Here is a 115,343-nt window from a genome sequence, read left to right on the forward strand (position 1 = left end):
GGTTGACGGTACGGACTATACGGGAACGGTGGATGCCTTGGGTGATTATAGCATCGATATCCCGGGAAGTGCCTTGGCCGCTGATGGTGATACTACGGTTGACGCAAGTTTTGTAACAACGGATGTAGCCGGTAACAGCGCTACTGTTACTGACACAAAAACGTATACTGTAGATTTGGTAAACCCTGCTCCAGTATTAGTGATTGATGATGTTACTGCTGATAATGTATTGAACGCGGCAGAAGCAGGAGCGGACGTAGCGGTAACAGGAACGGTTTCAGGTGACTTTAATGCTGGGGATACGGTGACTTTAACTGTAGACGGTACGGATTATACCGGAACTGTAGATGCTTTAGGTAACTTTAGTATCAACATTCCTGGTAGTGCCTTGGCTGCGGATGGTGATAGCACTGTAGACGGCAGTATTTCTACAACTGATATCAATGGAAATACAGGCACATCCACAGAAACAAAAACATATAGTGTAGATGTAACAGCACCTGTTGTAACGGTAATCGTTGATGATATTACAAGCGATAATAGTATTAATGCTGCTGAAGCAGGTTCTGATATTCCAATAACAGGAACGGTAAGTGGAGATTTTAATGAGAATGATCCGGTAACCATAGTTGTTAATGGGAACACCTATTCAGGCACGGTAGATGCTCTTGGAAACTTTAGTATTGATGTTCCTGGAAGTGATTTGGTAGCAGATAATGATACTTCAATTGAAGTAAGCCTTACCTCTTTGGATACCGCAGGTAACAGTACTTCGGTAAACGAAACCAAGTCTTATATGGTTGATGTTGTAGATAATGATCCAGATAATGATGGACTTACCAATGATGAGGAAGATGATTTAGGAACGGATCCTAATAACCCGGATTCTGATGGTGACGGTATTAATGATGGTCAAGAAGTATTGGATGCAACTAATCCGTTGGATGATTGTGATTCAATTGATGGTACACCTCTAGATAGTTCGGATTGTGATAGCGATGGACTTACCAATGCCGAGGAAGAAATAAGAGGAACGGATCCTAATATTGCTGATACCGATGAAGATACAATTTTGGATGGTCAGGAAGTTTCGGATAGTACGGACCCATTAAACGCATGTAGTTCTAAAGGGGGTACTCCGCCAGAGACTGCAGTCTGTGGTATTTCGGTAGAGAATGACTTGGTAACTCCAGAGCTCAATGAGGGTAGGTTCCTAATTGAAAACATAGAGAGTTATCCACAGAATACGGTCAAAATCTTTAACCGATGGGGTATTAAAGTGTTTGAGATAGACGGATACGACAATGAGGCCAATGTCTTTATGGGTAGGTCTACAGGCAGGATAACCATCAGGGCTAATGATGAGCTTCCGGTAGGCGTGTACTTCTATATAATTGAATACGTGGCCGGTGATAATAATCAAAGTTTATCCGGATATTTATATATTAATCGATAAGAAAAACCACACTGAAATAAGTAACCCCTCTGGCTAAGCTTGAGAGGTTATTTTTTACCTGAACACAGGTGTTAATGCTTGTAGAATTAAGCAGGGAATTGGAATTGTATAAAGGCTCTTGATTTGTTATTTCAACTAGATTTGTATTTCTTGAGGAACAGGAAAGGGTATTAAAAAATATACTTGCGATGCAACTATTCCATGAGAAGAACTCATATGAAGCGAGAAGAATGGATAGCTCGGGTTCTGTTAATAGGGTAGGGGCAATGAATGGGAGGGTTAGTATAAATTTCCAAGCAGGTTATAGATATCCCTCATATCATAAAGGTATCCAATTACCCGAACTAAGCTGAATTCTGATTTTATATGCGCAAGGAAAAATTATTCTTGGTTAATGTATATAAAGCCTTGGTGCTTAAGTCCAATATCCTTTAAATCTATAGTATAAAAATAAACACCAGCAGGTAATTTTTTGGCAGTATTATAAACTCCATTAACATTAGCGGTGCCTTCAAAGGTATTGTCATAGTTGGTGGCCTCGTAGACGGCACGTCCCCACCTGTTAAAAATGGTAAGTTTGTTATTAGGCGATATTGAAACAGCTTTCAGAACAAAAAAATCGGCATTGCCATCCCCATTAGGGGTCAATAGATAATTGCCCAAATCTACACTTTGCATGCTAAGACTGCCTCCAAAAGTAATAACGGTATAATCGTCCGGAGTAAACACATCCGAGGTTATTTCACCTTGGTCAAAATCACCGTCCAACCCCGTGTTTCCTAAATCCTCCCATATATTTCTTTCGGTATGCCAACCTACTACTCTCAGGTTTTCTATGGCATCAAGGAAACTAGGTAAATTACTGGCTGTATCCCATCCTAGGGTTACTTTAGATGGTGTATTCGTATCTAAATCCCAAAATTCATGATGGCTAATCGCTATAAGTATATCCGTTCTATTTTCAGTGTAAAAAGACGTGCGAAAGGTAGAGGGACTATTAGGGTCTTCATAAAAATAAGCCGACTTGGCATTTTCGTTAATTTGGTCCGAAGCTAGTTTTAGCGGCCTTAATTTGTCAAAATGGCCAATTGGAAAAACAAAATCCTTTTTATTTTTTACGGAAGCATACCCATCCACTTTTGTAAAGTCGGTTTCACCATTATAAAAGGAGTTGTTAATGTACTCTATATTTGTGTCTACCGAATATCTAGGGGTGACCAAATCTCCCGAAATAAAGTTGCTATTATTGGTAACACCAATACCAACTTCTAGAATAAGGTTATTGTCTACAACAATTTCTAAATCTTCAAAAACAGGCCTAAAAGCACCACTAATATAAGCTACGTCTTCATTGTAAAATCCGGCCAATCCCTTGTTTTCGTCAAAAGAACCATCATTTATCAAATCCTGATAGAAACCAATCTGCGCATTTTCATGCATTTTCATGTTTCCGAAATTATGAAATGAGTCCTGCGCAATCACTTGGAGACTGCACATACTAACGGCAAAGGTGCCAAGGAAGATTAGATGCTTTTTCATTGTTATTCAATTACTTTCTCCAAGCTATTTCAATTAATGTTTCTGGGTACTCTACGGCAATTCCGTTGCAATACGCCTGTAAAAACTCACCTTCGTTAAAATCAACGTTTAAAGTTGCATCTTGGTTGCCATCGGCAGCGGTAATTATAAGAGCCGTAATAGGAATGGCCCCATCATTTTTTCTAATTTCCAGAGTCCATGTGTTAGCGGCATTGGTTTGTGCCGAAATTCCGGTTATTGTACCATTTCTAAGCATACGCCACCCGGTATTATCTGAACTGGCACCATTAAACTGTCTTAAGTACGTATTTGTGGTTGTGGCACTGTTCATACCCCACCCGATCATGGTTCGGTCAATACTCAACCATTTCATTCTAGTAGCATCATAGGTGTAAAGGATACCATCATCACCCATAAAAATTTGACCGCTTTCGGTCCCGGTAGGGGTAGAGGCACTAGGCTGAATTCTAAGTGGTACGACTGTACTTTCTATATCAAGCTGGGCACTGGGAGTAGTGTTGTTGATACCAATGTTACCCGTTGCTCCTATCCTTATTCTTTCTGAATTATCTGTTTTTATTAAAAAATCCTGAAGGTCTGTAGTACCCAAAAAGTGGGTTGCGGCATTTGAGCCCGTATTTCCGGTAGCACCCCAAAAATCAATAGAATTGGTATCTATTGATGGTATTTTTTTAAACCCCGAAGCCGTGTTCAAATACATTTTCTCTTCATCGGTATTGTACAAAAGAGAGCCTACCACTGGGTTTATTCCAGCATTCATTTCTAATGTTGTTGCATTGGTAAGTCCCAATAAATAGTTGCCATCTACCTGTGCAATGGTTTCTGCCGAAGCAAGAGTAACAATTGCCGCGGTCATTGCTATAATTTTGTTCATGTGCGGTTGTTTTTTGAATGATGGAAATGCTTGGGGGAAGAAACCAATGGCTGAAATTGCAGCCTTCGGGTAGCTAGGTTCCACTGCGAATAGGAAGCAATAGAAACTAGTAGGTCGGTCTTTACGTAGATTTTATTAATTTTCATAGGACTATAAATCTAAAACGGTAAACATAAATTCGGAATCAAATCGAGCTCGGTCCGTTCCTCCATTGTCATTATCACCAATGATTACTTCAAACGTCCGGACGGTCTGGTTGCTGTACGATATACCTGGGTCATCATTTCCAGCACCATCTCTTCCCGGTTGGCTCAATTGAATAATATAATCCGAATCTAAAGTGATACCTATAGGTAACGTAACAAGATAATGGCCTAACCCTGCAAGTTTGGTTACAATAATATTAGGAGTGGATTTAACAATGGCACCCGTTGCAGAAACTTTTCCAAAAGCTTTGATAGGACTGGCGTAAAAAACACCAGAATCCGAACCTGCGGTTATGCTGTTTCCGGCATCGGCGCTAATACTGGCATTTCCTGTTGAAGTTGCCGGGTCTACCCATTCCGTACCTGTTGCGGTTGCGGATAGAACTTGTCCAGCAGTTCCAGGAGAATCGTTTTCATCTAACACAGGACCATTTAGCTCTAAAGTTTCATTTATAGTTACGGTTGTACTGTTAGATGTTTCATCAATGTTCATAGCTTCTATGCTCCCTACAGTAAATCCTATTTCATCTGCTGCGGGACTGTACATGCCCGTGTTTGTATCATCCGCAAAACGGTAGGCAGGTTCATTGGTGGTTCCATCAGAATTTAGAATCCCCCTAGATCGGATGGCGCCGGCAACTTGAAATTTGTTATCTGGCTCATTTGTTCCAACACCCAAGCGTCCATTGGTCGCATCCCAAAACAGTTGGGAATTATTTTCGGTAGGATTGCCACTCGCATCCGCGAAAAATAGAGAACCTTCTGTCCCAGAAATAGAGGGTAGGGTTACGGTATTTCCGCCTGTTCCAGATATACTTAAATCATTTCCTGAAATGGATAAAGTTTGAATTTCGTTCGTTTCGCTCAAATCGTTATCGGAAGAATTGTGAGCAGTTATGGCAGCGGCATTCGCAGCTATTGCGGTATCTGCATCTGCCTCATTTTGATTTACATCGTTTTGTACGGCAAGTATCGCTGCGTCTGCGTCTGCCTCGTTTTGGTCGACATCGTTCTGTACTGCTGTTATATCGGCAGATTCCTCTAAAGCGGAAAGGTCTACGGTTACGGAAGAAGTCCCTTCGTCGATTTTCAAGACACTGGAAGCATCAATCGAAGCTCCTGTAATATCGTCATCCGCGGTGGCTGCGATCTGTCCGTCCACATAGGTCTTTACGGCCAGTTCGGTCGGGAACTTGGTGTTTGTGGCATCGGCCAAGGTAACGTCATCCGATTTGTTCGCGGAATCTTCCTTTAAGGCGATGGCAGCATCTGCGTCGGCTTCATTTTGGTTTACGTCGTTTTGAACGGCAAGAATAGCTGCGTCTGTATCCGCTTCATTTTGATTTACATCGTTTTGCACGGCAAGGATGGCTGCATCGGCATCAGTTTCATTTTGATTTACATCGTTTTGAACTGCAAGAATAGCTGCATCGGCGTCCGCTTCGTTCTGGTCCACGTCATTTTGTACGGCAAGTATGGCCGCATCTGCGTCCGCTTCATTTTGGTCCACGTCGTTCTGTACTGCAGTGATATCTGCGGATTCTTCCAGAGCGGAAAGGTCTACTGTTACGGAAGAAGTCCCTTCATCGATTTTCAAGACACTGGAAGCATCGATTGAAGCACCTGTTATATCGTCATCTGCAGTGGCTGCAATTTGCCCGTCCACATAGGTCTTTACGGCGAGTTCCGTAGGGAACTTGGTGTTTGTAGCATCGGCCAAGGTTACGTCATCTGATTTATTAGCGGAATCTTCCTTTAAGGCGATGGCAGCATCTGCGTCAGCTTCGTTCTGGTCCACATCGTTTTGTACGGCAAGAATAGCTGCATCGGCGTCCGCTTCGTTTTGGTCAACGTCATTTTGCACAGTAAGAATAGCCGCATCTGCGTCTGCTTCGTTCTGGTCGACATCGTTTTGTACGGCAAGTATCGCTGCGTCTGCGTCTGCCTCGTTTTGGTCGACATCGTTCTGTACTGCTGTTATATCGGCAGATTCCTCTAAAGCGGAAAGGTCTACGGTTACGGAAGAAGTCCCTTCATCGATTTTCAAGACACTGGAAGCATCAATCGAAGCCCCCGTAATATCGTCATCTGCGGTAGCGGCGATCTGTCCGTCCACATAGGTCTTTACGGCGAGTTCCGTTGGGAACTTGGTGTTTGTGGCATCGGCCAAGGTAACATCATCCGATTTGTTCGCGGAATCTTCCTTTAAGGCGATTGCCGCATCAGCATCAGCTTCGTTTTGGTCAACGTCATTTTGTACAGCAAGAATAGCTGCATCAGCATCGCCTTCGTTTTGGTCGACATCGTTTTGTACGGCAAGAATAGCTGCATCAGCATCGGCTTCGTTTTGGTCTACATCGTTTTGAACTGCGAGAATAGCTGCATCGGCGTCTGCTTCGTTCTGGTCTACGTCGTTCTGTACGGCGGTGATATCTGCGGATTCTTCCAAAGCTGAAAGGTCCACGGTTACGGAAGAAGTTCCTTCGTCGATTTTTAAAATACTGGAAGCATCAATCGAAGCCCCTGTAATATCGTCATCAGCGGTAGCGGCTATTTGTCCGTCCACATAGGTCTTCACGGCCAGTTCCGTAGGAAACTTGGTGTTTGTGGCATCGGCAAGTGTTACGTCATCGGACTTGTTCGCGGAATCTTCCTTTAATGCGATTGCCGCATCGGCATCGGCTTCGTTCTGGTCCACATCGTTTTGAACTGCAAGAATAGCTGCATCGGCGTCCGCCTCGTTTTGGTTTACATCATTTTGAACGGCAAGAATAGCATTGTCCGCATCTGCTTCATTCTGGTCCACGTCATTTTGTACGGCAAGTATCGCTGCGTCCGCGTCTGCCTCGTTTTGGTCTACATCGTTCTGTACTGCAGTGATATCTGCGGATTCTTCCAAAGCGGAAAGGTCTACGGTTACGGAAGAAGTCCCTTCGTCGATTTTTAAAATACTAGAAGCATCGATTGAAGCCCCTGTAATATCGTCATCAGCGGTGGCGGTGATTTGTCCGTCCACATAGGTCTTTACGGCGAGTTCCGTAGGGAACTTGGTGTTTGTTGCATCGGCCAATGTAACGTCATCGGATTTGTTCGCGGTATCCTCTTTCAAGGCGATGGCAGCATCTGCGTCAGCTTCATTTTGATTTACATCATTTTGCACGGCAAGAATAGCTGCGTCTGCATCTGCTTCGTTTTGGTCGACATCATTTTTTACGGCAAGTATCGCTGCATCAGCATCGGCTTCGTTTTGGTCTACGTCGTTTTGAACTGCGATTATTGCCGCATCGGCGTCAGCTTCATTTTGATTTACATCATTTTGCACGGCAAGTATGGCGGCGTCTGCATCTGCTTCGTTCTGGTCAACGTCATTTTGTACTGCGAGTATCGCTGCATCGGCATCCGCTTCGTTTTGGTCGACATCGTTCTGTACTGCAGTGATATCTGCGGATTCTTCCAAAGCTGAAAGGTCCACGGTTACGGAAGAACTCCCTTCATCGATTTTCAAGACACTGGAAGCATCAATCGAAGCGCCTGTAATATCGTCATCTGCGGTAGCGGCAATTTGCCCGTCCACATAGGTCTTAACGGCCAGTTCCGTAGGAAACTTGGTATTGGTGGCATCGGCTAGTGTTACGTCATCGGATTTGTTCGCGGAATCTTCTTTTAATGCGATTGCCGCATCGGCATCCGCTTCGTTCTGGTCCACGTCGTTTTGCACGGCTAGAATAGCATCATCTGCATCCGCTTCGTTCTGGTCGACGTCAGCTTGTACCGCTGCGATAGCGTTGTCCGCATCAATTTCGTTTTGGTCTACGTCATTTTGAACTGCAAGTATAGCGGCGTCTGCATCTGCTTCGTTCTGGTCAATGTCATTTTGTACTGCGAGTATCGCTGCATCGGCATCCGCTTCGTTTTGGTCGACATCGTTTTGTACTGCAGTGATATCTGCGGATTCTTCCAAAGTGGAAAGGTCCACGGTTACGGAAGAAGTCCCTTCGTCGATTTTCAAGACGCTGGAAGCATCGATTGAAGCCCCTGTTATATCGTCATCTGCGGTAGCGGCGATCTGTCCGTCCACATAGGTCTTCACGGCAAGTTCCGTAGGGAACTTGGTGTTTGTGGCATCGGCCAAGGTAACGTCATCCGATTTGTTAGCGGAATCTTCCTTTAGGGCGATTGCCGCATCGGCATCCGCTTCGTTCTGGTCGACATCGTTTTGAACTGCAAGAATAGCCGCATCTGCATCCGCTTCATTTTGGTTTACATCGTTTTGTACGGCAAGGATGGCAGCATCGGCATCTGCTTCGTTCTGGTCCACGTCGTTCTGTACTGCGGTGATATCCGCGGATTCCTCTAAAGCGGAAAGGTCCACTGTTACGGAAGAAGTCCCTTCATCGATTTTCAAGACACTGGAAGCATCGATTGAAGCTCCTGTAATATCGTCATCAGCGGTAGCGGCTATTTGTCCGTCCACATAGGTCTTTACGGCGAGTTCCGTTGGGAACTTTGTATTTGTGGCATCGGCAAGTGTTACGTCATCGGATTTGTTCGCGGTATCCTCTTTCAAGGCGAAGGCAGCATCTGCGTCCGCCTCGTTTTGGTTTACATCGTTTTGAACTGCTGCGATAGCGTTGTCTGCGTCTACCTCGTTTTGATCAACGTCATTTTGCACAGCAAGAATAGCCGCGTCTGCATCAGCTTCGTTTTGGTCCACATCGTTTTGTACGGCAAGTATGGCCGCATCTGCATCCGCTTCGTTTTGGTCGACATCGTTCTGTACTGCTGTTATATCGGCAGATTCCTCTAAAGCGGAAAGGTCCACGGTTACGGAGGAAGTCCCTTCGTCGATTTTCAAGACACTGGAAGCATCAATCGAAGCGCCTGTAATATCGTCATCTGCGGTAGCGGCAATTTGCCCGTCCACATAGGTCTTCACGGCAAGTTCCGTTGGGAACTTTGTATTTGTGGCATCGGCCAAGGTAACGTCATCCGATTTGTTCGCGGAATCTTCTTTTAATGCGATTGCCGCATCGGCATCTGCTTCATTTTGATTGACATCGTTTTGCACGGCAAGTATTGCAGAGTCAGCATCAGCTTCGTTTTGGTCCACATCGTTTTGTACGGCAAGTATGGCCGCATCTGCATCCGCTTCGTTTTGGTCCACATCGTTTTGCACGGCAAGAATCGCCGCGTCTGCATCTGCTTCGTTTTGGTCTACGTCGTTCTGTACTGCGGTGATATCCGCGGATTCCTCTAAAGCGGAAAGGTCCACTGTTACGGAAGAAGTCCCTTCATCGATTTTCAAGACACTGGAAGCATCAATCGAAGCCCCCGTAATATCGTCATCGGCGGTAGCTGCGATTTGTTCGTCCACATAGGTCTTAACCGCCAGTTCCGTAGGGAATTTGGTGTTTGTGGCATCGGCAAGTGTTACGTCATCGGATTTATTCGCGGAATCTTCTTTTAATGCGATTGCCGCATCAGCATCAGCTTCGTTTTGGTCAACGTCATTTTGTACAGCAAGAATAGCTGCATCAGCATCGGCTTCGTTTTGGTCGACATCGTTTTGTACGGCAAGAATAGCTGCATCAGCATCGGCTTCGTTTTGGTCTACATCGTTTTGAACTGCGAGAATAGCTGCATCGGCGTCTGCTTCGTTCTGGTCTACGTCGTTCTGTACTGCGGTGATATCCGCGGATTCCTCTAAAGCGGAAAGGTCCACGGTTACGGAAGAAGTCCCTTCGTCGATTTTCAAGACACTGGAAGCATCGATTGAAGCTCCTGTAATATCGTCATCCGCGGTGGCTGCGATCTGTCCGTCCACATAGGTCTTTACGGCCAGTTCGGTCGGGAACTTGGTGTTTGTGGCATCGGCCAAGGTAACGTCATCCGATTTGTTCGCGGAATTTTCCTTTAGGGCGATTGCCGCATCAGCATCAGCTTCGTTTTGGTCAACGTCATTTTGTACAGCAAGAATAGCTGCATCAGCATCGGCTTCGTTTTGGTCTACATCGTTTTGTACGGCAAGAATAGCTGCATCAGCATCGGCTTCGTTTTGGTCTACATCGTTTTGAACTGCGAGAATAGCTGCATCGGCGTCTGCTTCGTTCTGGTCTACGTCGTTCTGTACGGCGGTGATATCAGCGGATTCTTCCAATGCGGAAAGGTCCACGGTTACGGAAGATGTCCCTTCGTCGATTTTTAAAATACTGGAAGCATCAATCGAAGCCCCTGTAATATCGTCATCAGCGGTAGCGGCTATTTGTCCGTCCACATAGGTCTTCACGGCCAGTTCCGTAGGGAACTTGGTGTTAGTGGCATCGGCCAAGGTTACGTCATCCGATTTGTTCGCGGAATTTTCCTTTAGGGCGATTGCCGCATCGGCATCCGCTTCATTTTGATTTACATCGTTTTGCACGGCAAGGATGGCTGCATCTGCATCAGTTTCATTTTGATTTACATCGTTTTGAACTGCAAGAATAGCTGCATCGGCATCGGCTTCGTTTTGATCCACATCATTTTGAACTGCGAGTATTGCTGCATCAGCATCCACTTCGTTTTGGTCCACATCGTTTTGTACGGCAAGGATGGCTGCATCTGCATCGGCTTCGTTTTGATCCACGTCATTTTGTACGGCAAGAATAGCTGCGTCTGTATCGGCTTCGTTCTGGTCCACGTCATTTTGTACGGCGGCGATATCAGCGGATTCCTCTAAAGCGGAAAGATCGGCACTAGTACTACTTCCACTTTCAATCTCAATTAATAAAGAGGAGGAAGTTTGGTCTAGTGTGGCACTCTCAAGGTTTTGATTGTCCGTACCTACAAAGTTTAGTGCACTGCTACCATTGGTAAAGGTGAAACTACCGTCTAGATTGTCCGTTAAATTGGCTTTTGAAAATGTAACGGGCGTTCCGGCTTCATTGGTATAAGTTACTGTACCATCATTATTATCCAGTAAAGCGGTGACCGTTTCTCCTGCTGCAACATTAACGCACAGGCTGGTCCATACATTATTTTTATACTGAAAAAGACAGGCTTCGTCCGTATTGAAAACCAGTGCACCGTTTAAAGGTGTAATTGCGCTCATTTGAGCATTGGTTACTCGAGTAACGACCAGCACGCGCGAGGCACTTTCCAATTCCATAAGGGAGGCAGCATCAATTTGATTGATGTTGTCTCCGATTTTGACTTGTGAGTAGGCTAATTGCGCTAAAAAGAGGAGAACGATGAGGGGAACGTTTTTCATCTTTATTTTAAGATTTGTTTAACATTTTATTTTTTAGAATAAAATGCTGGGCGGTTAATGTTATATATTTTAATTATTCAATTCTAAAATCAATTATGATCAAACCCGTTGGTAGGTTGTAAAGGGAATTTCTTTGTTTAGGTATTACCTAAATGTTAGAGGTAATAAGGGTTTAATCATTTTATTAAAAAAAAGAATGCACTATGGAATCTGGCTTGTATTTGGTAAGACCAATTCATGAAACCGTTTTCTCTTATAGGCAGGGAAATTTCAATTTTTATGTAAAATTATACTCTGATCGACGAACTGCACAGAATTTGTTGTGAAGCCAAGGGAAAGTGTAGTGAAGAAAGAAGAATAAGTTGTAGGTATATTCTGTCACCCTAACTGGGTAGTATAAAAGATCGATGAACGGTAAAAAAAAAGAGACCATTTTAGGTCTCTTTTTGTAATTAATCGTTCGCCAAATATAAAAATCCTTGAAACTCAAGGTCCAAATCTTCTAGGGTAACAATGTAAAAATAGACACCTGAAGGAAGGCCTTTATCTCTTGTTACTACAAAATTATTTTGTGTAGAAAGTCCGTTAAACTCATTGGTGTAGTTTGCTTTTTCAAATACTTTGAGTCCCTCACGGTTAAAAATCTGCATAAAGTTGTTAGGGGAGAGCGCCAATTCCGGAATTTCCAAGAAATCGTTTATGCCATCTCCGTTGGGCGAAACAAAATAGTTTTCCAAGTCTAGATAATCTCTAGGTTCTCCCAATGCCGCAAAAGTAAGTACTTCATACTCGTCCGGAATAAAGGAGCCCGAAGCTACCACACCTTCATTTAGGTTTCCGGCAGGTGCGGGACCGCCAAGACTTACCCATTGGTTGGCAGATTTGCTGTAACCTACAATTACAATTTCGTTTACGTCATTGGTCAAAAGGCCCATGTTGCTGCGTTCGTTCCAAGATAGTTGAATGGAAGAAGCTACGGAACCTTCCAGATGCCAAAATTCAACCGTACTAATATCACCTATTTCTACGGCTTTATTGTTCGTGTTGAATGCACGCGGCAGTACACTTGGGCTATTAGGGTCTTCTATATAGTAGGCACAACGTGCCACGTTATTAATACTTTCTGAATTCAAGATAAGCGGACGCAACTGTTGAAAATCACCTACGGGAAAAATAAAGTTCTGCTGGTTGTTTACACTTACATAGCCGTCTACCTTACTAATATCGCTCTGACCGTTGGGAAAGGCATCTTCCAAAAAGTTAAGGGTTATGGAAGGTTGTACGCGATCGGTAATAATATCTCCGGTAATGAAATTGGCATTGTTCAATACATTTAAGGAGGTCTGCACTACGGTACCACCGCCAGTTACGAACTCTACATCGTACAAGGTTGCGGGCAAACTTCCGCTGATGGTACGGAGGTTGTCTCCATAAAAGCCTACCAAGCCCAGATTCTCGTCAAAACTACCGTCATTGACCAGGTTGGTATGCAAACCCATGACGCCGCCATCGTGAATACGAAGGTTACCGGTATTGTACAAAGCCGATTGCGCCTGTACGCCTGTTGCCAGAATAAGTGCCGCTATGTAAAGATGTTTCTTCATGTTCAATGCAGATTGCGCTTTATTGACCCGGTTTTATTTGTTTAGAAGCGCTTTAATTTCTTCTATATCATTTTTCATGGACTTTAATTCTTTGGCCATGGCTTCTTTTTCTGCTTTAAGTTTTTTGATTTCCTTTTCCTGTTCTATGGTATGAAGGAAAAGTTCTTCTATTTTTTCTAGGTTTTTTAGAGCTCCTTCAGTAAGATCCCAATTGCCCTCATTTTCCTTAATTTCCGCAGCAGACTTAATGCCCGGTAAGTGAAATTTCTCCTTTAGGTGAGTCTCAATTTCTTTTAAACTCATAAACTTGTAATCGTCCTTAAGTTTTGAATATCCTTTAAAGTATTTCTCAAAAACATAATCAGGATATGTAGTTGTGCCAGAAATAAAAGAACCATCAGCCTGTATGTTTCCCGCTACATGAAGTCTTTCTGCAGGAACGGCGGTGCCAATTCCTACGTTTTGTGAAGCATCTATTCTTATAGCTTCTGCGCTACCTGTTGAAAATGCTAATTCAGTTACGTCAGCTCTGTACATACCTATACCAGCTTCAGTATAAAATCCATAACCGGGGTCACCGGCTCCACCGCCAGGTTTTGCTCCAAAACCGCTTCTAGATCTTATACCTCCATTTACATCTAATTGACTTTGTGGAGCACCTGGTAAGGCGCCTATCCCAATATTTCCTCCTCCAGTATCAAAAGACAAGTCATTACCGTCAAGATCAATGGTTCTGTCTTCAGTTAAGGTTACGTCATTATTTTCTAGGTTTACTGGGTCGGCCCAAACTACATCTGTACCACTTGTTGTTAGTATTTGACCGTCAGTTGTACTTTCTTTTATTTTATCTGGAGTGACGTTGTCGTTAGCTATGCTATTGGTAACTACGGCTCCTGATGCAATCTGATCAGTATTTACTGCATCATCCGCTATTTTGGCGTTTGTTACCCCATCATCTTTTATTTGAATTATATCTGATGCTATTTCTATAGTCGAGTTATCAACATTTACGCTAAAATCATTTGCAGCGGTTACAGTAAGTCCATCACCAGCTGTGTATGAAGTAGAACCTCCATTATCTGTGCCAATTGTCCATGTTGTATTATCATTATCCCACTTTAGAACTTGTCCATTGGCTGTTGCACCCATAGGACTTAAATCTTCTAAAGCAATAGTTGCATTTGCTATTTTAGCTGATGTAACCGCATTTGCAATTATGTTTTCTTCGTTAACAGCATCTATGGCTAATTCATCTGTAGTAATAACATTGTCAGCAATATCAAGCTCAGAACCTGATGTACCATCACCAGTGAATGAAGTAGTCACCGCCACAGCACTTATACCAGAAGACGTATCATCCGTTCCTATTTTCCAGACAGAATTATCTTGATCCCATTTTAAAATCTCTCCATTAGCTGTTGCTCCCATATTACTAAGGTCTTCCAGAGCTATTGTGCCATTTGTGATTTTTGCAGAGTTAATACTCGCATCCTTAACTTGTAATGCATCCGAAATTATTTCTATTGTAGTATCATCAACACCAATATTATAACCCTTACCATCGGTCTGGACTACTAAGGCATCATTTGCATCAGCATCAGTAATGGAAAGTTCACCTGCATCTTCCCAAGAAACGGCTCCAGCCCCATTAGAGGTCAATACCTGATTTGCATCTCCACGGTCCCCAGCAATTTCGATACCATTATAAAGGACGATGTCACCATTATTTTTTATGGTAAAGGCTTTGTTAGCTAGTGTTGGGTTATCTGTGTTTTCAGTTGTTTCCTGTAAAAAGTGAAAATCTCCTCTAGCCCACGACTCTTGTCTATCATAAACGAGAGCACCTTTTCCATAATTTTGTGGTTCGACAGAGAAAAGCATTCCGACTGAAGCTCCTGTATTATTACCACCTGATCGATTTTGAATCATCAAAGGATAGGAAAGGCCACCAAATACTTCTTCCGCAATATGCACTTTCACATCATTACTTATTGTTCCTCCATCAAGTCCAATACCTAAAGCACCATAACTATTACCACCTACTTGGCGGGCTTCATAATCCCATATAAGACTAGGGTTGCCGTTGGTTGGATGAAAAGCTTGCGTAGGATCACCATTTTCATCTGCAAGAAAGATGGATTTTGATTGTCCACTATGGCTAGCAGCTGAAGCAATTTCCCATTCGCCATTAGTTTCGCTCCATCTCATTACTTGACCATCTGCATCTGCGCCCATATCACTCAAATCTTCAAGAGTAATGGTGCCGTCCTTAATTTTTTCAGAAGTGATAGAATCATTTTCTATGATTAAAACCCCCGCATTATCTATAGTAGCATCACCGCTAATAGTTTGCCCAACTGGCGTGTTAGTGGCATCACCTATAAGAATAGTGCCATTGGCTAGGTCACCGCCGGCAGCTACTACGTCATCCACATATTTTTTTGTAGCCGCATCTTGATCTAAAGTTGGGTCAGAAAGGTCAGCAATTTTTAGATTTCCAGCGCTAGCACCCGTTGTTAAAACTTGACTCAAATTTTGAGCAGTTCCTGCTGTACCCAAGGCTGTATTAATCCCGGCTAAATGAGCCTCAACATCTTGCGTAGCCGCAGTATAGTTAGTAGCTGTAAGTGCTACCGGTACTTCACCAGCATTTTGATCGTCTCCAAGACCGGGAGGAAGGTCGTCCCATATAACTTGACCCGTACCATTTGTTGTCAGCCATTGGCCACCTGCACCAGGTGAGAGTGAAAATGGGTCGGCTGTAGTTCCGGTTCCGGTAACACCTCCGTTTGCCGTTAAAGTATAAGGTGTGGCCGCTGAACCGTCTCCCGAAACGGTAACAGTGGCGGTTGAATTAATTTGGGCAAGTGCTCCTCCACCGGCCAAAGAACTTAAGTCTACGGTGGTATTGGTTCCTGCTTCTGTAATAACCAATTCGTTAGCGGCATTTAAAACAGCACCTGTTATCAATTCATTGGTTATGCTGCCATCAACTTCGTTTGCGGCATTTATAACATATGGTGTTGCTGCCGTACCATTACCGGTTATAGTTATGTTATTACCTTGGTTTATATTGGTGTCCGATCCATCTGCAGTAGGAATAGTAACCGCATTGCCGTTGGTTATGGACAATAGATTTCCAGAAATAGAAAGGGTCTGTATTTCGTTGGTATTGCTTTTATCACCATCCGCTGCAATAGCAGCCGTATTTGCCGCAATATTGTCCTCTAGAAAGGTAGCATCAAAGAATGCACCTCCATCGGTTGTTGAAGTAGTTATAGAATTATCCGCATCGCCACTTACTACGTTGGCACCGGTAATAAAACCGGCATCGTTATTAAAAAAGCTTAACGGAAGACTATCGCGGTCAATGGCGTACGGGCCAACTGCGTTTTGGGCAATTCTAGCTTTATCTACGGCATTTGGCGCTAATTTACCTCGTCCAATAGATCCGTTTTGTATGTCTACCCCATTAATACCCCCGTTCAATATTTGATCGCTGGTAATACTATTTGGGGCTATTTCAAAATTGTTGCCACCCGCTGTAGGGGTGATAACAATGGTACTTTCAGAATTTACGATAGGGGTAGCCGTATGGGCTCCGCCATCCGCTCCTTCGCACATACTGACCCATGCCGCACCATCATAATAATAAACGCAATCTGCAGTAGTATTGTAGACCAAGGCACCACGGTTGGGTACAATAGTGGTCATTTGTAAAGAATCTACTCTTGTAATGACCAAAACCTTGTCCGAACTTTCTAGTTCCAGAATGGAAGCGGGATCAATTGTTTGAGGGTTGTCACCTATTTTTACTTGTGCTTGTGCAAAACTGATGAGGAAAAAACCGACAAAAAATAACGGTATCGAGATGCGCTTTTGCATAAAGTTTAAAATTTAAGGTATTAGGGTGAACAAAAATAAAATTATCTTGGTACTTAACTAATTTAACAAGACAAACTACAGGTTCATCTGGCTAAAAGGATTGCACGTACTGGTTACCTGATAGTTATGATGTAAAAATTTCTGTACATACGAATTAACAAAAGTTTAGCCGCCATGGTTTTTTTAAGACCAAAACATGTACTTTCTTTATCCACATAATTTATCTTACGGGTAACTCTAATATAGTACGAAAGTACTCCTTATAAAGTTGCCCTGAAATTGATTTAATAAAAAACCATATCCCTAACGAGGACATTTATAAAACAACCAAATGAAGATTATCCCTACTCTAATATGTGTACTTTTTTCTTTTATAGCAGTGAATGCGCAAGATGATGACCGTTCCTTGCTGCGCGGTACGGTGTTGTACCGGAATATAAGTGTACCTAACGAGAACGTTATAAATATTACTACGGAAAGTGCGGTAATTTCCAATGAAAAGGGACAGTTTGCCATACGGGTAAAAGCGGGCGATGAATTGGCGTTTACGGCAGTAAACTACCAACTGGAAGTGGTTAAAATTACGGATGAAATTATAGAAAACGGTCGTTTGGTGGTTGAAGTAAACGAAAAGGTTACCGAATTGGATGAGGTTGTGGTAAGCCCTGAGAACGAGGAGAAGTTTATACAATTGCAAAATGAAGAATTTAAGAAGGTAGAGTATGATATTGATCGTTCTTCAGAAGTAGAAAATATAGCTTTAAGTCAGTCTGAAAGGGGTATGAAGGATGGTGCCAATTTTGTAAACATTTTTAAAGCCCTGGCCAAAGCCGGCAAAAAAGAGGATGCAGAGGTGCGCCCGCGTATGAAAATGAGCCAAGTGCTTCGTCAAGTGTATGATGATGAGTTTTTTGTAACCGATCTTAAACTGTCTCAAGATGCTATTGATGATTTTTTGCAATATGTAGACACGCATGAGCCAGAATACCAATTGTTGCTAAAGAAGAACGAGTTTGAATTGATCGATTTTCTGGTGAACAAAAGCAAGGCTTATCGAAAACAATTAAATGAAGAGAAGTAAATTTCTTTTTCTAATTTCTTTTTTACTCTTGACTCGTTTATGTGCTCAAGATTTATTTTCTGATGAAATTCAAGGTCGTGTTTATAGTAAAGATGGGGATGTAGCTGCCACCCACGTTTTAAATTCCACTACAAAAAAGGCTACTATTACGGATATTGACGGGTTTTTTAATATTGCCGCAAAGCTTAACGATACGCTTGTATTCTCTGCGGTACAGTACAAACGCAAGGAAATTGTGGTAACCCTAAGTCTCTTGGAGAGTAAACTTCTTATGATTCCTTTAGAAGAAGCTCTAACGGAGCTGGATGAGGTTATAGTTATGCCATATAGTCTTTCGGGAAATATAGCCAGTGATCTAAATACTTTAAAAACAGAGCCTGTAGTTACGGCTTCAACTTTAGGATTGCCAAATGCCTATGTAAAGCCCATAAGCAAGGCCGAACGTGAATTTCAGGCTGCAACGGCAAACCCGTATATGAGTTTTGACCCGCTGATCAATATGATTACAGGTCGAAAAAAAATGTTGAAAGCCCGCGTTAAACGAAATGCAAAATATGAGAGAACGCAAAGAGTCAGGGAGTTTTATGCAGATTCACTCTATATAACAGAATTGAAAATCCCTCTGGAGAAGATTGATGAATTTATGTATTTCTGTGAGATAGACTCTTCTTTTCAGCAAATTGTAGACTCACATGACCGGCTGCGTATTTGGGCTTTCATGAAAAGGAAAAGTGTTGTGTACCGTGAGAATTATGAGGGAGAGGAATAAGTGATGTAGGTAATAAAAAGCAACTTTCAGAGTGGAAGATTGCTAAAAGCATATCCTATGAAACCATTGCAAAAATTAGTTTTTGTGAGTGTCATAACTGTGGTGGCAAACACATCATGTGCCCAAGAAACTATATCCTTAAACGGACGCGTTTTTAGCGAGAACGAAGAAGTTATGGCCACCCATGTGTTAAATACGTCTTCAAATAAGGCTACCATTACAGACACAGATGGTTTTTTTGACATAGATGTTCAACTTAATGATACCTTGGTTTTCTCGGCAATCCAATTCAAACGAAAAGAAGTGGTGGTAACCAAATCTATTTTAGAGAGCAAGTTGCTGGTTGTACCGTTGCAACAGGTGTTGAATCAACTAGAGGAGGTGGTGGTAATGCCTTATAATTTAACGGGAGATATGAATAGGGATTTAAATAGAATTCCTGTTGGTAGGGTCATAACATCTCAATCATTGGGTTTGGAAAACAAGAAAGGACGACTAAGGCCAAAAGGTGTAGGTGAAAAACTTCGAATAAATAAATACTTAGAGTTAGTTACGGGCAATGATACCGTAACTTTAAAGCCAAAGTTTCGGCTAGATTTAAAAATTGTGAGACTATCGGAAGATATATCTGGTAGAACCAAAGAGTTGAAGAGGTATGCAACTCTAGAAAATGAGAATAAGCAGTTAGAAGAGATACGATTGTTTTATACGGACTTCTTTTTTACAGAGACCCTTAAAATTCCTAAACACCAAATACCTGACTTTTTGAACTATTGTATGGTTGATGCGGATTTTAAGGAATTGGCAAACGCAAATGAGATGGCCGCTCTGTATGAGTTGTTAGAAACCAAAGGCCAATTGTATAGAAAAAACAACAACTTAGACTAGATTATTTTGGCATAACATTTGCCTATTTTTGTTGTAGAAAATGAGATTATGAATTCTTTTAAAAAACTATTGCTAGTATTGGTGCTTCCCCTGTTGGCCTTTACTGCCGCCCATAAATTTTACGTTAGCGTAACCAATGTAAATTATTCGGAAAAGGACAAGGCACTACAGATTACGTCCCGTGTTTTTATTGATGATTTAGAGAAGTTGTTATTAGAACGATATGACTTTGAGGCCCAATTGGCAACCGATGAAGAGTCTCCATTGGCAGATGAATACCTGGAAAAATATTTGAGGTCCAAATTTGTGGTGCAGGTTAATGGCAACAATGCTTCCTACACATATATTGGAAAGAAATATGATGCGGACGTGGTCATATTTTATCTGGAAGTCCCCAATGTGGATTTGGCCACCTTAGAATCCGTTCAAATAGAAAATGAAGTTTTGACAGATTTGTTCGAAGAACAGCAGAATGTTGTTCATTTAAAAATAGATGGAGACAAAAAAAGCTTTGTTTTAGTCAAATCTCGTACTAAAGGAATGTTAAAATTATAACATTTAGGTAACTATTCCTTAAAATATTATATTTTCCCACGCTTAAAACCACAGACACAAATGAATAGATTAAAGTACGGTCTAGCTACGTTACTTTTTGTATTTGCCAACTTTTTAATGGCACAGAAAGGGGTTAATGCAGACAAAGAACCCGGTCATTACAATCAGAATAAGTTTAAACAGTTGTACGAGGAGTTTGCGACTCCCAACAACTATCGTTCCGCTTCGGGAGCTCCGGGCCCGGATTATTATCAGCAACAAGCTGATTACAAAATGGATATTGAGCTAGATGATAAAAATGCCAAAATCTACGGTACGGAAACCATCACCTACACCAATAATTCTCCAGACCATCTAGAATACCTTTGGTTACAGTTGGATCAAAACGTACGGGCAAAAACGTCAAAGTCGCCCTTACGGAATGGTGAAGGTGTACCTATAGCCGAACAAACCAGTGCTTTTGCACAAAAATATATGACAGAAACTTTTGACGGTGGGTTTAACATAGCGTATGTAAAGGACGCTAACGGAAAACCGTTAAAATATACCATCAACCAGACCATGATGCGTATAGATATTCCAAAGCCTTTAAAAAGTAAAGAACAAATTTCATTCTCTATCAAATGGGATTACAATATTCCAAACCATACTATAAACCGTGCTCGTTCTGGGTACGAATATTTTGAGAAAGATGGAAACCGAGCTTATGTTATAGCTCAATTCTTTCCTAGAATGGCCGTATATAGTGATGTGGAAGGATGGCAGAACCATCAGTTCTGGGGTAGTGGCGAGTTTGCCCTTACCTTTGGCGATTATGATGTGAACATTACGGTACCTGCCGATCATGTTTTGGATGCTACGGGAACACTTCAGAATAGAAAGGAAGTTTTTTCAAAGGAAATGATGAGGCGTTATGAAAAGGCCAAAAAATCGTATGATAAACCGGTACTTATCGTAACCCAAGAAGAAGCAGAGGAAGCAGAAAAAGGGTTTTCGGAAAAGAAAAAGACCTGGAAGTTTAGAGCGGAGAACGTAAGGGATTATGGTTTTGCCACCTCTAGAAAGTTTATTTGGGACATGCAGGCCGTAAAGGTGGGCAACAAAGATGTTATGGCGGTTTCGTTATATCCAAAAGAAGGTAATCCATTGTGGGAAGAGTATTCTACTAAAGCAGTGGCGCATACCTTAAAATCCTACTCATCACATACGTTTGATTACCCTTATCCAAAAGCAATTTCGGTACATGCCAAGCAACAAGGTATGGAGTACCCTATGATTTGCTGGAACTATGGGCGTCCCAATGAAGATGGTACATATTCGGACCGTGTTAAGTACGGGATGATCAGTGTAATTATTCATGAGGTGGGACACAACTTTTTTCCTATGATCGTAAATTCTGATGAACGCCAATGGGGTTGGATGGATGAAGGTCTAGATACGTTCATGCAGTTTATGGCCGAGCAAGAATTTGGGGAAAAATACCCTGAAGCCATAGCGCCTAATGACAAGTACCCGTCAAGAAGGGGAGATCCTTCTAAAATTGTTCCGTACATGGCAGGTGATCAGAGTACCATTGCACCTATTATGTCCAACCCGGAAAATGTGTACCAGTTAGGTCCAAATGCCTATGGAAAACCGGCTACCGCTTTAAATATTCTTCGTGAGACCGTAATGGGCAGAGAGCTTTTTGATCATGCTTTCAAGACATATTCGCACCGTTGGATGTTCAAGCACCCAACTCCGGAGGACTTTTTCAGAACTATGGAAGACGCATCTGCCGTAGATTTGGATTGGTACTGGAGAGGATGGTTCTATACAACTGATTTTGTAGATATTGGTGTAAAGGGCATTAAGAAGTACTATGTTACGGATAAGCCCACCAAAAAAATGCAAGAGTACATGGCGGCAAGGGGTATCTCTGAGGCAGATTTACCACCTTTGGTTTACATGGCAGAGGAAGGTAGTGAAGAAATTGACCCTAACATAAAAGGAAAAATGCCATCGGAAAACTCAAAATCGCTTAAGGAGTTTATGATGGATAATTTAACTGCCGAAGAAAGAGCGGCTGTTAAGGAGCCTAAGTATTTTTATGAAGTTACTTATGATAAACCGGGCGGAATACCTATGCCTTTAATTGTTGAGTATACGTATGCGGACGGAACTACTAAAAATATTACCTACCCACCGGAAATCTGGCGCAAGAACGATAAAGAGGTGAGCGTAGTGATATCTTCGCAGACAGAACTTACCGGTGTTGTTGTTGATCCAAAGGCAGAAACGGCAGATATAGATACCTCTAACAATGCATGGCCTAAGAAAGAAGAGAAATCTGATTTTGATAAGATGAAGGAAAACGCCATTAAAGGCAAATAAATTTTTGTTAATATCACAAAAAGACCTGCTAGGTTTTCGTAACCTAGCAGGTCTTTCTATGTAAACTTCATTATATTTGTGATATGTATTCATTGCACTTTTTATTCATTAGCGGAGGCGAAATATTCTTTATCATGTTCATCGTGGTCATGGTTTTTGGCGCCGATAAGATTCCTGGCATAGCCAAAGGGCTGGGCAAGGGCATGCGTCAATTAAAGGACGCTACGGAAGATATTAAACAGGAAATTCAGAAAAGCGCCGATAAACAGGGGATAGACACCAGTTTTATAACCGACATCAAAAAGGATATTGATGAGGTTAAGGATAATATTACTTCAGGAATCGGTACCGACATCAAAAAAGGAGTAAGCGACGTTAAGAAGAGCGTTGATGATGTTACGGGAACTATCAAAAGAAGTTAGATTTGCTGGATCGTATTCTAGAATGGGACAGGGAAACTTTTATCTACCTGAACAATTTAGGCATTGAAGAGTATGATCAATTTTGGCTTATTGTAACCCAGTTTAGTACTTGGATTCCTTTATTTGCTTTATTCTTCATTCTTATTTTTATAAATTATCCAAAAAAGGAAGCAATTTATGTGGTGCTCACTATTGTTGCAATGATTTTTTTTGTGACTACCCTTACTGATTTAACCAAAGAAGTAGTAGCCAGATTACGGCCTAATAATGATGAAACTATGAATACATTGATCCGTATTCTTAAACCTTCCTCCAGTTATAGTTTCTTTTCCGGACATTCATCTAGTTCTTTTTCGGCTACCACTATCGTGGTGCTGTTTCTAAGGAACCGTTTTAAATGGTGTTGGCTGTTTTATATTTGGCCGTTACTATTTGTATCCAGCCGTATTTTTGTAGGGGTACACTTTCCTACGGATATTATAGTGGGTTCTACCGTTGGCGTTCTTTCCGCACTGTTCTTTTATAATCTATATGTTAGGTTTATAGCACCCTACTTAGGGTTAAGCCATCCCTAATAGGAAGTAGAACGGTTTCTACACGAGGGTCTTCTTTTAACTTTTTGTTGAAGTCCAACAGAATAGGGGTTACCTTATCTTTTTTATCTACAGCTTCAACTACTTTTCCGGACCATAATACATTGTCGGATAGGATAACGCTGCCGGGTCGGGTCTTTTTCATGACCAGCTCAAAATAATCGGGATAATCCTTTTTTTCGGCATCAATAAAAACAAGGTCAAAGGTAGTGTCTAATTGAGGTATAATGTTTTTGGCATCCCCAATATGTTGTATAATTTGGTCTTTGTAGGCACTCCGTGAAAAATATCGCTCTTGTATCTCCTGTAGCTCCTCGTTAATATCTATGGTATGTAAACGCCCATCTTTCTGCATGCCCTCCGCCAGACATAACGCAGAATATCCCGTATAGGTGCCAATTTCCAGAATGTTTTTTGGGTAGATTATTTTGGATAATACGCTTAGAACCCTACCTTGAAAATGTCCGGTAAGCATACGTGGGCGAACTACTTTAAGATGTGTCTCCCTGGTGAGCTCTTGAAGTAATTGAGGTTCGTTTTCTGAATGGTTTTGAATATAATCCTCTAAATCCGCAGATAAGAAATGCATGCCTGAAATTTCTGCAAATATATAGTATTTTAGAACTTCATAACCGTAGCCTGAAACCGTAAATACTATGAGTGAATTTATAACAAGAAGTGCCTCATTGGAAGATTTGGAAACATTGCTTGAATTTGAGCAAGGAATCATTGCTTTTGAAAGACCGTATGACCCAACCTTAAAGAAGGACCCGATCAGTTATTATGATTTAGGGGAATTGATAAAAAGTAATGAAGCCCAGGTGGTAGTTATTGAATTCAACGGGCGTTTGGTAGCATCTGGCTATGCTAAAATCAGATCGGCCAAACCGTACCTTAATCATGAAACTTATAGTTATTTGGGTTTTATGTACACGCATCCGGATTTTAGGGGAAAAGGGCTCAATAATAAGGTGGTGAAAGCCTTGCGGGATTGGTCCATTTCAAAAGGTATTACAGAAATACGCCTTACCGTTTATGATGAAAATGATGCAGCTATTAAAGCCTATGAAAAAGCAGGTTTTAAAAAGCATATTATTGAGATGCGAATTGTTGATTTAAAGTAGCCCTGCAATAGCTTTAATATCCCTCCTGAAATCGTATTTTTGAAAAAAAGACCTTTATGACATTCGAGAACACCTTAGCGTTTGCCCAAAAGTTGGATTCTGAAGATAAATTACGAAGCTATCGCGATGAATTTTATTTTCCTAAAGTAAATGGAAAACAGGTTATCTATTTTACAGGAAACTCCCTTGGATTGCAGCCTAAGCGTACCCAAAAGTTTGTAGATGAGGTCATGACCGACTGGAAAGAGCTTGCCGTAGAAGGTCACTTTCACTCAGATAAACCATGGTGGGACTATCACGAGCAGTTAGCGGCACCATTGGCCAAGGTAGTGGGGGCAAAAACAGAGGAAGTATCCGTAATGAACACCCTAACGGTAAACCTTCATCTTTTGATGGTTACTTTCTACAGACCTACGAGCAAACGTTATAAGATTCTTTGTGAGGAAAAAGCATTTCCATCAGATCAGTATATGCTGCAAAGTCAGGTTAGAAATCATGGGTTAGACCCCAATGATGCTTTGGTAGAGGTAAAGAAAAGGGATGGTGAGCATTTCTGGCGTACCGAAGATGTTCTTCAAAAGATAGAAGAGTTGGGAGATGAGTTGGCATTGGTTCTTATTGGGGGCGTAAATTATTACAACGGTCAGGTTTTTGATATGGAAACCATTACCAAGGCCGGTAAGGCCGTAGGTGCCAATGTAGGGTGGGATTTGGCCCATGGTGCCGGAAATATAGAATTAAAATTACATGATTGGGATGTGGATTTTGCCGCGTGGTGTAGCTATAAATATATGAATAGCGGACCCGGAAATGCTTCCGGTGTATTTATCCATGAGCGTTATTTGAATAAAAAGGACATACCCAGGTTTGAGGGATGGTGGGGAACCAAAAAGGAAACCCGATTCTTAATGAAACCGGAATTTGAACCCATGGCAAATGCCGATGCTTGGCAGTTGAGCAATCCTCCGGTACTATCTGTAGCACCATATTTGGCTTCTTTGGAGATGTTCGAGGAAGTGGGCATGGATGCCTTACTAGAGAAAAGAGATCGCATTGTGGCCTATTTGGAGTTTGTTCTTCATGAAATAGATGCCGAAATAGACGGAACCACTTTTGAGATTATAACTCCAGAGGATAGAGGTACCCAATTATCCGTTTTTCTTCACGGACAGGGCAAACCACTTTTTGATTATTTAATGGATAACGGAGTCATTACGGATTGGCGGGAGCCTAATGTTATTCGCTTGGCACCAGCTCCTTTTTACTGTTCGTATGAAGATATGTACCGCTTTGGTCAGATTTTAAAAGAAGGCATCAAGACGTTGTAATTTCCATATTCTTTCGATAGGCGCTTTTATCCTATTTTTAAAGGGATAGGAGCGATTTTTAGGTATTTCAAACTTTTTAATTAGTGTATTTCATCGATAATATTGACCATTCATCGGCTATTATGGTGGTTCATCTCGTACGTATAAAGTAAGTTTTGGCCCCAAAATTTAAAATGAACACTAAATTGAAAAATATGAAAAACAAAACGTTCCCTACTCGTCTTATGCTTTTATTGGCAGTAAGTACATTGGTAATAGCCTCCTGTTCCAATGATACCACTGAGCTTGATGCCGAAACTTCTGTAGCTCCCAAAGCAGAAGTTCCGGTTGATCAAGATGCTGAATTTATTACAAAATACTTTATGGGCGATGCCGTACAGGTGCAACTAGAGGAGGATGGCACCTATAGCTTGGCAGGCACGGACACACGCTTGTTCGAGGAGCAACTTGCAGATTCGCCTGACAGCTATAACCCTAATCCCGTTCCCGGAGAAGAATTGTCCGGATTGGCGTTGGCAGGCGGCATTAGAAAATGGCCGGATAATACCGTGTATTATGTAATTAACGGTTTAAGTTCTAGCGTGCGCAGTGAGTTGCAAAAGTCGTTTGACGAATGGTCCAATAAAACCAACGTTAGGTTTAAAGAACGTACCAATCAATCTAATTACGTTACCATATCTTCTTCAGGTTCCAATAGTAATTCAGGGGTGGCAACTTTAGGAATGTACAATTCCCGTGGTTATATTAGATTAGGCACTCGTGCTACGGCCGTTGTCATCATACATGAACTGGGGCATACCTTGGGTTATATTCATGAACAGAACAGGGCAGATAGGGATGACCATATTATAATCCGTACGGAAAATATTCAATCCAATGCTCAGGACCAGTTCTACAAAAGTACTTCCGCAACCTTCCTTACTGGTTCTTTTGATGTAAATTCAATAATGATGTACGGTAGCTACACATTCAGTAAAAACGGACAGCCTACTATAACGGACCTGAACGGAAATACGCTGCCACAAAGACAAGCACGTTTGTCTACTTTGGATATTCAAGGAACCAATGCTGCTTACCCTTCTTCGGGCGGTGGTGGCGGTAATCCGCAACCGGAGGAAGACCTATGCGATACTACTGCTAATTACTCCTCAAGTAAAAGCTATAGGGTAGGGGATTATGTGCTTTATTATGGTCGTTTGTACCAACGGGACTATACGCGCTGGAATTATATTAAACGATGTAGCTAAAACCAAATATGGGCCAGAAACGAACTCAAAGACCATCTATAGAAGATGGTCTTTTTTTGATTTATAGGTTAGCGTTTTTAAAGTACCTTAGGTGTTAAATTCGTTTCATGAAATCATTACGCCTTATACTTACCAATTCCCGTTATTTTGGGGCTGCCTGGGTATTTGCCAGTATAAATATTCTTTTTGGTACTTGGGCAATTTATATACCAACTGTAAAGGAGCAGCTTCAAATAGACAAGTCCCAATTGGGTTTGGCTATATTTTTTCTTTCTCTAGGGGTATTTACGGTGTTTCCTATGGCTTCATCTATCATTAATAAAATTGGGGTAGGAAAAGCAACATGGTACGGGGTAGTGTTGAGCAGTATAGCTGCCCTTTTGCCTTTGTTGGCACCTAGTTATTATACCCTTATGGCCGCACTTTTTCTATTAGGGGCTTCCAATGGGTTTACGGATATTTCTATGAATACCTTGGTAACGGAGCTGGAAAAGGAGGATAAGAAAAATTTTATGAGTGCTTCTCATGGTTTTTTCAGTTTGGGAGGGGTTTTGGCCGGCCTTGGTAGTTTTCTTATCGGTCCTCTGGACAATCCACCTTTACATATGTTATTAGCGGTGATACTGGTTTTAGTCGTGAATTTTATTTTTCACGGAAAATATAAAAATGTAGTGGCAGCGGTTGAAGAAAAGGAAGCATTCAGTTTAAAATTATTTAAGCCGATGCTGTTTCTTGGGTTGATCTCATTTGTAGCGATGGGGAGTGAAGGTGCCATTGTAGACTGGAGCGGACTTTATTTAAAGGAAATAAGCCTGGCACCCGAGTTGCTCTGGGGTGCCGGATTTCTAGGTTTTCAGGTTACCATGACCTTGGGGAGATTTTTAGGTGATGGTATAAGCGAAAAAATGGGCTCGGTAAAAATGGTAACTTTTGCTACTATTTTGGTGTTGGTAGGATACCTAATGGTTTTAAGTACCGAAACCTATATGGCCATTGCAGGGTTTGCTTTAAGCGGACTTGGTTTTTCCGTTATGGTACCCGAAGTTTTTCGTATTGGAGGTAAAGTAAAAGGTGTGGATTCTGCGCAAGGTGTTTCTTTTATTGCTGGCACGGGCTATACCGGATTTTTGGTAGCTCCGCCAATTTTAGGGTTTATTGCTGATGGCTCTTCACTCAAGACTTGTTTTCTGGTATTGTTCGCTTGCGCTCTTTTGGTATTGGCCGCTACTTTTAAATTGAACAGAAACCGAAAAAAACGTAATACTTAGTTTGTTTTTACTTCAATGTTGGTAAAATAGAGTTTAAAACTACCATCCTCGTTTTGATGCATTTTGGCAATTTTGAGTCCACCTGCTTCGGTGTAATCTTCCCAAGTGGTGGTCATGGAAGGTTCTTCTTGGTTACCTTTTCTAAACACCCATTCTTTAACTAGATAATCATCGCCAAAATAGAAATCATATGCGTCTCCAGGGGTATAGCCACCTTCTTGCTTGTAAACTACCGTAAGTTTTTGCATGGGCTTTTTGCTGATTGGTGCCTCTACATTTGGTGTAAGCTCATTGGTGCTTCCATCTTTGTCCCATAAAATATTTATAGGCGCTATGAGCCAATATTTATCATTTATGAATCCACCATTGGTTTTATAGGCGGTGCTATCCATGTCTTTTCGGTTGTAGACTAAAGTGTCTTTGGTAGATATGGCAGTTACTTGGTTAGTTTTTGGTTTCCAAATCCATGTACGTTCAAAGTGAGAAGTATCACGGTCTACATTAAAAGTAAATTTAAGCTCTTCTACCTTGTTCCAGTTTTTGTAACCATTGGCATAGGCTATTTTTTCTAGAATGGATAGCTCTTTTTCAGGTTGTGGTGCTTCAGACTTTTTGGTCTCTTTACAACCTATAACTAAAAAGGTTAAAAGTATGCAGGCGGAAAAGTACTTTGTCATAGCTAGAATTTTCCCCAAAGATAACCGCTTTTGTTTAAAGCAAAGACTGTAAAGTAAAATGGATGACGAGGTACTTTTATAAAAATGAAAACCTATTTAGAAATAACGAGGAGATTTCATGGCTTTTAAACCTCGGTCAAAAAGTTCATAGATAAGAATGACCTCATGTGTGCCTCCAGAATAGGGTCTGAAAGTTGAGGTAGGTAAGTCATAAGCATACCCAATTCTAAAGGAATCGGAAATAGCATAATCCATTAGTACCCCAAAACTGTCCGAGTCATTAAAGCGATAGGAAGCACCAATCCAAAATTTCTCATAGAAAAGAAAATTTGCCGTTACATCGTATGATGCAGGTGCCCCGTTGGTGTATTTAAGTATTGCCGTGGGCTTGAATTTTGTGGTTTCGCCTATATCAAAAACATATCCACCAATGGCATAATAACTATTACGTTCAAGAGCCACGAATTCACCATTGTTTAAATCGGTATTAAGAATGCGAGGAGTTGAAACACCCAGATACCATTTATTGGAGCTTACATAAATTCCGGCTCCCATGTTGGGGTTCCATTTAGAAAAACCATCAAAGAAGAATGGGTCCGTTTCGTCCGGAGTATCTAATTTGTAGTTGGTAACACCACCTTTTAACCCTAAGGCCATATTAACGGTGCTACTTAAGGGAACGGTATATGAGATATCCGCATAAATGTAATTGGTTTTTTCATATCCCAATTGGTCGTTTATATAGGATAACCCAACACCTACATTACTGAACCGTATAGGCGTATGAACCGATAGGGTGCTTGTGGTAGGATTACCTTCTATACCTGCCCATTGGTTTCTGTGCAAGGCAGTAGCATTTAACGTTTGCCTGCTTCCGGCGTATGCCGGGTTTATGGACATGGTGTTGTATACGTATTGTGTAAACTGCGGTAGTTGTTGCGCATTTGAGAAAAAGGCACAGCTTATAGCTAGAACAACTAGATATTTTTTTAACGTAGTCATGACTGCCTTTTTTAGTTAGAACCGATATAGATATATCCGTTAACCGGTTTTATTTCATTGTTTCCAAAGCCAATGATATAGTAATATGTTCCTGATGAAAGCATAGCTGAGTTGCCCAATGAACTTTTAGGTGCATAGCCGCTCCAATCATTAGTGTAATCGCTATTTTCATAGACAATATTGCCCCATCTGTTAAAAACTTTTAGATGATAGGTGTAATCACAACCTTCCAATCCTGAAATTTCAAACACATCATTTATGCCATCGCCATTGGCGGTCAGGGTTTTAGAAACTACTAGATTTTCAATATCACAAGGCATATCCGCTTCAACTATAATAAGCTGGGTATGTGTAGTTTCGTTACCGTTGTTATCTACGGCAATCCATGTTCTTGTAATTTCGTAACCTGTAGTACAGTCTTCGTTATTTGTTGCGGTTTCCGTGAAAGTTACTACGGGGTCCGTATCGCAATTATCTATAGCCGTTAGCACATCTGCCTCGGGAATAGAATCACAATCTACGATAAGGTCTTGCGGAAGTTCTTCCACAAATGTTGGTGCTTCCTCGTCCATTATACATTCATCGGATATTACAGTGATAATTTGTGTATGGGTGAAGGTATTATTGGCACTATCCGTTGCTGTCCAAGTTCGGGTTATCTCGTAACTGGTTTCACAATTTCGGTCATTGGTTGCGGTCTCCGTAAAAGTTACGGTAGGGTCCGGGTCGCAATAATCTATAGCGGTTAAGATGGCCGCATCCGGTACTCCGTTACAAGGTACCGTAATATCTCCAGGAAGATTTTCAGCAAAGACCGGTGCTTCTACATCGGTAATGCTAATGATAATCGTAGTAGGGTCTCCGTTTCCAACGCCACATTCATCAAACGTAAACGAACTGTTAGAGGTTTGTTGGGTTGTGTTGATTTCGCCGGTATACAAAGCCACGGTTTGAGAATCCGAATTAAACGTACAGGCGGGAATACTTGAAAAGTAAGCATCATCTTTAATACGTACCGCATATTGAATAGTATAGGGCGCACTGGTAACATCCGTATAACCATCGGCTACATTAAAAGTAAGTTCTCTTGTAACCGAGTCAAAATTATAGGTAATCTCACTTGGCAACGGTTCCACACTTATAAAGTCCATTTCTTCGGGTATGGTAGTAGAGAAAGATAAATTTCTAATATTGTCGTTCCCCGTATTGGCCACATCCAAATATATCTGAATGGTTTCTCCAGTTCGTGGGTTTTCATCCGAAGCGGTGGCGTAAAGGTCTAGTGAGTTTAACGATGGTTCATAAACTTCTACGGCCATACCTAAAAGATAAAGTCCATAAACCTCTTGGTCTGAAGTCATCCGAACCGTAGCCGATGTTTGATTGTTGGTAATTAGGGAGTTGCCCGTGTTTTCCAAATTAAATAAGCTGGCATCATACCCTAAAGTATTTGAACTTGCGGGCATTCTGTCCAAAAAGTCACTGCCATTTGTAGTAATGGAACTGTTGAAGAAATTATTGGCCGGTCTCATTGGAGTGGATAAAGGTTCCCATGAGTTAGAAGTATCCAATATCAATAACTGATCGCGAGAAATTCCTCTATCTCCTTCAAAAGAACCAATGACCATATTTGCTTTTACCTCACCATTAGGTACAGTTTGGAAACCATCAAAAGTAACATCAAAATTATTCTGTGTGCTTGTAATATGGGCATATCCATCAAAAAGGGTAATGTGTTTCTGTGGCATAAGCGGACTCTGCCAAACAAAGACTATTTGCCATCCACCGGATGTACCTGTTCTTCCGCCACCATGAGATAGTAATTGTCCTTCAGTAGCCTTAACATTGGCTACTTGGTAGGTGCCAAAAGGGTCGCTCAACCCTTGTACGTAACTCGTAATGTCCTTAACACAGATATAGGGGTCGTTAACAAAATGGTCGTCCCTACCGCGGTAAATAACCTCGTCGGCAGTTAGGGTGGCCTCATAGTTACTAGACCCTGGCAGCATTAATTTAATATTATCAAAACTCCAAGAAGGCTCAACGCCTCCATTGCCCGCAATTGGTGTTCCGGAACCATCTACTTCATATTCTTTATCGGCTGCAGCCCAATACAGAAAAACACGTTCTATGGTCAAGCAAGAACTGTCAGGAGAGGGGTTTGATAAATTAGCGCTACTAGAATTAAATGTAGTAGGGTCACTATCTATATCTACAAATACGTTGTCCGAAAAATCATGGTTACTACCGTTCCCGTTGTATGCATTTGTTGCATGCCGGGAAAGTACGTTGTTTGCAACCATAGTAAAGTCACCTGTTATGGTTTCCGAATACCGAGGAGAGAACCCTCTTTGAAGTTGCGCACTGACGGAGTTAAAAGCGAATATGAGAAAAACGAACCCAAGAGCTCGTGTAATTTTTTTTTGGTGTAATTTTTTCTTCATAATTATAAGTTTTGTAAACATATAATTAGAAGCTACATTAAGTCTTTACCTGTAAAGGGTGTGCAATGGTGTAATTAAGGTCAAGTTCAATCTGTAGCAACTAGGTTATTTGGGATAAAAAAGTGCCGTAATTTTATAGCATATGTTTTATTTGTTCTGTACAAAGGTCACCTATACCCTTGTTAATTAGTAGACTATACGATGAACGTAGATTTTATTCGTTAGCGGCATATATCTATAGATGAGTGGTTTATTTCTATCGATGAGAATAAATGAACGGTCTGGGACGGGTTGTGAGAAAAAGCGATGAAGGGTAATTACATTGATAATCATGTAACACTATTTTGGTACAGATAAATTGTTTAATTTTGAGATGTATAAATAATAGCAAATGAGTTCTAAAAAAGGAAAAGTTCAAGAAGCGATAGACGAAAAATTGTTAGAAGAAAGAAAGGTCTTCTTATGGGGCATGGTAGATGATGATTCCGCCAAGCACGTTATAGATCGTTTATTGTATTTAGATATGCAGAATAATGAAGAAATACAGTTATATATAAATAGTCCGGGTGGTTACGTTACTTCTGGTTTTGCCATGTATGACATCATAAAATCTTTAAAAAGCCCTGTTTCTACAATCTGTACAGGTCTTGCGGCCTCTATGGGTTCTATATTGCTTTCTGTTGGAAAAAAAGGTAGAAGGTTTATTCAGCCCCATGCGCAGGTTATGATTCACCAACCAAGTGGTGGTGCAAGAGGGCAAGCTTCAAATATTGAAATTCAGGCCAAAGAAATCATCAAGACCAAAGAATTGAGTGCCCGTATTTTAGCAGACAATTGTGGTCAGGACTATGAAAAAGTATTGAGAGATTTTGATAGGGATTATTGGATGAATGCCGAAGAATCTATTGCCTATGGCATTGTAGACGGTATTTTAGAATAGTAATTTTAATCTCAAAAAAAAAGAAAAAGTCCTTCGTAATTTAATCACGAAGGACTTTTTTGGGATATATATAGACGCTCTCGCGAAACCATTATTGTATTTACAAAGCAAATTTTTGCGTAGGACGTTCCTTTTCCCCTAAAAACTATATAACCTTAGTATAAATCGGGCTTTTCAATAATAGCATTGGCTCTTTTTTTTAAGGCTTCTAGTTCTTCTGCAGATTTTTTGTTCAACAGGCTCATCATCATGGCCATTCGGTTATTATCTTTAAAATGTGCTCGCTTTTCGTCTAGAAAGTTCCAGTAAAGAGCATTGAACGGACACGCCTTGTCTCCTAGTTTTTTGGTGTGGGAATAATGGCAGCTACTACAATAATTGCTCATTTTGTTTATATAGTTGGCGCTACTAACATAAGGTTTGGTGGCTACAATACCACCATCTGCAAATTGGCTCATACCCCTTGTGTTGGTTATTTCTACCCATTCAATGGCATCAATATAGATGCCGAGGTACCAAGCATCTACTTGGTCGGGATCCGTCATGTTTAAAAGTGCAAAATTACCAGTAATCATCAAGCGTTGTATATGGTGTGCATAGGCCTCATCAAGACTTTGTTCAATGGCATGATGCAAACAATTCATTTTAGTTTTACCGGTCCAGAAGAAATCTGGTAGAGAGTTGGTGTTATTTAGTTCGTTGACCTTGGAATAGGTAGGCATCTCTTTCCAATAAATACCGCGCATATATTCTCGCCAACCTAGAATTTGACGAACAAAGCCCTCTACTTGAGAAATGTGAATGGTATCTGTATGATCATGGTAGTATGCTATGACCGAATCAATGACTTCTTTGGGTGAAATAATCTTACTGTTCATAGCAAACGATAACCTTGAATGAAACAAAAACTTTTCATTTGTGTGAAGGGCATCTTGAAAATCACCAAAATGTTCCAGCAGGTTCTCGCAGAAGTAATCCAAGACGGCCAATGCTTCTTTTCTTGAAAAAGGCCAATTAAAATTAGTAGGGTCTATGCGCCCAAATGTTTGTGCTCCACTTTCATTAATTTCGGATATAAGATGCTGCACATCATTATGAAAGTCCTTAGATGTTGGTATCGTAGGTTGACCTTTCCATTTTTTACGATTGCTATGGTCGTAATTCCACTTGCCGCCTTCTGGTTGGTTTCCGGTGGTTAGAATATGGTGTTTTTTACGCATCATGCGGTAGAAACTTTCCATAATAAGCTGTTTTTTGCCTGAGAAAAAGTTTTTGAGCTCAAATCTAGTGGTATAAAAATGCTCGGTTTCTACGGCTTTATAGTTGCAATCCAGATTTTGGCAAATGGATTGTAATTGTTGGTCCAAACGATATTCATCCGGTAATTGGTATTCAAAATTTGTCGCGGTGGTCTCCTCAATGTAATGTTTTATTATTTCTTCCAAGTTTTGAGGGTTGTTATTATCGGAAATTTTCAAATAAATACACTGATGGCCTTTGGACTTTATAGTTTTGGAGAAATTACGCATAGCTAAAAAGAATGCCACTACTTTTTGGATATGATGTTTAACATAGTCCGTTTCTTGGCGCATTTCGGCCATTAAGTAAATAACATTTTTATCTACAGCTTTAAACCAAGAATGGTTTTCGTTCAGTTGATCTCCTAAGATGAGTCGTAATGTCTTCATGAATATAATTTATATGCTGTAGTTATTTAGAAGAGGGTTTCTTGTAACCACAGATTTTGAAATTTTCCTTGAGGGTCATAAATACTTGCTTGGCGTTCTATGTTAAATTTTCTATTCCTAGGGTCGTTTCCTACTCCACTTGTATACATCCAATTGCACCAATTGCTATGCACATCGTAATCTATAAGCATACTTTCAAAATAAGCGGCGCCAATACGCCAGTCTTGTTCTAGCTCTTTGGACCAAAAACTTGCTACGTTTTGTCGCCCGCGATTACTCATCCAACCTGTTGAAGACAATTCTTTCATATTGGCATTTATGAAAGGAGATTTGGTACGGCCTTCAATCCATTGTATTAATAATTTTTTAGAGCTATGCCAATTATATGGTCTTCCGGAAATACCTTTTAAGCAGAATATTTTATTTTGATGTTTTAAAGAAATGTATTTGAAATAGTCTCGCCATAACAGTTCAAAGATGAGCCAGTACGTACTCTCATTTTTGATAATTTCTTTTTCAAAGTCTTTTACATGCCAGTAAATGGTTCGTGGAGATATGCTACCATTTGCTAACCATGCGGAAAGTTTAGAACTATAACCCGAACCCATTAGTCCGTTACGAGTTTTTTTATAAACCGATAATTTCTGTTTTTTCCAGATATATTCTTCAATTCTTTTGAGTGCTTGGTTCTCTCCGCCTTTGAAAGTAAAAGCAGTTCTGAAGTCTTTTTCAAAACTCAAAAGACCTAAATCCGAAAGTTCTAAACTTTTATGATGCTGTTTAATTAAGTTGTTTTTCGGCTGGGGTAGTGGTACAGGAATAACTGGGTTGACTTTAGTTTTAGCTTCGCATACTTTTCTGAAAACTGTAAAGACCTCAGGTATATTTTGATAGTCTTGAAATGGAATTGCGTCCGGGTGAATTAAAAACTGACCGTATGAACTCTTAAATTTTATATAATCGGGAGATGCTAGAATTACGGATTCTGAAACACTTCTTTCCTCTGTAGTCCATTCTTCTTGAAAGTAAACCGCTTCAATACTATACTTCTCAATTAAGTGTGGAATCGTATGTTCCGGTTTATCGTAAACTATTATCAACGAAATATTAAGTTCACTAAGGTTTCTTTCTAATTCGTATACGGATTCTATTAAAAATTGAGCGCGATAATTAGAAGTCTTTTGAAAACCAAAAATATCTTTTTCATAATGCCTTGGGTCAAAACAATATACCGCAATAACATTGTCTTTAGTATTGCAGGCTTGCGATAAAGACGGATTATCGGCGATTCTTAAATCGTTTCTAAACCAGACTAAATTCATAGGATATATTTAATTAATAAAAGATTAAAATTCAATTTGCCATTTGTCTACATTTTTTACTACAATATTTTACATTTTCCCAATCGCGTTCCCATTTCTTTCGCCACGTAAAAGGTCTGAGGCAGACCACACAAACTTTAGTTGGTAGATGTATTTTTTTATGACTCATGCCAGAGAGAATTTGTCTTCTCATGAGGTTTGGCATAGGCTAACCTGTCAATGACTTTTGGTAAAGCATAGCCGTCCAAACCTACAGAGGAAATTGTATTTGCTCTGTCCAATTGTATCCAACCATCTTTTGATACGATTCCTTCATTGATGTATATATGCTTGATAGCGCCAATAATTAGGAGACATCCGTTTTCCTCTATAGTATATTCGTTTACAAATTCACAACCTATTTTAATAGAACTCTCAGCTACATAAGGAACCTTGAAATTATCCAAGAATTCTTCGGTCAAACCCGTTTTTTCAAATTCAGATGTAAGCGCATCATATTTTGCAGAGGTATGATGTGCATCTTTGTATATGGTCTCGTTAACTTGATTTACCGTGAAAAAACGATTCTTTTTGATGTTGTTGTAAGTGTCTCGGCGAACAGTTAATGGACGAGAAATAAAGCCTAACATTGCGGGATTACTCCCAATATGTACTACAGAATTAAATAAGGCCAAGTTTGTAAATTGAGGACCAGCTATAGAAGCTATAAGGTTTAGTGATTTATAACCAGTGCAGCTATTTATGAGATTGGCACGGTAACGAGAAGTTAGTTTACTTAAATCTTCGTCTTGATAGTGCAACATTGTGTGGCGTTTTGTTTAATAAAATTATGAAATATTAAAACAATACATCTTCTCTATGTGTAATTGCGTCAATTTTTAGGACTATAGGGGTACATTTAATTTTGATGTCTTATTTTAGTCCTTTATTAGCCTCTCAGCTTAAATATATGATACAATCTTCTAAGAATATAGCCATAATAGGCTCTGGCCTTGTTGGCTCTTTACTGGCCATATATCTCAAAAAAATGGGCCATACCATTACCGTTTTTGACAGGAGGCCGGATATTAGAAATATTAAATTTTCAGGACGCTCCATTAATTTGGCCATGAGCAATAGAGGCTGGCAATCTTTGGCCGAGGTAGGTATAGAGGATGAAATAAAAAAGATAGCTATCCCATTGGATAAGCGAGCCATGCATGTAATAGATAAGCCCATCTATTTTCAAAAGTATGGGAAAGAAGGAGAGGCTATTTGGTCTATTTCTAGAGGTGTGCTGAACAAAAAGATGATAGACTTGGCGGAAGATGCCGGTGTGGAGTTTCGTTTTGATGAGAAGGTCTGGAATGTAGACTTACCAGAAGCTACATTATATACAGGAGAGACCGAAAAAGGCGAGTGGAAAGAATACAACTATGATATAATTTTTGGTTGCGATGGCGCATTTTCTCGTGTACGGCATAAAATGCAACGCCGAAGCAGGTTTGATTATTCACAGGATTTTATTGACGTAGGCTACAAGGAACTTTCTATACCGGCCAACGAGGACGGCACTCACAAACTGGATAAAAATTCGTTTCACATTTGGCCTAGAGGTAAATTTATGCTTATTGCCATGCCTAATATTGATGGTAGTTTTACCTGTACCTTATTTATGCCATTTGAAGGAGAAGTATCCTTTGAGAGTATTCAAACCAAAGAACAAGCAAAGGAATTTTTTAAAACCTACTTTCCTAATGTTAGAAAAGAGATAGAAAACCTAACACAAGACTTTTTCAAGAACCCTACAAGTGCCATGGTAACTATGAAATGTTATCCTTGGACCTATTGGGACAAAGTGGCTTTAGTGGGAGATTCTGCCCATGCAATCGTTCCTTTTTACGGTCAAGGTATGAATGCCGGTTTTGAAGATATTTTTATTCTAAAGCAGAAAATAGAGAAGTACGGAGATGATTGGGAAGCTATTTTTAAGGAGTATCAAGAAGAACGAAAACCAAATGCAGATGCCATAGCGGAACTCAGTTACCGCAATTTTGTTGAAATGAGCAGTAAAACGGCCGACCCTAAATTTCTGTTACAGAAAAAAATAGAGAAGCGTTTTGCAGCCCTTCACCCGGATAAATGGATTCCGGCCTACTCTAGGGTTACATTTTCTAACAGACCCTATTCAGAAGCCCTAGAAATGGGTGATGCTCAGGAAGCTATTATGCAAAAAGTATTGGAAATGCCTAATATTGAGGATAAGTGGGATAGTGAGGAAGTAGAGCAGAAGATATTGAGCTTGATTTAATTTTTTCTATTCCGTAACTCGGATTGGCGCATGGGCATAGCATCTATTGTATTGTATATAGTTTCTGGATTAACCGGTAGCGGTTTTTTTAATTTGGCACCACCGTCCTTACCTATGAGTAAAATACCTTCATAATCGGTCATTAATTGGAATTGTTCATAAACGTGTTCAGCTTTTACATCCAATTTACTGCCATCCGTATTAAATACATTTGTACGGTTCATTACTAGAATGATAAGATCACGGTCCTTTAATTCATTTTTATTCTCTGTAAATGGCTTTACATTTTTTTCAAGAGTAAGAGATTCATTATCGGCTATGAAAAATAATAAACGGTTCTCCCATTTGTAATCATCAAGGTTTTGACTCCATGAGTAGCACCAAGTCATAAAGAATAGGATTGGAAACAAAGGTTTAAGAATTTGCATAATTAGCTTTTCTATAGTCGTTAAGATACCAAAAAAAAAGCCATCCACTTAAAAAGTAGATGGCTTTGGTTTTATTAGGGAAATGTAGGATTACATTTTAGTAAACATTTTTCCCATTTTTTCTTGTTCCTCTTCAGCTAGAACTGGATCAACCAATATTCTACCACTGTGCTCATCCGTAATTATTTTTTTACGGGAAGCAATCTCTACCTGTACCTGTGGTGGAATAGTAAAGAAAGAACCTCCTGAGGCACCTCTTTCGATTGGCACAACAGCTAAACCGTTCTTAACGTTGTTACGGATACGTGTGTAAGCCTTAACAAGACGTTCTTCTATTTCACTTTGGTATTTTTCAGACTGGGCAAGAAGTGCTTTTTCTTCTTTTTCGGTCTCGGCCAAAATAGCATCAAGCTCGCTTTTCTTGTGCTTTAAGTGAGACTCGCGCTCAGATAAACGTTCTTTCGTTTCGGAAATAACTGCTTTTTTCTGCTCTATCTGTGCTTTGAACTCTTTAATGTTCTTTTCCGCTAATTGAATTTCAAGTTCTTGAAATTCAAGTTCTTTGCTAATAGAGTTAAATTCTCTACTGTTACGAACGTTCTTCTGTTGCTCCGTATATTTTTTTATAAGTGCTTTAGACTCATCTATAAGGTTCTTTTTTGCGCCAATCTCAAAATTGATGGTCTCAACATCTGTTTTCAACTTGTCCAATCTTGTTTTAAGACCAAGAACGTCATCTTCTAAATCTTCTACTTCTAAAGGAAGTTCGCCTCGTACATTACGTATTTCATCTACTCTTGAATCAATCAATTGCAAGTCGTACAATGCCCTTAACTTTTCCTCTACCGTTGCTTCTGATTTTTTTGCCATATATTTTATAAATACTTGATGGGATTGGTTTTACTTTCCGATAAACGGATTGCAAAATTAGGGATTTTTTTTGTAAGATACTCAACTAAAAGGTTTTTTGTAAACTGCTCGCTTTCATAGTGTCCTATATCTGCAATTATCATTTTGCCTTCCGCTTTGTAAAATTCATGGTATTTTATGTCTGCTGTAATCAAAACATCCGCACCTTCTGCCATTGCAGGCGAAATGGCAAAAGCACCACTGCCGCCCAGAACAGCTATTTTTTTGATTTTTCTTCCTAACAATTCCGAATGGCGAATGCCACCTGCATTCATTTTTTCCTTTACCTCCTTTAAAAAAGAGAGGTCTTCCATAGGTTCTTCAAGTTCACCTATCATACCCATACCAATATTTTGATCCGTATTTTCCAGAGTCATCACTTCATACGCCACTTCTTCATAGGGGTGGGTAGTGAACAAAGCCTTCATTATTTTTGCTTGGTTTACTTTGGAAAAAGTAACGCTAAGTTGGGTCTCTTCTTCGTAATGGGTTTTTCCTATTTCGCCAAGGGTAGGGTTAGCTTGTTCACCGGCTTTGTAACTTCCTTGACCGTTGGTGCTAAAACTACAATTGCTGTAGTTGCCAATATTTCCTGCTCCTGCACTAAAAAGGGCGTCTCTGAGGGTGTTGGCATCTTTAACTGGTACGTAGGTGGTCAGTTTTTTAATGGTCTCCTTCTGGGGGATTAAAATTTGTGGTTTTTTTATGCCAAGAACCTCACATATTTTGGCATTTACACCTTCTGGAACATTATCCAGAGCCGTATGCATACTGTAAATGGCAATGTCATTTTTAATGGCTTTGATAACCACCCGCTCTACATATGATTTTCCTGTCAACTTTTTCAGTCCCCCAAAAATGATGGGGTGAAAACTTATTATTAGATTACAGTTTTGTGAAATAGCCTCATCTACCACGTTTTCCAACGTGTCCAAGGTTACAAGTATGCCGGAAACCTTTGCTTTGCTATTTCCGACCAGAAGGCCAACGTTGTCAAAACCTTCGGCATAGGGTAGAGGTGCTAAATCTTCAAGTATTTGGGTGACTTCTTTTACGGTCATAGCTATTTTTATGAGGTCTAAAGATAAAATATTATAATTTCGCCCTGTGCAAGTACTCAAAAAAATATTATTTCCCGTATCGCTGATTTATGCGTTGGTAGTTTACCTCCGGAATTATTTCTATGATAAAGGAATTTTTAGTTCCCAAAGTTTTACAACACCCACTATTTGTATTGGAAATTTAAGTGCGGGCGGAACCGGTAAAACTCCTATGGTAGAACTTTTGGGAGCTATGCTAAAAGATAGCTATAAAGTGGCGGTGTTAAGTAGAGGGTATCGCAGGAAATCAAAAGGGTTTGTACTTGCCCGTGAAAATGCATCAGTAGACCTATTGGGTGATGAACCTTATCAGATATTTTCTAAGTTTCCCGATATAGCTCTAGCCGTAGATGCAGATAGGAGGAATGGAATAAGAACTCTTGAAGAAAAAATACAACCAGAAGTAATCTTACTGGATGATGCATATCAACACCGAAAAGTGAATTGCGCGTTTTCTATTCTTTTAACCTCTTATGGTCATCTTTATGTTGATGATTGGTATTTGCCAACCGGAAATTTAAGGGATAGTAAAAAAGAGGCGGGTAGGGCACAGGTAATAATCGTAACCAAATGCCCTAACAATTTGAGTGCTGATGCCCAGAAGAGGATAGTAGCGAAGTTAAAACCAAAACCACATCAAGAGGTTTGGTTTACTTATCTAGCTTATGATGATGCATTAAAAACTACAGATACTATCGTTTCCTTTGATACTTTGAAAAAAAAGGAGGTAACCCTTGTAACAGGAATAGCCAACCCAGCACCTTTAGTGGATTATTTAAAAAGAAAAGAGCTAGACTTTGAACATCTGAAATTTAAGGACCATCACGATTTTAGTGAGGCTGAGTTGAATGATTTGCGGCAAAAACAATGTGTTTTAACCACTGAAAAAGATTTTGTAAGACTGAAGGGTAAAGTAGACAATCTTTATTACATTCCTGTAAAACATAAGTTTTTTGGAATGGGAGAAGATGCCTTAAGAGAAAGATTACAACAATTTATGAAGTAGTATTTTTAAGCTCTTTTCTATTAAAAATGTTCTCACCTATTTTCTGGTAGAAGACTTCTGGTTTAAACGGTTTGGTAATTACATCATTACAGCCCGCGGCATAGAAGCTCTCTAAACTGTCGTCTAACGAAATTGCGGTAAGCGCTATAATTGGTGTGACAATATCAAATTTCCGAATTTCAATAGTGGCTTCTTCACCGCCAATGCCCGGCATATGTATATCCATTAGAATGGCATCGTAATAATTCTCACGGGCCATATCTATTGCTTCGCCACCATTATTGGCAATTTCACTGGTGATTTCTTTTTTAGTGAGCATTTTCTTGGTGATGACCTGGTTAATTTTGTTGTCCTCAACAATTAGGATATTCAGGCCTTTAAAATCAAAGTCTTCTGGAGTTACTTCAAAAGGAATGTCATCAACCAGACTGTCTTTACCTTTTACGTCTAGCTCAAAGAAAAATGTACTCCCAACCCCCAGTTCACTCTCTAGTTCTATTCTACTTTCAAAAAGTCCCAATAGGCTTTTTACAATAGTAAGGCCAAGTCCTGTGCCCCCATATTCCCTGTTAATTTGTATAGAGCCTTGTTCAAAACCATCAAAGATATTTTGCTGTTGTTCTTTGGCTATACCTATTCCGTTATCTTTAACCTCAAAGTAAAGTTTAACGTCTTCATCTTCTTTCTTTATGAGTTTTGCGGTTACTTTAACCTCGCCGCCTTTAGTGAATTTTAAAGCATTGCCCACTAGGTTCAGGAAAATCTGAGACAGTTTTAACGGGTCGCTCATTAAGTGGTAGGGTATGTTGCGGTCGTAATCTAAAGTTAATTTGGTCTTGTTGCTCTGGGCACTTTGTTGAAGCGAATCAATAACTTCCTGTAGCACTTTTTTAAGGTTGAACTCAACGTTAAGAGGCTCTAATTTGTCAGCATCAATTTTATTGATTTGAAGAATATCGTTTATAAAGTTCAACAGGTAATCTCCTGAAAATTTTAATGCTTTTAGATGTTCTTTTTGACCTTTGCTTGGGTTTTCCTCTAGCAACAAATGCGTTAGCCCTGTTACGGCATAAAGTGGTGTTCTAAGCTCATGGCTAACCGTAGACAAGAAATTGGTCTTGGCTTCCATCGCCGTAACGGCTGCATCCCTAGCTGCTTTTAATTCATTGTTTTTGGTCTGTAATAAATCGTTGGTTTTAAGCTTGATCTGGTTGTTCCTGAATAAGGATACGGCCAAAAGTGTAATAATCGTTAATAGAGCAGAGGTAAGGATTGCCGTAATATCGGATTTGTTTTTGGACTCGTTCAGTTCTTCAATTTTTTGTTCTTGACGCTTTATTTCGTCGCTCATGAAATCAAACTGAATTTTCTCGGCAGTTTTGGCCTCGGTCTTCATTTTGGCAATGTTGAAGAGTGAATCCCGTATATGAAGCAAATTACGGTTGTTTGCCAATGACTTATCGTAGTTGCCTAATTTTTCATAAACCGTGGTGAGCATTTCATTAGCTTCCCATATTTCTTTGAAAAATTTATTTTTCTTTGCCAGTTTAAGTGCATTTTCACCATTTTCTGCACTTTCTTCAAATTTTTCGGTCTCTAAATCCAGTTGAGCTAAGCCTAAATAAGCTTTGGTGGCTAGATAGTCGCTTTCATATATATCGGTATTGATGATAAGCGAGTTAAAATTCTTAGCGGCACTATCATATTTTTGTAGTTTGAGGAAAATATTACCCTCCGCCAGTAAAATATTGTTGAAAAAATTACGGTCGTTATTCAGCTGCTTGGCTTCGTTCAGCATAAAAATGGCCTGAAAATTTTTATCGTCGTGAAAAAGTAGAATGGCTTCAATATACTTTTGCATAGCACTACCGTAAGGGTATTCTATGTCCTTAAGTAAAGCTTTTGCCCTATCCCAATAAAAATAAGTAGTTTCTTCTTTTTTAAGTTTCAGGTAGACCAACGCAAATTTATGATAGCAGTCTATGAGCGCTTTTACATCAGCTTTTTCCTCGGCTACTTTTGCGGCTTTTTCCAGAGCCTCTAAGGCTAAATCGGTTTGATCTCTATTACGGTATGCCCGGGCTTCTTCAAAATAGATACGAACGTCGTTATTTTCAAGGGCAAGACTATCTTGGGCCTCTAAGTTTTGAGCAACCCAAATCAATACGAATATCGAAAGTAATTTTTTTATGCCGATATGTAGAAAATCAAGCTTCAAACGTATTTATTTCTTGTCAATAGTAAAATTAAATCTATAAGTCTGCTACTATAACCGGTTTCGTTATCGTACCATCCAATTATTTTAACCATTTTTCCAATAACCGAAGTCATCATAGAGTCAAACGTACAAGAATAATAACTATTGTTTATATCAATAGATACTATTGGGTCTTCTGTGTATAAAAGTATGTTTTTGAGCTCTTTATCGGATTTTTTCTTAAAAACAGTGTTGATTTGGTCTATTGAAGTTTCTTTTTTAACATTAAAGGTAATATCTGTTAATGATCCATTTGGAACAGGAACCCTTATTCCGCATCCACCGATTACATCTGCCAAGTGCGGAAAAATTTTGGTAAGGGCTTTTGCTGCTCCTGTTGTAGTGGGAACAATAGACTGAGAAGCTGCGCGAGCTCTTCTTAAGTCATGATGTGGTTGGTCATGTAGACTTTGGTCTGAAGTATATGAATGTATTGTGGTAATATATGCCTGCTCTATACCGCACAGTTCATCAATAACCTTAATCATGGGGGCGGCATTGTTGGTGGTGCATGAGGCATTGGAAATTATATCATCATCGGCATTTAGGGAAACCTCGTTAATTCCCATAACGATCATCTTTATATCCTCATCTGCGGGAGGAGCGGATAAAATCACCTTTTTTGCGCCGTTGGCCAAATGAGGTTGAAGACTCTCTTTGGTCTTGAATTTACCGGAACACTCCACAACAATATCCACATTATAATCGGACCAAATAATGTCATTTGGAGTTTTGTGGTTGGTTAAGGCCACAGACTTTCCGTCAACAATTATAGTGTTTTCTTTATAAGTGATATCATGGTTAAAAACACCATGAATACTATCATATTTTAGTAAATGGGAAAGCGTTCTTGCATCTGCCAAATCATTGATAGCGACTACATTTAGGCTAGGGTGGGCGTCTAAAAGCCTAAAAAGTGTTCGACCTATTCGGCCAAATCCGTTAATGCCAATAGTGGTCTTTTTCATAAGAAAATTAGGGCTAAAGAATACGACTAACTATAGCTGTTTTTATTGTTTATGGTAGTTGTATTAGTAACTTATACTTGGATAAACGCTTAATGAATATGTTTATGAGCCTTGTAGGACGACCTTACCAAGGCACCACTTTCAACATGTCTAAAACCCATTTCCAGACCAATTTCCTCATATTTTTTAAATTGTTCCGGAAGGATAAACTCTTTTACGGGCAGGTGTTTTTTAGAGGGTTGTAAGTATTGTCCAATAGTAACTACGTCTACGTTGGCATCACGCAAGTCTCTCATAGTTTCAATTACTTCTTCTTCAAGTTCTCCCAAGCCCAGCATAATACCGGATTTGGTGCGGTTTACACCGTTGGCGCGTAAATAACGGAGTGCTTCAAGACTACGTTCATATTTGGCCTGTATCCGTACCTCTCGGGTAAGTCTTTTAACGGTTTCCATGTTATGGGATACCACTTCTGGTCCCACTTCAATTATACGGTCTAAATGTCTTTCTATGCCTTGAAAATCGGGAATTAAGGTTTCTAAAGTCGTATTTGGGTTCATTCTTCTAATGGCCTTTACCGTCTCGGCCCAAATTATAGATCCCATATCTTTTAGGTCATCTCTATCTACAGAAGTGATGACCGCATGTTTTATTCCCATTATTTTAATAGAACGAGCTACTTTTTCAGGTTCTGCCCAATCAACCGTATCAGGTCTGCCGGTCTGAACCCCGCAAAAGCCGCATGACCTGGTACAAACATTACCAAGAATCATAAATGTAGCCGTTCCTTCTCCCCAGCATTCCCCCATATTAGGGCAGCTGCCGGACGTACAGATAGTGTGAAGGTCATACTTATCCACTAGTCCCCTAAGTTGAGTATACTTTTTACCCGTGGGAAGCTTAACTCTTAGCCATTTCGGTTTTCCTTTAGGTGGGATAACGTTATTTATGGTATCTGTGCTCATAATTTGATGCAATTTTATACAAATATACGATTTAGCCGTGCAGCACCCATGTTAATGGGCTGTTTTTGCTTTGGTGTAAATTCTAATTATTTGGTAATTAATACAATATCTTCCTTAGTTGAAAGAATACAGCTTTCAGGATTAAAATGGATTAGGATAGGGGTGAGGAGGTTATTTTTTTTGGATAATCTCGGCCAACAGCTTTTTGGCCCTTAGAAGCTTAACCTTAACATTGTTTACAGGTTCGTTAAGTTCTTGTGCAATATCCGCATAACTTAACTCTTTAAAATACCTAAGGTTTATAACCTCTTGGTAGTGCGGTTTAAGTTTTTTTATATGCAAAAGAAGGCTGGCCAGATTTTGCTCCCGAATTAATTGGTCCTCGCCAGATGGGGTATCATCCAATACTTTCTTGACCGCGTCCTGATTGCCATCCGTTTCCAAGCTTTTCTTGCGCTTTCGAATAAGGTCTACGTGTATATTTTTTGAAATGGTGATAAGCCAAGTTTTGAACTCATACTCGCTTTTATACGTGTTGAGTTTGTCAAAAGCTTTAGAAAAAGTTTGTACGGTAATATCTTCTGCGTCATTCTCGTTTTCTGTGCGTTTGAGCTGAAAGCCGTATACACTGTTCCAATAGGTGTCCAACAATGTACTGTAAGCTATTTGGCTGCCCGAAAGAGCTTTTTTTATTGTTACTTGTACGTTGTCATCGGCTTTGGCCAAAAGAAGATAATTTGAGAATGAAAGTTTTAAATTGAGGATTGAAGGTTTGTATTGTCTTCGTTTCTACAATCTTGTTCGCTAGGCAATTTGCCGCACATGCCGCATGCTTGGCCGTCTTGATTTAAATAAGGACTTTGACTTGCACAAGTGCCTGCAAATTTCCCATCTTTTTTAGCCCAGATTTTAATGGCTATTCCTGCAAATCCCAAAGCTAATAACCCGATGGTCAATAAAATGAGTTTCATAAAGATTATTTTGGGACAAAGATATAAAAATAAGCCCCGAAATGGAAGTTTCGAGGCTTAATGATATCTTAAATGAGCAATTGCTTAGTATGCAATATTCGCTACAATATTTTCAACGGTAGGGCTTTGGTTCCCTCCTTGAGGTTCAATGGTAATATAACTAATGGCATCCTCTGCATAGGGTAATGCCAATAGTTTTTCTTGACTATTAGCTTCCTTTATAATACCAAGGTTTACCATTTCGCCGTTAACCTCAGCCCACATTTGGTAGCACTGGTCTTTTGGCAAATGAGGCAGCTTACTTACATTAATATAAGAAAGTCTCTTTACAGGGTTTATATACGCAACGGCCTTTAATTCTTTAGCTTTTTTATTGCCCTTAACATTCACCTTTTTCGTTTCTGGGTTCTGAAGAACAATAAATTGGTTTCTTACATCTTCCAGTTGCGCACGCATTGTTTCTTCTAAATCGTCAATTTTATTATTAACGATAGAGTTCTCTTCTTCTAGGCTTTGATTTTTGTCCCAGAAGAAATAGGATGCGCCCGCAGAAACCAATACTGCAAAACTAGCGGCAACCGCCATACGGTAAAAGTTTCTTTTGAAATTGGATTCTTTGTTAATGCTCTTAAGAATTCTCTTCTTAAGGTCTTCTGGAGCTTTAACGGCATACAGTTTTGCATACGTTTCCAGGTTGTCTTGCAACTCTTCGTAGGTTTCCCGAACTTCTGGGTACATAGACAAGTAGCGTTCTACCTGCAATGTTTCTTCGGTTGTAGTAGTGCCTAAAAGATAGCTTTCCAATAAATCGGAATCTAAAAATGATTTTATCTTTTCTTTCATGGTATTAGGATATCAGGTTTAATGATAACACCAACAGTAACGTAGGGCCATATATTTTTTTGAGTTCCCTGAGCCCGATTTTAAGTCTAGATTTGATAGTTCCCAGCGGAATATTAAGCTCATCGCTCGCTTCCTGTTGTGTCATACCCTCAAAAAACAGGGCGTCTAACACAATTTGGTATTTGGTTTCTATCTTATCCAGATTCTCACGGACGTCCATAAACTCTGGTCTTGTACTGTTGACGCCTAAATTATATACGTCAGAAACATCAATTTGGATTTCCTTATCACTTTTTGTATTGACACTTCTTAATTTATCTATAGCCGTATTACGTGTTATACGAAATAACCACGTAAATAGTTTGGCTTTAGAGGAATCGTAAGAGTCTGATTTTTTCCAAATTTTTATGAAACTTTCCTGTAGGACATCCTGTGCCAATTCCTCATCGCGAACTACCTTATTGGCTACCCCCAAAAGCGTATCGCCGTAATGTTCGTACAAGAGTGAAATAGCTTTTTCATCTCTTTCCTGAAGTAGTTCTACAATGTGCTTTTCAAGTAGTGTACTCATGTTTTATTTCCGGTCACGAAAAAAAATGAATGTTTGGGCATCCAATTTAGTTGGTAGTACCGTATATGTTTAAACGCTAATTTATAAAATTGATTTTTATATAGGCGTATTCAAAAATATTAATAATATAAATGTGCACTTGGTAACTGCACATTTAATTTTTGGTTAGTTTGGTTTGGTATAGCCCCCAAGATTTTCTTTGGGGGTTATTTATTTTATGATATTTACTTCCGGCGCTATTTCAATACCGAATTTTTTCTTTACTTCATCAATTATTCTGAAGGCTAAATCCAAAATTTCCTGACCTGTAGCGTTTTCATGATTAACTAGTACCAATGCTTGATTTTTGTGTACCCCGGCATCACCAAACCTTTTTCCTTTAAAACCACACTGTTCAATAAGCCAACCAGCTGGTATCTTGTAGCTGCTATCCGTTACTTTATAGGATGGGGCCTCTGGGTTGGTAGCAATAAATTGGGTGTATTCTTCTAAATTAATCACCGGATTTTTGAAAAAACTGCCGCTGTTGCCCAAAACTGCAGGATTGGGCAATTTACTTTGCCTAATGGCTATAACAGCATTTGAGATGTCTTTTATTGTTGGGGTTGAAATACCCATTTTTTCAAGTTCGGATTCAATAGCGCCATAAGAGGTGTTCTTCTTATGGTTGGTTTTGCTCAATTGAAACGTAACCGAGGTGATAATATACTTTCCCTTTCCTTCATTTTTAAAAAAAGAGTCGCGATAACCAAATTTACAGTCTTCTTTTGAAAAAGTTTTTAGGGTTTGAGTTTTAATATGCATGGCTTCGCAGGAAACAAAACAGTCTTTTAATTCTACGCCGTAGGCGCCAATATTCTGAATAGGTGCCGTACCCGTGTTACCGGGAATAAGAGACATGTTTTCTAATCCGCCATAGCCATTGTCCAAGGTCCATAACACCATCTGGTGCCAGTTTTCGCCCGCCATTACTTTAAGAAGAACATAATCGTCCTTTTCTTTTAGAATCTCTTTGCCTTTTAGGTTTATATGTAATACCAATGCATCAATATCATTGGTGATTAACATATTGCTTCCGCCACTAAGAACAAATTTATTTGGGTATTCATCAAGTTGGAGCGCTTTTTTTAGGTCTTCTAAACTATTGATTTCAACAAAGAACCGCGCCTTGGCATCTATTCCAAAGGTATTGTAGGGCTTAAGGGATATATCTTTTTTAACCTCCATTACGCTATATAACTTTTTAGCGCCTCCTTTAGTATGTTAACCGCTCTCTTTAAGTTGTCTTTGTCCAGAACATAGGCAATTCTTATCTGGTTTTTGCCATAACCTTCGGATGCATAAAACCCTGCGGCAGGTGCAACCATTACCGTTTCATTGTTCAGTCTAAAATCTTCTAATAACCATTGGGCAAAATCATCTGCATCTGTAATGGGTAATTCCGCAATGCAATAGAAAGCCCCTTGAGGTTTGCCTACTTTTATCCCTTCAATTTTTTCAAGTTCTTCAATAAGCAAGTTTCTACGGCCTACATACTCTTTTTTTACATCGTCAAAATAGCTTTGCGGAGTTTCCAATGCGGCTTCACTGGCAATTTGAGCGTAGGTAGGGGGCGATAATCTTGCTTGGGCAAATTTTATGGCCGTCTTAATAACGTTCTTGTTTTTGGTAACCAAGCAACCTATACGTGCGCCGCACATACTATATCTTTTACTTACGGAATCGACTATTATAGCGTGCTCTTCCAGTCCTTCTTCCTGTAAAATAGAGTAATGTTCTGCTCCGTCATAGGTGAACTCTCTATAGACTTCGTCGGCAATTAAGAAAAGGTCGTGCTTTTTAACTATTGCCGCCAATTTTTTAATTTCTTCCCTTGTGTATAAATATCCGGTAGGATTGCCAGGGTTGCAGATAAGGATAGCTTTGGTCTTGGGGGTAATTAACTTCTCGAATTCTTCAATGGCCGGAAGGGCAAAATTAGAATCGATATGGGATATAACAGGAACCACTTTAACCCCTGTAGCGGTAGCAAACCCGTTGTAATTGGCATAAAAAGGTTCAGGAATAATAATCTCATCCCCATTATCGGCAATACTGCCCATTGTAAACGCCAAAGCTTCTGAGCCACCTGTAGTTACAATAATATCATTTGCCCCTACATGAATATCGTTTTTGGCATAATAGGCGGCAAGCTTTTCACGATATTCCTCAGACCCTTCGGTACGGCTGTATGCAATAACATCTAAGGTGTTGTTTTTTACGGCATCTAAAGCTAGCTGAGGTGTTTTTATATCCGGTTGACCTATGTTAAGGTGAATTACATTAACGCCCTTCTTCTTAGCTTCTTCCGCATAAGGAACCAACTTTCTAATAGGCGATTCGGGCATGGAAAGCCCTTTTTGTGATACTACTGGCATATATAAGCAATTTTGCTGCAAAAATGAGGAAACCAAACGAGAAAACCATGCGCGTTGGGAAAACGTTTATTTGTCTTTTGTTAAAAAAGGGGAGGTGTATCTGAAAAAATCGTAAATTATAGAAGGAAATATGAAAAAAGTTGAACAAGCTGCGTCTACATATCATATTCTTTCTCATGTTGCTTTCTTCTTCGGTAATGGCACAGGGCTTCACTTTGCCTGAAGGTCAAAAGTCCGAAAAGATTAAGTTTCAACTCATCAACAATCTTATTGTAGTGCCTATTGAAGTTAACGGAACGGAACTTTCCTTTTTGCTGGATTCCGGTGTAAGTTCACCCATACTGTTCAATATCTCCGAAACGGATTCGGTGCAAATAAACCATGTTTCTGAAATTACGATTAAAGGTTTTGGTGATAATGTTCCCATTAAAGCGCTGGTGTCCGAAAAAAATCAATTTCGCTTAAAAAATATATCCAACGAGAATCAGAAACTCTTTGTGGTAATGGATAAGAGCATAAATTTTTCTACTTCCTTGGGGATTCCTGTTCATGGTATTATAGGTTATGACCTTTTTAGGGATTTTGTTGTAGACGTCAATTACATTAAAAAGCATATCCGTTTCAGTAACCCGGATACTTATGTGTACCGGGAAAAGAAAAATACTGAAGTCTTACCACTGTCCATTAGGGCTAAAAAGGCCTATTTGAATTCCGAACTTTATTTAGGGGAGGAAGATGAACTTTCTGTAAGGCTCCTTTTGGATACCGGTAGTAGTGATGCCCTATGGCTTTTTGAAAGCGATTCTATAAACGTACCTGACAAACATTATGACGATTTTTTAGGAAAAGGCCTTAACGGTAATATTTATGGAAAACGAACCAAGGTTAATGGGTTAAGGATAGGCCGTTTTTTGTTGAATGATGCCAAGGCAGCTTTTCCAGATAAAAACTCTTTTAGAGAACTTACAAACTTGGTGGAGCGCAACGGTAGTTTGGGAGGTTCGGTTTTAAAAAGGTTTCATGTAGTTTTTGATTATCGCCGCAATCGAATAATTCTACGAAAGAACTCTAATTTTGATAAGCCGTTTAAATACAACTTATCCGGCCTAGATTTACAGCATAATGGTATACGTTATATTGCCGAAAGTATAGCGGATGACCGTGGTGTGGTTTATAGTGATAAAGCTGAATTTGGCAATGTGCAATTGCTTTTTGAAAACCAGACCAGACTTAGCGTTGCACCGGAAATAATAGTGAGTGCCATTAGGGCGGGTAGCCCCGCATATGAAGCCGGTTTAAAGGAAGGTGATGTTATTTTGGCGGTAAACGGCAAAAGAATTCACCGTTACAAGCTTCAGGATATCTTGGAGATGATCAACGAAAAGGAGGGTAAACGTATTAAGTTATTGATAGAGCGCTATAATTCCGATTTGCTTTTCACCTTTGTGCTTAAAAACATGCTAAAATAAAAAGACCCGGTCATAGCCGGGTCTTTTAGTTAATTTTCTAGGAAGTTTATTTGCCTTCGGAGGCCTTTACTTCACCTTTAATTTTTAGAACCTTTGTAGGTGTGTCCGCATTGGAAATAACCGTAATGGCCTTTCTAATAGGACCTACTCGGTTAGTATCATATTTTACTGAAATTTCGCCCGTTTTGCCTGGTAAAATAGGCTCTTCAGGTTTTTTAGGAATGGTGCAGCCACAGCTAGAGCTTACTTTGCTTATGATCAAAGGCGCCTGGCCGGTATTTGTAAATTCAAAAACACGAACACCATCGGATCCTTTTTGAATTTCACCGTAATCAACGGTCTCGGACTTAAATTCAATTTTTGCCGCTTTGTCCTGTGCGGTTAGGGATAATCCCATTAGGCCTACAAATAATACGAGTACTATTTTTTTCATTTTGTTAAATTTAGGGAATCTCAAAAATAAATCTTTTCAGATGAACCTCCAAAATTCTTTTGTTATCTGTTAACGTTACTTATTTTTGTTTCGTATTTAAAACTAGGCAAAATTGCCATAAACTATATATAACGTAACTTCTTATTTCGGTCTTTATTGTTATGACCGTCATTCCTTAGACAAAAACCGTTCCAAAATATGGATATCCCTTCTAAATATGAAGCCTTAAAAGCTGAAAGCCACTGGTATGACTACTGGATGGAGCACGACTACTTTTCATCTACGCCAGATGAAAGAGAGCCATATACTATTGTAATTCCTCCGCCAAACGTAACCGGAGTGTTGCATATGGGGCACATGCTCAATAATACCATACAAGATGTATTGATTAGGAGAGCGCGCTTAATGGGTAAAAATGCATGCTGGGTACCAGGAATGGACCATGCATCTATCGCTACCGAGGCTAAGGTGGTAGCCAAGTTAAAAGCAGAAGGTATAGACAAGGCAGATTTGAGCCGAGAAGAGTTCTTGAAACACGCCTGGGAGTGGACAGATGAATATGGAGGGGTCATTCTTGAACAGCTCAAAAAACTAGGTGCTTCCTGTGATTGGAACCGCACCAAGTTTACTATGGATGATGACATGTATAAATCTGTCATTAAAGTGTTTATTGATTTGTTCAATAAAGGGTTGATTTACAGGGGTCACCGTATGGTGAATTGGGACCCGGAGGCGCAAACAACCCTATCTGATGAGGAAGTAATCTATGAGGAAAAACAAGGGTTACTTTATTATCTTTCGTACCCGATTGAAGGTTCCGAAGAAAGAGTAACCATTGCTACCACTAGGCCAGAGACTATTTTAGGAGATACCGCAATCTGTATAAACCCAAATGATGAGCGCTATCGTCATTTAAAAGGAAAAAAAGTGGTTGTGCCTATTTCTGGTAGGGTAATACCTATTATAGAGGATGAGTATGTAGATATTGAATTTGGTACCGGATGTTTAAAAATTACTCCGGCCCACGATATCAATGATAAAGCCTTAGGTGAAAAGCACAATCTTGAAACCATAGATATTTTCAATGCCAATGCCACCTTAAATTCTTTCGGTCTGCATTACGAAGGTAAAGACCGTTTTGTGGTTCGTAAAGAAATTACCAAAGAGCTGGAAGAAAAAGGGTTTTTAGTAAAAAAGGAGAACTATGTAAATAAAGTAGGTACTTCTGAGCGTACCAAGGCTGTAATTGAACCACGTCTTAGCGATCAGTGGTTCTTGAAGATGGAAGAATTGGTTAAACCCGCTATTGATTCCGTGCTTAAAACGGAGGAAGTGAAGTTTTTTCCAAAGAAGTTTGAGAATACATACCGTCATTGGATGGAAAATATTCGCGACTGGAATATTTCGCGTCAATTGTGGTGGGGGCAACAAATACCCGCGTTTTACTTTGGTGACGGACAAGAAGATTTCGTTGTTGCGGAGACTAAAACGGATGCTCTTAAATTGGCACAAGAAAAGTCTGGAAATGCCAATTTGACAGAAGCAGACCTAAGACAGGATGAAGATGCATTAGATACATGGTTTTCTTCTTGGTTATGGCCTATTAGTGTTTTTAACGGCATTTTGGAGCCGGATAATAAAGAAGTCAACTATTATTATCCAACCAATGATTTGGTGACAGGTCCGGATATTATTTTCTTTTGGGTAGCCAGAATGATTATTTCGGGTTACGAATATCGTGATGAGCGACCCTTCCAAAATGTATATTTTACAGGGTTGGTACGTGATAAGCAGCGTAGAAAAATGTCTAAGTCGCTTGGAAATTCACCCGATGCACTTAAATTAATAGAAGATTACGGGGCAGATGGTGTTCGTGTAGGACTTTTGTTGAGTTCCGCTGCGGGTAATGATTTGATGTTTGATGAAGATTTGTGTCAACAAGGAAAGAATTTTGCCAACAAAATATGGAACGGTTTCCGATTGTTGAAAGGCTGGGAAATTGCAGACTTGCCACAACCTGAAGCATCAAAATTGGGTATTGAATGGTACAAGGCCAAGTTCAATAAAACTTTGGCAGAGATTGAAGACCACTTTAGCAAATACCGTATTTCCGATGCTTTAATGGCCATTTATAAGTTGGTTTGGGACGATTATAGTTCTTGGTTGTTGGAAATCATTAAACCGGATTATCAAAAGCCAATTGATAGGGTTACCTATGAGGCGGTAATAGATATTTTTGAGCAAAACCTAAAGCTGTTGCACCCCTTTATGCCTTTCCTAACAGAAGAGGTTTGGCAGCACATTACGGAACGTATGCCTGAGAATGCATTGGTAGTGGCGCAATGGCCAAAAATGCAAACAGTAGATGAGGCGTTAATAGAAAGTTTTGATATTGCTGCGGAAGTGGTATCCGGTGTTAGGAACATTAGGAAGGAAAAGAACATTCCAATGAAAGAGAGTTTGGAATTAATGGTTCTAAACGAAGGAAATTTAGCGAAAATTTGGGATGTGGTCATTGAAAAACTGACTAACGTAGCTGAGGTTTCCTATGTAGATGCTACGGTAGATGGAGCTTTGTCTTTCCGTGTAAAAAGTAACGAATATTTTGTTCCCATGAGCGGTGCAATTGATGTTGAGGCCGAAATCAAAAAGATTGAGGAAGAACTCAAATACACCAAAGGGTTCTTAAAATCTGTAGAAAAGAAGCTTTCCAACGAACGTTTTGTGAGCAACGCACCAGAAAAGGTTATTGCTATAGAACGCCAAAAGCAAGCAGATGCCGAAGCAAAGATTGAAACTTTAGAGAAAAGTTTGGCCAGTCTGGGTTAAGCTATGTAGTATCATAATTACAGCCGGTTATTCTAGAAGTAGGGTATCCGGCTGTTTTGTTTTAGCTGGGCTAAGGCTGTCATTGCCATAGAAGGAAAGTAATTTGTACTTGTCCGCAAAACGTCCTCCAATGTCTTCTTGGTTGGGAGTACGGACCAATACAGTATTCCATTTGCCTTCAACTCCAATGTAAAGCTCATTAAATTGCTGGTTTTTATCGATTTGAAAAATACAGTCTTCAACAATATCTAAGATGTCTTTCCTAAATTCGGCTTTCACTTTTTTTATATCCCTTATTTTTAAAAGTATTAAGAGTTTACTTTGGTTTTGTTTGGTAAAATAGGCAATGTTCTCGGTGTCTATTCCACTTACAATATCATAATCTACACAGGCTTTAAAGAAGCGGAGATGGAGTCTCTTTCTTTGTGAACTAATTGGGACATCTTTTTTATATCGGCATCCAATAATTCTTTCCTAGGGTCTATTGGTGTCACTTTTGCTGATTCTCCAGAACGACTATAGACCCCATAAAGTGATATGGAAAATACAATTACGAAAAGTACGGTTATAACCAAGCACCCGCAGCCATGCCATAGTGGTCTTTTTACGGGATTCGTGCTGTTTTCTACTTCATAACTTTTTAGCATTTGCGGTGTAAATTCTGCAAATGAAAAGCTCTTTTTGCAATGGCTACATTCGGCAATATGTTTTTTGAATAGGGGGAAGAGTGGGATCCAGAATACATGAAAGTACGTGCCGTAAGTGCTAACGGTAAAAGAATCTTGGGATTGGCAATAAGAACAAGTAGTTCTTTTTAAATGGCGTTCTTTTATTTTACTGGAGCGTGTTCCGAAAAAGAAAATCATAGGTTTGTTTTAAAGGTGTAGCGTGTGGTTGTAATAACCTGTGGTTATCAATTAACGACAAAGTTATGCGGTAAATTGTAGTTTATTCTCCCTGTATTCAGTGATTTATAACCCCTTTTTGGACATAGGTCTATATTTTTTAAAATGAACATATATTCATTTTAATTGCTATATTAGTAATGTGAGAATTAAAGATAATACCAAGGTCAATGCGATTTTTGAGGCAACTACGGAGTTGACTTCCGAATTGGGGTTGAGTAACCTCACCATGTCATCCATAGCTAAAAGGGCAAAGATGGCATGCGGAACACTCTACATCTATTTTGATAGTAAAGAGCAACTATTGAATGAGCTTTACAAGCACTTACTGTTAAGTGGTACATTTTCTATGCTTCCGTCTATTCAGCATTTTCCTTTAAAAAAACAGTTCTCCGTAATTTGGTCAAATGTTCTTCAGTTCCGTGTTTCCAATAGTTCTGAGGTTGTTTTTATGCACCAGTTTAGATATTCGTCATTTGTTTCAGAGGAAACGAGCAATCTGGACGAGCAATTTTTAAACTTTATCAGGGGGTTACTCGATAGAGGAAAACAAGAATTGATTATTAAAGATATAGATAATGGTTTGCTGGTTCCGCTGTTGTATGGCTATGCCAATACTCTAGCAAGGCAATTGGTGTTAGATAGGACGGAATTAACCCAAGAGAAAATGGAACAATCGTTTCAGGTGTGTTGGGACGCTATAAAATCTTAAAGTTTTAACATTTATAAGTGAACTAATATTCATTTATAAAACGTATATTGTAATGTCTTAACAGTATAATTGACATCAAAAATTAGATTATAATAGCTCCATAGTCTTACTTGGATACTTATTATTTGAGATTGTCTAATCTGCTTAAGTCATTGGAGGCCCCAGTGGTCATGATTTTTTTTTTTTTGTTCCCCCACTTTATGGCTTCGGGGTCCTTCTTTTACAGTTGATAATTTTTAGCGCTTGTCCGTTAAAAATTCAGTTTTCATGTTTATATTTAGGTAAAACCAACATCACATGAAGAAACTAGCATTTGTAACAGCTTTTTTGTCTATTTCCTATGTGACTTCGCAAGAAATTAAGACTGAAATTTTATCGCCTGAAATTCAAATTAAAACAGCAGTTCTGCCTGCTCCTGAGGCAGATAAGGAGGCAGCCATGGTCTACGGGTACGACCCATCTGGGAATTTGGTGGTTTTGAGGGAAGGCACTAATAATTTAGTATGTATAGGAGATGACCCTACAAAAGAGGGTGTTAGTGTAGCCTGTTATTCCAAAGCGTTGGAACCGTTCATGAAGAGAGGGCGGGAATTAACGGCGGAAGGAAAAAACACAAAAGAAAAAAGGGAAATTCAAGGCGCTGAGGTTGCAGCGGGTAAATGGCAAATGCCCATAGTGCCCAGTATGCTCTATATTTATTATGGCAGTGATGAGGCCTATGACAAGCAGACTGGAGAATTGGGTGATGGGCAGTATAGATATGTAATTTATACTCCGTTTGCTACAACAGAATCTACGGGGTTACCTGCAAAACCTCATGAAAAAGGTATGCCATGGCTTATGGACCCGGGTACTTTTAGAGCCCATATCATGGTAGGACCGTTCAATTAACAACATAGAGATGAAACCGTAAAGGGATTCATTTTATTTGCGATTGTACAACTTATGAAACTTAAATACTAAATAGGTGGAAACGTATGCCCAGGCACTTTTGTACGCTATTCCCTTTTTTGTGGTGCTTTTGGTAGTTGAGATAGCTTATGGTCATTTTGTGAAAGATCAGAAGCATAAAGTAATGGATTCCGTTTCTAGTATTAGCTCAGGTTTTAATAATATCATTAAAGATACTTTGGGACTAGGGTTTATTCTGGTCACCTACCCTTTTTTGTTGGAACATTTGGCCCTGTTCAAAATGGAAAGTACTTGGGTTGTATGGTTGGTGGCTTTTATAGTTATTGACTTTGCGGGGTATTGGAACCATCGGCTTAATCATAAAATAAATTTTTTCTGGAATCAGCACGTTATTCATCATAGTAGTGAAGAGTTTAATTTGGCATGCGCTCTGCGTCAGTCCATTTCTAATTTAATAGGTTATTTTCCTTTGCTTTTGATTCCTGCGGCTATTGCAGGTGTTCCTAATGAGGTTATAGCAATTCTTGCACCCGTTCACCTCTTTGCGCAGTTTTGGTATCATACGCAACATATTGGTAAAATGGGGTGGGCCGAATACATTATTGTAACTCCCTCTCAGCATAGGGTGCACCATGCGATTAATCCGGAGTACATTAATAAAAACTTAGGACAAATACTTTGCGTTTGGGACCGTTGGTTTGGTACTTTCCAGGAAGAATTAGATAATGTTCCTCCTCAGTTTGGAGTGTTGAAACCGGCCGGGACATGGAACCCCATACCTATTAATTTTCAGCATCTATGGCGATTGATACAAGATGCTTGGCATACCCAAAATTATTATGATAAAGTCCGCATTTGGTTTATGCCAACGGGTTGGAGACCTGAGGACGTCAAAAAGAAATTTCCTATAGAGGGTATTGTGGATGTTTACGGGTTTACACGTTATGAAACACCGGCATCTACAGGGTTAAAATTGTATGCCGTATTTCAATTGATTGCTACTACCTTATTTTTATGGTTTATGTTCTATAATTTTTCTGAGATAGGGGTAAGTGGTCTCTTGCTGTTTGGATTTATAGTGTTTACAGGTATTTATGGATATACGACATTAATGGACCGTAAAAAGTATGCGGTTTATATAGAATTGTTTAGAGGGGTATTTGGCTTGTTGTTCATTCTATTCACGAAGGATTGGTTTGGGTTGAACGGTTATTTGAATTTTGGAAGCTGGCTGGTGGCCCTCTATTTTGTTGTTACCATTATTTCTGGATTTTATTTTACTTACTTTGAATCCGTGGTTTCTGAACAAAACACAATCGCTTAAATTTTTTTGAGAGGAAGACATGTTAAAAGGAAGGGTTCTAAAGTGAATCTTGCTAAGTTTGTTGATCAAGAATTACATTATGAGACCTTATATTTTAGCAGAAACGAATTGGGAAGCTCTAAAGGACGAAAAGTTTGATTTGGCCATATTACCCTGGGGCGCTACAGAAGCCCACAATTATCATTTACCATATGCTACTGATAACATTCAGGCAGACCACATGACGGCGGAAGCTGCCCGTATTGCATGGGAGCAAGGGGTAAAGCCTATTGTATTGCCTACACTTCCGTTCGGGGTAAATACGGGGCAGTCCGATATTTATTTGGATATAAACTTAAACCCCAGTACACAGCTTGCTATTTTAACGGATATTGTAGAAGTGCTCAACAGGCAAGGTGTACATAAATTATTGATTTTTAATGGTCACGGCGGAAACAACTTTAAGCCCTTGGTTAGGGAGCTGGGGTACAAGTTTCCTGAAATGTTCATTAGCTTTTGCTTCTTTCCACAAGCGTTGAACAAGGATTTATATTTTGATGAAAAGGGTGACCATGCCGATGAAATGGAAACTAGTCTTATGCTTTATCTAAGACCCGATTTGGTTTCGTCTAAGGATAAATGGGGAGATGGCGAATCTAAACAATATAAGATTAAATCTTTCTCTGAAGGTTGGGCTTGGGCAGAGAGAAAATGGTCTAAAATTAGTGAGGATACCGGGGTGGGTAACCCGCATAGCGCTACTAAGGAAAAAGGCGAGCGTTTTTTTAAGGATGTAACCCAGAAAATAGGTGGTTTTATCTATGAGCTTTGTAAAGCTGATATTAATGATTTGTACAAGTAGAATAATAATCTCTACGCAATGGAATAGGGGCGGGTGATTACTTTTTTTTCCGTACCTCTGCCTTAACGAGTTTTATGTATGCTTTCATAGCATCATCTCGTTTGATGTTTTTGGCTTGAATAAGGGCATTTGCTTTAAATGCGTTGATCAGCGGCGTACTGCTTCCGGGATTACTATAGTTCTTGTTAGCTATTTTGTAATAGGCGTAGAGCTTTAGCAGCAGGTCGGCAGGCAACGGATCGGTATAGTTGTTCATAAACTCTACCGCCTTATCGAAATCAGTATGTAATTTCTCCTTCTTCATTCTTCTTTAGAACAGCCGCAACACAAGTTTCAGCGCCAATAACTTTCTGGTTTAATTTAACGGTAATAGCACAATCCAAAGGTAGGAATAAATCTACCCTTGATCCAAATTTAATAAAACCAGCATCTTCGCCTTGCTGAACATTGTCTCCTTCTTCGGCATAATTTACAATACGCCTGGCTAGAGCGCCTGCAATCTGTCTATAGAGAATATCCCCAAATTTAGGGGTACGGATAACCACAGTAGTTCTTTCGTTCTCCGTACTGGATTTAGGGTGCCAGGCTACTAAATATTTCCCTGGGTGATATTTTGAATATTTTACGGTTCCACTAGCGGGGTAACGGGTTACGTGTACATTGGTAGGGGACATGAAAATAGAAACTTGCATGCGTTTTTCCTTAAAGAATTCGGTTTCTTCAACCTCTTCAATAACCACTACTTTCCCATCTACGGGAGCTAATATTTCATCAAAGTTTTTTGCGGCCCTACGAGTCGGGTTCCTGAAAAACTGTAGGATCAAAATTAAAAATATAACAGCAATCAACTGAATGCCCATGCGTAGCCAAGGTATTTCAATGGCGTATTGAGAACCTAATATAACTACGGCAACTATAAAAAAGGTGGTCAGAATAATTTTTTGACCCTCTCTATGAAACATGGGCGAATATTTTTAAGGTTAAGAACGCAAACGGTGCTGCAAATATTAAACTATCTAGGCGATCTAGCATTCCGCCATGGCCGGGTAAAATAGCACCACTATCTTTTACGCCCGCCGTTCTTTTAAATTTTGATTCTATTAAATCGCCTAAATTGCCCGCTACAACTATTACAATAGCTAAAATAACCCATTGTGGCGGATTTAATATAGGCTCATACTTAGCCATAAAATAAGCCGTTCCTACGGCAAAAATCAAACCACCAAGAGCACCTTCAACAGTTTTCTTAGGGGAAACCGCAGAAAACAATTTAGTACGCCCAAAGCTACGACCAACTATGTAAGCAAACGAATCGTTTACCCAAATTAAGATAAAAATACCTATAATTAGAAACTTGGCAAAGTCATTATTGGTATAAGGAATCATTGTTAGGAAAATGCATCCGCCTCCAACATAAAAAAGCCCTATTAAAAACTTTTGGGCGGTATTAAAGAGTTTCGTTCTTTTTGAGAAGAGGTAAAACAGTAACATAAAGTTTACTGCCAGAGTGCACCCTAAAAGCACGTACACGAGTATCATGTCACTAACAAAATATATAAACAACCACCACAGGATCAAGTATGCGGCGTAGATATGCAAGCCTTTTAGGTCTACAAGTTTTTTGTATTCGTTGAGGCAGGCGAGCCCAAAAATCATGAATAAAAAATCAAAGGCATCTGAACTCAAAAAGACAGCGGACAACAATAAAAAGATGTAAACAGCTCCTGTAAGCGACCGTCTTAGAACTTCCTTCATGTTTTATAGGTCTTCCAAAAGTAAAAGATACAGGTTTTTAGAGCTGCTTCCGTAAGTTAGAAAATCATCTGAATTTCCTTCGTTGGCCTGAAAATGTTTTAATGTGGTAATGTTTGCAGGAATGTTATGGCCATACTTCTTTTTTATTGTCTTTAAGCCTTCCCCAATAGATTCAACTAGTTGGCTGGTAGTGGCAAAAACAATAACATTGTATGGTAATTCATTAAGCTTTTTGTCCATAAGTTGGTTGGAGCAAACCAGTATAGAACCGTTTTGGGCTATTAAGTGCTCACAGGTAGTGAAGAAAACTTCGCTATCCTTACTTTGGTCTGTAAAGCCAATATTTTCTTTTGAGAATTTCTTTTTGAGCGTTTCATTAATGACAAAGAAGGGGTGGTCCTGCCAACTATTCTCGTTTACGATATTTTTTACCGCTTGAGAAATCTCGGAAAACGAATCGCAGTAAAGAAATTTACCACCGTTTTGTTTAAAATGTATGGTAAATTTCTCGTCCACAGGAATGTTCAGATCGGGCATGTGTGCACCTCTGGTTTCCGCTGTTTCTTTGGAAACCTTCTTTTGCTTGCCGCCACCGAATAATTTGTCAAATAGCCCCATTTGCTCTTGTAAAACTCAATACGCGTTCTCTCTGATAAAAGAAAACGTTAAATATTCTTATTTATTTTCTTCTCCTTCTTCAGCTACTGTACCCTCGGAAGATAATAGGTCGTTAGAAATCTTTTCTTGCCCTTTTTCATCAAACTCTTCCCCAAAGGATCTTTTGCCAAAAATTTTCTCTAAATCTTCTTTAAAAATAACTTCTTTTTCTAATAATCTTTCAGCAAGAATGGTAAGCTTATCCTTATTATCCGTCAATACCTGAATAGCTCTCTGGTATTGCTCTTCTATGATTTTAGAAATTTCTTCATCAATCTTTTTCGCAGTGTCTTCACTATAAGGTTTAGAAAAACCGTACGAATCCTGTCCTGAAGAATCATAATAGGTGATATTACCTATTTCATCATTAAGACCGTAGATGGTTACCATGGCTCTGGCTTGTTTGGTTACTTTTTCCAAATCGCTCAAAGCTCCGGTAGATATTTTGTTGAAGATAACTTTTTCAGCAGCTCTACCACCCATAGTAGCACACATTTCATCTAACATTTGTTCTGGCCGAACAATTAGACGTTCTTCCGGTAGATACCACGCGGCACCTAAGGATTGTCCTCTTGGCACAATAGTAACTTTCACTAATGGAGCGGCATGCTCAAGCATCCAGCTTGTAGTAGCGTGTCCTGCTTCATGATAAGCAATAGTTTCTTTTTCTCCTGGAGTTATGATCTTGTTCTTTTTCTCTAATCCACCAACAATCCTGTCAACAGCATCTAAGAAATCTTGTTTTGAAACTGCCTTTTTCTCTTTTCTAGCTGCAATTAACGCCGCTTCGTTACAAACATTGGCAATGTCCGCACCTGAGAAACCGGGTGTTTGTCTGGCTAAAAATTCAAGGTCTAAGGCCTCGGAAGTTTTGATAGGTCTTAAGTGTACCTCAAAAATTTCTTTTCTTTCCCTGATGTCCGGTAAGTCTACATATATCTGTCTGTCAAAACGACCTGCACGCATTAAAGCTTTATCCAACACATCCGCACGGTTTGTGGCCGCTAAGACAATAACATTGGTGTTGGTTCCAAAACCGTCCATTTCGGTCAGTAATTGGTTAAGTGTGTTTTCGCGCTCATCGTTAGAGCCTGTGAAATTGTTTTTACCACGTGCACGACCAATAGCATCGATCTCATCAATAAATATAATGGCAGGCGATTTATCTTTGGCTTGTTTGAATAGGTCACGTACTCTAGATGCACCTACACCAACGAACATTTCAACAAAATCAGAACCGGATAGCGAGAAGAACGGTACTTTGGCTTCTCCTGCTACGGCTTTTGCCAAAAGGGTCTTACCTGTTCCCGGAGGGCCTACTAGCAAGGCTCCTTTAGGTATTTTACCACCCAATGAGGTGTATTTGTCCGGGTTTCTAAGGAATTCTACAATTTCTTCAACTTCCTCTTTAGCCCCTTCAAGACCAGCAACATCTTTAAACGAAGTTCTGGTGTCCGTTTTCTCATCAAAAAGTTTAGCTTTTGATTTGCCAATATTAAATATCTGACCTCCGGCACCGCCACCGCCACCGCCGGACATTCTGCGCATTAAATATATCCATATACCAATAATCAGAACAAAGGGTAATATGCCCAAAAGAAGGTCCATTAGATAGTTATTGTCTGTGTCATAATCGACAATAGTATCTAAATTGTTTTCTTTTTTGATGTTCTTAATTTCGTTCTCAAAGTTCTGCAAATCACCGTAATCCAATACATATTGAGGCACAGCGCCTGTAGAAGGAAGGAAAGGTTTTTCAGCTACATCTTTGTGGACATCCTTGGCCATAGCTTCTTCCGTAAGAAAAACTTTTGCTTGGCGTGTATTGGTAATGATCATTATTTCTTTAACATCACCGTTTCTAAGGTACTCCTGTAATTCCGAAGTTGTAGTTTTTCTGGTGTTGGCCAAATTGCCACTACCTATAAATTGAAAACCTATTAAAAGAATTGCTATCAATCCATAAATCCACCACGAGCTGAACTTCGGTTTCTTGTTATTTGTATTATTATCTTTAGCCATTATTATTTTTTACTGATTCAAACTGCTACTACTTTCTATTTTGGTTACTTTGGCGTCTCCCCAAAGCCCTTCAATATCATAATATTCTCTAACTTGTCTTTGAAAAACGTGCACAACAACGTTAACGTAGTCCATTAATACCCATTCGGCATTGTCTTCGCCTTCTACATGCCAAGGTTTGTCCTGAATGGTTTTACTAACGATTTTACGAATTGAACCTACTATAGCGTTTACGTGCGTATTTGAAGTACCATTACATATTATAAAGTAGTCGCAAACGGTGTTTTCTATATCTCTAAGATCAAGGAGATTTATATCTTGTCCCTTAACCTCTTCTATCCCCTGTAATATCAATGCAATTAGTTCATCTGCACTGGCTTTGCTTTTTTGCATTCAAAAATTTTAGTTTCTACAAAGTTATTATTTTTTTGTTCTTTTAGACCTAGTTTTTTATAATAGATACAATATATTCAAAATGAGCCTAGCATGAATATAATCAAACTTGATGCCACGGACTCTACAAACGCATATTTAAAGCGTTTGTTGTCTGATAGTAAACCAGCCGATTTTACAGTTGTTAGTGCCAAAGAACAGCAGAACGGAAAGGGGCAGATGGGTGCTAAGTGGGAATCTGATTCTGGTAAAAACCTTACCTTTAGTGTGTTAAGAATGAATTTAGGACTTCATCCCAATGATTATTTTCTTTTGAACATTTGTGTGTCATTGGCTGTTTATGACACGTTAAAGGCTTATCATGTACCTGATTTGGCCATAAAATGGCCCAACGACATTCTGTCAGGTACTTCAAAAATTTGCGGAATTCTCATTGAAAATATTCTTTCGGGAAAAGAGATAAATACCGCAATTATAGGAATAGGCCTAAATGTAAATCAAACCTTTTTTGGCGAGTTGGAGAATGCATCCTCATTGAAACTTATTTTAGGGCGGAATTTTGATTTGGATAAATTGCTCTTAGAGGTAATCAAGAACCTTAAAGCTATTTTTTTAAGCTCAAGAACGGATAGCGCAACGAGCCTTTGGAAAACGTATGAGGCGGTCCTGTTTAGAAAAGACAAGCCTTCTACGTTCGAGAATAAAGAAAATGAGTTATTTATGGGTTTTATTCGCGGAGTTTCGCCCAAGGGGAAACTGCAAATAGCCCTAGAGGACAATGTGCTAAAAGAATTTGATATTAAAGAAGTAAAACTACGCTACTGATTAAATCTTGGTTAAGTTATCGGACAATGTTCCCATAAAGTTGGTAATGGGGTGCTTGATCATCATAGCCATCATTGCGTTAAACTGGCCTTCAAAACTTAAAGCTACTTTACTTTCGTTATTACTCACAGAAACAATATCTGCCGTTAGTGTAAAAGGTAACTTGTCACTTGCCGCTCCCAATACAATTTGGCTGTTAGGGGTTTGAGATTGGCGTTGTAGAACAATCTGGGGCATACCTTTAAGGGCAAAAAGGAAACGATCCTCGTTAATAACCTCAAACTTATCAATGTTTTCGGGCATTAATTTTTCAAAGTTCTTGAGGTCTGTTAAGAATTCAAAAACTTCTTTATCTCCTTTTGCTATATCTTTTTGAGGGGTTTCTATGTGCATATCAATATTATTGTTGCCATTTAGATGGATTTTTTCTCCACTCTAATAAGGTATTTAATTGCTCTTCTTTAATGAAATGGGTCTCTGAGGCTTGCTCTATCAGGTGGTCGTAATCGCTAAGGGTGTTCAAAGAAATATTCTTTTCTTCAAAATTGGTCTGGGCTACATCAAAACCATAGGTAAAGATAGCTAACATTCCCTTAACGTTAGCACCGGAGTCCGTTAAAGCGTCTACAGCATTTAAGCTGCTTTTTCCTGTACTAATCAAATCCTCAATTACCACTACCGTCTGGTTGGCTTCCAATTGTCCTTCAATCTGGTTTTTTCTACCGTGTGATTTGGGTTCAGGTCTTACGTAAATGAACGGAAGGCCAAGAAAATCAGCTACTAAGGCGCCTATTCCTATAGCTCCTGTGGCTACTCCGGCAATAATATCCGGCTTGCCATAAAGCGCCTCTACCTGCTTTGCCATTTCTTCCCTAACAAAGTTTCGGATGACAGGGTAGGAGAGGATTATTCTGTTGTCACAATATATTGGAGATTTCCAACCGGAAGCCCATGAGAAAGGATTTTCCGGTTTCAACTTAATTGCATTAATTTGCAATAGAAGTTCGGCCGTTTTTTTGGCGGTATTTTTGTCTAAAACCATGACGCAAATGTATAAAGTTTTTGTGAACGAATTGCCTTTGATCTTAACAAATAAGCTCTCAGAAACTGGCGGTGGCGAATATTTTTTGCTAAACGAAGATTCTATCCAAGAAGCCATAAAGGCATTGAGGAAGAAAAAATTGACCGAAGCTTATATCTATCATCCTAACCATGAGGATATTCTAAAGAAATTTACGCATAGAATTCCGTTAGTAGTTGCTGCTGGTGGCGTTGTTACAAATGATATGGGGGAAGTATTGTTTATCTATAGAAACGACAAATGGGATCTGCCAAAAGGCAAACTGGACAAGGGTGAGTCTATAGAAGCTTGTGCTCTAAGAGAGGTTATGGAAGAGACCGGGGTAAAAGATCTTAGAATTGAGAACTTTTTGAGAACTACCTATCATATATTCAGTAATAATGGCGTGTATACTCTAAAAGAGGTGCACTGGTATGCTATGAGAACCAGTTATACAGGTAAGCTTAAGCCAGAAAAGAAAGAGGGTATTGTTAAGGTAAAATGGAAGGGCCCCAAAAAGATTCAGGAGGCACTACAAAATTCTTATAATAACATTAAAATTCTTTTTGGAGCATAATTTATTTCTTCAAAACTCTATACACGGGGTATTGTAAATGGGCCGCTTCGTAATGGTCCGAGTGTTTAAAAAGGTAGTCTAGTTGCGCATACCAATTAGTGTTGAAAACAGAATCGGTTGCTTTTTTGGACATGAAACTATCTTTTAAAACTTGATTTTCCTCTAATAACTTTATGGCTTCATCTTCAAAAACATAGGGTGAAAAGCCTTCTTTTTGCTGCAAAATAGAATCGAAAAAATTCCAATTAAAAAAAGAATCCTTTGTTTCTGGTTCCAAGGTTTCAATGATGTATCTAATACCTTCTTGGTCCGTAGGAATTAAAATATCGCCCTGTTGAAATTTTATTTTGCTTGTTGAGATTGAAACATGAGTGTCATAATGAGGGTAGTGACCTTCATAGGGGTAGTTCAGGGTTTTATAACTATCTATTTTATAGGATTCCACGGCAAGCACGGTGTCTTTTTGTATGGTGTTGTAATGAATCTTGTTCAATTCTAAAAGTGAAAGAACTTTACGCCACCCTTTTTTTAGAATATAGGCCTCTGGAATTTCCACGGAATCAATAGGAGTATAAAAGTTTTGGTACGCAACTTTTTTGGTAAAAGGCTTTTCTCTGTTGTATTTTAATCGTGTGAGTCCGGTAACTTTACTGGTAAGGGTGTCTCCTTCGTATCCCTTAAAATCTAAGGTTGTAGTCTTAGTAGTGTCTATTTGCCATTGGGTAGGGTAGTGCGTCCAATCTTTATGTCTGTGCTTAGCTTCTCCCCTTAGTTGTTTTATTTCTTTATAATCGGTCTCTGCAAGATTTATCATTTGCGTCATGAGCTGGTAGGTGCCTTCAACTCTTTGTTTGTAGGGTTTTAGCATATGGGTTTCTACCATCATTCCAAAAGTGTTCCATAATGTTGTGTAACCTGTAGAGTATCTTGGGTAGTCCATGAATTGGGAAAAACCTTTTTCCGGAACTTGATTAAAAACATTAACATAAGGCGTAATGTCCCATTCTGAATCTCTAAGGGATTTTTCCAAGGACGGCATCATTTTATTATGGATATAGTTGCCTAATTCACCGCCTAATTTGTTATGTTGTGTAAATAAGTGGGTTAAAGTATATTGATAATCAGCCCCATTACTAACATGGTTGTCGATAAATATATCCGGATTGACCATGTGGAAGATTTCAAAAAAAGTTCGGGCATTTTTGGTGTCACCTTTAATAAAATCCCTGTTTAGGTCATAGTTTAACGCATTTCCGCGAAAACCATAGGATTTTGGTCCGTTTTGGTTGGCACGTGTGGTGCTGTTTCTGTTTAAGGCTCCTCCAATATTATAAATGGGAATAGTTACCAATACCGTGTTCTTTGGGGCCGGAAGTTTACCGGTGGCCAAGTCTCTGTATAGTAACATGGTAGCGTCTATTCCATCACTTTCTCCGGGGTGTATACCGTTATTGATGAAAAGTAAGGTTTTGTTATTGCTTATTTTCTGAAAATTAAAATCGCCGTCTGGGTTATAGGTGATAATATGTAGCGGATAACCACTATCCGTATCACCAATGGTTTGCATATTTATTTCAGGAAACTCTTTGGCTAATCTAATGTAGAAGTCTATAGTTTCTAAATAGGTAGCCGTTTCGGAACCGTGACTGAGTTCAAAATGTGTTTTATAGTCGGCTGTTTTGTCCTGTTGTTCTGTTTCGCAAGAAAGACAAAGTAATCCCAATACCAAAAGGGTGGCAGGTAGAAGAAAATAAGTAGTTGTAATTTTCCGTTGCATGTATCAAAAATAAGCAAAAACGAGTAAGCTTTTACTATGCAATTTTGGTAATCTCGGCAACGTGTTCTTTACGGATAGGTTTGTTGTTAAAGGTAATGGTGTGGCAGGTTTTCTTTTTGAAATCTTCCCAGTTGTCCAAATCAAAGGTGTCTATTGAGGATGTAATGATATTTACCCTAACTTTTTCTGTAAGAGGTAAAGTTATAAATTCATCCAAGAACTGCCAACCGTCCATAATTGGCATATTTATATCCAAGAAAATTACTTGTGGTACCTTTTTGTTTTGCTGAAGCCTATTTTTAATACCTTCAATCGCCAACTTTCCATTACGGTATACTGTAATATCATTGCAATCAACTACAAGACTCAGCATCTTTTGAATGCCAAATACCGTAATTGGGTCATCATCAATAATACAAATACTCTCAATTTTGTTCATTAAAATATATTTTGAAGGTAGTTCCTGCACCTACCTTACTGGCAACCGTTACTTTGCCGTTCATTGCTTCTATTTGGTTTTTGGTTATGTATAGACCAATTCCTCTGGAATCACTATGGTCATGGAAGGTCTTGTACATTCCAAATAACTTGCTTCCGTATTTTTTAAGGTCAATACCTAACCCGTTATCTTCAATAGAAAGCACTATGTACCCATTTTCGCTTATTGCGCTTAATGTAATTAAAGGTGGTCTGTCCGGATGTCTATATTTAACGGCATTTGTAATGAAGTTCATTAAGATACTATCAATATATGCGGGAATGACTTTAATAGTGGTATGCTCGGATATGGCGTTTACTATTTTGGCATCGTGATTTATTAAAAATGCCTTTAAGTTCCGTTTTACGGAAACAATACGCTGGTTTAACCGAACTGGCTTTTTCTCAAGATTAATATTTGTATTTATTGCTACTACTTCATTTAGGTTTTCTAAAGTCTCAAGTAAATTGTCCGAAGCTTGGGTAAGCATTTTTATGATATTGGACTTTTCTTCTTCGTTCTTTTCGCTGGCAAGAAAATCCAATAGCATGGAGAAATTGGCGGTGTGCGAGCGTAAATTATGCGAAACGATATGAGCAAAATTCACCAATTTTTTGTTCTGTTGCGAGGTTACGTTGATTAGGTCTCGAAGCTCTTGTTCCTTTTGTTTAAGGTCAGAGATATCCATGCTAATACCTACTAGTCCTTGGGCCTTACCATTGTTACCTTTTAACGGTATTTTGGACGTAAGGAAAGTTGAGACCCTACCGTCTTTGGTTTCATTAATGGTCTCTCTGCCCAACATTGGAGTTAGGGTTTCCATAACTTGTAAATCCTCTGCTCTGGAAATTAAGGCTACCTCTTTACTAAAAAGCTCAAAATCATTTTTGCCCAATAGTTCTTCGGCGCTCTTTACGCCCATATAGTCACATTCCGATTTGTTCACTAGAATTTTTCTAGATTCCGTATCTTTTATGAATACGTTCAGTGGCAAATTATCTATTAACGTGCGTAATAATAGTTCGTTTTCTTTGGTCTTAGTTTCTGATTGAACTTGTTTTTCAATGTTTTGCAAAGTCCCTTTTATTCCTACAATTTTGCCGTCTGAGTAGGTTGGCATACCAGCTACCTGAACCCAGATTTCTTTTCCTTTAGAAGTTTTAAACTGTAATTTTTCGTTCCAACTAGTGCCTTTCGTCATGGTTTCATGAACCAGCATAGATACCGTGTTTCTGCTGTACCCGTCTTTATACGCGGATAAGGCGGAGTCAAAGGAAAATTCATAATCTTCCGGTACATCATGAATTTGGCGTATGACATCACAACAAATAAGTTTGTCATTTATTATATCATAATCCCAAACACCTATTTTGCTTATTTCGCACATGGCGTCAAGAAGCGATTGAAGTGTGTTTACTTGCTCCTCTTGAAGCTTTTTTTCTGTGATGTCTTCAAAATGAATGATGAGACCAACAATTTCATGGGTCTCGTTTTGCCATGCCGTGCAGGCCCACTTGTACCATTTTGAGCCAGTAGCACTGTTTAAATTATAGCTTACACTGGTGTCATTAGATTTGTCTGAAAGACATTGGTAAAGTGTGTTTTCCCAATTATCACTTAGAGTGGTGAAAAGTTCATTAATGGGTTTACCAAATGTAGTTTCTGAATCAAATTCAAAATTGGAAAGGAACTTATCGGACGCGTAAATAACCTCGAACTTTTTGTTCGTGAAAACAGTGGCCGTGGGCAGCTGTTTTACTAGGGGGTTATTTAGTCTAATTTTCGTTCCGTTCAAGGTCATGGTGTAATTTCTGACTAAAATAGATGCATTTGACCTTATATCTAAACCTTTGTTGTGAATAGTATCAAACTCGTTGTGTTGTTCAAAAAAAAGGTTGTTTGGTCAAACAAAAAACTGCAATGTGTTGTATTTACCTACAAAATACAAATTTAATTTAATAAATCCTTATTTTAAAATAGATAATAGAAAGAAGAGTAAATGATTATGAGATACGTACAGTATCGGGTACAAGACTGGTATAGTCCCCACCATTTCTAATTACATCTCGTACTATTGAAGAACTGATGTAAGATTTTCCTGAAGATGTTAATAAAAACACGGTTTCTATTTCTGACAATTTTCTGTTTGTATGCGCTATAGCCTTTTCAAATTCAAAATCCCCAGGGTTTCGTAAACCCCTTAAGATGAAGTCGGCATTTACTTTCTTACAAAAATCTACAGTGAGCCCTTCATAGGTGAGGACTTTTATTTTTGGTTCATCTTTAAAGGCTTCGGCTATAAACTTCATTCGCTCCTCTAAGGAGAACATATATTTTTTTTCGGCATTTACACCAATAGCGATTATGATTTCATCAAAAAGGGTAATGCCTCTTTGGATAATATCTGAATGCCCCAAAGTAAGGGGGTCAAAAGAACCAGGGAATATAGCGCGTCTCATGTATGAATGTTCTAGTTGGAGTTGTTCTCTTATAAAGTTAGCCTTTTTTATTTAAAGCTTCTTCCACGGCACTAGTGAATAATTCTTCTAGTGAAATCCCGGCTTTTTCCGCTTGCTGGGGTAGGATGCTTTCGGTAGTAAGACCAGGTGTTGTGTTCATCTCTAACATGAACGGCTCGTCTCCAATAAAAATGAATTCGCTTCTAGAGTACCCTTTCATTTTTAAAACCTCATAAGCGCGCTTTGCCAATTCTTCAACTTTTACTTGTTGTACTTTTGAAATACGGGCAGGGGTAATTTCTTGAGATTTTCCTTCGTACTTGGCTTCATAATCAAAGAAGTCGTTTTCAGATACGATTTCGGTAATAGGTAATACTTTGGTTTCTCCCTTATAGGTAATAACGCCAACGGAAACTTCGGTGCCGTCTAAAAAAGCTTCTATAATAATTTCATCATCTTCTTTATAAGCTTTTTCTATAGCGCTCTTTAAATTCTTTTGTTCATGTACTTTAGATATACCAAAGCTACTCCCGGCTTTGTTCGCCTTTACAAAACAGGGCAATCCCACCTTATTTATAATAGCCTCCTCATCTATTTCGTCGCCCAAGTTTAAATAATAGGATGGGGCGGCGTTTATTCCGTAAGGTTTTAGCACGCTTAAAAGGTCGCGTTTATTGAAGGTAAGTGCAGATTGGTAATAATCACATGAGGTCTGCGGAATATCCAGTAGTTCAAAATAAGCCTGCATTAGTCCGTCTTCACCTGGTGTACCATGTATTGCGTTAAATACACAGTCAAAACGTAACGTTCCCGTTTCCAAACTAATGGTAAAGTCGTTTTTGTTTATAGGATGTTCGTTTTCATTATCATCTACATAAACCCATTTTTCTTTGAAAATATGAATACGATAGGTTTTAAACTTTAGTTTGTTGATGTAGTTATGTACCACATTTCCACTCTTGAGCGAAATTTTATATTCGCTACTATAGCCACCCATAATAATGGCAATATTCTTCTTCATACGACCGTTTAAATTTTACTCGATAAAACGAAACCGAAATTAAACAAAAAAAGCAACACGAGTTCACTATATTTGTTGCGTTAAAAGGAACCCAATGCGTAATTTCTTCAATTTTTTAAAAAGTAAAGTATTTTTTATTCAGATAGGTTTGGCCCTGTTGGTCTTGATCTTATTTGTTTTTTTTATGCTACGTTGGTTAAATTCAACCACTAATCACGGGGAATTTGTAGAAGTGCCCGACTTTTCCAAAATGTCAGTGCCGGAAATGCGCAAATCTGTTGAAGAGGCCAAATTGAGATATGAGGTTCTGGATTCCGCAAATTTTAATCCGGATTACCCTAGATTTTCCATTATAGAACAAAATCCGCCTGCGGGTAATAAGGTTAAGGAAAACAGAAAAATTTATTTTACGGTAAACCCTTCTGGTTATAAAAAAGTTTCTGTTCCTAATATTATACAGGTTACTCAGCGTAATGCAGAATCTATGTTACGTGCCGTTGGTCTAGATGTGCAACGTGTTACCTACATAGATCAATTGGGTAAGGACATGGTCTATTATATAAAGTATAAAGGAAAGCAGATCAAGCCGGGCGATAAATTACCCAAGACTTCTAAAATTGAGTTGGTTTGTGGCAATGGTTCCATAACTGAGGAGGCAAGGGTTCAAGCAGATTCAGAATAATTAGATGCAGACACCGGAAAATCAAGAATTGAACGATGATGAGCTTTTTGAGCACCATCGTGTCATAGCCTCAAAAGGGCAAGTGCCATTAAGGGTAGATAAATTCTTAATGAACTTTATAGAGTATGCTACCAGAAATAAAATACAGCAATCCGCTAAAAATGGACATATTTGGGTTAACGGTACTATTGTAAAGCAAAATTACAAGGTAAAGCCCAACGATGAGGTCAAGGTTTTGTTTGAGCACCCGCCCCATGAGTTTCTGTTAGTTCCAGAAGATATTCCTATTGATGTTGTTTACGAAGATGATGTTCTTCTTGTAGTGAACAAACCTGCAGGTATGGTCGTCCATCCCGGTCATGGAAATTATTCCGGCACCCTTATTAATGCCCTTTTGCATCATACAAAGGATTTACCTAATAACAGTAATGAGCGCCCAGGGTTGGTGCATCGTATAGATAAGGATACTTCAGGGCTTTTAGTGGTTGCAAAAACAGAAGCGGCCATGACCCATTTGGCAAAGCAATTTTTTGACAAGACTTCCGAAAGGGAATATGTTGCTCTGGTTTGGGGCAATGTTCAAGATGATGAGGGTACCATAGAAGGTAATATCGCAAGAAACCCAAAGAACCGTTTGCAAATGCAGGTCTTTCCTGATGGGGAAGAAGGCAAAGAAGCCGTAACCCACTATTCCGTTACGGAAAGATTGGGGTACGTAACACTGGTATCCTGTAAGTTGGAAACGGGCCGTACCCATCAAATTAGGGTGCATATGAAGTACATTGGCCATACCCTTTTTAATGATGAGCGCTACGGTGGGGATAAGATATTAAAGGGTACCACATTTACCAAATACAAACAATTTGTAGACAATGCGTTTAAAATTTTACCGCGTCAGGCGCTGCATGCAAAAACCTTAGGATTTGTACATCCCGTAACTGGTAAGATGATGCGTTTTGATTCTGAAATTCCTCAGGACATGGTAGAGTGTATAGAAAAGTGGAGGCATTACGCACAGCACAGCAGTTAATCCATAGATAACATTGATAATCGTATCAAGAACTCTTTTCTGGAGCCATAGGTTATATTGATAATCATCAGTATTTTTGCCTTACGTTTTTGAAAATAGACACGAGTATGAAGATTGTTATCTCACCCGCAAAATCACTGGATTTTGACAAAGAATACCCTAGATTTAAGGAAACACAGCCTCAATTTTTGGAAGAAGCTTTAAAACTGAACAAAGTTTTGGCAAAGAAAAACCCTAAAGCCTTATCTGAGCTTATGGGTATTTCGGATAATTTGGCGCAATTAAATTATGAAAGGAACCAGAATTTTGAGGTGCCTTTTACCTTAAAAAATGCGAGACCTGCCATATATGCTTTTAATGGTGATGTGTATCAAGGATTGGATGCCTATACGATGCCTTCGCATAAAATGGAAAAACTACAAGAAAGACTACGCATTCTTTCGGGTCTTTACGGTATTCTTCGTCCGTTAGATTTAATGCAGCCGTATCGTTTGGAAATGGGTACGCAATTAAAGGTGGGACGAAAAAAGAACCTTTATGAATTCTGGAAAAAGACACTGACCGATAAATTAAACGAAGAGCTGCAGGATGATGAACTTTTCATCAATCTAGCAAGTAATGAATACTTTAGTGCAATTGATAAAAAAACGTTGAAGGCACCAATCATTACTCCGGTCTTTAAGGATTGGAAGAATGATAAGCTCAAAATTATCAGTTTTTATGCAAAAAAAGCCCGTGGTTCTATGGTGCGCTACATCATAGATAAAGATGTAAACACTTTAGAGGAGCTTAAAGGCTTTAATTATGATGAGTATGAATACAGTGAGGCCCATACAGTAAAGGAAAACGAACCCGTTTTTATCAGGTAGTTAGTAAAATAACCTTATGAAAGAGCACTTTTCTGTTGAAGAAAATATCCTGTTTAATTTTTTTAACCAGGTATATCCTCTAACTGAAAAGGATTTTGAGCCTTTGGCTAAGGTTATAAGGAAGAAAAAAATAAAAAAGGGAGAGTTTCTGTTGGGTATAGGGCAGGTGGAAACAAAAACCAGTTTAGTTCTAAAAGGGTTTATCCATCAGTATACCATTATTGAAGCTAATCTGTTTACAATCGATTTTTCTTTGGCGGGTATGAGTTTCAATAACTTTACAAGTTATATGGAGAACTCACCTTCAGATCAAGTACAGGAAGCATTAACTGATTCTGAAATTATCTATTTTGAAAAAGAAGATATAGATAAACTTCTATTACAAAGCCACCCGTTTTCTATTATTTACACGAAGTTATTTGAACAAGTTCACCTAGAGCGGGAAAAGAGATCTTTAATACTACAGCATAAGAACGCCTATAAAAAATATGAGCTTTTTTTGAATACAATTTCTAAATCTAAAAGGTTTTTAGAGGAGGTACCTCAAAAGTTAATTGCCAATTATTTAGGTATGACTGCAGAAACTTATAGTAGGGTTAAAAAAACATACCTAAAAAACGCTTAAAAGGGAATTTCTTGATTTGGAATAAGTTTTAAGTTTTAAAGATTTTGGACTTTTAAAGCAAAGTCTAGGGCTATGAAACTTGCAACAATTCTTATACTCTCCATATTATTATTTAGCTGCTCTAATGATGATAGTTTTGAAGTCAATGGTAAAAAGGAACAATTTGTTGTAGCGTCTTCAATAATAAGTGACAGTTACCCTGTTCATGTATTTCTTCCGGAAAATTATAATGCCAATTCAAAACATCAATTGATTATTGCTTTGGACGGAGACACAAGGTTTAATACAATTGCCGGTATTATATCGGATAAAGTACAAAGCGAAAGTATACCTTCTTGTATTTTGGTTGCTATTGGTAACAACAATCAGAGAAATAGAGATTATACACCTACTGCTTATGCCCACGGTTCTGGTGGTGCTGAAAAATTCTATCAATTTATTAAGAATGAATTAATACCCAAATTAGAATCTAGGTACAGTATAGATCCATCCAATAACAAAACACTACTTGGCCATTCCTTTGGTGGACTATTTACACAATATGCAATGGCTCAAGAAAGAGCTTCAAACCCTTTCAATAAATTCATATCAAGCGGTACATCATATTGGTATGATGCTGGGGTTATATTTGAGTTTGAGGAGTCTTATGCTAATTCTCATAACGATTTGGACGTGAAATTCTACAATGGTATGGGCACCTTAGAAGGTGGGGTTATGTTGGCATCCTTTGCGGAAATGAATGAAAGGCTCAATTCTAGAAACTATCCAAATTTTAAGCATAGGAGTGAATTAATAGAAAAAAGTGGACACAGTGGTTCTGCTAGTGAAATATTTAAAAAGGGATTGGACTATGTATTTATCGATTAAAACAATGGTGATTATTTTATTTCTCTTTTTTGGGTCAGCTTTATGCGCGCAGAAAACAAATGGTAATTCAATAGAGATAGGAGTGCTCGCGGCTGGTGATGAAGCTCTGTATTACGGTGCTTACGGTAAATGTACTTTACCACTTTCCCAAAATAAACATCATTTTACTTTGGGGTTTTCAATGGTTGCATATTTTGATTTTAAAGGAGAATCCGAGCCTGATGCATATTTAAAAAACGATGTAGATATGCGTTTAATACCAACGGCAAATTTTGGATACACTTTAAATTTTAATAAAATACAGTTAAGTGCTGAAGTACCTATTGGTGTAAGTTTTGCAAGTACAAAAGGAACCTTGGTCAATGAACGAATAGGCTTTGAAAAGGACTTTTCTAATAATGAAACTTTTTTTAACTACGGCTTGTCTTTTTCTCCAAAATATAAGCTTAGTAGCACCAGTAGTCTTGGGCTTTACAGTTTTTTTCCCTTAGTTAGTGATAAAGCGCAATCAGGGTATCAAATCGGGATTGGCTGGACAATAACTTTTGGACATAAATAAATAAAAAAAAAATTCTAGTTTTCTCTGCTATCTATCACCCCTTAAAACCAGCTTAAAAACGAATCGCTTTACATCTAGAAACCATTATTTCTTTTTCTTTATATCAATTTTTTCTTCTACGGTGGGGCGTCTCTTGATTTTTCTTGGTCGTCTTGCTCCATAAGATCTATTTGCTATTTTACCTCTTCTTGATTTTTTGTCTCCTCTTCCCATAATATGTAGTTCTTTTCTTCAACATACAATATTAAGTCGGGAATGTCAAATGAAGGGTCTTAAAGTGACCTTGTTCGTCAGAAGAAACTTCACAAAATTCCTATAATTTATAAGAATATCATATTGTTATCCTAAAGCAAAAAAGTTAAGTTTGTTTGAATCGGTTTTTTGGTACGAATTTAAACAACGCAACACATGAAAATAGAAAAGGTTTTAGTAGCGAACAGAGGAGAGATAGCTATACGTATTTTTAGGGCCTGTGTTGAAATTGGTGTTCGTACCGTTGGAATATATACCTATGAAGACCGGTATTCCTTGCACCGTTATAAAGCCGATGAATCGTATCAGATAGGTGAAGATAATGAACCTTTAAAACCCTATTTGGATATTGATGCCATTATTAAAGTGGCCAAGGAAAATAACGTAGATGCCATTCATCCCGGGTATGGCTTTCTTTCTGAAAATTCCAAATTTGCCCAGAAATGTGCAGATAACGGTATTGTATTCGTAGGGCCTAAAGTTTCCGTGTTAAGGGCGTTGGGCGATAAAATTACGGCCAAAGAAGTGGCAGTTGCCAATAACATTCCTATTATACAAAGTAGTGATAAGGATTTAAAAGATATAAAAATTGCTCTTGCCGAAGCTAAGCGAATAGGTTATCCGCTTATGCTAAAGGCGGCTTCTGGTGGTGGAGGTCGTGGTATGCGGGTTATAAGAACTGAAGAGGAATTAAAAAAGGGATTTCCGGAAGCAAAAAGGGAATCGTTGAATGCTTTTGGTGATGACACCGTTTTCTTGGAAAAGTTTGTGGAGAATCCCAAGCATATTGAAATTCAGATTGTAGCGGATACCCATGGCAATATGGTTCACCTTTATGAGCGGGATTGTTCCGTGCAAAGACGGTATCAAAAAGTAATAGAATTTGCTCCGTCCATCGGGCTTCCCCAGGAAACGAAGGATAGTCTTTATAAATATGCCATTGCTATATGTAAGGCGGTAGATTATAATAATATTGGTACGGTAGAGTTTCTGGTAGATGATGATGGTAGTATCTATTTTATTGAAGTAAACCCACGTGTTCAGGTGGAACATACGGTTACGGAAATGATTACCAATATCGATTTAATAAAGGCGCAGCTTTTTATCGCTGGAGGTTATAAACTATCGGACACGCAAATTAAAATACCGGATCAGGAGTCCGTTCAAGTTACGGGAATTGCCTTGCAGTGTAGAATTACAACAGAAGACCCTTCCAATGACTTTAAACCAGATTATGGTGTAGTTACAACCTATAGAAGTGCTTCTGGTTTTGGTATCCGTTTAGATGCGGGTAGTATTTATCAAGGTGTGGTTATTTCGCCCTTTTTTGATTCTATGTTGGTAAAGGTCTCTGCGCGCAGTCGTACGCTAGATGGTTGTTGCAGAAAAATGAGAAGAGCCTTGGCGGAATTCCGTATTCGTGGTGTGAACACCAATATGGCTTTTCTGGATAATATATTGAAACATGATACTTTCCGTGAGGGTAAAGTAACGGTGAACTTTATAAAGAACGAGCCTAAACTTTTTGAGTTTGTAGAGCCAAGGAACAGGGCCAATAAACTAATTACATTTTTAGGGGAAACTATTGTAAACGGAAACCCGGACGTTAAAAATTACGACCCTAACCGTAAATTTACGAAACCAAAAGTGCCGTCTTTTTCAAAAGCGGATACCTATCCCAAGGGTACAAAAGACCGGTTAACGGAAATGGGGCCTGAAAAATTCGCACAATGGTTGAAAGCGGAGAAAAAAGTACATTTTACGGACACTACTATGCGTGATGCCCATCAAAGTTTGTTGGCCACACGTATGCGTACGGTAGATATGATGAAAGTAGCCGAAGGCTATGCCAAGAATCACCCTGAGATTTTTTCCATGGAAGTTTGGGGCGGTGCAACTTTTGATGTTTGTTTAAGGTTTTTACATGAAAATCCATGGGAGCGTTTGGCCCTTTTGAGAAAGGCAATGCCCAATGTGTTGTTGCAAATGCTAATCCGTGGTTCCAATGGAGTTGGTTATACTGCTTATCCTGATAACTTGATCGAGAAATTTGTAGAGGAATCTTGGAACACGGGTGTGGATGTTTTTAGAATTTTTGATTCTTTAAACTGGATGAAGTCCCTTGCGCCCTGCATTGAACACGTCCGAAAAAGAACAGGCGGTCTAGCGGAAGGGTCTATCTGTTATACAGGCGATATTTTAAATCCGTCTAAAACAAAATATGACCTTAAGTATTATGTACAGTTAGCCAAGGATATAGAAAACGCCGGAGCGCATATTCTTGGGGTAAAGGATATGGCCGGACTTTTGAAACCTAATGCGGCTTTTGAGTTGATTCAGGCACTAAAGTCCGAAATAAATATCCCCATCCATTTACATACCCATGATACATCGTCGGTACAGACAGCTACCTATCTAAAGGCTATTGAGGCCGGTGTAGATGTGGTAGATGTAGCTTTGGGAGGACTTTCCGGACTTACTTCCCAGCCTAATTTTAATTCGGTGGTAGAAATGCTTCGCTTTAACGAACGGGAGCATAAATTGAATACGGAAAAATTAAGCGAATATTCAGATTATTGGGAAGCTGTTCGTAATTACTATTACACTTTTGAGTCCGGGTTAAAATCGGGAACGGGAGATGTATATCAGCATGAAATACCAGGAGGACAATATTCCAATTTAAAAGGGCAAGCCATAGCTTTAGGTCTTGAGACCAAATTTACCGAGGTTACTAAAATGTATGCTGAGGTTAATCAAATGTTTGGAGATATTGTAAAGGTTACCCCTAGCTCTAAGGTAGTGGGAGATATGGCGCAGTATATGGTAAGCAATAACCTCACGGTAACGGATGTAATGGAAAAAGGACAGGATATTTCTTTTCCGGAATCTGTGAAAAGTTTTTTCCGCGGAGATTTGGGCCAGCCCGTTGGTGGATTTCCTAAAAAGTTGCAAAAGATTGTTTTAAAAGATGAAAAACCGTATTCCAATAGACCAAATGCCCATTTGGAACCTATAGATTTTGACAAGGAGTTCAAGGCTTTTAAAAGAAAGTTTAAAAAGGGCATGGGAAGAGAACTTGAAATGACGGATTTTCTATCCTTTAAGTTATATCCAAAAGTTTTCACGGATGCCTATAACAATCATGTAAAGTATGGTAATGTAGTGAACATACCTACCAAGAACTTCTTTTACGGTATGGATGTGGGCGAGGAGATAATGGTAGAATTGGAAGGTGGTAAAAACGTACTTATTTCTTTAATGCTCAAGGGTGAACCTGATGAGGCTGGCAACGTTAGTATTTTCTTTAAGATCAATGGCCAGTTGAGAAATGTGCTGATCAAGGATACCTCTGTAAAGGTAGAAAAACAGGAAAATGTAAAAGCGGATACGAGCGATCCAAAACAGATAGGGGCACCCTTGCAAGGCTTACTATCCAATGTGTTGGTAAAACCGGGTCAGGAAGTAAAACGCAACCAACCATTGTTCGTTATTGAAGCCATGAAAATGGAGACTACGGTAACGGCTACGGAAGAAGGTGTGGTGGCCATGATTCAATTAAAGGGTGGTTCTTTGGTTAATTCGGAAGATTTGGTGCTGACGCTTAAATAGGTGTATTTTTGCATCTATGTTTTTACATGCACACCCTTACGAGCCTTTTATTTTTGAAGAAACGGAAAAGTTAATCGTTGGCACGCTTCCACCGCCTAGGTTTACTACAGGAGAGTTAAAGCCTGATGATGTAGATTTTTGCTATGGAAGTAGAAATGGTATGCTTTGGCCTATTCTTGATCGTATCTTTGAGTTGGGGTTGGTATATGAAAACACCCATTTTGCTATTGAGCAACGCAAGAATTTTTTAGTCAAAAATAAAATTGGCGTTTGTGATATTGTAGAAAGTGCCGAACGTGATAAAGTAGATGCTTCTGATTTAGGAATGCAAAATGTGCGCTTAAGAGACCTGCTTTTCTATTTGGAACAGTACCTTAACCTTAAAACCGTGCTCTTTATGGGGGGTAATAGCAAAAACGGACCCGAATATTTTTTTAGGAGACTTCTAAAACCTTTAGGACATAAATTAAAAACAATTTCCGAACACGTACCACGAGTCTACGAATTGCAGCTGCCCAAATCCAAACGTACGGTTCGTACGGTTTCTTTAACGGCACCATCGGGAGCAGCAAATAGGGCAGTAGGTAGTTTAGATGCGTATAAAAGAATGAAAGCTGCAGATGCCAGTTTTAACACTCTGGATTTTAGGGTGATGCAGTATCGTGAATTTTTCACCTCTTAAGAAGGTCTCTTCCGCCAGATTAAAATAGAATTCATATAGCCGTAAACTAAAAAGAGTCCTGTCAGTTAAGACAAGACTCTTTTACGAGAACACTATATGAAAATGAAAAAATTTAAATCCGTATTAATTACATGGTAAATGTACCTAGATATAAGGTTGCCGGGTAATTATTGTTGTCAAGGCTGTTGTTTTTGTGGTGTAGTGTGGTATTTTTGTTATATGATGTATTGGAGTGGTAATAGTCATGGATTATTGCCGATATTTACCAATCGAAATCGATATATAATTGTCTTTAAATTTTAAAATAACATATGCCGCATTCAGAAAGATTGGTTGAGTTTAAAAAATCGGTCAACAATAAGTTTAACGTTTACAACAGCCTGTTCTTAAATTTGCCTTATCGCAATATTGAGAACGTTGGTATGCTTATTCCATTATTGTTGGATCAGTGCCAAAAAGGATTGGGTTCAGGTCTTAATCCCGAGGAAATTCTAGAAGGTTTTTTTAAGAATTATGCAGATATCGATTCTGAGAAAGACCAAATCGACTTTATGTTCAAAATCATACAGTACGTAGAAAGACAAGTAGTGTTGTATGATAGTGTTGAAGACGCTGCTTTTCCTAAACTACAGGAACACACCCGTTCATTATCCATTAAGGATTATTTTGAATTGGTTGATAAGAACAAAAGCTGGGATAAGGTGTCCAAGAAATTATCGTCTTTTAGTGCTCGCTTGGTTTTAACGGCGCACCCAACGCAGTTCTACACACCTGCAGTTTTGGATATTATTGAAAAATTGCGTTCTCTTATTCTTGAAGATAAAATAGATGATATAGATGTAGCCTTGCAACAGTTAGGTTTAACCTCGTTGATCAACTCTAAAAAACCTACTCCTTTAGATGAGGCCAAGAATATTATTTACTTCTTGCGTCACGTGTATTATAACGCGGTAGGTGATTTATATGCCTATATCAAAGAGAACATCAACAAAGCCGATTTTGAGAACCATAACATAATGAAGTTAGGTTTTTGGCCAGGGGGCGATCGTGATGGAAATCCGTTCGTAACTGCAGATATTACCAAAGATGTGGCAGATGAACTACGTCTTAACCTAATGAAGTGCTATTATAATGATTTGAAGATCATTCAGAAAAAATTGACCTTCAAAGATGTTCAAGAGCCTATTCAAAAGCTTCGTAGCAACTTATATACTGCTATGTTCGATTCCAAGAAAACAGTAGGGTATGCAGATATTCTAGAGCCACTTCTTGAAATAAAAGAGCTATTAATCAGTAAATACCACAGCCTTTACTTAAAGGAGTTGGAGAACTTTATTGATAAGGTGAAAATTTTTAAAACGCACTTTGCAACCTTGGATGTAAGACAAGATCATAGCAAACATGTCTTGGCCATAGAAAGCATATTGAAGCAGAATAATTTGATTAAAGAAGATATCAGTGAGCTTTCGCAAGATGCATTGGTAGACCTTTTGATCAATAAGAATTTGACGGTTAATGCAAGCGATTACTCAGAAGATATCGTAAAAGATACCATTACCAATATAAAACAATTAAAGAGTATTCAAGACACTAATGGTGAGGATGGCTGTAACCGTTACATTATTAGTAATTCGGAGGATATCTTTTCAGTATTGTTCGTTTTTGGGTTATTCAGATGGTGTGGTTGGAAGAAAGAGGATATTAGTTTTGATATCGTGCCTTTGTTCGAAACTATGAACGGTATGGATGGTGCAGAAAACACCATGCAAACGCTTTTTAACCTTCCTGAATACAAAGCACATTTAGAGAGAAGAAATAACAACCAGACCATAATGCTCGGTTTTTCCGATGGTACAAAAGATGGCGGTTATTTGAAGGCCAACTGGGCGATTTTTAAGACCAAGGAAACCCTCTCCAAAGTTTGTGATAAAAATGGATTTAACGCTATTTTCTTTGATGGTCGTGGAGGTCCACCGGCCCGTGGAGGAGGAAAGACGCACCGTTTCTATGCGGCACAGACCAAGAGTATTGCCAATCATGAAATTCAATTAACTATACAAGGACAGACCATTACAAGTACCTACGGTACCAAAGAGCAATTTATTCACAACAGTGAACAATTGTTAACCGCAGGTCTTTCCAATAACCTTTTTGGTAAGGAAAATGTAATTTCCAAAGAACATAGAAAATTAATAGAACAACTTTCTGAACTTAGTTTTGAGAAGTACGATGCGCTTAAGCAACATGATAAGTTTATTTCTTACCTAGAGAACAGAAGTACTTTAAAATACTATCAAAAAGCTAACATTGGTAGTAGACCGGGTAAAAGAGGAAACAAGAAGAAACTGGAACTTACAGATTTAAGGGCTATTTCTTTTGTAGGTTCATGGAGCCAATTGAAGCAAAATGTACCAGGCTACTTTGGTTTGGGTACGGCAATCCAAACTATAAAGAACGAAGGCAGAATGTCTGAGCTTAAAAAACTGTACAAAGAAGTACCTTTCTTTAAGGCTTTGATGAGCAATAGCATGATGTCACTTTCCAAGTGTTATTTTGAGTTGACCTCATACATGAAGCAAGATGAGGAATACGGTGCATTCTGGAATATACTGCATGAAGAGTATCAGTTATCAAAGAAAATGTTATTGCAGATATCAGGCAGTAAAATTTTGATGGAAAACGAAGCAGTTTCTCGGGAATCCATTAAAATACGAGAGAATATTGTTCTTCCGTTGTTGGTTATTCAGCAATTTGCATTGCAAAAAATAGGAAAGGAAACGAGCTTTAAGGACGAGTATGAGAAAATCGTCACCCGTTCGCTCTATGGTAATATAAACGCCAGTAGAAACTCGGCATAATAAACGAAAAGCCCTTACGTGAGTAAGGGCTTTTTTATTTTAAAAGTGCTGTGCACTATTGCTTGTTTTGTTGATCTTTAATAGTATCCTTTTCAATATCAAAGGTATTGGTGTCAATACCCGTATTCCCGTTTGGGTTTGTAGGATTACTTTGTTCTACTTTTCTTTTAAATTTTCTCTTATCATCAATCATTCCCATGTTGTTACGTTTTTTAGTTCAGTCTTAAACTAAGAAATGTAATTGGCAATCAGGGTTAAAGGCTTTTTAAACCTTTGTTAGGGAGTGTTAAAGTCTGAGAATTATCTAATAGTTTTGGTAAAAGTTGAAATTCCGTCAACACCGTGGCCGTTCAAATGCTTGATAAAAGCAGAGCCGATAATTGCCCCTTTTGAAGATTTCGTAGCTTGCTCAAAAGTTTCGGAGTTACTTATTCCAAAACCAACAATTTGAGGGTTGTTCAATTTCATATCCGCAATGCGTTGGAAGTAAGCTTGCTGTTCATCGCCAAAGCCGGATTGTGCTCCTGTAACACTAGCGGAACTTACCATATAGATAAAACCGTTCGAAACCGAATCAATAAATCGAATACGTTCATCCGAAGTTTGTGGCGTAATCAAGAATACATTTATAAGGCCGTATTTTTCAAAAGTCGCTTTGTATTCGTCATGATACACATCAACTGGTAAATCGGGTATAATAAGTCCGTCTATACCTATTTCCTGACACTTTTTACAGAAGGCCTCAACTCCATATTGTAGCATAGGATTAAAATATCCCATGATAATTAATGGAATGGAAACAGATTCACGAATATCCTTTAATTGATCAAAAAGAATCTCGGTGGTCATGCCGTTTTTAAGCGCTGCAGTGGAACTTTGTTGAATAGTGGGGCCGTCTGCAAGCGGATCGCTAAAAGGAAGTCCTATTTCAATCATATCCACACCGTTTTTTTCCAACTGTTGAATAATTTTTACAGTATCACCTAATTTAGGGTAGCCTGCGGTAAAATAGATAGAAAGTAGTTTTCCGTCTTCGTTTAGTTTTTCTTTTATTCTATTAGCCATAGTTTAAAATGCTATTTCCTTTTGTGAGGATGGACAAGTTTAATCCGAATTACTTTGGATAACCTAGTCCAGATATTTTATAGATTAAAAAATTCAATGTAATTGTTGAGGTCCTTGTCACCACGACCGGACAGATTGATTACCACCACATCTTCGGGCTTGAATTTTCGGTGTTCAAGAACAGCCAATGCATGTGAAGATTCTATGGCCGGGATAATGCCTTCGGTCTTACACAACAGCAATCCTGCATTCATAGCATCCTCATCCGTAATGGATATAAATTCTCCACGGCCCGATGCAAACAAATTGGCGTGCATTGGTCCAACACCAGGGTAATCCAATCCTGCAGAAATGGAATAAGGTTCCGTAATCTGGCCATCATCAGTCTGCATCAATAAGGTTTTGCTTCCGTGAATGATGCCCACTTTTCCTAATGCCGATGTGGCTGCACTTTCACCGGTATCTATTCCTTTACCAGCCGCTTCCACAGCTATGATACCCACTTCGGGAACATCCAGATAGTGGTAATATGCACCGGCGGCATTACTTCCTCCACCAACACAGGCCACTACGTAATCTGGATTTTCGCGACCTTCTTTTTCTTTTAATTGCCATTTGATTTCTTCCGAAATAACGGATTGAAACCGGGCTACCATATCCGGGTAAGGATGTGGCCCCACAACACTACCAATAATGTAATGCGTATCTACCGGATTATTGATCCAATCGCGAATGGCTTCATTGGTAGCGTCTTTTAAAGTTCTGCTTCCGGAGAGTGCTGGCCTAACTTCTGCTCCTAGCATTTTCATACGGGCTACGTTGGGGGCTTGTCTGGCAATATCAATTTCGCCCATGTATACGATGCATTCAATGCCCATAAGCGCACAGACCGTTGCGGTTGCCACACCATGTTGTCCGGCACCTGTTTCGGCTATAATTCTGTTTTTGCCCAATTTCTTGGCCATAAGAATCTGACCAATAGTATTGTTAACCTTGTGTGCTCCGGTATGGCAAAGGTCTTCTCTCTTAAGGTATATTTTTGTGTTGTATTTCTTTGAAAGTCTTTCCGCAAAATAAAGCGGGGTAGGGCGGCCCACGTAATCTTTCAACAACTGATCAAACTCCTCCTTAAAGGAAGGTTCCTGCATAATGCGAATATAGTTCTGCCGTAGTTCTTCGGTATTGGGGTAGAGCATTTCTGGAATAAAAGCACCTCCAAACTCCCCATAATATCCTTTTTCGTCCGCTTGATACGTTTTCATATTCATTCGTATTAGGTAAATGGCATCAACAGATGTACTACTGTTTTAGGCCAAGTTCTTTTTTAAATTCTTTTACTTTCTCAACATCCTTAAGTCCCGGTTCTATCTCAAACTTACTGTTCACGTCAATAGCGTGGCAGTATTTTGCTTCGGGTCTTTTCATAAATTCTTTTAGGGAATCTATTTCGTTTAGTCCTATGCCACCACTTAGGAAATAAGGTTTGGTTGAGGGATATTCCTTAAGTACTCCCCAATTAAAAGCATAACCGTTGCCACCCGGTAATTCTCCCTTGGTATCAAAAAGGTAGAAATCGCACACGGATTCGTACGGCTTCAAGATGTCAAAATCAAAATTATTTTTGATTGAGAACACTTTTATAATTTGTACCTGCTTGGCTTTAGCCCTAAGTTGCGCACAGTACTCCGGACTCTCTGAACCGTGTAGTTGTACCAATAAAAGTTCGTAATCTTCAATACGGGCAACTACAGTTTCAATACTGGCGTCTACAAATACACCTACCTTTTTAACGGTATGGGGAATAGGTTTCATTGGGCCTGAAAAATGCCTTTTGGATCTGTCCCAAAAAATAAAACCAAGATAGTCCGGTTTTAGGTTGGCAATTTCAGATGTATTTTTCTTCATACCACACACCTTCAGCTTAATCGGGGCATTTTCTATGGTAGAAGGCCCGTCTTTTTTGGTCGTGTAATGATAGTCCATTTTAGTCATTGCTATTGGGTCGCAATTACGACAATTGTTTTATGAATTTCTTGGCGTGCTCACCAGGGTTGTCCGTCTTCATAAAGTTTTCCCCGATTAAAAATCCTTGGTACCCGTAAGGTTTTAAATCCTGAATAGCCTCAATGGAACTGATGCCGCTTTCGGAAACCTTTACAAAATCATCCGGAATTAGTTGTGATAGTGATTTGCTGGTCTCCAAGCTCACTTCAAAGGTTTTTAGGTTTCGGTTATTGACGCCAAGCATATCCAGACTGGGCATAATACTTTTGTGCAATTCGGCTTCGTTGTGTACTTCCAATAACACATCTAGGTCCAGACTTTTTGCCAATTCTGAAAACGTTTTTATTTCTTCTTTGGACAAGATGGCCGCTATAAGAAGAATGACATCCGCTCCGTGGGCTTTGGCCTCTAAAATTTGATATTCGTTAATTATGAACTCTTTTCGCAATAAAGGCATTTGAACTGCTGCACGGGCCAATAGTAAATCATCTAAAGAACCACCAAAATATTTTCCATCTGTTAAAACAGACATGCCACAAACTCCGGCATTTTCGTATCCGGTAGCTACATCTTGAACGTTCAACCCTTGGTTGATTTCCGATTTTGACGGAGAGCGACGCTTATGTTCTGCAATAATACCGCTATTGCTGTTCCGTAGTGTATTGCTCAAAGACACCGTACTGCGCGAGAACAAAACCGATTTTTCTAATTGTGAAACCGGAATAAGTGCGCTTTTAAGGTCTACTTCCTTACGTTTGTCGGCTACTATTTTATCTAGAATGTTCATGCTTATGATTAGCTCTTGAATACTGTTTTAATTTTTACTCAACTCTTGCAACTTCCTTAAGGCATTTAGGCCTTTCCCGGCTAAAAGTGATTCTTTGGCTTTTTCAAAACCTTCTTTTGGAGTTAGGTTCTTTACCGTTGCAATGGCAATTCCCGCATTGGCACACACCACATTGTTCTGAGCTTCCGTACCACGGCCTTGTAGTACGTTCATAAATATCTGAGCAGAATCTTCAATGGAGTCGCCGCCCACAATCTGGGACTGTTGTATTTTTTGCACACCAAAATCTTCTGGCTTTAACATGCTTTCGCTGTTGTTAGAAATGGTTTTTGTATTTCCGGTCAACGATATTTCGTCATACCCATCCAAAGCGTGGAGTACGGTAAATTTCTTATCGGTGTTTTGATAAAGGTAGCCGTACATACGGGCCAGTTCCAAATTAAAAACACCTACCATCTGATTCTTTGGGAATGCAGGATTAACCATTGGTCCCAACATGTTAAAAAATGTTTTTACCGCCAATTCCCTTCGGATAGGGCCAACATTTTTCATGGCAGGGTGAAAAAGAGGGGCGTGTAAAACACAGATACCTGCTTCTTCTATGGATTTTTTCAAGAAATCTGCCTCATTACTGAATTTTATACCAAGAAATTCCATCACATTGCTACTTCCACATTTTGATGAAACCCCGTAGTTGCCATGTTTGGTTACATGAACTCCAGCTCCTGCCGTTACAAAAGAGGCAAGGGTGGAAATGTTAAAGGTATCTTTTCCGTCACCACCGGTTCCGCAAAGGTCAATAGGGTCGTATTCAGAAAGGTCTATTGCCATACACAGTTCCAGTAGTGCGTCACGAAAACCTTCCAGCTCATCTACCGTAATACTACGCATCATGTATACCGTTAGGAATGCGGCAATCTGACTTGTATTGTAATCTCCTTTAGCAATGTTTACCAATACTTGTTTTGCTTCTTCCTTGGGAAGAATATCGTGATTGATAAGTTTGTTTAATGTTTCTTTCATGATACTGTTCTAGCTACTGTTTAATAAGTTCTCCGGGAAATGGTTTTTATTTAATTCTTGACCCAATTAGACAGGATTGTTTTGCCTTCTGGGGTTAAAACCGATTCTGGATGAAACTGCACTGCGGAAACGTCATAAACTTTATGACGTAAGGACATAACCTGACCGTTTCCATCAATAGAAGTGGCTTCTAGGCTTTCCGGTAAATTAGGGTCTACTACCCATGAATGGTAGCGGCCCACCAATAATTTTTTAGGGAGTCCCTTAAAATTAGGATCGTCTTTTGTTAATGTAATTTCCGTAGCAATACCGTGATACACTTCATCTAAATTAATAAGAGATCCGCCAAAAACTTCGCATATGGCCTGTTGCCCCAGACACACACCAAAAATACTCTTTGTAGGGGCGTACTTGGCAATTATCTCTTTTAAAAGCCCTGCCTCATCTGGAATACCAGGGCCTGGTGAAAGCACAATTTTATCAAAAACATCAACCTCCTCTAAAGTCAGTTGGTCGTTACGTTTTACAATAACCTGACAATCTAGGTCCTCTAAATAATGAACCAAATTATACGTAAAACTATCGTAGTTGTCTATTACTAAAATCTTCTTCATGGTTATATGGTTTCAGCAATTTTCAATGCCTTGGTCAATGCACCTAATTTGTTGTATGTTTCTTGAAGTTCGTCTTCCGGATCTGATGCGGCCACAAGACCTGCGCCCGCCTGGTAATGCAATTGGTGATTTTTGCTTAAGAAAGTACGGATCATAATGGCATGGTTAAAATTGCCGTCAAAATCCATAAAACCAATGGCACCGCCATAGTAGCCCCTACTTGTTTTTTCATATTTTTCAATGAGTTGCATGGCCATGTGTTTTGGTGCACCGCTAAGCGTACCGGCAGGAAATGTATCTGCAACCACTTTCATGGTAGGAATGTCTTTTTTCTTTTGTCCCACTACTTTGGATACCAAATGGATTACGTGGGAAAAGAACTGAACTTCTCTATAATTAGCCACTTTTACCATGCTTCCGTTTCGGCTTAAATCATTACGGGCCAAATCTACAAGCATTACGTGTTCACTATTTTCCTTATCGTCTTCGGTAAGTTCTTTGGCCAGAACAGCATCTTGTTCATCATTACCGGTGCGTTTAAAAGTTCCTGCAATAGGGTGGATTTCAGCATTACCATCCTTTACAATAAGCTGTGCCTCCGGTGAGCTTCCAAAAATTTTAAAATCGCCATAATCAAAGTAGAATAAATAGGGAGAAGGGTTTACACTACGAAGTGCACGGTATACATTAAATTCATCTCCTTTAAAACCTTGGGAGAAACGGCGAGACAATACCAATTGAAAAACATCGCCCCGTTGGCAATGTTTCTTGGCCAACCGCACATGTTCCCTGTATTCTTCATCCTCCAGATTAGAAGTGGCTTCTCCATCCAAGGAAAAATCATAGGAGGCAAACGTACGTACGTTTAAAATGTGTGCAATTTCGGCCGTATTTTCCTCGGAGTTATAGCAATGTGCAAAAATATAGGCCTCGTTCTTATGATGGTCTATAGCAATGATGTTTTGGTAGACCGCATAATAGATATCCGGGATGGTTACGGAGTTGTCTTTCTTACTGATTTTAACATCCTCATAATAACGTACCGCATCATAGGCCATGTAGCCAAAAATACCGTTGTTTATGAATTTGAAATCACTTTCTTCGGCCTCAAATTTTTTGCTGAAATCATGAAGTACCTTTACAACATCCGTATCCGGATTTATTTCCGTTTCGTTGGAAGTCTGATCGGGAAAACGTTCAACAATAGTTTCGTTCTCTATTTTTATAGAGGCAATAGGGTTGCAGCAGATATACGAAAAACTATTGTCCGTCGCATGGTAGTCGCTACTTTCTAGCAAAATACTATTGGGAAAGCGGTCTCTAATTTTGAGATAGACGCTTACCGGCGTAATGGTATCTGCCAGAATTTTTTTGTGATAAGATTTTAATTTGTACTTCATGTTGATAGTATTCAAATGCAAAAGGCTTGTCGTGATGACAAGCCTTTATATAGTTTTACTACAATGGTGCTAGCTCACGATATCTGTCGAGAGTTGTTCCACCACCAAGTATTTACGTTATTTCTGTTCATTGGCTCAAATATAGAAATCATTTTTAAAACCACAAACCTATTGTTTGAAAAAAACAAAACCCTGCAATCGTGTGAAAATGCAGGGCATGTATTTAAGCTTTTAAAGTAATTTAGAATTCTAAATCTACCACAAGATCAAACTCGTCATAAATAGTTTTGTCCCCTAAGTTTTCAAAGAAACTTCCGGAACCATATTTAATGTCATAAGCTGTTCTATCTACTTTTACAGATGCAGTTGCTTTGCTACCGTAAACGGAAACGTCAAAAGTTACAGGCTTGGTAATACCTTTAATGGTCAAGTCACCAGTAACTTCATAAGCATTTTTGCCAGTAGCCTTTACATTGGTGAAAACCAATTTTGCAGCTGTGTGTTTCTCCGTAGCAAAGAAATCTGCGGATTTTAGATGTCCTTCTAATTTACCTTTGGATTCCCCTTCAAGATCAGTAGCCACAAGTGTGGTCATATCCGCTTCAAATTCACCACCGGTAAGTTTGTCGCCATCAAAAATCAAAGTTCCTGATTTAAGGTTAACGTTACCATAGTGAGACCCGGTTACCTTATAAGCTTTCCAAGTAATGGTACTGGCATCTGTTTTTACTTCTTTTTTTTCTTCAGCTACAGGTTCTGTTGCTGTTGCTACCCCAAAGACCAAGGCAAGCGCCAAACTAAATACTCCTTTTTTCATAATTGATTTAAAATTTAATTAATAATTAGTGTTCCTATTCAAATTTATTAAGCAATGCGTTTAGTTGTTCCATTTCTTTATCCGAAATATTTTGAAGTACTTTGTCTTCCGCTTCGGACATTGAGGCGTCCATTTGTTTTAAAACCTCATGTCCCTCATCTGTTATACGTATTTCTACCTTTCTTCGGTTGGAGGGGCATACTTTTCTATCTACATATCCTTTTAATAGTAATTTGTCTACCAAACGTGTGGTGTTGCTCATCTTGGTGACCATACGTTCATTAAGTGTAGCCAAACTAGCAGGTTTGCCATTTTGACCTCTTAGTATCCGTAATACATTAAATTGTTGAAGTGATACACCGTAAGGTTTCAATGCCGTACTTAAGGCTTCGGTTATCATAGTATTGACCAAGAAAAGGTGAATCACCGTTCTACTTTTTAAAGGAATCTCTTTCTGGGTCTTTATAATATTTTCAACATTCATGTTGTTACAACTATTGTATATACAAATGTATGCTTTGTATTTCATTTGCTGTTATATTAAATCGGTAATTTTTTGTTAAATATTTTGGGAATGCCTTTGCGTCAAAATCCGTAATTTTGAATTTTAATTGATATCCGCGGTAGCGATAAAAAAGAACGTTATGAATTTATCACAAGAAGAATGGGAAGAGCAACTAGAAAAGGATGATAACGCATTTGTCCTTGATGTTAGAACCCCTGAGGAAGTAGAAGAAGGGTATATACCCAACTCAACCAATATAGATTTTTATCTTGGACAGGATTTTTTGAACGAAATAGAAAAGCTGGACAAAAGCAAAAATTACTACGTGTATTGCCGTAGTGGTAATCGTAGCGGTCAGGCTTGTGCCATTATGAACAGTGTAGGTATAGAAAATGCCTATAATTTGGAAGGTGGCTTTATGAACTGGGACGGAGCTGTAGAAGGGGAATAATTTTTTTTATCCTCATAAAGTTTCAATAAAATAGAGTCCTCAATAGATGTCCGGTATGGGTGTCTTTGGGGACTTCTTGTTTCCCGTAATTTAGATTTTACATTTTTTGTCTTTACATTGTGCGTAGTAAAGCCAAACTTTTTGCCATGCGCGAAGATCTTCTTCATTTTATCTGGAAGCACAAAAAAGTACAGCCTGATCAATTGGTTACCGCCCAAGGGGAGTCTTTGACCATTTTGAATTTTGGTGCGCATAACCTATTGGCAGGGCCTGATTTCTTTAATGCCAAAATACGTATTGATGGTCAGGTTTGGGCGGGCAATGTTGAGATGCATATAAAATCATCTGATTGGTACGCCCATGGTCATGAGGAAGATGATAACTATAATAATGTAATACTGCACGTAGTATGGGAAGATGATGCGGAGGTATTTAGAAAAGACAATAGCCTTATCCCTACTCTGGAACTCCGTAAATACATTCCGTTGCAACTCTTACAATCGTATCAAAAGTTATTTGATAAAAATGAAGTCCGTTTTATTAATTGCGAGAAAGATATTGGTGATGTTGATGACTTCTTGCTGAAAAATTGGTTGGAGCGACTTTATTTTGAGCGCCTAGAGGTTAAGGCTGAATTTGTGTTTGACTTGCTAAAGAAGTCCAATAGCGACTGGGAACAAGTGCTGTTTACGCTGCTTTTAAAAACCTTTGGGCTTAAAATAAACGGAGCTTCATTTTTGAGTCTGGGCTCCGCACTAGAGTTTTCTATTTTTAGAAAACAACAACAGCGTGTATTTCAGATGGAAAGTTTGTTGTTTGGTATGACGCATTTACTTGAGGATTCCAAGATTTTGGATGAACATTACATTCAACTGAAAAAGGAATATATCTATCAAAAGAAAAAGTATAATTTAAAGGATGAAAGTGTTCTAAAACCGGAATTCTTTAAACTAAGGCCACCTAATTTCCCTACCATTCGTTTATCGCAATTGGCCAATTTGTATGGGGCACATTCCTCATTGTTTCAAAAGGTAGTCTCGGCATCAAGTTTAGACGAGATGTATGGGTTGTTCGAAGTTTCGGCCAGTACGTATTGGAACAGTCATTATACTTTTGGAAAAGAATCAAAAAAGAAGACTAAAAAGCTTACACCTAAGTTTATAGATTTATTAGTGGTGAATGCTATTTTGCCGCTTCAATTTTGTTATGCCAAATACCAAGGCAAGGAGGTTCATGAGCGCATTATCAATATTATATCAAAAATTAAACAGGAAGAGAATACCGTAGTTCAAAATTACAGTTTACATGGGCTTGTTTCTACCAATGCACAGGAAAGCCAGGCTTTGCTTCAACTGTACAATACCTATTGCACTCAGAACAAATGTCTACAATGTGCCGTAGGTACTCATTTATTGCGCTGAAATGGTTAAATTTGAACCTGAAGGTTTTGAAAATATGCTTTAACCGGCCATACTATAAGTTTCAAACATCAATATGAACATCTTCTATAAATTACTTTATTACTTTCAAAAGCGTGGTTTTGAGGTGTGTCGTAGAATAGCCGAAAGGTTGGGAATACGGGCTAGGGTAGTTCGTACATCGTTCATTTACCTAACGTTCGTAACCTTAGGTTTTGGCTTTGCTCTTTATTTGTTTCTGGCATTTTGGTTGCGCATTAAAGATTTGGTATATACCAAGCGTACTTCCGTTTTTGATTTATGAAACTGACACAATTCTTCCGGTCCAGAATGAATATAGCCTTGACGTTAATGTCAAGTGTACTTATAGTAGGTGTTTTGGGCTATCGTTTTCTGTCTGGTCTTACTTGGATAGATTCGCTTTACATGACCATTATTACGGTTACTACAGTAGGTTTTTCTGAGGTTGGCCCAATGGATACCCAGGAAAAATTATTTACGGTAGTACTTATTATACTTAGCATTTTCATTTTTGCATTTGCCATTTCGGTCATTACCGAATATATTTTGAGCAGGAATTCGTTACAGGAATTAAAAAAGAAAAAAGTGAAGAATAAGATAGATAGTCTTTCTGACCACGTTATTGTTTGTGGTTTTGGTAGAAACGGAATGCAGGCCGTAGAGCGTTTAACGGCGTATAAGAAACCATTTGTGGTTATCGAAAGAGATAGGGAGGTTATTGAAAAGTATGATGAGGACCTCTTGTTTATAGAAGGCGATGCCAATGAAGACGAGATTTTGCAACTTGCCGGTATTGACCGTGCCCGTTATTTAATTACGGCGCTTCCGGATGATGCGGCCAACCTTTTTGTGGTGCTTTCCGCACGACAATTGAATAAATCCCTTTTTATAGTTACACGAGCATCATTGGTAACCTCACAAAAAAAATTGCTCTTGGCGGGTGCCGATAAGGTAATCATGCCGGATAAAATAGGGGGAGACCATATGGCTTCATTGATCGTAATGCCAGATTTAATAACCTTTATGGATAAGTTAGGGGTAGAAGGTGAGCATACCACTAATTTGGAAGAAGTAGCCATTGAGGATTTTAAAGGTCAGGTAGAATGTAATTCCTTGCGGGATTTGGATCTTAGAAAACGAACGGGCTGTACTATAATAGGTTATATAGAGCCTAACGGAAATTATATCATTAACCCGGAGGCAGATTTGCAGTTACAACCTAAGAGCAAAGTTATAGTTCTAGGGAGACCTGAGCAGATACGAAAATTAAATGAAATGTTCCAAATTGGTTAGGATAGCTCTACGTTAATTGAACATTATTATTTGATTGTGTTAGTATTTTTTAAGATATTGCCGCAATTGTGTTAAAAACTAGATAAAGAACTGAACCCACAAAAATAAATATGAAGAAATTTACCTTATTGTTTTTCCTACTACTAGGTGTAGTAGCCTTTTCTCAGGAACTAGTTGTACAAGGAAAAGTTTACAATCCGTCACACCAAATAAATGACGGTGTTATAGAGGTAAATGCAACGGGAGGAACGCCTCCATATATCTACAAGTGGAGCAATCAATCTACGGCATTGTCCTCTAAGAGAGCCAGTGGATTGGTAGAAGGTATTCCGTATACAGTTACGGTTACGGATGCTGCAGGTACTTCCATTACCAAAGAATTTCAAGTTGAGACCAATGCAATAGCTGAAGTTTTTAACGGAACCATGACTCCCGCTGTAAGCGCGTTAGGTTCCGTTCTTTTTTGGGACCCTTTTGCTGCAATTGGTATTTACGACCCGGTTGTTTATGCAGATGTTAAATTGGTGGGTACGCCAGGATGGACAAATAATATCCAAAATAAGTTTGTTCTTAAAAAATGGCTAAAGGCCGAAGGGTCTAAAGTTAAGAAAGGTGATGAAATTGCTGTTGTTTCCAGTGATGATGCTCAAGATGAAATTGTTACGGCTACGGCTAATGGCGAGTTGAAATATTTGGTGCAGGAGGGTAAAGTGATATATAATTCAGAAAATGCAAAGCATGTTATTGAGCAAGGTGCGCATTATTTGGCGGAAATAAAATATGATGAGCCATTAACTATGGTTCATCCAAACGGTGATCCTATCTCTAACGGTATACCGTTCATTGTAATTTGGTTGGTATTGGGAGCTACATTCTTTACCCTTAGAATGGGCTTTATCAATATTAAAGGATTTAGACATTCTATTGACTTGGCCAAGGGAAAATATGATGATCCAGATGCTCCAGGTCAGGTAACACATTTTCAGGCTTTGGCAACAGCGGTTTCGGGTACAGTAGGTCTAGGTAATATTGCCGGTGTAGCCGTAGCGGTTTCACTTGGTGGTGCGGGAGCTACCTTTTGGATGATCGTATGTGGTTTGCTGGGAATGTCCTCCAAATTTGTGGAGTGTACTTTAGGTGTGAAATATAGAGATATATTACCTGATGGAAGGGTTTTTGGTGGTCCAATGAACTATTTGAGATACGGGCTGGAGAAACGTAATATGAAAGGGTTTGGTAAGATTTTAGCTGGTTTCTTTGCGGTCTTGGCTATTGGCGCTTCTTTTGGTGGTGGAAACATGTTTCAGGCCAACCAATCCTTTGAGCAATTGGCAGGTCAATTCCCTGCTTTGGTAGGCCATGGTTTTTGGTTTGGTGTAGTAACGGCCATTCTTGTTGGAGTGGTGATTATTGGTGGTATAAATAGTATTGCAAAAGTTACCGGTAGGGTAGTGCCTATAATGGCTTCTATATATATCCTAGCCGCGCTTGCGGTCATAATAATGAACATACAGAATATTGGTCCTGCATTTTCGGCCATATTTGAAGGAGCGTTTAGTCCGTCTGCCTTAAAAGGTGGTATTGTAGGGGTTCTGGTCATAGGTTTCCAAAGAGCGGCTTTCTCAAATGAGGCGGGTGTTGGATCCGCTGCAATCGCGCATAGTACAGCTAAGACCAATCATCCTCCATCCGAAGGTTTCGTTGCACTTCTTGAGCCGTTTATAGATACGGTAGTGGTTTGTACGCTTACCGCTTTGGTACTTATTTTTACGGGTATGCATGAGGTGGAAGGAATGGCAGGTGCGCAATTGACCTCGGACGCTTTTGGTAGCCAAATATCTTGGTTTCCATATGTTCTGGCGTTGGCGGTATTCCTTTTCGCTTTTTCTACCATGATTTCATGGTCCTATTACGGTATGCGTGCGTGGACTTATCTTTTTGGGAAGAGTAAAAAGTCAGAGATGATTTATAAAATGCTTTTCTTGGTATTTGTGGTTATTGGTGCTTCGGTAAGTTTAGGTGCTGTACTTGATTTTTCAGATATGATGATTTTGGCAATGTCCTTTCCTAATATTATTGGTCTTTATATTATGTCCGGTGAAGTTAAGGGCGATTTAAATGCCTACTGGAAAAAATTGAAGACCAACGAGCTTTTCAAGAAACAAATGGCCGCTAAGGAATAAGTAGGTTTTTTTATTTAGCGGATGAAAAATTTTAAATCCCACTTCAGGTTCAATAAACAAGAACGGAGTGGGATTTTTTATTTACTTTTTATTATTGTGGCACTTCAGGTGACTTATTTTGTGCTTCGTTCTATAGAGCCAACCGCTAGCAATAATGCTTTTGAGGAAAATGAACAGATTCAAGATCAGATTGATAGTTTAAAAGCTCAGGAACAATTAAAAGATTCTGTTAAAATCTTTCCTTTCAACCCTAATTATATAACAGATTACAAGGGCTATGTTTTGGGATTGTCCGTAGAGGAAATAGATAGGTTGCTCCTTTTCAGGAAAGGGGGAAAGTTTGTGAACTCTGTGGAAGATTTTCAAAAGGTGACTAAAGTTTCGGATTCGGTACTGAATCTAATTTCCCCTTATTTCAAATTTCCGGAATGGACGAAAAATAAAAATAAACCTGCTTCGTCCTATACAACTAAAGATATTAGGAAGGAATCTACCCTGCAAATTTCCGATTTAAATTCAGCAACAACGGAAGAGCTTAAGAAAATCAATGGGATCGGAGAGACATTATCCGCTAGAATCGTAAAATTTAGAGATAGGTTAGGCGGTTTTTTGGTAAATGAGCAATTGTACGATGTTTATGGGCTAGAACCAGAAATTGTAGAGCGTACTTTAGAGCGGTTTCAGGTGATTAAAAAACCGGTTATTGAGAAAATAAATATAAATACTGCTTCGGTAAAATCACTGTCAAAATTAGTATATCTTCAAAAACACGTCTCTGAGAGTATAGTAAATTACAGAAATGTCAACGGAACTATACTTTCTTTTGATGAATTGTCAAAAATAGAAGATTTTCCAATAGAGAAGATTGATAGAATTAAGTTATATTTGGCCCTATAAATTTTATGTCAATGCAAAGCATGTACTTTACGGAAGAGCATCAATTATTCAGAGAGAGTCTCCGAGATTTTTTAAAGAAAGAAGTAGTACCTCATATTGATAAGTGGGAGGCATCGGGAACCATAGAGCCCTTTATCTGGAAAAAGTTTGGTGAGATGGGCTATTTTGGTCTTGCAACGGCCGAAGCTTACGGAGGAATGGGCTTAGATCTGTTTTATACCGTTATTTTCTTGGAAGAACTACAAAGGGTGAATTCTGGCGGTTTTGCCGCTGCCATGTGGGCGCATGCATATTTGGCAATGACCCATTTGAATAAAAATGCAAATGACGACCAAAAGAAAAGATATTTGACACCCAGTGTAAATGGGGAGAAAATAGGATGCCTTGGTGTTACCGAGCCTTTTGGAGGTAGTGATGTGGCCGGTATGCGAACAACTGCCGTAAAAGATGGTGATACTTATATCATTAATGGGTCCAAAACATTTATTACCAATGGCGTATATGGTGATTACTGTATTCTTGCGGCCAAAACAGACCCTGCTGCAGGTAATAAGGGAATAAGTATTTTTATTGTAGATTTAAAGAGTGAGGGTGTTTCTGCCAATAAACTGAATAAGCTTGGTTGGAGGGCGTCCGATACCGCCGAACTGGCTTTTGATAATGTAAAGGTGCCAGCAGAGAATCTTATGGGTGAAGAGGGAAAAGGCTTTACGTTTATAATGGAGGCTTTTGCTTTAGAGCGTTTGGTAATGGGGATAAATGCCCATGCTAGGGCTGAGTATGCTTTGGAGTATGCCTTGCAATATATGTCCGAAAGGGAAACATTTGGAAAATCAATTAATCAATATCAAGCATTGCGCCACAGGTTTGTAGACCTTCATGCCGATATGGAATTGTGTAAACAATACAACTATGGGGTTGTTTATAAAATGGATAAGGGTGAATATGTGGTTAGGGAGGCTACTATATCTAAATTAAAATCTACTGAAATGGCCGATAAGGTGGCTTATGACTGTCTGCAATTTTTGGGCGGTTATGGCTATATAGAAGATTATCCTATGGCACGTATGTTCAGGGACAGTCGTCTTGGGCCAATTGGTGGTGGAACGTCTGAAATACTCAAGGAGATAATTGCCAAAATCGTTATAGATAAAAAAGAATACAGAGCTCCAAAAGGGTAAGAAGCCCTTAAGTAGAAGGGTTTTTGTATTTTTCAGGGAATTGTTTCTTGGTATATTTGCAAATACGTAGTGCTCAATTGTAAATTAGTTTATATATTTGCCGCCTTAATCATAAAGAAAGGAGGTTGTAGCCAATGTTAATTATACCAGTAAAAGAAGGAGAAAACATCGATCGGGCTTTGAAACGTTTCAAGCGTAAATTCGATAAAACGGGTACGATGCGCAGATTGCGTAAGCGTCAACAATTCACAAAACCTTCCGTTGAGCGCAGAGCGCAGATACAGAAAGCAGAATACATTCAAGGTTTAAGAGATAAAGAAGAAATCTAAGAGACTTTGTTTAGTGTACAAATAGAAGAAGCCCATCATTTATGATGGGCTTTTTTTGTTTCAATAATTTTGTCTGTCTGCGCAATCTCCTTTTTGCCGTAGCGTTGTTAGTCTTACTATTGTTAACTTCGTAATATGTCTCAGGAATCCTTTATATCATATTTAGCGTTAGAAAAGAACTATTCTGCTCATACGGTAACGGCGTATAAAAGGGATTTGGAAGCGTTTAGTGCTTTTTGTGATGAGCATTATCAAAATAAAAATATTGATGATATAGCTTATGGAATCATAAGAAGCTGGATTGTGGTTCTGGTAGATTCGGGTATTTCCAATAGGTCTGTCAACCGAAAAATAGCCTCCCTAAAGGCATACTATAAATTCTTGCAGAATATAGGAGAGTTGGATGTGAATCCGTTAGCTAGGCACAAAGCTTTAAAAACATCAAAAAAAATAGAAGTTCCTTTTTCTGAAACTGAAATGGATAAAATCCTTTCCCAAATTGATTTTCCGGATGATTTTGAAGGAGTTAGGGATCGTTTGATTATTGAGTTGTTCTATACTACCGGAATGCGTAGGGCGGAGCTTATCAACTTAAAGCTTGTGGATATTGATTTTTCTCAAAGGCTTTTAAAAGTTTTGGGTAAAAGAAACAAGGAGCGTATGGTGCCCCTGTTGCCTTCTGTGGTAACGCTTTTGGAAAGGTATTTAATTGAAAGGGAAACACTTGGTGAAATAACCGATAAAGCCTATGTTTTTTTGTTGAAGTCGGGCAATAAACTATATGAAAATCTTGTTTATCGATTAATAAATAAGTATTTTAGTGAGGTGTCCTCTAAGGTTAAAAAGAGTCCCCATATCTTAAGGCACACTTTCGCTACCCATCTGCTTAATAAAGGGGCAGATATGAATTCGGTAAAAGAGCTGTTGGGGCATGCAAGTTTAGCATCTACCCAAGTGTATACACACAATAGCATTGCTGAATTAAAAAAGGTACACGCAAATGCCCATCCAAGAAGTAAGGGGTAGCAGCACTATTTTACATTACATTGTTTAACTTAAAAATTATAACCTATGAAAGTAAATGCGCAATCAGTCAATTTTAATGCGGATAGAACGCTTATAGACTTTTTACAAAACAGATTGGATAAGCTTGAGACCTTTTATGATAAGGTAATTAGCGCAGACGTGTACTTGAAAGTCGAAAACACGAGTTCAAAGGAAAATAAAATAGTGGAGATTAAATTGAACATCCCCGGAGATAAATTCATGATAAAAAAGCAATGTAGGAAATTTGAGGAGGCAGTTGACTCTGCTTGTAACTCCTTGGAAAGGAAGCTGATAAAACACAAAGAAAAATCTCGTGTTCAAGCATGATAAAATTTTTTCGAATTTTGTTTTGAATAAACAAAAAAACGTATACATTTGCAGTCCGTTAGAAATAGCGGACTTTTTTATGCCGAAAATAGCATAGAAAGGCCGATGTAGCTCAGCTGGCTAGAGCAGCTGATTTGTAATCAGCAGGTCGTGGGTTCGAGTCCCTCCATCGGCTCTAAAAGTTCTTTAAAAATTGGTTTGGGGAGATACTCAAGCGGCCAACGAGGGCAGACTGTAAATCTGCTGACTACGTCTTCGCAGGTTCGAATCCTGCTCTCCCCACTTTTTTTAGAAAACCCGTTTTTCGGGTATTGAAATATTGGATTATTATAATTGCGGGAGTAGCTCAGTTGGTAGAGCGTCAGCCTTCCAAGCTGAATGTCGCCGGTTCGAACCCGGTCTCCCGCTCTAATAGCCAAGGTAATGTTTGTGGTTTCAAAATCTACAGCGTTGAACCTTGAACCTTGAACCTAATAAGCCGACGTAGCTCAGGGGTAGAGCGTTTCCTTGGTAAGGAAGAGGTCACGGGTTCAATTCCCGTCGTTGGCTCAATAAAGGCATTATTTGTACACTAATATATAACTAAGATTAAAATTCATTAAAAATGGCAAAGGAAACTTTTGATCGTTCCAAACCGCACTTGAATATAGGTACTATTGGACACGTAGATCACGGTAAAACAACATTGACTGCTGCTATTACTACAGTATTGGCAAATGCAGGTTTGTCTGAGCTTAGAAGCTTTGACTCTATTGACAACGCTCCTGAGGAAAAAGAGAGAGGTATTACTATTAACACTTCTCACGTTGAGTACCAAACAGCTAACCGTCACTACGCTCACGTTGACTGTCCTGGTCACGCCGATTACGTAAAGAACATGGTTACTGGTGCTGCTCAGATGGACGGTGCTATTCTTGTTGTTGCTGCTACTGATGGTCCTATGCCACAAACTCGTGAGCACATCCTTTTAGGACGTCAGGTTGGTATTCCAAGAATCGTTGTTTTCTTGAACAAAGTTGACATGGTTGATGATGAAGAGCTTTTAGAGCTTGTTGAAATGGAGGTAAGAGAATTGCTTTCTTTCTACGAGTATGATGGTGATAACGGTCCTGTAATTTCTGGTTCTGCCTTAGGTGCACTTAACGGTGAACAAAAATGGGTTGATACTGTAATGGAATTGATGGAAGCTGTTGATAGCTGGATTGAATTGCCTGCTAGAGATGTTGATAAAGACTTCTTGATGCCTGTTGAAGATGTATTTACAATTACTGGTCGTGGTACTGTTGCAACTGGTCGTATTGAAACTGGTGTTGCCAACACAGGTGATCCTGTTGAGATCATTGGTATGGGGGCTGAGAAATTGACTTCTACTATTACTGGTGTTGAGATGTTCCGTAAGATATTGGATAGAGGTGAAGCTGGAGATAACGTAGGTATCTTGTTAAGAGGTATTGAAAAAGCTCAGATCAGCAGAGGTATGGTTATTTGTAAGCCAGGTTCTGTTAAACCACACGCTAAGTTTGAGGCTGAGGTTTATGTTCTTAAGAAAGAAGAAGGTGGTCGTCACACACCATTCCACAATAACTACCGTCCACAGTTCTACGTAAGAACTACTGATGTAACTGGTAACATTTCTTTGCCTTCAGGTGTTGAGATGGTTATGCCTGGTGATAACCTTACTATTACAGTAGAGCTTATTCAGCCTATTGCTCTTAGTGTAGGTCTACGTTTCGCTATCCGTGAGGGTGGTAGAACAGTAGGTGCCGGTCAGGTTACTAAGATTATAGACTAATTTAGTATTATAGGATAATGTAATTTAAGGGTGTTCTGCTTTAGTAGGACACCTTTAAATGCAATTATAAACGGGTGTAGCTCAGTTGGTAGAGCACTGGTCTCCAAAACCAGGTGTCGGGAGTTCGAGTCTCTCCTCCCGTGCGAATTTAAGTAAGAATCATTATGTTAACGTATATAAAAGAATCTATAGAGGAGCTTCGTAACAATGTTACTTTGCCTTCAAGAGCCGAATCATCCAATCTTATGGTTGTGGTTGCGGTATTTTCTATTTTGTTCGCCTTGGCAACTTGGGGGGTAGATAGTGCATTCAGCAAATTGGTTCGTTTGTATTTCGATAACATCTTAAACTAGTCGGTCGCTATGTCAGAAGTATTGGAAAAGAAATGGTATGTAGTGAGAGCTGTCAGTGGGCAAGAGAATAAAATCAAAGGCTACATTGAAAGTGAGGTAGAGCGCCATGGTTTTTCTGATTATTTAGAAGATGTGCTTGTTCCTACGGAAAAAGTGATTCAGATTAGAAATGGAAAAAAAATCAATAAAGAAAGGGTTTATTTTCCGGGATATATAATGATTAAGGCCAATCTAGGTGGCGAAATGATTCATATTATACGTTCTATTACGAACGTAATCGGTTTCTTAGGGGAAACAAAAGGAGGTGATCCTGTTCCGTTAAGAAAGACCGAAGTGAACAGAATGTTAGGTAAGGTAGATGAGTTGGCTGTTAATACAGATACGGTAGCTATACCTTTCACGCATGGTGAAACGGTTAAGGTTATTGATGGTCCGTTTAACGGATTTAACGGTACAGTTGAAAAAATCAACGAAGAGAAGCGTAAGCTTGAGGTAATGGTTAAGATTTTCGGAAGAAAAACACCATTGGAATTAAGTTATATGCAAGTAGAGAAAGTATAAGTTAAGTGTTACATATTTAAAGTTGTGTTGCTTCCAATTTGATACAGCTTAAATTTAATTTTAAACAATGGCAAAAGAAATAGGTAAAGTAGTTAAACTACAAGTTAGGGGAGGTGCAGCGAATCCGTCGCCACCGGTTGGACCCGCCTTAGGTGCTGCCGGTGTTAACATCATGGAGTTCTGTAAGCAGTTCAATGCTCGTACGCAGGACAAACAGGGTAAAGTATTACCTGTTGTTATCACCGTATATAAGGACAAGTCTTTTGACTTCGTCGTTAAAACACCACCAGCGGCAGTTCAGCTATTGGAAGCGGCTAAGATTAAAAAAGGATCAGGTGAGCCTAATCGTGTAAAATCTGGTAATGTTACTTGGGATCAAGTTAAAGCAATTGCCGAGGACAAAATGGTAGACCTTAATGCGTTTACGGTAGAATCTGCAATGAGCATGATAGCCGGTACTGCAAGGTCTATGGGTCTTAAAGTTGCAGGTAAGCGACCTTTCTAAAATCTTAAAAGCAATTTGAAATGGCAAAATTAACTAAGAAACAAAAAGAGGCCCACGCCAAGATGGATAAGGATAAACTTTATTCTGTAGGTGAAGGTGCAGCTTTAATAAAAGAGATTACCAATACAAAATTTGATGCGTCTGTAGATTTGGCTGTGCGTTTGGGTGTAGATCCAAGAAAAGCAAACCAAATGGTACGTGGGGTTGTAACACTTCCACATGGTACTGGTAAAGATGTAAAAGTTTTGGCTTTGGTAACACCAGATAAAGAAGCAGAGGCTACTGAAGCCGGTGCTGACTTTGTGGGATTAGATGAGTATTTGGATAAAATTAAAGGCGGTTGGACAGATGTTGATGTTATCATCACTATGCCAAGTGTTATGGGTAAATTAGGTCCTTTGGGTAGAGTTTTAGGTCCAAGAGGTCTTATGCCTAATCCAAAGACGGGAACAGTTACTATGGATGTTGCGAAAGCTGTATCTGATGTAAAGGCTGGTAAAATTGACTTTAAAGTTGATAAAACAGGTATCGTTCATGCTGCTGTAGGGAAAGCTTCTTTCTCTGCGGATAAATTGGAAGAAAACGCTAGAGAGTTGTTAGATACTCTAGTAAAGATGAAACCTGCAGCTGCTAAAGGTGTATACATGAAAAGTATTTTCATGTCAAGTACCATGAGCCCAAGTGTTCAGTTAGATCCAAAGACCGTTTAATCGAACTGGGTAGTTCAAAATTTACAGTATGACAAGAGAAGAAAAAGCAAACGTAATACAGGATTTGACTTCACAGTTGGCCGAAAATTCAACTATTTATTTAGCTGATATATCAGGCTTGAACGCAACGCAAACTTCAGATTTGAGAAGAGCTTGTTTCAAAGCTGACGTAAAATTGGCAGTAGTCAAAAATACATTGCTTGCAAAAGCAATGGAAGCTTCCGAAAGAGAATTTGGTGAACTTCCCGGAGTGCTTAAGGGCAATACTTCGTTAATGTTCTCCGAAGAAGGTAACGTTCCTGCAAAACTTATAAAGACTTTTAGAAAGAAGTCAAATAAGCCTTTGTTGAAAGGAGCCTATGTTGAGGAATCAGTATATATTGGTGATGAGAATTTGGATGCGCTTGTAAGCATCAAGTCTAAAGAAGAAATGATCGGTGAGGTTATTGGATTGTTGCAATCCCCAGCCAAAAACGTTATTTCTGGACTTAAATCTGGCGGTGGTAAACTGGCAGGTATCCTTAAGACATTATCAGAAAGATAAGAACGCACTAGTAAACTAAGTATATTTTAAAATTTATTAAACGATAGTAAAAATGGCAGATTTAAAAGATTTCGCAGAACAGTTGGTTAACTTGACCGTAAAAGAGGTAAACGAGTTGGCTGATATATTGAAAGAAGAGTACGGTATTGAGCCTGCAGCTGCAGCTGTAGCTGTTGCCGCTGGTGGTGGTGGTGAAGCCGCTGAAGCCGCTGAAGAAAAGTCAGAATTTGACGTAATCTTGAAAGCAGCAGGTGGTTCTAAACTAGCTGTAGTTAAATTGGTTAAAGAATTAACTGGTCTTGGATTGAAAGATGCTAAAGACATCGTAGATAGCGCACCTAAAGCTGTAAAAGAAGGTGTTTCTAAAGACGAAGCTGAAGGAATCAAAAAATCTTTGGAAGAAGCAGGAGCAGAAGTTGAGCTTAAATAGTATCAGCAACCATAACAATTTGGTTTAGGTCTTTCTTCGCTTATGGCGGAGCTAGACCTAAGCCTTTTTATACAAGTAAGACCCACGTATATGAAGAAGTATACGACCCCTTTTTAGTATTCACGTTCAAAATACTGTCCATAGATGTTCACACAACAGACTGAGAGAATAAATTTTGCATCCGCTAAGAACACGCCGGAGTATCCGGATTTCTTGGACATCCAGATAAAATCGTTTCAAGACTTTTTTCAGTTAGAAACAAAATCTGATGAAAGAGGCAATGAAGGCTTGTACAATACCTTCATGGAAAACTTCCCTATTACGGACACCAGAAACCAGTTCGTACTTGAATTTTTAGATTACTTCATAGATCCGCCAAGATATTCTATCCAAGAATGTATAGAGCGTGGTCTTACATATAGTGTTCCGTTAAAAGCACGATTAAAATTATACTGTACCGATCCTGAGCACGAAGATTTCGAAACTATCGTGCAAGATGTGTATTTGGGTACTATACCTTATATGACACCTAGTGGTACATTTGTTATCAATGGAGCGGAAAGGGTTGTAGTTTCTCAGTTGCACCGTTCTCCAGGTGTTTTCTTTGGTCAGTCATTTCATGCAAACGGTACCAAATTATATTCTGCCAGGGTTATACCGTTTAAAGGTTCGTGGATAGAATTTGCAACAGATATTAACGGTGTAATGTATGCGTACATTGATCGTAAGAAGAAGTTGCCAGTAACTACTCTTTTCAGAGCTATAGGTTTTGAGAGAGATAAAGATATTCTTGAGATTTTTGACCTTTCTGAAGAGGTTAAAGTTTCAAACGCCGGTCTAAAGAAAGTACTAGGTCGCAAATTGGCTGCTAGGGTATTGAACACTTGGCACGAAGATTTTGTTGATGAGGATACCGGCGAAGTTGTTTCTATAGAAAGAAACGAAATTGTTATTGATCGTGATACGGTATTGGAAAAGGACCATATTGCGGAGATTTTGGAAGCTGATGTAAAAACTATCCTTCTTCACAAGGAGAGTAATGCACAGTCAGATTATTCTATAATCCACAATACATTACAGAAGGATCCAACAAACTCAGAAAAAGAAGCTGTTGAGCACATTTATCGTCAATTACGTAATGCCGAGCCGCCCGATGAGGAGACTGCTCGTGGTATTATAGATAAATTATTCTTCTCTGATCAACGTTACAACTTAGGTGAAGTTGGTCGTTATAGAATGAACAAGAAATTACAGTTGGATATTGGAATGGACAAGCAGGTCTTGACCAAAGAAGATATCATAACTATTATTAAATACTTGATTGAGCTTATTAACTCTAAAGCAGAGATTGATGATATTGATCACCTTTCTAACCGTCGTGTTCGTACGGTTGGTGAGCAGTTGTCGTCTCAGTTTGGTGTTGGTCTTGCCCGTATGGCAAGAACTATTCGTGAGCGTATGAACGTACGTGATAACGAGGTGTTTACCCCAATAGATTTGATTAATGCAAAAACCTTGTCTTCTGTAATTAATTCATTCTTTGGAACTAACCAGTTATCTCAGTTTATGGATCAAACCAATCCGTTAGCAGAGATTACACACAAACGTAGATTATCGGCACTAGGGCCAGGTGGTCTTTCTAGAGAGCGTGCAGGTTTTGAGGTTCGTGATGTTCACTACACGCACTACGGTAGACTTTGTCCTATTGAAACTCCTGAAGGTCCAAACATTGGTTTGATATCTTCACTTGCAGTTTTTTCTAAAGTAAACCCAATGGGCTTCTTGGAAACTCCTTACCGCAAGGTAGATAACGCTAAGGTGAATACAGAAGAGTTTGTATACCTGAGTGCTGAGGAAGAGGAAGGAATGAAAATAGCTCAGGCTAACATTCCTTTAAAAGAAGACGGTCAGATAAATACAGATAAGGTTATTGCACGTGAAGAGGGAGATTTTCCTGTTGTTGACCCAAGTGAAATCAACTATACGGATGTTGCTCCTAACCAGATTGCATCTATTTCCGCATCGCTTATTCCTTTCTTGGAACATGATGATGCCAACCGTGCATTGATGGGATCTAACATGATGCGCCAAGCCGTACCATTGTTGAGACCACAGGCACCAATTGTAGGTACGGGTCTTGAACGTCAGGTTGCTTCTGATTCTAGGGTATTGATTAATGCAGAAGGAGATGGTACTATAGAGTATGTAGATGCCAAAATGATTACTGTAAAATATGATCGTACCGATGCTGAGCGTTTGGTAAGTTTTGAAGAAGATTCTAAATCATATAACTTGGTTAAGTTCAGAAAAACTAACCAAGGAACCAGTATTAACTTGAAGCCAATTGTAAGAAGAGGCGATAAAGTTAAAAAAGGTCAGGTTCTGTGTGAAGGATATGCTACAGAAAAAGGCGAATTGGCACTAGGTCGTAACCTTACCGTGGCTTTCATGCCTTGGAAAGGGTATAACTTTGAGGATGCAATCGTAATTTCTGAAAAAGTAGTTCGTGAAGATATTTTTACATCTATTCACGTAGATGAGTATTCTTTGGAAGTTAGAGATACAAAATTAGGTGCAGAGGAGCTAACCCATGACATTCCTAACGTTTCTGAGGAAGCTACTAAGGATTTGGACGAAAACGGTATGATTCGTATTGGTGCAGAGGTTAAGCCTGGTGATATCCTAATTGGTAAGATTACTCCAAAAGGAGAGTCTGATCCAACTCCTGAAGAAAAATTATTGAGAGCAATTTTTGGAGATAAAGCGGGAGATGTTAAAGATGCATCTTTAAAAGCTTCGCCATCTCTAAGAGGTGTTGTTATTGATAAGAAGTTATTCTCTCGTTCTGTAAAGGATAAGCGTAAGCGTTCCGAAGATAAAGAAGAGCTTAACAAGTTAGAATTAGAGTACGAAGTAAAGTTTCAAGAGTTGAAAGACATCTTGATAGAGAAGCTTTTTACTTTGATCAATGGTAAGACGTCTCAAGGTGTATTGAATGATTTAGGTGAAGAAGTATTACCAAAAGGTAAGAAGTATACACTTAAAATGTTAAACTCCGTAGACGATTTTGCTCACTTGGTAGGTGGTAGCTGGACAATGGACAAGGATACCAACGAGTCTGTTGCAGATTTGCTTCACAACTATAAGATAAAGCTTAACGATCTTCAAGGAAACCTAAGAAGAGACAAGTTTACAATTTCTGTTGGTGATGAATTACCTGCAGGAATTATGAAGCTGGCTAAAGTTTATGTTGCCAAAAAGCGTAAGCTTAAAGTTGGGGATAAAATGGCGGGACGTCACGGAAACAAAGGTATTGTATCTCGTATCGTACGTCAAGAGGATATGCCTTTCTTGGCAGATGGAACACCGGTTGATATTGTATTGAACCCATTAGGTGTACCTTCTCGTATGAACATTGGTCAGATTTACGAAACCGTATTAGGTTGGGCCGGTCTTAAGTTGGGTAAAAAATATGCTACACCAATTTTTGATGGTGCTACATTAGATCAAATTAATGAATACACAGATGAAGCTGGTATTCCAAGATTTGGCCATACCTACCTTCATGATGGTGGAACAGGTAAGCGTTTTGATCAGCCGGCTACAGTTGGTGTGATTTATATGCTAAAACTTGGTCACATGGTAGATGATAAAATGCACGCACGTTCTATAGGACCTTACTCTTTAATTACACAACAGCCATTGGGTGGTAAAGCTCAATTTGGTGGTCAGCGTTTTGGAGAGATGGAAGTTTGGGCTCTTGAAGCATATGGTGCTTCGGCAACTTTACGTGAAATATTGACCGTTAAGTCGGATGATGTTATCGGTAGGGCCAAGACCTATGAGTCAATAGTTAAGGGCGAGACCATGCCAGAACCCGGTTTACCGGAATCTTTCAACGTATTGATGCACGAACTTAAAGGTTTGGGCTTAGATATCCGTTTGGAAGAATAGAATCCGATTGTAGCGATTGAAGAACACACATTTTAATTAGTATCACCATTAGATTATGGCTAGAATAAAAGATAATAATCCAATAAAAAGGTTTGATAAAATTTCTATCGGATTGGCCTCTCCAGAAGCAATTTTGGCGGAGTCAAGAGGAGAAGTTCTCAAGCCTGAAACTATCAACTATAGAACGCACAAGCCAGAGCGTGACGGTCTTTTTTGCGAGCGTATTTTTGGTCCTGTTAAGGATTATGAATGTGCCTGTGGTAAATACAAAAGAATTCGTTACCGTGGTATTGTTTGTGACCGTTGTGGTGTTGAGGTTACGGAAAAGAAAGTACGTAGAGATAGAGTAGGGCACATTAACTTAGTGGTTCCTGTAGCTCATATCTGGTACTTCCGTTCGTTGCCAAATAAAATAGGTTACCTTTTGGGATTACCTTCCAAGAAATTGGATATGATCATTTACTACGAGCGTTATGTAGTAATTCAACCGGGTATTGCCAAAGGACCTGAAGGTGAAGAAATCAATAAGATGGATTTCTTGACCGAAGAAGAGTACTTGACTATTCTGGAATCTATTCCAGTTGAAAATCAATATTTAGAAGATACGGACCCTAACAAGTTTATCGCTAAAATGGGTGCGGAATGTCTTATAGATCTTTTAGCTCGTATAGACTTAAAAGAACTTTCGTACCAGTTACGTCATAAGGCGAACACTGAAACTTCTAAACAAAGAAAAACAGAGGCGTTAAAAAGACTTCAAGTAGTTGAGGCGCTTCGTGAATCTCAGGAAAATAGGGAAAACAGACCAGAGTGGATGATTATGAAGGTAATTCCGGTGATTCCGCCAGAATTGCGTCCATTGGTACCACTAGATGGTGGTCGTTTCGCTACTTCTGATTTGAACGACCTTTACAGAAGGGTTATTATTCGTAACAACCGTTTAAAAAGGTTGGTAGAGATCAAGGCTCCTGAAGTGATTCTTAGAAATGAGAAACGTATGCTTCAAGAAGCGGTAGATTCTCTTTTTGATAATACCAGAAAAGCTTCAGCAGTAAAAACGGAATCTAACAGACCGTTAAAATCGCTTTCAGATTCATTAAAAGGTAAGCAAGGTCGTTTCCGTCAAAACCTTTTGGGTAAACGTGTTGATTATTCTGCACGTTCGGTAATTGTTGTTGGACCGGAAATGAAATTGTTTGAATGTGGTCTTCCTAAAGATATGGCTGCCGAACTTTATAAGCCTTTTGTTATCAGAAAACTGATAGAAAGAGGTATTGTAAAAACGGTGAAGTCCGCTAAGAAAATTATAGACAAGAAAGAACCTGTTGTTTGGGATATTCTTGAAAACGTACTAAAAGGACATCCGGTACTATTGAACCGTGCTCCTACTTTGCACCGTTTGGGTATTCAAGCGTTTCAGCCAAAACTTATAGAAGGTAAGGCAATACGTCTTCACCCATTGGTTTGTACGGCATTTAACGCGGATTTTGATGGTGACCAGATGGCGGTTCACCTTCCATTAGGGCCAGAAGCTATTTTGGAGGCTCAGTTATTGATGTTGGCATCGCATAACATCTTGAACCCTGCAAATGGATCACCAATTACCGTACCTTCTCAGGATATGGTATTGGGTCTGTACTATATGACCAAAGAAAGAAAGTCTACACCTGAAGTTCCTATTGCGGGAGAAGGTCTTACTTTTTATTCAGCGGAAGAAGTTGAAATTGCCTTTAATGAAGGTAAAGTAAACTTGAACGCCGGTATCAAAGTTAGAGCTAAGGACTTTAATGAAGAAGGAGAGTTGGTTTACAAAATAATACCTACCACCGTGGGTAGAGTTTTGTTCAACATGGAAGTTCCGGAGGCAGCAGGGTACATTAACGACGTATTGAACAAAAAATCTTTAAGAGATATTATTGGTGGAATTTTGGCTGTAACTGATGTTCCGACCACTGCCGATTTCTTGGATAAGATTAAGACAATGGGATATGAGTTCGCTTTTAAAGGTGGACTATCATTTAGCTTGGGTGATATTATTATTCCTCAAGAGAAGCATGAAATGATTGCCGATGCCAATGTTCAGGTAGAAGGTATTATGACCAACTATAACATGGGTCTTATTACTAACAATGAACGTTACAATCAGGTAATTGATGTTTGGACATCTACCAATGCCATGTTAACGGAACTTGCTATGAAGCGTATTCGTGAGGATCAGCAAGGATTCAACTCGGTGTACATGATGCTTGATTCTGGTGCAAGGGGTTCTAAAGAGCAGATTCGTCAGTTAACAGGTATGCGTGGTTTGATGGCCAAGCCTAAAAAATCTACTGCCGGAGGTGGTGAGATTATTGAAAACCCGATTCTTTCTAACTTTAAGGAAGGTCTTTCCATCCTTGAATACTTTATTTCAACTCACGGTGCTCGTAAAGGTCTTGCGGATACTGCCCTTAAAACGGCGGATGCAGGTTACTTAACACGTCGTTTGGTAGATGTTTCTCAAGATGTAATCATTAACATTACAGATTGTGAGACCTTAAGAGGGGTTGAGGTTTCTGCCCTTAAGAAGAATGAAGAAGTTGTGGAATCTCTTGGAGCTCGTATCTTAGGTAGGGTTTCATTACATGATGTATTTGATCCATTAACTGAGGAGCAATTACTTGTTGCTGGTCAGGAAATAATGGAGGCCGATGCTAAGAGAATTGAAGAGTCTCCTGTTGAGAAAGTAGAAGTGCGTTCTGCATTAACATGTGAAGCGCCTAAAGGAATTTGTGCTCAATGTTACGGTAGAAACCTGTCTACCAATAAAATGGTACAAAGAGGTGAGGCAGTAGGTGTTGTAGCAGCACAATCCATTGGTGAGCCAGGTACACAGCTTACGTTACGTACATTCCACGTGGGTGGTATTGCAGGTAACATTTCTGAAGATAACAAGTTGATCGCTAAATTTAGCGGTGTAGCGGAAATAGAAGATTTAAGAACGGTTATAGGAACGGACAATGAGGGTAATCCTGCCACTATTGTTATTTCTAGAACCTCTGAAATCAAAGTTGTAGATAAGAAAACCGGTATTACTTTAAGTACTAACAATATACCTTACGGTTCGCAATTGTTCATAGAGAATGGCGCAACCATTACTAAAGGCGATGTTGTTTGTTCTTGGGATCCATATAACGGTGTAATTGTTTCTGAGTTCCCAGGTAAGATTGCTTACGAGAATATTGAGCAAGGTGTTACTTATCAAGTAGAGATTGATGAACAGACTGGTTTCCAGGAAAAAGTAATCTCTGAATCTCGTAACAAGAAATTGATACCAACTCTGTTGATCCAAGATAATAAAGGTGAAACATTACGTTCGTACAACCTTCCGGTT

The 115,343-nt window shown here is 39.1% G+C and carries 103 protein-coding genes and 5 tRNA genes (1 of these 108 only partly in view); 56 read left to right on the forward strand and 52 right to left on the reverse strand.

Annotated elements, in window-relative coordinates; all coding sequences use genetic code 11:
• Positions 1 to 1,456 (forward strand): Ig-like domain-containing protein (locus tag KO513_RS04625; RefSeq protein WP_215912490.1); only part of this gene is annotated, 1,456 nt, incomplete at its 5' end.
• A gap of 381 nt (positions 1,457 to 1,837) precedes the next feature.
• Here the strand turns inward: KO513_RS04625 and KO513_RS04630 are convergent.
• From KO513_RS04630 to KO513_RS04650, 5 genes are all read right to left on the reverse strand, one after another.
• Positions 1,838 to 2,995 (reverse strand): gliding motility-associated C-terminal domain-containing protein, encoded by a 1,158-nt coding sequence (locus KO513_RS04630; RefSeq protein WP_215912491.1) that lies wholly within the window; start codon positions 2,993 to 2,995, stop codon positions 1,838 to 1,840.
• A gap of 10 nt (positions 2,996 to 3,005) precedes the next feature.
• Positions 3,006 to 3,890, reverse strand: coding sequence for a hypothetical protein (locus KO513_RS04635; protein WP_215912492.1), 885 nt, complete (start codon positions 3,888 to 3,890; stop codon positions 3,006 to 3,008).
• 150 nt (positions 3,891 to 4,040) lie between these two features.
• Positions 4,041 to 11,342, reverse strand: coding sequence for a hypothetical protein (locus KO513_RS04640; RefSeq protein ID WP_215912493.1), 7,302 nt, complete (start codon positions 11,340 to 11,342; stop codon positions 4,041 to 4,043).
• Between the two features lie 452 nt (positions 11,343 to 11,794).
• The gene (locus KO513_RS04645; protein ID WP_215912494.1) at positions 11,795 to 12,946 is read right to left on the reverse strand and encodes a gliding motility-associated C-terminal domain-containing protein; all 1,152 of its coding nucleotides are present in this window, start codon (positions 12,944 to 12,946) and stop codon (positions 11,795 to 11,797) included.
• A 33-nt stretch (positions 12,947 to 12,979) separates the two neighbouring features.
• Entirely contained in the window at positions 12,980 to 16,831 is a 3,852-nt protein-coding gene (locus tag KO513_RS04650; RefSeq protein WP_215912495.1) for a beta strand repeat-containing protein, read from the reverse strand.
• A 331-nt stretch (positions 16,832 to 17,162) separates the two neighbouring features.
• Here KO513_RS04650 and KO513_RS04655 point away from each other — a divergent pair, with 331 nt between their 5' ends.
• From KO513_RS04655 to KO513_RS04685, 7 genes are all read left to right on the forward strand, one after another.
• Complete coding sequence (locus KO513_RS04655) at positions 17,163 to 17,912, forward strand: hypothetical protein (protein ID WP_215912496.1); 750 nt, start codon at positions 17,163 to 17,165, stop codon at positions 17,910 to 17,912.
• Positions 17,899 to 18,681 (forward strand): carboxypeptidase-like regulatory domain-containing protein, encoded by a 783-nt coding sequence (locus KO513_RS04660; protein ID WP_215912497.1) that lies wholly within the window; start codon positions 17,899 to 17,901, stop codon positions 18,679 to 18,681. The genes KO513_RS04655 and KO513_RS04660 overlap by 14 nt, the downstream gene beginning before the upstream one ends.
• Before the next feature lie 57 nt (positions 18,682 to 18,738).
• Positions 18,739 to 19,569 carry a carboxypeptidase-like regulatory domain-containing protein gene (locus tag KO513_RS04665; RefSeq protein ID WP_215912498.1) on the forward strand — a complete coding sequence of 277 codons (831 nt, stop codon included), beginning with the start codon at positions 18,739 to 18,741 and terminating at the stop codon, positions 19,567 to 19,569.
• A gap of 48 nt (positions 19,570 to 19,617) precedes the next feature.
• The gene (locus KO513_RS04670; protein ID WP_215912499.1) at positions 19,618 to 20,124 is read left to right on the forward strand and encodes a DUF6702 family protein; all 507 of its coding nucleotides are present in this window, start codon (positions 19,618 to 19,620) and stop codon (positions 20,122 to 20,124) included.
• A 60-nt stretch (positions 20,125 to 20,184) separates the two neighbouring features.
• The gene (locus KO513_RS04675) at positions 20,185 to 22,497 is read left to right on the forward strand and encodes a M1 family metallopeptidase (protein WP_215912500.1); all 2,313 of its coding nucleotides are present in this window, start codon (positions 20,185 to 20,187) and stop codon (positions 22,495 to 22,497) included.
• Positions 22,498 to 22,580: 83 nt separating this feature from the next.
• Positions 22,581 to 22,919: a Sec-independent protein translocase subunit TatA/TatB gene (locus tag KO513_RS04680; RefSeq protein WP_215441970.1), complete on the forward strand. Its 339-nt coding sequence runs from the start codon at positions 22,581 to 22,583 to the stop codon at positions 22,917 to 22,919.
• Between the two features lie 2 nt (positions 22,920 to 22,921).
• On the forward strand, positions 22,922 to 23,494 hold the full coding sequence (locus tag KO513_RS04685; RefSeq protein ID WP_215912501.1) for a phosphatase PAP2 family protein: 573 nt from the start codon (positions 22,922 to 22,924) through the stop codon (positions 23,492 to 23,494).
• Here KO513_RS04685 and KO513_RS04690 read toward each other — a convergent pair.
• Positions 23,460 to 24,101: an O-methyltransferase gene (locus KO513_RS04690; protein WP_215912502.1), complete on the reverse strand. Its 642-nt coding sequence runs from the start codon at positions 24,099 to 24,101 to the stop codon at positions 23,460 to 23,462. The genes KO513_RS04685 and KO513_RS04690 overlap by 35 nt on opposite strands.
• 67 nt (positions 24,102 to 24,168) lie before the next feature.
• Between KO513_RS04690 and KO513_RS04695 the strand changes: the two genes are divergently transcribed.
• From KO513_RS04695 to KO513_RS04710, 4 genes are all read left to right on the forward strand, one after another.
• Positions 24,169 to 24,636 (forward strand): GNAT family N-acetyltransferase, encoded by a 468-nt coding sequence (locus KO513_RS04695; RefSeq protein ID WP_215912503.1) that lies wholly within the window; start codon positions 24,169 to 24,171, stop codon positions 24,634 to 24,636.
• Positions 24,637 to 24,692: 56 nt separating this feature from the next.
• On the forward strand, positions 24,693 to 25,964 hold the full coding sequence (kynU, locus tag KO513_RS04700; protein ID WP_215912504.1) for a kynureninase: 1,272 nt from the start codon (positions 24,693 to 24,695) through the stop codon (positions 25,962 to 25,964).
• 194 nt (positions 25,965 to 26,158) lie between these two features.
• Positions 26,159 to 27,211, forward strand: coding sequence for a M12 family metallopeptidase (locus KO513_RS04705; protein ID WP_215912505.1), 1,053 nt, complete (start codon positions 26,159 to 26,161; stop codon positions 27,209 to 27,211).
• A gap of 107 nt (positions 27,212 to 27,318) precedes the next feature.
• On the forward strand, positions 27,319 to 28,479 hold the full coding sequence (locus KO513_RS04710; protein WP_215912506.1) for an MFS transporter: 1,161 nt from the start codon (positions 27,319 to 27,321) through the stop codon (positions 28,477 to 28,479).
• Here the strand turns inward: KO513_RS04710 and KO513_RS04715 are convergent.
• The 3 genes from KO513_RS04715 to KO513_RS04725 form a co-directional block, all read right to left on the reverse strand.
• On the reverse strand, positions 28,476 to 29,156 hold the full coding sequence (locus tag KO513_RS04715) for a hypothetical protein (RefSeq protein WP_215441963.1): 681 nt from the start codon (positions 29,154 to 29,156) through the stop codon (positions 28,476 to 28,478). The genes KO513_RS04710 and KO513_RS04715 overlap by 4 nt on opposite strands.
• A gap of 96 nt (positions 29,157 to 29,252) precedes the next feature.
• On the reverse strand, positions 29,253 to 30,158 hold the full coding sequence (locus KO513_RS04720) for a PorP/SprF family type IX secretion system membrane protein (protein WP_215912507.1): 906 nt from the start codon (positions 30,156 to 30,158) through the stop codon (positions 29,253 to 29,255).
• Between the two features lie 11 nt (positions 30,159 to 30,169).
• On the reverse strand, positions 30,170 to 32,602 hold the full coding sequence (locus KO513_RS04725; RefSeq protein ID WP_215912508.1) for a gliding motility-associated C-terminal domain-containing protein: 2,433 nt from the start codon (positions 32,600 to 32,602) through the stop codon (positions 30,170 to 30,172).
• Positions 32,603 to 32,993: 391 nt separating this feature from the next.
• On the opposite strand from KO513_RS04725, the gene KO513_RS04730 reads away from it, so the two are divergent.
• Entirely contained in the window at positions 32,994 to 33,542 is a 549-nt protein-coding gene (locus tag KO513_RS04730) for a ClpP family protease (protein WP_215441960.1), read from the forward strand.
• Between the two features lie 155 nt (positions 33,543 to 33,697).
• Here the strand turns inward: KO513_RS04730 and KO513_RS04735 are convergent, their stop codons facing one another.
• The 4 genes from KO513_RS04735 to KO513_RS04750 are packed head-to-tail and all read right to left on the reverse strand — an operon-like array spanning position 33,698 to position 37,355.
• Positions 33,698 to 35,230 carry a cryptochrome/photolyase family protein gene (locus tag KO513_RS04735; RefSeq protein WP_215912509.1) on the reverse strand — a complete coding sequence of 511 codons (1,533 nt, stop codon included), beginning with the start codon at positions 35,228 to 35,230 and terminating at the stop codon, positions 33,698 to 33,700.
• 26 nt (positions 35,231 to 35,256) lie between these two features.
• The gene (locus KO513_RS04740; protein ID WP_215912510.1) at positions 35,257 to 36,552 is read right to left on the reverse strand and encodes a DASH family cryptochrome; all 1,296 of its coding nucleotides are present in this window, start codon (positions 36,550 to 36,552) and stop codon (positions 35,257 to 35,259) included.
• Positions 36,553 to 36,583: 31 nt separating this feature from the next.
• On the reverse strand, positions 36,584 to 36,721 hold the full coding sequence (locus KO513_RS04745) for a DUF2256 domain-containing protein (RefSeq protein WP_215912511.1): 138 nt from the start codon (positions 36,719 to 36,721) through the stop codon (positions 36,584 to 36,586).
• Entirely contained in the window at positions 36,711 to 37,355 is a 645-nt protein-coding gene (locus KO513_RS04750) for a flavin reductase family protein (protein WP_215912512.1), read from the reverse strand. Before KO513_RS04750 ends, KO513_RS04745 begins: the two co-directional genes overlap by 11 nt.
• A 146-nt stretch (positions 37,356 to 37,501) precedes the next feature.
• Between KO513_RS04750 and KO513_RS04755 the strand changes: the two genes are divergently transcribed.
• The gene (locus KO513_RS04755) at positions 37,502 to 38,842 is read left to right on the forward strand and encodes an FAD-dependent oxidoreductase (RefSeq protein ID WP_215912513.1); all 1,341 of its coding nucleotides are present in this window, start codon (positions 37,502 to 37,504) and stop codon (positions 38,840 to 38,842) included.
• On the opposite strand, the gene KO513_RS04760 is transcribed toward KO513_RS04755, so the two are convergent.
• The 3 genes from KO513_RS04760 to KO513_RS04770 all read right to left on the reverse strand — a co-directional run bounded on the left by KO513_RS04760 (position 38,839) and on the right by KO513_RS04770 (position 41,240).
• Complete coding sequence (locus tag KO513_RS04760; RefSeq protein ID WP_215912514.1) at positions 38,839 to 39,270, reverse strand: DUF4174 domain-containing protein; 432 nt, start codon at positions 39,268 to 39,270, stop codon at positions 38,839 to 38,841. The genes KO513_RS04755 and KO513_RS04760 overlap by 4 nt on opposite strands.
• A 90-nt stretch (positions 39,271 to 39,360) precedes the next feature.
• Positions 39,361 to 40,140 carry a zinc ribbon domain-containing protein gene (locus tag KO513_RS04765; protein ID WP_215441953.1) on the reverse strand — a complete coding sequence of 260 codons (780 nt, stop codon included), beginning with the start codon at positions 40,138 to 40,140 and terminating at the stop codon, positions 39,361 to 39,363.
• A 5-nt stretch (positions 40,141 to 40,145) separates the two neighbouring features.
• A complete protein-coding gene (locus KO513_RS04770) occupies positions 40,146 to 41,240 on the reverse strand; it encodes a Nif3-like dinuclear metal center hexameric protein (RefSeq protein ID WP_215912515.1) in 1,095 nt (364 codons plus the stop codon).
• A 46-nt stretch (positions 41,241 to 41,286) separates the two neighbouring features.
• On the opposite strand from KO513_RS04770, the gene lpxK reads away from it, so the two are divergent.
• Positions 41,287 to 42,285 (forward strand): tetraacyldisaccharide 4'-kinase, encoded by a 999-nt coding sequence (lpxK, locus tag KO513_RS04775; protein WP_215912516.1) that lies wholly within the window; start codon positions 41,287 to 41,289, stop codon positions 42,283 to 42,285.
• Here lpxK and KO513_RS04780 read toward each other — a convergent pair.
• The 9 genes from KO513_RS04780 to KO513_RS04820 form a co-directional block, all read right to left on the reverse strand.
• Positions 42,275 to 44,503: a tetratricopeptide repeat-containing hybrid sensor histidine kinase/response regulator gene (locus KO513_RS04780; protein WP_215912517.1), complete on the reverse strand. Its 2,229-nt coding sequence runs from the start codon at positions 44,501 to 44,503 to the stop codon at positions 42,275 to 42,277. The genes lpxK and KO513_RS04780 overlap by 11 nt on opposite strands.
• On the reverse strand, positions 44,500 to 45,510 hold the full coding sequence (gene gap / locus KO513_RS04785; RefSeq protein WP_215912518.1) for a type I glyceraldehyde-3-phosphate dehydrogenase: 1,011 nt from the start codon (positions 45,508 to 45,510) through the stop codon (positions 44,500 to 44,502). Before gap ends, KO513_RS04780 begins: the two co-directional genes overlap by 4 nt.
• An 89-nt stretch (positions 45,511 to 45,599) precedes the next feature.
• Positions 45,600 to 46,475, reverse strand: coding sequence for a lipoyl synthase (lipA, locus tag KO513_RS04790; protein ID WP_215912519.1), 876 nt, complete (start codon positions 46,473 to 46,475; stop codon positions 45,600 to 45,602).
• Between the two features lie 171 nt (positions 46,476 to 46,646).
• Positions 46,647 to 47,201 carry an RNA polymerase sigma factor gene (locus KO513_RS04795; RefSeq protein ID WP_215441947.1) on the reverse strand — a complete coding sequence of 185 codons (555 nt, stop codon included), beginning with the start codon at positions 47,199 to 47,201 and terminating at the stop codon, positions 46,647 to 46,649.
• Between the two features lie 26 nt (positions 47,202 to 47,227).
• On the reverse strand, positions 47,228 to 47,446 hold the full coding sequence (locus KO513_RS04800) for a membrane or secreted protein (RefSeq protein WP_215441946.1): 219 nt from the start codon (positions 47,444 to 47,446) through the stop codon (positions 47,228 to 47,230).
• A gap of 84 nt (positions 47,447 to 47,530) precedes the next feature.
• Positions 47,531 to 48,289, reverse strand: a complete 759-nt coding sequence (locus tag KO513_RS04805; protein WP_215912520.1) for an anti-sigma factor — start codon at positions 48,287 to 48,289, stop codon at positions 47,531 to 47,533.
• 4 nt (positions 48,290 to 48,293) lie between these two features.
• Positions 48,294 to 48,860, reverse strand: a complete 567-nt coding sequence (locus KO513_RS04810) for an RNA polymerase sigma factor (RefSeq protein WP_215441944.1) — start codon at positions 48,858 to 48,860, stop codon at positions 48,294 to 48,296.
• 210 nt (positions 48,861 to 49,070) lie between these two features.
• On the reverse strand, positions 49,071 to 50,087 hold the full coding sequence (gene murB / locus KO513_RS04815) for a UDP-N-acetylmuramate dehydrogenase (protein ID WP_215912521.1): 1,017 nt from the start codon (positions 50,085 to 50,087) through the stop codon (positions 49,071 to 49,073).
• Complete coding sequence (locus KO513_RS04820; protein ID WP_215912522.1) at positions 50,087 to 51,277, reverse strand: pyridoxal phosphate-dependent aminotransferase; 1,191 nt, start codon at positions 51,275 to 51,277, stop codon at positions 50,087 to 50,089. The genes murB and KO513_RS04820 overlap by 1 nt, the downstream gene beginning before the upstream one ends.
• Positions 51,278 to 51,417: 140 nt before the next feature.
• Here KO513_RS04820 and KO513_RS04825 point away from each other — a divergent pair, with 140 nt between their 5' ends.
• A complete protein-coding gene (locus tag KO513_RS04825) occupies positions 51,418 to 52,746 on the forward strand; it encodes a PDZ domain-containing protein (protein ID WP_252735684.1) in 1,329 nt (442 codons plus the stop codon).
• Positions 52,747 to 52,792: 46 nt separating this feature from the next.
• Here KO513_RS04825 and KO513_RS04830 read toward each other — a convergent pair whose 3' ends face one another.
• Entirely contained in the window at positions 52,793 to 53,179 is a 387-nt protein-coding gene (locus tag KO513_RS04830) for a DUF1573 domain-containing protein (RefSeq protein WP_215441941.1), read from the reverse strand.
• 198 nt (positions 53,180 to 53,377) lie between these two features.
• On the opposite strand from KO513_RS04830, the gene KO513_RS04835 reads away from it, so the two are divergent.
• Positions 53,378 to 56,008 (forward strand): valine--tRNA ligase, encoded by a 2,631-nt coding sequence (locus KO513_RS04835; protein ID WP_215912523.1) that lies wholly within the window; start codon positions 53,378 to 53,380, stop codon positions 56,006 to 56,008.
• 27 nt (positions 56,009 to 56,035) lie between these two features.
• On the opposite strand, the gene KO513_RS04840 is transcribed toward KO513_RS04835, so the two are convergent.
• Together KO513_RS04840 and KO513_RS04845 are read right to left on the reverse strand one after the other, a co-directional pair.
• The gene (locus KO513_RS04840; protein WP_215912524.1) at positions 56,036 to 56,287 is read right to left on the reverse strand and encodes a hypothetical protein; all 252 of its coding nucleotides are present in this window, start codon (positions 56,285 to 56,287) and stop codon (positions 56,036 to 56,038) included.
• A 104-nt stretch (positions 56,288 to 56,391) separates the two neighbouring features.
• Complete coding sequence (locus KO513_RS04845) at positions 56,392 to 56,874, reverse strand: zinc-ribbon domain-containing protein (RefSeq protein WP_215912525.1); 483 nt, start codon at positions 56,872 to 56,874, stop codon at positions 56,392 to 56,394.
• 181 nt (positions 56,875 to 57,055) lie between these two features.
• Between KO513_RS04845 and KO513_RS19810 the strand changes: the two genes are divergently transcribed.
• The 4 genes from KO513_RS19810 to KO513_RS04865 all read left to right on the forward strand — a co-directional run bounded on the left by KO513_RS19810 (position 57,056) and on the right by KO513_RS04865 (position 60,702).
• A complete protein-coding gene (locus KO513_RS19810; protein ID WP_215912526.1) occupies positions 57,056 to 57,625 on the forward strand; it encodes a TetR/AcrR family transcriptional regulator in 570 nt (189 codons plus the stop codon).
• A gap of 297 nt (positions 57,626 to 57,922) precedes the next feature.
• The gene (locus KO513_RS04855; protein ID WP_215912527.1) at positions 57,923 to 58,516 is read left to right on the forward strand and encodes a hypothetical protein; all 594 of its coding nucleotides are present in this window, start codon (positions 57,923 to 57,925) and stop codon (positions 58,514 to 58,516) included.
• A gap of 76 nt (positions 58,517 to 58,592) precedes the next feature.
• Positions 58,593 to 59,861, forward strand: coding sequence for a sterol desaturase family protein (locus tag KO513_RS04860; protein ID WP_215912528.1), 1,269 nt, complete (start codon positions 58,593 to 58,595; stop codon positions 59,859 to 59,861).
• 79 nt (positions 59,862 to 59,940) lie between these two features.
• Entirely contained in the window at positions 59,941 to 60,702 is a 762-nt protein-coding gene (locus KO513_RS04865) for a creatininase family protein (RefSeq protein WP_215912529.1), read from the forward strand.
• Positions 60,703 to 60,739: 37 nt separating this feature from the next.
• Here the strand turns inward: KO513_RS04865 and KO513_RS04870 are convergent, their stop codons facing one another.
• The 6 genes from KO513_RS04870 to rsfS are packed head-to-tail and all read right to left on the reverse strand — an operon-like array spanning position 60,740 to position 65,529.
• Entirely contained in the window at positions 60,740 to 61,006 is a 267-nt protein-coding gene (locus KO513_RS04870; protein WP_215441934.1) for an acyl-CoA-binding protein, read from the reverse strand.
• Entirely contained in the window at positions 60,981 to 61,664 is a 684-nt protein-coding gene (locus KO513_RS04875) for a phosphatidylserine decarboxylase family protein (protein ID WP_215441933.1), read from the reverse strand. The genes KO513_RS04870 and KO513_RS04875 overlap by 26 nt, the downstream gene beginning before the upstream one ends.
• Entirely contained in the window at positions 61,654 to 62,457 is an 804-nt protein-coding gene (locus KO513_RS04880) for a phosphatidate cytidylyltransferase (RefSeq protein ID WP_215912530.1), read from the reverse strand. The genes KO513_RS04875 and KO513_RS04880 overlap by 11 nt, the downstream gene beginning before the upstream one ends.
• A gap of 3 nt (positions 62,458 to 62,460) precedes the next feature.
• Complete coding sequence (locus KO513_RS04885; protein WP_215912531.1) at positions 62,461 to 63,075, reverse strand: LUD domain-containing protein; 615 nt, start codon at positions 63,073 to 63,075, stop codon at positions 62,461 to 62,463.
• A gap of 57 nt (positions 63,076 to 63,132) precedes the next feature.
• On the reverse strand, positions 63,133 to 65,136 hold the full coding sequence (ftsH, locus tag KO513_RS04890; RefSeq protein WP_215441930.1) for an ATP-dependent zinc metalloprotease FtsH: 2,004 nt from the start codon (positions 65,134 to 65,136) through the stop codon (positions 63,133 to 63,135).
• 9 nt (positions 65,137 to 65,145) lie between these two features.
• Entirely contained in the window at positions 65,146 to 65,529 is a 384-nt protein-coding gene (gene rsfS / locus KO513_RS04895) for a ribosome silencing factor (RefSeq protein ID WP_215441929.1), read from the reverse strand.
• Between the two features lie 93 nt (positions 65,530 to 65,622).
• Between rsfS and KO513_RS04900 the strand changes: the two genes are divergently transcribed.
• Positions 65,623 to 66,354, forward strand: a complete 732-nt coding sequence (locus KO513_RS04900; RefSeq protein ID WP_215912532.1) for a biotin--[acetyl-CoA-carboxylase] ligase — start codon at positions 65,623 to 65,625, stop codon at positions 66,352 to 66,354.
• Here the strand turns inward: KO513_RS04900 and KO513_RS04905 are convergent, their stop codons facing one another.
• Both KO513_RS04905 and pyrE read right to left on the reverse strand, forming a co-directional pair.
• The gene (locus KO513_RS04905) at positions 66,355 to 66,747 is read right to left on the reverse strand and encodes an SRPBCC family protein (protein ID WP_215912533.1); all 393 of its coding nucleotides are present in this window, start codon (positions 66,745 to 66,747) and stop codon (positions 66,355 to 66,357) included. It lies immediately after the preceding gene.
• A gap of 7 nt (positions 66,748 to 66,754) precedes the next feature.
• Positions 66,755 to 67,396, reverse strand: coding sequence for an orotate phosphoribosyltransferase (gene pyrE, locus KO513_RS04910; protein ID WP_215912534.1), 642 nt, complete (start codon positions 67,394 to 67,396; stop codon positions 66,755 to 66,757).
• A gap of 7 nt (positions 67,397 to 67,403) precedes the next feature.
• Here pyrE and KO513_RS04915 point away from each other — a divergent pair, with 7 nt between their 5' ends.
• Positions 67,404 to 67,991 (forward strand): NUDIX hydrolase, encoded by a 588-nt coding sequence (locus KO513_RS04915; protein WP_215441925.1) that lies wholly within the window; start codon positions 67,404 to 67,406, stop codon positions 67,989 to 67,991.
• Between the two features lies 1 nt (position 67,992).
• Here the strand turns inward: KO513_RS04915 and KO513_RS04920 are convergent, their stop codons facing one another.
• From KO513_RS04920 to KO513_RS04940, 5 genes are all read right to left on the reverse strand, one after another.
• A complete protein-coding gene (locus KO513_RS04920; RefSeq protein ID WP_215912535.1) occupies positions 67,993 to 69,768 on the reverse strand; it encodes a M14 family metallopeptidase in 1,776 nt (591 codons plus the stop codon).
• Between the two features lie 34 nt (positions 69,769 to 69,802).
• Positions 69,803 to 70,207, reverse strand: a complete 405-nt coding sequence (locus tag KO513_RS04925) for a response regulator (protein WP_215441923.1) — start codon at positions 70,205 to 70,207, stop codon at positions 69,803 to 69,805.
• Complete coding sequence (locus KO513_RS04930) at positions 70,194 to 72,047, reverse strand: PAS domain S-box protein (RefSeq protein ID WP_215912536.1); 1,854 nt, start codon at positions 72,045 to 72,047, stop codon at positions 70,194 to 70,196. Before KO513_RS04930 ends, KO513_RS04925 begins: the two co-directional genes overlap by 14 nt.
• A gap of 202 nt (positions 72,048 to 72,249) precedes the next feature.
• The gene (gene coaD, locus KO513_RS04935; protein ID WP_215912537.1) at positions 72,250 to 72,705 is read right to left on the reverse strand and encodes a pantetheine-phosphate adenylyltransferase; all 456 of its coding nucleotides are present in this window, start codon (positions 72,703 to 72,705) and stop codon (positions 72,250 to 72,252) included.
• Between the two features lie 37 nt (positions 72,706 to 72,742).
• Positions 72,743 to 73,726, reverse strand: a complete 984-nt coding sequence (locus tag KO513_RS04940; RefSeq protein ID WP_215912538.1) for a D-alanine--D-alanine ligase — start codon at positions 73,724 to 73,726, stop codon at positions 72,743 to 72,745.
• Positions 73,727 to 73,820: 94 nt separating this feature from the next.
• Here KO513_RS04940 and KO513_RS04945 point away from each other — a divergent pair, with 94 nt between their 5' ends.
• The 6 genes from KO513_RS04945 to KO513_RS04970 all read left to right on the forward strand — a co-directional run bounded on the left by KO513_RS04945 (position 73,821) and on the right by KO513_RS04970 (position 78,358).
• On the forward strand, positions 73,821 to 74,408 hold the full coding sequence (locus tag KO513_RS04945) for a PASTA domain-containing protein (RefSeq protein ID WP_215441919.1): 588 nt from the start codon (positions 73,821 to 73,823) through the stop codon (positions 74,406 to 74,408).
• A 4-nt stretch (positions 74,409 to 74,412) separates the two neighbouring features.
• Positions 74,413 to 75,438, forward strand: a complete 1,026-nt coding sequence (locus KO513_RS04950) for an RluA family pseudouridine synthase (protein WP_215441918.1) — start codon at positions 74,413 to 74,415, stop codon at positions 75,436 to 75,438.
• A 107-nt stretch (positions 75,439 to 75,545) separates the two neighbouring features.
• The gene (gene yaaA, locus KO513_RS04955; RefSeq protein WP_215912539.1) at positions 75,546 to 76,307 is read left to right on the forward strand and encodes a peroxide stress protein YaaA; all 762 of its coding nucleotides are present in this window, start codon (positions 75,546 to 75,548) and stop codon (positions 76,305 to 76,307) included.
• A 16-nt stretch (positions 76,308 to 76,323) separates the two neighbouring features.
• Positions 76,324 to 76,932: a Crp/Fnr family transcriptional regulator gene (locus tag KO513_RS04960; RefSeq protein ID WP_215912540.1), complete on the forward strand. Its 609-nt coding sequence runs from the start codon at positions 76,324 to 76,326 to the stop codon at positions 76,930 to 76,932.
• A gap of 72 nt (positions 76,933 to 77,004) precedes the next feature.
• Positions 77,005 to 77,799 (forward strand): alpha/beta hydrolase, encoded by a 795-nt coding sequence (locus KO513_RS04965; protein WP_215912541.1) that lies wholly within the window; start codon positions 77,005 to 77,007, stop codon positions 77,797 to 77,799.
• Positions 77,783 to 78,358 carry a hypothetical protein gene (locus KO513_RS04970; protein WP_215912542.1) on the forward strand — a complete coding sequence of 192 codons (576 nt, stop codon included), beginning with the start codon at positions 77,783 to 77,785 and terminating at the stop codon, positions 78,356 to 78,358. Before KO513_RS04965 ends, KO513_RS04970 begins: the two co-directional genes overlap by 17 nt.
• 84 nt (positions 78,359 to 78,442) lie before the next feature.
• Here the strand turns inward: KO513_RS04970 and KO513_RS04975 are convergent, their stop codons facing one another.
• Positions 78,443 to 78,571, reverse strand: coding sequence for a 30S ribosomal protein THX (locus KO513_RS04975; protein WP_215441913.1), 129 nt, complete (start codon positions 78,569 to 78,571; stop codon positions 78,443 to 78,445).
• Between the two features lie 195 nt (positions 78,572 to 78,766).
• Between KO513_RS04975 and KO513_RS04980 the strand changes: the two genes are divergently transcribed.
• From KO513_RS04980 to KO513_RS04990, 3 genes are all read left to right on the forward strand, one after another.
• On the forward strand, positions 78,767 to 82,219 hold the full coding sequence (locus KO513_RS04980) for a pyruvate carboxylase (RefSeq protein ID WP_215912543.1): 3,453 nt from the start codon (positions 78,767 to 78,769) through the stop codon (positions 82,217 to 82,219).
• A 16-nt stretch (positions 82,220 to 82,235) separates the two neighbouring features.
• The gene (locus KO513_RS04985; RefSeq protein WP_215912544.1) at positions 82,236 to 82,901 is read left to right on the forward strand and encodes a uracil-DNA glycosylase family protein; all 666 of its coding nucleotides are present in this window, start codon (positions 82,236 to 82,238) and stop codon (positions 82,899 to 82,901) included.
• A 311-nt stretch (positions 82,902 to 83,212) separates the two neighbouring features.
• The gene (locus KO513_RS04990; RefSeq protein ID WP_215912545.1) at positions 83,213 to 85,759 is read left to right on the forward strand and encodes a phosphoenolpyruvate carboxylase; all 2,547 of its coding nucleotides are present in this window, start codon (positions 83,213 to 83,215) and stop codon (positions 85,757 to 85,759) included.
• A gap of 55 nt (positions 85,760 to 85,814) precedes the next feature.
• Here the strand turns inward: KO513_RS04990 and KO513_RS04995 are convergent, their stop codons facing one another.
• The 10 genes from KO513_RS04995 to KO513_RS05040 all read right to left on the reverse strand — a co-directional run bounded on the left by KO513_RS04995 (position 85,815) and on the right by KO513_RS05040 (position 93,953).
• Entirely contained in the window at positions 85,815 to 85,958 is a 144-nt protein-coding gene (locus KO513_RS04995) for a hypothetical protein (protein ID WP_215441909.1), read from the reverse strand.
• A 101-nt stretch (positions 85,959 to 86,059) separates the two neighbouring features.
• Positions 86,060 to 86,824: a tryptophan synthase subunit alpha gene (trpA, locus tag KO513_RS05000; RefSeq protein WP_215912546.1), complete on the reverse strand. Its 765-nt coding sequence runs from the start codon at positions 86,822 to 86,824 to the stop codon at positions 86,060 to 86,062.
• A 77-nt stretch (positions 86,825 to 86,901) separates the two neighbouring features.
• Positions 86,902 to 88,086, reverse strand: coding sequence for a tryptophan synthase subunit beta (trpB, locus tag KO513_RS05005; protein WP_215912547.1), 1,185 nt, complete (start codon positions 88,084 to 88,086; stop codon positions 86,902 to 86,904).
• A 37-nt stretch (positions 88,087 to 88,123) separates the two neighbouring features.
• Positions 88,124 to 88,807 (reverse strand): phosphoribosylanthranilate isomerase, encoded by a 684-nt coding sequence (locus tag KO513_RS05010; protein ID WP_252735688.1) that lies wholly within the window; start codon positions 88,805 to 88,807, stop codon positions 88,124 to 88,126.
• A 25-nt stretch (positions 88,808 to 88,832) separates the two neighbouring features.
• The gene (gene trpC / locus KO513_RS05015) at positions 88,833 to 89,615 is read right to left on the reverse strand and encodes an indole-3-glycerol phosphate synthase TrpC (RefSeq protein WP_215912548.1); all 783 of its coding nucleotides are present in this window, start codon (positions 89,613 to 89,615) and stop codon (positions 88,833 to 88,835) included.
• 27 nt (positions 89,616 to 89,642) lie between these two features.
• Positions 89,643 to 90,638, reverse strand: coding sequence for an anthranilate phosphoribosyltransferase (gene trpD / locus KO513_RS05020; RefSeq protein ID WP_215441905.1), 996 nt, complete (start codon positions 90,636 to 90,638; stop codon positions 89,643 to 89,645).
• 50 nt (positions 90,639 to 90,688) lie between these two features.
• Positions 90,689 to 91,252: an anthranilate synthase component II gene (locus KO513_RS05025; protein WP_215912549.1), complete on the reverse strand. Its 564-nt coding sequence runs from the start codon at positions 91,250 to 91,252 to the stop codon at positions 90,689 to 90,691.
• 2 nt (positions 91,253 to 91,254) lie between these two features.
• A complete protein-coding gene (locus KO513_RS05030; protein WP_215912550.1) occupies positions 91,255 to 92,652 on the reverse strand; it encodes an anthranilate synthase component I family protein in 1,398 nt (465 codons plus the stop codon).
• A gap of 241 nt (positions 92,653 to 92,893) precedes the next feature.
• Positions 92,894 to 93,469, reverse strand: coding sequence for a YceI family protein (locus tag KO513_RS05035; protein WP_215912551.1), 576 nt, complete (start codon positions 93,467 to 93,469; stop codon positions 92,894 to 92,896).
• Between the two features lie 34 nt (positions 93,470 to 93,503).
• Positions 93,504 to 93,953 (reverse strand): MarR family winged helix-turn-helix transcriptional regulator, encoded by a 450-nt coding sequence (locus KO513_RS05040; RefSeq protein ID WP_215912566.1) that lies wholly within the window; start codon positions 93,951 to 93,953, stop codon positions 93,504 to 93,506.
• A gap of 160 nt (positions 93,954 to 94,113) precedes the next feature.
• Here KO513_RS05040 and KO513_RS05045 point away from each other — a divergent pair, with 160 nt between their 5' ends.
• From KO513_RS05045 to rpoC, 24 genes are all read left to right on the forward strand, one after another.
• Positions 94,114 to 94,425 (forward strand): rhodanese-like domain-containing protein, encoded by a 312-nt coding sequence (locus KO513_RS05045; RefSeq protein WP_215441901.1) that lies wholly within the window; start codon positions 94,114 to 94,116, stop codon positions 94,423 to 94,425.
• Between the two features lie 146 nt (positions 94,426 to 94,571).
• Complete coding sequence (locus KO513_RS05050; protein WP_215912552.1) at positions 94,572 to 95,846, forward strand: DUF2851 family protein; 1,275 nt, start codon at positions 94,572 to 94,574, stop codon at positions 95,844 to 95,846.
• 73 nt (positions 95,847 to 95,919) lie between these two features.
• Positions 95,920 to 96,147, forward strand: a complete 228-nt coding sequence (locus KO513_RS05055) for a PspC domain-containing protein (protein ID WP_038234885.1) — start codon at positions 95,920 to 95,922, stop codon at positions 96,145 to 96,147.
• Positions 96,148 to 96,194: 47 nt separating this feature from the next.
• Positions 96,195 to 97,157: a potassium channel family protein gene (locus tag KO513_RS05060; RefSeq protein ID WP_371735384.1), complete on the forward strand. Its 963-nt coding sequence runs from the start codon at positions 96,195 to 96,197 to the stop codon at positions 97,155 to 97,157.
• Between the two features lie 110 nt (positions 97,158 to 97,267).
• Positions 97,268 to 99,340, forward strand: a complete 2,073-nt coding sequence (locus KO513_RS05065; protein WP_215912553.1) for an amino acid carrier protein — start codon at positions 97,268 to 97,270, stop codon at positions 99,338 to 99,340.
• A gap of 21 nt (positions 99,341 to 99,361) precedes the next feature.
• Positions 99,362 to 100,237: a ComEA family DNA-binding protein gene (locus KO513_RS05070; RefSeq protein WP_215912554.1), complete on the forward strand. Its 876-nt coding sequence runs from the start codon at positions 99,362 to 99,364 to the stop codon at positions 100,235 to 100,237.
• Between the two features lie 11 nt (positions 100,238 to 100,248).
• Complete coding sequence (locus KO513_RS05075) at positions 100,249 to 101,418, forward strand: acyl-CoA dehydrogenase family protein (protein ID WP_215912555.1); 1,170 nt, start codon at positions 100,249 to 100,251, stop codon at positions 101,416 to 101,418.
• Positions 101,419 to 101,552: 134 nt separating this feature from the next.
• A complete protein-coding gene (rpsU, locus tag KO513_RS05080; RefSeq protein WP_038234876.1) occupies positions 101,553 to 101,747 on the forward strand; it encodes a 30S ribosomal protein S21 in 195 nt (64 codons plus the stop codon).
• 135 nt (positions 101,748 to 101,882) lie between these two features.
• A complete protein-coding gene (locus KO513_RS05085) occupies positions 101,883 to 102,773 on the forward strand; it encodes a tyrosine-type recombinase/integrase (protein WP_215912556.1) in 891 nt (296 codons plus the stop codon).
• Between the two features lie 45 nt (positions 102,774 to 102,818).
• Positions 102,819 to 103,121, forward strand: coding sequence for a ribosome hibernation-promoting factor, HPF/YfiA family (gene hpf / locus KO513_RS05090; RefSeq protein WP_215912557.1), 303 nt, complete (start codon positions 102,819 to 102,821; stop codon positions 103,119 to 103,121).
• A 101-nt stretch (positions 103,122 to 103,222) separates the two neighbouring features.
• A tRNA-Thr gene (locus tag KO513_RS05095) sits at positions 103,223 to 103,296 on the forward strand.
• A gap of 25 nt (positions 103,297 to 103,321) precedes the next feature.
• A tRNA-Tyr gene (locus KO513_RS05100) sits at positions 103,322 to 103,403 on the forward strand.
• 53 nt (positions 103,404 to 103,456) lie between these two features.
• A tRNA-Gly gene (locus KO513_RS05105) sits at positions 103,457 to 103,529 on the forward strand.
• 69 nt (positions 103,530 to 103,598) lie between these two features.
• Positions 103,599 to 103,670, forward strand: a tRNA-Thr gene (locus KO513_RS05110).
• Positions 103,671 to 103,725: 55 nt separating this feature from the next.
• Positions 103,726 to 104,913, forward strand: a complete 1,188-nt coding sequence (gene tuf, locus KO513_RS05115) for an elongation factor Tu (RefSeq protein WP_215441894.1) — start codon at positions 103,726 to 103,728, stop codon at positions 104,911 to 104,913.
• Positions 104,914 to 104,983: 70 nt separating this feature from the next.
• Positions 104,984 to 105,056, forward strand: a tRNA-Trp gene (locus tag KO513_RS05120).
• A 21-nt stretch (positions 105,057 to 105,077) separates the two neighbouring features.
• Positions 105,078 to 105,266, forward strand: coding sequence for a preprotein translocase subunit SecE (gene secE, locus KO513_RS05125; protein WP_194526328.1), 189 nt, complete (start codon positions 105,078 to 105,080; stop codon positions 105,264 to 105,266).
• 9 nt (positions 105,267 to 105,275) lie between these two features.
• Complete coding sequence (gene nusG, locus KO513_RS05130) at positions 105,276 to 105,827, forward strand: transcription termination/antitermination protein NusG (RefSeq protein WP_038234863.1); 552 nt, start codon at positions 105,276 to 105,278, stop codon at positions 105,825 to 105,827.
• A gap of 67 nt (positions 105,828 to 105,894) precedes the next feature.
• Positions 105,895 to 106,332, forward strand: a complete 438-nt coding sequence (gene rplK / locus KO513_RS05135) for a 50S ribosomal protein L11 (RefSeq protein ID WP_215441893.1) — start codon at positions 105,895 to 105,897, stop codon at positions 106,330 to 106,332.
• 20 nt (positions 106,333 to 106,352) lie between these two features.
• Positions 106,353 to 107,042, forward strand: coding sequence for a 50S ribosomal protein L1 (gene rplA, locus KO513_RS05140; RefSeq protein ID WP_215912558.1), 690 nt, complete (start codon positions 106,353 to 106,355; stop codon positions 107,040 to 107,042).
• A 28-nt stretch (positions 107,043 to 107,070) separates the two neighbouring features.
• The gene (gene rplJ, locus KO513_RS05145) at positions 107,071 to 107,586 is read left to right on the forward strand and encodes a 50S ribosomal protein L10 (protein WP_215912559.1); all 516 of its coding nucleotides are present in this window, start codon (positions 107,071 to 107,073) and stop codon (positions 107,584 to 107,586) included.
• Between the two features lie 52 nt (positions 107,587 to 107,638).
• On the forward strand, positions 107,639 to 108,016 hold the full coding sequence (rplL, locus tag KO513_RS05150; RefSeq protein WP_215441890.1) for a 50S ribosomal protein L7/L12: 378 nt from the start codon (positions 107,639 to 107,641) through the stop codon (positions 108,014 to 108,016).
• A gap of 144 nt (positions 108,017 to 108,160) precedes the next feature.
• Complete coding sequence (rpoB, locus tag KO513_RS05155) at positions 108,161 to 111,970, forward strand: DNA-directed RNA polymerase subunit beta (RefSeq protein ID WP_215441889.1); 3,810 nt, start codon at positions 108,161 to 108,163, stop codon at positions 111,968 to 111,970.
• Between the two features lie 55 nt (positions 111,971 to 112,025).
• Positions 112,026 to 115,343: the 5' portion of a DNA-directed RNA polymerase subunit beta' gene (rpoC, locus tag KO513_RS05160; RefSeq protein ID WP_215441888.1), read on the forward strand. Its footprint extends 981 nt past the window's final position; only the first 3,318 of its 4,299 coding nucleotides appear in the window; it begins with the start codon at positions 112,026 to 112,028; its stop codon lies off the right edge, out of view.

This window comes from Zobellia sp. B3R18, from assembly GCF_018860715.1.
Taxonomy (GTDB): domain Bacteria; phylum Bacteroidota; class Bacteroidia; order Flavobacteriales; family Flavobacteriaceae; genus Zobellia; species Zobellia russellii.

Bases quoted from the DNA above. Each gene is read 5' to 3' on its own strand.
- KO513_RS04670 (WP_215912499.1), top strand. From the start codon at position 19,618: ATGAATTCTTTTAAAAAACTATTGCTAGTATTGGTGCTTCCCCTGTTG.
- KO513_RS04800 (WP_215441946.1), bottom strand. From the start codon at position 47,446: ATGAAACTCATTTTATTGACCATCGGGTTATTAGCTTTGGGATTTGCA.
- KO513_RS04885 (WP_215912531.1), bottom strand. From the start codon at position 63,075: ATGGGGCTATTTGACAAATTATTCGGTGGCGGCAAGCAAAAGAAGGTT.
- KO513_RS04720 (WP_215912507.1), bottom strand. From the start codon at position 30,158: ATGACTACGTTAAAAAAATATCTAGTTGTTCTAGCTATAAGCTGTGCC.
- lipA (WP_215912519.1), bottom strand. From the start codon at position 46,475: ATGAGCACAGATACCATAAATAACGTTATCCCACCTAAAGGAAAACCG.
- KO513_RS04925 (WP_215441923.1), bottom strand. From the start codon at position 70,207: ATGAACAAAATTGAGAGTATTTGTATTATTGATGATGACCCAATTACG.
- KO513_RS04905 (WP_215912533.1), bottom strand. From the start codon at position 66,747: ATGCACATAGAAACCCCTCAAAAAGATATAGCAAAAGGAGATAAAGAA.
- KO513_RS04930 (WP_215912536.1), bottom strand. From the start codon at position 72,047: ATGACCTTGAACGGAACGAAAATTAGACTAAATAACCCCCTAGTAAAA.
- rpoB (WP_215441889.1), top strand. From the start codon at position 108,161: ATGTTCACACAACAGACTGAGAGAATAAATTTTGCATCCGCTAAGAAC.
- KO513_RS04705 (WP_215912505.1), top strand. From the start codon at position 26,159: ATGAAAAACAAAACGTTCCCTACTCGTCTTATGCTTTTATTGGCAGTA.
- KO513_RS04975 (WP_215441913.1), bottom strand. From the start codon at position 78,571: ATGGGAAGAGGAGACAAAAAATCAAGAAGAGGTAAAATAGCAAATAGA.
- KO513_RS04985 (WP_215912544.1), top strand. From the start codon at position 82,236: ATGTTTTTACATGCACACCCTTACGAGCCTTTTATTTTTGAAGAAACG.
- KO513_RS04970 (WP_215912542.1), top strand. From the start codon at position 77,783: ATGTATTTATCGATTAAAACAATGGTGATTATTTTATTTCTCTTTTTT.
- rplJ (WP_215912559.1), top strand. From the start codon at position 107,071: ATGACAAGAGAAGAAAAAGCAAACGTAATACAGGATTTGACTTCACAG.
- murB (WP_215912521.1), bottom strand. From the start codon at position 50,087: ATGGAGGTTAAAAAAGATATATCCCTTAAGCCCTACAATACCTTTGGA.
- rsfS (WP_215441929.1), bottom strand. From the start codon at position 65,529: ATGCAAAAAAGCAAAGCCAGTGCAGATGAACTAATTGCATTGATATTA.
- secE (WP_194526328.1), top strand. From the start codon at position 105,078: ATGTTAACGTATATAAAAGAATCTATAGAGGAGCTTCGTAACAATGTT.
- KO513_RS04855 (WP_215912527.1), top strand. From the start codon at position 57,923: ATGAAGAAACTAGCATTTGTAACAGCTTTTTTGTCTATTTCCTATGTG.
- yaaA (WP_215912539.1), top strand. From the start codon at position 75,546: ATGAAGATTGTTATCTCACCCGCAAAATCACTGGATTTTGACAAAGAA.
- KO513_RS04640 (WP_215912493.1), bottom strand. From the start codon at position 11,342: ATGAAAAACGTTCCCCTCATCGTTCTCCTCTTTTTAGCGCAATTAGCC.
- KO513_RS04965 (WP_215912541.1), top strand. From the start codon at position 77,005: ATGAAACTTGCAACAATTCTTATACTCTCCATATTATTATTTAGCTGC.
- KO513_RS05075 (WP_215912555.1), top strand. From the start codon at position 100,249: ATGCAAAGCATGTACTTTACGGAAGAGCATCAATTATTCAGAGAGAGT.
- KO513_RS05055 (WP_038234885.1), top strand. From the start codon at position 95,920: ATGAACATCTTCTATAAATTACTTTATTACTTTCAAAAGCGTGGTTTT.
- KO513_RS05070 (WP_215912554.1), top strand. From the start codon at position 99,362: ATGAAAAATTTTAAATCCCACTTCAGGTTCAATAAACAAGAACGGAGT.
- KO513_RS04675 (WP_215912500.1), top strand. From the start codon at position 20,185: ATGAATAGATTAAAGTACGGTCTAGCTACGTTACTTTTTGTATTTGCC.
- rpsU (WP_038234876.1), top strand. From the start codon at position 101,553: ATGTTAATTATACCAGTAAAAGAAGGAGAAAACATCGATCGGGCTTTG.
- KO513_RS04730 (WP_215441960.1), top strand. From the start codon at position 32,994: ATGAGTTCTAAAAAAGGAAAAGTTCAAGAAGCGATAGACGAAAAATTG.
- ftsH (WP_215441930.1), bottom strand. From the start codon at position 65,136: ATGGCTAAAGATAATAATACAAATAACAAGAAACCGAAGTTCAGCTCG.
- KO513_RS04995 (WP_215441909.1), bottom strand. From the start codon at position 85,958: ATGGGAATGATTGATGATAAGAGAAAATTTAAAAGAAAAGTAGAACAA.
- KO513_RS05010 (WP_252735688.1), bottom strand. From the start codon at position 88,807: ATGGACTATCATTACACGACCAAAAAAGACGGGCCTTCTACCATAGAA.
- coaD (WP_215912537.1), bottom strand. From the start codon at position 72,705: ATGAGACGCGCTATATTCCCTGGTTCTTTTGACCCCCTTACTTTGGGG.
- KO513_RS04750 (WP_215912512.1), bottom strand. From the start codon at position 37,355: ATGTTGCACTATCAAGACGAAGATTTAAGTAAACTAACTTCTCGTTAC.
- KO513_RS04950 (WP_215441918.1), top strand. From the start codon at position 74,413: ATGCAGACACCGGAAAATCAAGAATTGAACGATGATGAGCTTTTTGAG.
- KO513_RS04680 (WP_215441970.1), top strand. From the start codon at position 22,581: ATGTATTCATTGCACTTTTTATTCATTAGCGGAGGCGAAATATTCTTT.
- KO513_RS04835 (WP_215912523.1), top strand. From the start codon at position 53,378: ATGGATATCCCTTCTAAATATGAAGCCTTAAAAGCTGAAAGCCACTGG.
- KO513_RS04915 (WP_215441925.1), top strand. From the start codon at position 67,404: ATGTATAAAGTTTTTGTGAACGAATTGCCTTTGATCTTAACAAATAAG.
- KO513_RS04755 (WP_215912513.1), top strand. From the start codon at position 37,502: ATGATACAATCTTCTAAGAATATAGCCATAATAGGCTCTGGCCTTGTT.
- KO513_RS04940 (WP_215912538.1), bottom strand. From the start codon at position 73,726: ATGAAGAAGAATATTGCCATTATTATGGGTGGCTATAGTAGCGAATAT.
- rplK (WP_215441893.1), top strand. From the start codon at position 105,895: ATGGCAAAAGAAATAGGTAAAGTAGTTAAACTACAAGTTAGGGGAGGT.
- KO513_RS05045 (WP_215441901.1), top strand. From the start codon at position 94,114: ATGAATTTATCACAAGAAGAATGGGAAGAGCAACTAGAAAAGGATGAT.
- trpC (WP_215912548.1), bottom strand. From the start codon at position 89,615: ATGAACATTCTAGATAAAATAGTAGCCGACAAACGTAAGGAAGTAGAC.
- KO513_RS04880 (WP_215912530.1), bottom strand. From the start codon at position 62,457: ATGAAGGAAGTTCTAAGACGGTCGCTTACAGGAGCTGTTTACATCTTT.
- trpD (WP_215441905.1), bottom strand. From the start codon at position 90,638: ATGAAAGAAACATTAAACAAACTTATCAATCACGATATTCTTCCCAAG.
- KO513_RS04990 (WP_215912545.1), top strand. From the start codon at position 83,213: ATGCCGCATTCAGAAAGATTGGTTGAGTTTAAAAAATCGGTCAACAAT.
- KO513_RS05050 (WP_215912552.1), top strand. From the start codon at position 94,572: ATGCGCGAAGATCTTCTTCATTTTATCTGGAAGCACAAAAAAGTACAG.
- KO513_RS04980 (WP_215912543.1), top strand. From the start codon at position 78,767: ATGAAAATAGAAAAGGTTTTAGTAGCGAACAGAGGAGAGATAGCTATA.
- KO513_RS04655 (WP_215912496.1), top strand. From the start codon at position 17,163: ATGAAGATTATCCCTACTCTAATATGTGTACTTTTTTCTTTTATAGCA.
- KO513_RS04735 (WP_215912509.1), bottom strand. From the start codon at position 35,230: ATGAAGACATTACGACTCATCTTAGGAGATCAACTGAACGAAAACCAT.
- KO513_RS04960 (WP_215912540.1), top strand. From the start codon at position 76,324: ATGAAAGAGCACTTTTCTGTTGAAGAAAATATCCTGTTTAATTTTTTT.
- KO513_RS04805 (WP_215912520.1), bottom strand. From the start codon at position 48,289: ATGAAAGAAAAGATAAAATCATTTTTAGATTCCGATTTATTGGAAAGC.
- KO513_RS04920 (WP_215912535.1), bottom strand. From the start codon at position 69,768: ATGCAACGGAAAATTACAACTACTTATTTTCTTCTACCTGCCACCCTT.
- KO513_RS04900 (WP_215912532.1), top strand. From the start codon at position 65,623: ATGAATATAATCAAACTTGATGCCACGGACTCTACAAACGCATATTTA.
- KO513_RS04660 (WP_215912497.1), top strand. From the start codon at position 17,899: ATGAAGAGAAGTAAATTTCTTTTTCTAATTTCTTTTTTACTCTTGACT.
- KO513_RS04710 (WP_215912506.1), top strand. From the start codon at position 27,319: ATGAAATCATTACGCCTTATACTTACCAATTCCCGTTATTTTGGGGCT.
- KO513_RS05035 (WP_215912551.1), bottom strand. From the start codon at position 93,469: ATGAAAAAAGGAGTATTTAGTTTGGCGCTTGCCTTGGTCTTTGGGGTA.
- trpB (WP_215912547.1), bottom strand. From the start codon at position 88,086: ATGAAAACGTATCAAGCGGACGAAAAAGGATATTATGGGGAGTTTGGA.
- nusG (WP_038234863.1), top strand. From the start codon at position 105,276: ATGTCAGAAGTATTGGAAAAGAAATGGTATGTAGTGAGAGCTGTCAGT.
- KO513_RS04845 (WP_215912525.1), bottom strand. From the start codon at position 56,874: ATGATTTTCTTTTTCGGAACACGCTCCAGTAAAATAAAAGAACGCCAT.
- KO513_RS04740 (WP_215912510.1), bottom strand. From the start codon at position 36,552: ATGAATTTAGTCTGGTTTAGAAACGATTTAAGAATCGCCGATAATCCG.
- trpA (WP_215912546.1), bottom strand. From the start codon at position 86,824: ATGGCTAATAGAATAAAAGAAAAACTAAACGAAGACGGAAAACTACTT.
- KO513_RS04650 (WP_215912495.1), bottom strand. From the start codon at position 16,831: ATGCAAAAGCGCATCTCGATACCGTTATTTTTTGTCGGTTTTTTCCTC.
- KO513_RS04765 (WP_215441953.1), bottom strand. From the start codon at position 40,140: ATGGCAAAAAAATCAGAAGCAACGGTAGAGGAAAAGTTAAGGGCATTG.
- pyrE (WP_215912534.1), bottom strand. From the start codon at position 67,396: ATGGTTTTAGACAAAAATACCGCCAAAAAAACGGCCGAACTTCTATTG.
- KO513_RS04820 (WP_215912522.1), bottom strand. From the start codon at position 51,277: ATGCCAGTAGTATCACAAAAAGGGCTTTCCATGCCCGAATCGCCTATT.
- KO513_RS04760 (WP_215912514.1), bottom strand. From the start codon at position 39,270: ATGCAAATTCTTAAACCTTTGTTTCCAATCCTATTCTTTATGACTTGG.
- KO513_RS04645 (WP_215912494.1), bottom strand. From the start codon at position 12,946: ATGAAGAAACATCTTTACATAGCGGCACTTATTCTGGCAACAGGCGTA.
- KO513_RS04745 (WP_215912511.1), bottom strand. From the start codon at position 36,721: ATGAGTCATAAAAAAATACATCTACCAACTAAAGTTTGTGTGGTCTGC.
- KO513_RS04665 (WP_215912498.1), top strand. From the start codon at position 18,739: ATGAAACCATTGCAAAAATTAGTTTTTGTGAGTGTCATAACTGTGGTG.
- hpf (WP_215912557.1), top strand. From the start codon at position 102,819: ATGAAAGTAAATGCGCAATCAGTCAATTTTAATGCGGATAGAACGCTT.
- KO513_RS04875 (WP_215441933.1), bottom strand. From the start codon at position 61,664: ATGTTTCATAGAGAGGGTCAAAAAATTATTCTGACCACCTTTTTTATA.
- KO513_RS04725 (WP_215912508.1), bottom strand. From the start codon at position 32,602: ATGAAGAAAAAATTACACCAAAAAAAAATTACACGAGCTCTTGGGTTC.
- KO513_RS04715 (WP_215441963.1), bottom strand. From the start codon at position 29,156: ATGACAAAGTACTTTTCCGCCTGCATACTTTTAACCTTTTTAGTTATA.
- KO513_RS04770 (WP_215912515.1), bottom strand. From the start codon at position 41,240: ATGACCGTAAAAGAAGTCACCCAAATACTTGAAGATTTAGCACCTCTA.
- KO513_RS05065 (WP_215912553.1), top strand. From the start codon at position 97,268: ATGAAGAAATTTACCTTATTGTTTTTCCTACTACTAGGTGTAGTAGCC.
- KO513_RS04810 (WP_215441944.1), bottom strand. From the start codon at position 48,860: ATGAGTACACTACTTGAAAAGCACATTGTAGAACTACTTCAGGAAAGA.
- KO513_RS05030 (WP_215912550.1), bottom strand. From the start codon at position 92,652: ATGAAGTACAAATTAAAATCTTATCACAAAAAAATTCTGGCAGATACC.
- KO513_RS04630 (WP_215912491.1), bottom strand. From the start codon at position 2,995: ATGAAAAAGCATCTAATCTTCCTTGGCACCTTTGCCGTTAGTATGTGC.
- KO513_RS05085 (WP_215912556.1), top strand. From the start codon at position 101,883: ATGTCTCAGGAATCCTTTATATCATATTTAGCGTTAGAAAAGAACTAT.
- gap (WP_215912518.1), bottom strand. From the start codon at position 45,510: ATGAAAAAGACCACTATTGGCATTAACGGATTTGGCCGAATAGGTCGA.
- KO513_RS05025 (WP_215912549.1), bottom strand. From the start codon at position 91,252: ATGAAGAAGATTTTAGTAATAGACAACTACGATAGTTTTACGTATAAT.
- KO513_RS04870 (WP_215441934.1), bottom strand. From the start codon at position 61,006: ATGAAGAAGGAGAAATTACATACTGATTTCGATAAGGCGGTAGAGTTT.
- rplA (WP_215912558.1), top strand. From the start codon at position 106,353: ATGGCAAAATTAACTAAGAAACAAAAAGAGGCCCACGCCAAGATGGAT.
- KO513_RS04830 (WP_215441941.1), bottom strand. From the start codon at position 53,179: ATGAAAAAAATAGTACTCGTATTATTTGTAGGCCTAATGGGATTATCC.
- KO513_RS04945 (WP_215441919.1), top strand. From the start codon at position 73,821: ATGCGTAATTTCTTCAATTTTTTAAAAAGTAAAGTATTTTTTATTCAG.
- KO513_RS04695 (WP_215912503.1), top strand. From the start codon at position 24,169: ATGAGTGAATTTATAACAAGAAGTGCCTCATTGGAAGATTTGGAAACA.
- tuf (WP_215441894.1), top strand. From the start codon at position 103,726: ATGGCAAAGGAAACTTTTGATCGTTCCAAACCGCACTTGAATATAGGT.
- kynU (WP_215912504.1), top strand. From the start codon at position 24,693: ATGACATTCGAGAACACCTTAGCGTTTGCCCAAAAGTTGGATTCTGAA.
- KO513_RS04635 (WP_215912492.1), bottom strand. From the start codon at position 3,890: ATGAACAAAATTATAGCAATGACCGCGGCAATTGTTACTCTTGCTTCG.
- rplL (WP_215441890.1), top strand. From the start codon at position 107,639: ATGGCAGATTTAAAAGATTTCGCAGAACAGTTGGTTAACTTGACCGTA.
- KO513_RS05040 (WP_215912566.1), bottom strand. From the start codon at position 93,953: ATGAATGTTGAAAATATTATAAAGACCCAGAAAGAGATTCCTTTAAAA.
- KO513_RS04690 (WP_215912502.1), bottom strand. From the start codon at position 24,101: ATGCATTTCTTATCTGCGGATTTAGAGGATTATATTCAAAACCATTCA.
- KO513_RS05060 (WP_371735384.1), top strand. From the start codon at position 96,195: ATGTCAAGTGTACTTATAGTAGGTGTTTTGGGCTATCGTTTTCTGTCT.
- KO513_RS04865 (WP_215912529.1), top strand. From the start codon at position 59,941: ATGAGACCTTATATTTTAGCAGAAACGAATTGGGAAGCTCTAAAGGAC.